The sequence below is a fragment of the Leucobacter sp. Psy1 genome (assembly GCF_020096995.1).
Taxonomy (GTDB): domain Bacteria; phylum Actinomycetota; class Actinomycetes; order Actinomycetales; family Microbacteriaceae; genus Leucobacter.
In genome coordinates this window covers 2,452,023-2,566,407 of record NZ_CP083692.1, presented here as the reverse complement: position 1 = coordinate 2,566,407, position 114,385 = coordinate 2,452,023, and the positions used below count along the sequence as shown (strand labels likewise).

The 114,385-nt window shown below is 67.2% G+C and carries 106 protein-coding genes, 3 tRNA genes and 1 pseudogene (2 of these 110 only partly in view); 79 read left to right on the top strand and 31 right to left on the bottom strand.

What is annotated here, in order from left to right; genetic code table 11:
- A protein-coding gene (locus K8P10_RS12175) for a 4'-phosphopantetheinyl transferase superfamily protein (protein WP_224779171.1) crosses the window boundary here: on the top strand, window positions 1-144 show its final stretch. 669 nt of this gene lie to the left of the window's left edge; 144 of the gene's 813 nt are visible here — the last part of the coding sequence; its start codon lies off the left edge, out of view; it ends in the stop codon at window positions 142-144.
- A 6-nt stretch (window positions 145-150) separates the two neighbouring features.
- Here K8P10_RS12175 and K8P10_RS12170 read toward each other — a convergent pair whose 3' ends face one another.
- From K8P10_RS12170 to K8P10_RS12160, 3 genes are all read right to left on the bottom strand, one after another.
- The gene (locus K8P10_RS12170) at window positions 151-1,128 is read right to left on the bottom strand and encodes an NADP-dependent oxidoreductase (RefSeq protein ID WP_224779170.1); all 978 of its coding nucleotides are present in this window, start codon (window positions 1,126-1,128) and stop codon (window positions 151-153) included.
- A gap of 66 nt (window positions 1,129-1,194) precedes the next feature.
- Entirely contained in the window at window positions 1,195-1,905 is a 711-nt protein-coding gene (locus tag K8P10_RS12165) for a hypothetical protein (protein WP_224779169.1), read from the bottom strand.
- Window positions 1,902-3,128, bottom strand: a complete 1,227-nt coding sequence (locus K8P10_RS12160) for an MFS transporter (protein ID WP_224779168.1) — start codon at window positions 3,126-3,128, stop codon at window positions 1,902-1,904. Before K8P10_RS12160 ends, K8P10_RS12165 begins: the two co-directional genes overlap by 4 nt.
- 178 nt (window positions 3,129-3,306) lie before the next feature.
- Here K8P10_RS12160 and K8P10_RS12155 point away from each other — a divergent pair, with 178 nt between their 5' ends.
- The gene (locus K8P10_RS12155; RefSeq protein WP_224779167.1) at window positions 3,307-4,203 is read left to right on the top strand and encodes a DMT family transporter; all 897 of its coding nucleotides are present in this window, start codon (window positions 3,307-3,309) and stop codon (window positions 4,201-4,203) included.
- Here K8P10_RS12155 and K8P10_RS12150 read toward each other — a convergent pair.
- On the bottom strand, window positions 4,193-4,549 hold the full coding sequence (locus tag K8P10_RS12150; RefSeq protein WP_224779166.1) for an apolipoprotein A1/A4/E family protein: 357 nt from the start codon (window positions 4,547-4,549) through the stop codon (window positions 4,193-4,195). The two genes, K8P10_RS12155 and K8P10_RS12150, sit on opposite strands and share 11 nt — an antisense overlap.
- 194 nt (window positions 4,550-4,743) lie before the next feature.
- Window positions 4,744-4,816, bottom strand: a tRNA-Arg gene (locus K8P10_RS12145).
- Between the two features lie 94 nt (window positions 4,817-4,910).
- Between K8P10_RS12145 and argS the strand changes: the two genes are divergently transcribed.
- The 8 genes from argS to K8P10_RS12105 all read left to right on the top strand — a co-directional run bounded on the left by argS (window position 4,911) and on the right by K8P10_RS12105 (window position 15,990).
- Entirely contained in the window at window positions 4,911-6,611 is a 1,701-nt protein-coding gene (gene argS, locus K8P10_RS12140; protein ID WP_224779165.1) for an arginine--tRNA ligase, read from the top strand.
- A gap of 3 nt (window positions 6,612-6,614) precedes the next feature.
- Window positions 6,615-7,361, top strand: a complete 747-nt coding sequence (locus K8P10_RS12135; RefSeq protein WP_224779164.1) for an LmeA family phospholipid-binding protein — start codon at window positions 6,615-6,617, stop codon at window positions 7,359-7,361.
- Between the two features lie 130 nt (window positions 7,362-7,491).
- Complete coding sequence (gene lysA / locus K8P10_RS12130; RefSeq protein WP_224779163.1) at window positions 7,492-8,877, top strand: diaminopimelate decarboxylase; 1,386 nt, start codon at window positions 7,492-7,494, stop codon at window positions 8,875-8,877.
- A 45-nt stretch (window positions 8,878-8,922) separates the two neighbouring features.
- Window positions 8,923-10,233: a homoserine dehydrogenase gene (locus tag K8P10_RS12125; protein ID WP_224779162.1), complete on the top strand. Its 1,311-nt coding sequence runs from the start codon at window positions 8,923-8,925 to the stop codon at window positions 10,231-10,233.
- Window positions 10,233-11,198 carry a homoserine kinase gene (gene thrB, locus K8P10_RS12120; protein ID WP_224779161.1) on the top strand — a complete coding sequence of 322 codons (966 nt, stop codon included), beginning with the start codon at window positions 10,233-10,235 and terminating at the stop codon, window positions 11,196-11,198. The genes K8P10_RS12125 and thrB overlap by 1 nt, the downstream gene beginning before the upstream one ends.
- Window positions 11,199-11,339: 141 nt before the next feature.
- Window positions 11,340-13,439 carry a transcription termination factor Rho gene (gene rho, locus K8P10_RS12115; RefSeq protein ID WP_224779160.1) on the top strand — a complete coding sequence of 700 codons (2,100 nt, stop codon included), beginning with the start codon at window positions 11,340-11,342 and terminating at the stop codon, window positions 13,437-13,439.
- Between the two features lie 18 nt (window positions 13,440-13,457).
- Window positions 13,458-14,531, top strand: a complete 1,074-nt coding sequence (gene prfA / locus K8P10_RS12110) for a peptide chain release factor 1 (RefSeq protein WP_224779159.1) — start codon at window positions 13,458-13,460, stop codon at window positions 14,529-14,531.
- Between the two features lie 58 nt (window positions 14,532-14,589).
- The gene (locus K8P10_RS12105; RefSeq protein WP_224779158.1) at window positions 14,590-15,990 is read left to right on the top strand and encodes a nitrate/nitrite transporter; all 1,401 of its coding nucleotides are present in this window, start codon (window positions 14,590-14,592) and stop codon (window positions 15,988-15,990) included.
- Window positions 15,991-16,034: 44 nt separating this feature from the next.
- Here the strand turns inward: K8P10_RS12105 and epsC are convergent, their stop codons facing one another.
- Window positions 16,035-16,604, bottom strand: coding sequence for a serine O-acetyltransferase EpsC (gene epsC / locus K8P10_RS12100; protein ID WP_224779157.1), 570 nt, complete (start codon window positions 16,602-16,604; stop codon window positions 16,035-16,037).
- Between the two features lie 36 nt (window positions 16,605-16,640).
- Window positions 16,641-17,576, bottom strand: a complete 936-nt coding sequence (gene cysK / locus K8P10_RS12095; RefSeq protein WP_224779156.1) for a cysteine synthase A — start codon at window positions 17,574-17,576, stop codon at window positions 16,641-16,643.
- Between the two features lie 183 nt (window positions 17,577-17,759).
- Here cysK and prmC point away from each other — a divergent pair, with 183 nt between their 5' ends.
- From prmC to K8P10_RS12020, 15 genes are all read left to right on the top strand, one after another.
- Window positions 17,760-18,596, top strand: a complete 837-nt coding sequence (gene prmC / locus K8P10_RS12090) for a peptide chain release factor N(5)-glutamine methyltransferase (protein WP_224781283.1) — start codon at window positions 17,760-17,762, stop codon at window positions 18,594-18,596.
- A 75-nt stretch (window positions 18,597-18,671) separates the two neighbouring features.
- The gene (locus K8P10_RS12085; RefSeq protein ID WP_224779155.1) at window positions 18,672-19,349 is read left to right on the top strand and encodes an L-threonylcarbamoyladenylate synthase; all 678 of its coding nucleotides are present in this window, start codon (window positions 18,672-18,674) and stop codon (window positions 19,347-19,349) included.
- A 1-nt stretch (window position 19,350) separates the two neighbouring features.
- The gene (locus K8P10_RS12080) at window positions 19,351-20,535 is read left to right on the top strand and encodes an MraY family glycosyltransferase (protein ID WP_224779154.1); all 1,185 of its coding nucleotides are present in this window, start codon (window positions 19,351-19,353) and stop codon (window positions 20,533-20,535) included.
- Complete coding sequence (locus K8P10_RS12075; RefSeq protein ID WP_224779153.1) at window positions 20,532-21,011, top strand: 3-oxoacyl-ACP reductase; 480 nt, start codon at window positions 20,532-20,534, stop codon at window positions 21,009-21,011. Before K8P10_RS12080 ends, K8P10_RS12075 begins: the two co-directional genes overlap by 4 nt.
- A 187-nt stretch (window positions 21,012-21,198) precedes the next feature.
- Window positions 21,199-22,020 carry a F0F1 ATP synthase subunit A gene (gene atpB, locus K8P10_RS12070; protein ID WP_224779152.1) on the top strand — a complete coding sequence of 274 codons (822 nt, stop codon included), beginning with the start codon at window positions 21,199-21,201 and terminating at the stop codon, window positions 22,018-22,020.
- Between the two features lie 48 nt (window positions 22,021-22,068).
- Window positions 22,069-22,296, top strand: a complete 228-nt coding sequence (atpE, locus tag K8P10_RS12065; protein WP_208237433.1) for an ATP synthase F0 subunit C — start codon at window positions 22,069-22,071, stop codon at window positions 22,294-22,296.
- Between the two features lie 35 nt (window positions 22,297-22,331).
- Complete coding sequence (locus tag K8P10_RS12060) at window positions 22,332-22,880, top strand: F0F1 ATP synthase subunit B (RefSeq protein ID WP_224779151.1); 549 nt, start codon at window positions 22,332-22,334, stop codon at window positions 22,878-22,880.
- Complete coding sequence (atpH, locus tag K8P10_RS12055) at window positions 22,880-23,656, top strand: ATP synthase F1 subunit delta (protein WP_224779150.1); 777 nt, start codon at window positions 22,880-22,882, stop codon at window positions 23,654-23,656. Before K8P10_RS12060 ends, atpH begins: the two co-directional genes overlap by 1 nt.
- A gap of 52 nt (window positions 23,657-23,708) precedes the next feature.
- Entirely contained in the window at window positions 23,709-25,337 is a 1,629-nt protein-coding gene (atpA, locus tag K8P10_RS12050) for a F0F1 ATP synthase subunit alpha (protein WP_224779149.1), read from the top strand.
- Window positions 25,338-25,415: 78 nt separating this feature from the next.
- Window positions 25,416-26,306: a F0F1 ATP synthase subunit gamma gene (locus K8P10_RS12045; protein WP_224779148.1), complete on the top strand. Its 891-nt coding sequence runs from the start codon at window positions 25,416-25,418 to the stop codon at window positions 26,304-26,306.
- 23 nt (window positions 26,307-26,329) lie between these two features.
- Entirely contained in the window at window positions 26,330-27,787 is a 1,458-nt protein-coding gene (gene atpD / locus K8P10_RS12040; RefSeq protein ID WP_224779147.1) for a F0F1 ATP synthase subunit beta, read from the top strand.
- A gap of 2 nt (window positions 27,788-27,789) precedes the next feature.
- Window positions 27,790-28,053 carry a F0F1 ATP synthase subunit epsilon gene (locus tag K8P10_RS12035; RefSeq protein WP_224779146.1) on the top strand — a complete coding sequence of 88 codons (264 nt, stop codon included), beginning with the start codon at window positions 27,790-27,792 and terminating at the stop codon, window positions 28,051-28,053.
- A 77-nt stretch (window positions 28,054-28,130) separates the two neighbouring features.
- Window positions 28,131-28,973 (top strand): YaaA family protein, encoded by an 843-nt coding sequence (locus K8P10_RS12030; RefSeq protein WP_224779145.1) that lies wholly within the window; start codon window positions 28,131-28,133, stop codon window positions 28,971-28,973.
- A gap of 42 nt (window positions 28,974-29,015) precedes the next feature.
- A complete protein-coding gene (locus K8P10_RS12025; RefSeq protein ID WP_224779144.1) occupies window positions 29,016-29,939 on the top strand; it encodes a PP2C family serine/threonine-protein phosphatase in 924 nt (307 codons plus the stop codon).
- A 50-nt stretch (window positions 29,940-29,989) separates the two neighbouring features.
- On the top strand, window positions 29,990-31,636 hold the full coding sequence (locus K8P10_RS12020) for a formate--tetrahydrofolate ligase (RefSeq protein ID WP_224779143.1): 1,647 nt from the start codon (window positions 29,990-29,992) through the stop codon (window positions 31,634-31,636).
- A 112-nt stretch (window positions 31,637-31,748) separates the two neighbouring features.
- Here the strand turns inward: K8P10_RS12020 and K8P10_RS12015 are convergent, their stop codons facing one another.
- Window positions 31,749-33,089, bottom strand: coding sequence for an aminotransferase class III-fold pyridoxal phosphate-dependent enzyme (locus tag K8P10_RS12015; RefSeq protein ID WP_224779142.1), 1,341 nt, complete (start codon window positions 33,087-33,089; stop codon window positions 31,749-31,751).
- Window positions 33,090-33,145: 56 nt separating this feature from the next.
- On the opposite strand from K8P10_RS12015, the gene K8P10_RS12010 reads away from it, so the two are divergent.
- From K8P10_RS12010 to K8P10_RS11990, 5 genes are read left to right on the top strand one after another with little or no spacing between them, the layout of a single operon-like run.
- Entirely contained in the window at window positions 33,146-33,619 is a 474-nt protein-coding gene (locus K8P10_RS12010; RefSeq protein ID WP_224779141.1) for an OsmC family protein, read from the top strand.
- A gap of 44 nt (window positions 33,620-33,663) precedes the next feature.
- Complete coding sequence (metG, locus tag K8P10_RS12005; RefSeq protein ID WP_224779140.1) at window positions 33,664-35,256, top strand: methionine--tRNA ligase; 1,593 nt, start codon at window positions 33,664-33,666, stop codon at window positions 35,254-35,256.
- The gene (locus tag K8P10_RS12000; RefSeq protein WP_224779139.1) at window positions 35,253-36,164 is read left to right on the top strand and encodes a TatD family hydrolase; all 912 of its coding nucleotides are present in this window, start codon (window positions 35,253-35,255) and stop codon (window positions 36,162-36,164) included. The genes metG and K8P10_RS12000 overlap by 4 nt, the downstream gene beginning before the upstream one ends.
- Window positions 36,161-37,141, top strand: a complete 981-nt coding sequence (rsmA, locus tag K8P10_RS11995; RefSeq protein ID WP_224779138.1) for a 16S rRNA (adenine(1518)-N(6)/adenine(1519)-N(6))-dimethyltransferase RsmA — start codon at window positions 36,161-36,163, stop codon at window positions 37,139-37,141. Before K8P10_RS12000 ends, rsmA begins: the two co-directional genes overlap by 4 nt.
- A gap of 10 nt (window positions 37,142-37,151) precedes the next feature.
- Window positions 37,152-38,087: a 4-(cytidine 5'-diphospho)-2-C-methyl-D-erythritol kinase gene (locus K8P10_RS11990; RefSeq protein WP_224779137.1), complete on the top strand. Its 936-nt coding sequence runs from the start codon at window positions 37,152-37,154 to the stop codon at window positions 38,085-38,087.
- Between the two features lie 8 nt (window positions 38,088-38,095).
- On the opposite strand, the gene K8P10_RS11985 is transcribed toward K8P10_RS11990, so the two are convergent.
- The gene (locus K8P10_RS11985; protein WP_224779136.1) at window positions 38,096-38,539 is read right to left on the bottom strand and encodes a Cpe/LpqF family protein; all 444 of its coding nucleotides are present in this window, start codon (window positions 38,537-38,539) and stop codon (window positions 38,096-38,098) included.
- Window positions 38,540-38,638: 99 nt separating this feature from the next.
- On the opposite strand from K8P10_RS11985, the gene K8P10_RS11980 reads away from it, so the two are divergent.
- From K8P10_RS11980 to K8P10_RS11965, 4 genes are all read left to right on the top strand, one after another.
- Window positions 38,639-40,444 (top strand): ABC-F family ATP-binding cassette domain-containing protein, encoded by a 1,806-nt coding sequence (locus K8P10_RS11980; protein ID WP_224779135.1) that lies wholly within the window; start codon window positions 38,639-38,641, stop codon window positions 40,442-40,444.
- 10 nt (window positions 40,445-40,454) lie between these two features.
- Window positions 40,455-42,521 (top strand): heavy metal translocating P-type ATPase, encoded by a 2,067-nt coding sequence (locus tag K8P10_RS11975; protein WP_370631867.1) that lies wholly within the window; start codon window positions 40,455-40,457, stop codon window positions 42,519-42,521.
- A 40-nt stretch (window positions 42,522-42,561) separates the two neighbouring features.
- Window positions 42,562-43,221, top strand: a complete 660-nt coding sequence (locus tag K8P10_RS11970) for a VOC family protein (protein ID WP_224779134.1) — start codon at window positions 42,562-42,564, stop codon at window positions 43,219-43,221.
- Between the two features lie 172 nt (window positions 43,222-43,393).
- On the top strand, window positions 43,394-45,577 hold the full coding sequence (locus K8P10_RS11965; protein WP_370631866.1) for a catalase: 2,184 nt from the start codon (window positions 43,394-43,396) through the stop codon (window positions 45,575-45,577).
- A 91-nt stretch (window positions 45,578-45,668) separates the two neighbouring features.
- Here K8P10_RS11965 and K8P10_RS11960 read toward each other — a convergent pair whose 3' ends face one another.
- Window positions 45,669-46,562, bottom strand: coding sequence for an SDR family oxidoreductase (locus tag K8P10_RS11960; protein ID WP_224779132.1), 894 nt, complete (start codon window positions 46,560-46,562; stop codon window positions 45,669-45,671).
- A 77-nt stretch (window positions 46,563-46,639) separates the two neighbouring features.
- Window positions 46,640-46,831 carry a hypothetical protein gene (locus tag K8P10_RS11955; RefSeq protein ID WP_224779131.1) on the bottom strand — a complete coding sequence of 64 codons (192 nt, stop codon included), beginning with the start codon at window positions 46,829-46,831 and terminating at the stop codon, window positions 46,640-46,642.
- 198 nt (window positions 46,832-47,029) lie between these two features.
- On the opposite strand from K8P10_RS11955, the gene K8P10_RS11950 reads away from it, so the two are divergent.
- Window positions 47,030-47,602: a dihydrofolate reductase family protein gene (locus tag K8P10_RS11950; protein ID WP_224779130.1), complete on the top strand. Its 573-nt coding sequence runs from the start codon at window positions 47,030-47,032 to the stop codon at window positions 47,600-47,602.
- Window positions 47,603-47,637: 35 nt separating this feature from the next.
- On the opposite strand, the gene K8P10_RS11945 is transcribed toward K8P10_RS11950, so the two are convergent.
- From K8P10_RS11945 to K8P10_RS11935, 3 genes are all read right to left on the bottom strand, one after another.
- The gene (locus K8P10_RS11945) at window positions 47,638-48,891 is read right to left on the bottom strand and encodes an alpha-hydroxy acid oxidase (protein WP_305069230.1); all 1,254 of its coding nucleotides are present in this window, start codon (window positions 48,889-48,891) and stop codon (window positions 47,638-47,640) included.
- Window positions 48,892-48,976: 85 nt separating this feature from the next.
- Window positions 48,977-50,317, bottom strand: coding sequence for an MFS transporter (locus K8P10_RS11940; protein ID WP_224779129.1), 1,341 nt, complete (start codon window positions 50,315-50,317; stop codon window positions 48,977-48,979).
- Between the two features lie 184 nt (window positions 50,318-50,501).
- On the bottom strand, window positions 50,502-51,194 hold the full coding sequence (locus tag K8P10_RS11935; RefSeq protein ID WP_224779128.1) for a FadR/GntR family transcriptional regulator: 693 nt from the start codon (window positions 51,192-51,194) through the stop codon (window positions 50,502-50,504).
- A gap of 127 nt (window positions 51,195-51,321) precedes the next feature.
- Between K8P10_RS11935 and K8P10_RS11930 the strand changes: the two genes are divergently transcribed.
- Both K8P10_RS11930 and K8P10_RS11925 read left to right on the top strand, forming a co-directional pair.
- Window positions 51,322-52,209, top strand: a complete 888-nt coding sequence (locus tag K8P10_RS11930) for an ABC transporter ATP-binding protein (protein WP_224779127.1) — start codon at window positions 51,322-51,324, stop codon at window positions 52,207-52,209.
- On the top strand, window positions 52,206-53,072 hold the full coding sequence (locus K8P10_RS11925) for an ABC transporter permease (RefSeq protein WP_224779126.1): 867 nt from the start codon (window positions 52,206-52,208) through the stop codon (window positions 53,070-53,072). Before K8P10_RS11930 ends, K8P10_RS11925 begins: the two co-directional genes overlap by 4 nt.
- 13 nt (window positions 53,073-53,085) lie before the next feature.
- On the opposite strand, the gene K8P10_RS11920 is transcribed toward K8P10_RS11925, so the two are convergent.
- A complete protein-coding gene (locus tag K8P10_RS11920) occupies window positions 53,086-54,639 on the bottom strand; it encodes a peptide MFS transporter (RefSeq protein ID WP_224779125.1) in 1,554 nt (517 codons plus the stop codon).
- 85 nt (window positions 54,640-54,724) lie between these two features.
- On the opposite strand from K8P10_RS11920, the gene K8P10_RS11915 reads away from it, so the two are divergent.
- The 3 genes and pseudogenes from K8P10_RS11915 to K8P10_RS11905 all read left to right on the top strand — a co-directional run.
- Entirely contained in the window at window positions 54,725-56,092 is a 1,368-nt protein-coding gene (locus tag K8P10_RS11915) for a sensor histidine kinase (RefSeq protein ID WP_224779124.1), read from the top strand.
- A complete protein-coding gene (locus K8P10_RS11910) occupies window positions 56,089-56,736 on the top strand; it encodes a response regulator transcription factor (protein ID WP_224779123.1) in 648 nt (215 codons plus the stop codon). The genes K8P10_RS11915 and K8P10_RS11910 overlap by 4 nt, the downstream gene beginning before the upstream one ends.
- 50 nt (window positions 56,737-56,786) lie before the next feature.
- A pseudogene (locus K8P10_RS11905) lies at window positions 56,787-58,475 on the top strand (amidase); the annotation flags it as partial.
- Between the two features lie 435 nt (window positions 58,476-58,910).
- On the opposite strand, the gene K8P10_RS11900 reads toward K8P10_RS11905, so the two are convergent.
- Entirely contained in the window at window positions 58,911-59,507 is a 597-nt protein-coding gene (locus K8P10_RS11900) for a MarR family winged helix-turn-helix transcriptional regulator (RefSeq protein WP_224779121.1), read from the bottom strand.
- 133 nt (window positions 59,508-59,640) lie between these two features.
- On the opposite strand from K8P10_RS11900, the gene K8P10_RS11895 reads away from it, so the two are divergent.
- The 3 genes from K8P10_RS11895 (at window position 59,641) to K8P10_RS11885 (ending at window position 62,196) form a co-directional block, all read left to right on the top strand.
- Window positions 59,641-59,712 (top strand) — tRNA-Gln (locus K8P10_RS11895).
- Window positions 59,713-59,774: 62 nt separating this feature from the next.
- Complete coding sequence (gene glmU, locus K8P10_RS11890) at window positions 59,775-61,214, top strand: bifunctional UDP-N-acetylglucosamine diphosphorylase/glucosamine-1-phosphate N-acetyltransferase GlmU (protein WP_224779120.1); 1,440 nt, start codon at window positions 59,775-59,777, stop codon at window positions 61,212-61,214.
- A gap of 4 nt (window positions 61,215-61,218) precedes the next feature.
- On the top strand, window positions 61,219-62,196 hold the full coding sequence (locus K8P10_RS11885) for a ribose-phosphate diphosphokinase (RefSeq protein ID WP_224779119.1): 978 nt from the start codon (window positions 61,219-61,221) through the stop codon (window positions 62,194-62,196).
- 262 nt (window positions 62,197-62,458) lie between these two features.
- On the opposite strand, the gene gndA is transcribed toward K8P10_RS11885, so the two are convergent.
- The gene (gndA, locus tag K8P10_RS11880; RefSeq protein WP_224779118.1) at window positions 62,459-63,907 is read right to left on the bottom strand and encodes an NADP-dependent phosphogluconate dehydrogenase; all 1,449 of its coding nucleotides are present in this window, start codon (window positions 63,905-63,907) and stop codon (window positions 62,459-62,461) included.
- A 278-nt stretch (window positions 63,908-64,185) separates the two neighbouring features.
- Between gndA and K8P10_RS11875 the strand changes: the two genes are divergently transcribed.
- From K8P10_RS11875 to mfd, 3 genes are all read left to right on the top strand, one after another.
- Window positions 64,186-64,794 carry a 50S ribosomal protein L25/general stress protein Ctc gene (locus K8P10_RS11875; RefSeq protein ID WP_224779117.1) on the top strand — a complete coding sequence of 203 codons (609 nt, stop codon included), beginning with the start codon at window positions 64,186-64,188 and terminating at the stop codon, window positions 64,792-64,794.
- Between the two features lie 201 nt (window positions 64,795-64,995).
- Complete coding sequence (gene pth, locus K8P10_RS11870; RefSeq protein WP_224779116.1) at window positions 64,996-65,586, top strand: aminoacyl-tRNA hydrolase; 591 nt, start codon at window positions 64,996-64,998, stop codon at window positions 65,584-65,586.
- The gene (mfd, locus tag K8P10_RS11865) at window positions 65,583-69,254 is read left to right on the top strand and encodes a transcription-repair coupling factor (RefSeq protein ID WP_224779115.1); all 3,672 of its coding nucleotides are present in this window, start codon (window positions 65,583-65,585) and stop codon (window positions 69,252-69,254) included. Before pth ends, mfd begins: the two co-directional genes overlap by 4 nt.
- Window positions 69,255-69,293: 39 nt before the next feature.
- On the opposite strand, the gene K8P10_RS11860 is transcribed toward mfd, so the two are convergent.
- Both K8P10_RS11860 and K8P10_RS11855 read right to left on the bottom strand, forming a co-directional pair.
- Window positions 69,294-70,517, bottom strand: coding sequence for an acyl-CoA dehydrogenase family protein (locus K8P10_RS11860; RefSeq protein ID WP_224779114.1), 1,224 nt, complete (start codon window positions 70,515-70,517; stop codon window positions 69,294-69,296).
- Window positions 70,518-70,605: 88 nt separating this feature from the next.
- Window positions 70,606-71,103 carry a hypothetical protein gene (locus tag K8P10_RS11855; protein WP_224779113.1) on the bottom strand — a complete coding sequence of 166 codons (498 nt, stop codon included), beginning with the start codon at window positions 71,101-71,103 and terminating at the stop codon, window positions 70,606-70,608.
- Between the two features lie 140 nt (window positions 71,104-71,243).
- Here K8P10_RS11855 and K8P10_RS11850 point away from each other — a divergent pair, with 140 nt between their 5' ends.
- The 13 genes from K8P10_RS11850 to K8P10_RS11790 all read left to right on the top strand — a co-directional run bounded on the left by K8P10_RS11850 (window position 71,244) and on the right by K8P10_RS11790 (window position 82,352).
- Entirely contained in the window at window positions 71,244-72,239 is a 996-nt protein-coding gene (locus K8P10_RS11850) for an MBL fold metallo-hydrolase (RefSeq protein ID WP_224779112.1), read from the top strand.
- Between the two features lie 105 nt (window positions 72,240-72,344).
- A complete protein-coding gene (locus K8P10_RS11845) occupies window positions 72,345-73,223 on the top strand; it encodes an NAD(P)-dependent oxidoreductase (RefSeq protein ID WP_224779111.1) in 879 nt (292 codons plus the stop codon).
- Window positions 73,220-74,008 carry an enoyl-CoA hydratase gene (locus K8P10_RS11840; protein ID WP_224779110.1) on the top strand — a complete coding sequence of 263 codons (789 nt, stop codon included), beginning with the start codon at window positions 73,220-73,222 and terminating at the stop codon, window positions 74,006-74,008. The genes K8P10_RS11845 and K8P10_RS11840 overlap by 4 nt, the downstream gene beginning before the upstream one ends.
- A 64-nt stretch (window positions 74,009-74,072) precedes the next feature.
- Window positions 74,073-74,852, top strand: a complete 780-nt coding sequence (locus tag K8P10_RS11835; protein WP_224779109.1) for a MazG nucleotide pyrophosphohydrolase domain-containing protein — start codon at window positions 74,073-74,075, stop codon at window positions 74,850-74,852.
- A gap of 52 nt (window positions 74,853-74,904) precedes the next feature.
- Complete coding sequence (gene hisS / locus K8P10_RS11830) at window positions 74,905-76,218, top strand: histidine--tRNA ligase (RefSeq protein WP_224779108.1); 1,314 nt, start codon at window positions 74,905-74,907, stop codon at window positions 76,216-76,218.
- A 96-nt stretch (window positions 76,219-76,314) separates the two neighbouring features.
- Entirely contained in the window at window positions 76,315-76,749 is a 435-nt protein-coding gene (locus tag K8P10_RS11825) for a VOC family protein (protein ID WP_224779107.1), read from the top strand.
- A 70-nt stretch (window positions 76,750-76,819) separates the two neighbouring features.
- Window positions 76,820-78,118: a phosphopyruvate hydratase gene (gene eno, locus K8P10_RS11820; RefSeq protein ID WP_224781280.1), complete on the top strand. Its 1,299-nt coding sequence runs from the start codon at window positions 76,820-76,822 to the stop codon at window positions 78,116-78,118.
- 5 nt (window positions 78,119-78,123) lie between these two features.
- Window positions 78,124-78,630 carry a septum formation initiator family protein gene (locus K8P10_RS11815; protein ID WP_224779106.1) on the top strand — a complete coding sequence of 169 codons (507 nt, stop codon included), beginning with the start codon at window positions 78,124-78,126 and terminating at the stop codon, window positions 78,628-78,630.
- Window positions 78,627-79,133, top strand: a complete 507-nt coding sequence (locus tag K8P10_RS11810; protein WP_224779105.1) for a DUF501 domain-containing protein — start codon at window positions 78,627-78,629, stop codon at window positions 79,131-79,133. The genes K8P10_RS11815 and K8P10_RS11810 overlap by 4 nt, the downstream gene beginning before the upstream one ends.
- Window positions 79,134-79,323: 190 nt before the next feature.
- Complete coding sequence (locus K8P10_RS11805) at window positions 79,324-80,670, top strand: NAD(P)/FAD-dependent oxidoreductase (RefSeq protein WP_224779104.1); 1,347 nt, start codon at window positions 79,324-79,326, stop codon at window positions 80,668-80,670.
- Window positions 80,671-80,757: 87 nt separating this feature from the next.
- Window positions 80,758-80,949, top strand: coding sequence for a hypothetical protein (locus tag K8P10_RS11800; RefSeq protein WP_224779103.1), 192 nt, complete (start codon window positions 80,758-80,760; stop codon window positions 80,947-80,949).
- A 392-nt stretch (window positions 80,950-81,341) separates the two neighbouring features.
- Window positions 81,342-81,887: a hypothetical protein gene (locus K8P10_RS11795; RefSeq protein WP_224779102.1), complete on the top strand. Its 546-nt coding sequence runs from the start codon at window positions 81,342-81,344 to the stop codon at window positions 81,885-81,887.
- A gap of 75 nt (window positions 81,888-81,962) precedes the next feature.
- Window positions 81,963-82,352, top strand: a complete 390-nt coding sequence (locus K8P10_RS11790) for an isoprenylcysteine carboxylmethyltransferase family protein (RefSeq protein WP_370631865.1) — start codon at window positions 81,963-81,965, stop codon at window positions 82,350-82,352.
- Here K8P10_RS11790 and K8P10_RS11785 read toward each other — a convergent pair.
- The gene (locus tag K8P10_RS11785) at window positions 82,340-83,824 is read right to left on the bottom strand and encodes a helix-turn-helix transcriptional regulator (protein ID WP_224779101.1); all 1,485 of its coding nucleotides are present in this window, start codon (window positions 83,822-83,824) and stop codon (window positions 82,340-82,342) included. The genes K8P10_RS11790 and K8P10_RS11785 overlap by 13 nt on opposite strands.
- A 115-nt stretch (window positions 83,825-83,939) precedes the next feature.
- Between K8P10_RS11785 and K8P10_RS11780 the strand changes: the two genes are divergently transcribed.
- Together K8P10_RS11780 and K8P10_RS11775 are read left to right on the top strand one after the other, a co-directional pair.
- Window positions 83,940-85,784, top strand: a complete 1,845-nt coding sequence (locus K8P10_RS11780) for a phosphoenolpyruvate carboxykinase (GTP) (protein ID WP_224779100.1) — start codon at window positions 83,940-83,942, stop codon at window positions 85,782-85,784.
- A 155-nt stretch (window positions 85,785-85,939) separates the two neighbouring features.
- Window positions 85,940-86,013 (top strand) — tRNA-Leu (locus K8P10_RS11775).
- A 106-nt stretch (window positions 86,014-86,119) separates the two neighbouring features.
- Here the strand turns inward: K8P10_RS11775 and fbaA are convergent.
- Together fbaA and K8P10_RS11765 are read right to left on the bottom strand one after the other, a co-directional pair.
- Window positions 86,120-87,142, bottom strand: coding sequence for a class II fructose-bisphosphate aldolase (gene fbaA, locus K8P10_RS11770; protein ID WP_224779099.1), 1,023 nt, complete (start codon window positions 87,140-87,142; stop codon window positions 86,120-86,122).
- A gap of 42 nt (window positions 87,143-87,184) precedes the next feature.
- Window positions 87,185-88,192: a LacI family DNA-binding transcriptional regulator gene (locus K8P10_RS11765; protein WP_224779098.1), complete on the bottom strand. Its 1,008-nt coding sequence runs from the start codon at window positions 88,190-88,192 to the stop codon at window positions 87,185-87,187.
- Between the two features lie 164 nt (window positions 88,193-88,356).
- Between K8P10_RS11765 and K8P10_RS11760 the strand changes: the two genes are divergently transcribed.
- From K8P10_RS11760 to K8P10_RS11740, 5 genes are read left to right on the top strand one after another with little or no spacing between them, the layout of a single operon-like run.
- Entirely contained in the window at window positions 88,357-89,382 is a 1,026-nt protein-coding gene (locus tag K8P10_RS11760; RefSeq protein ID WP_224779097.1) for a substrate-binding domain-containing protein, read from the top strand.
- Window positions 89,383-89,425: 43 nt separating this feature from the next.
- Window positions 89,426-90,433 carry an ABC transporter permease gene (locus K8P10_RS11755; protein WP_224779096.1) on the top strand — a complete coding sequence of 336 codons (1,008 nt, stop codon included), beginning with the start codon at window positions 89,426-89,428 and terminating at the stop codon, window positions 90,431-90,433.
- Between the two features lie 27 nt (window positions 90,434-90,460).
- Window positions 90,461-91,291 carry an ATP-binding cassette domain-containing protein gene (locus K8P10_RS11750; protein ID WP_224779095.1) on the top strand — a complete coding sequence of 277 codons (831 nt, stop codon included), beginning with the start codon at window positions 90,461-90,463 and terminating at the stop codon, window positions 91,289-91,291.
- On the top strand, window positions 91,284-92,195 hold the full coding sequence (locus K8P10_RS11745; protein WP_370632013.1) for a PfkB family carbohydrate kinase: 912 nt from the start codon (window positions 91,284-91,286) through the stop codon (window positions 92,193-92,195). Before K8P10_RS11750 ends, K8P10_RS11745 begins: the two co-directional genes overlap by 8 nt.
- A gap of 46 nt (window positions 92,196-92,241) precedes the next feature.
- On the top strand, window positions 92,242-92,907 hold the full coding sequence (locus K8P10_RS11740) for a nucleoside/nucleotide kinase family protein (protein WP_224781278.1): 666 nt from the start codon (window positions 92,242-92,244) through the stop codon (window positions 92,905-92,907).
- Window positions 92,908-92,942: 35 nt separating this feature from the next.
- Here the strand turns inward: K8P10_RS11740 and K8P10_RS11735 are convergent, their stop codons facing one another.
- The 3 genes from K8P10_RS11735 to K8P10_RS11725 form a co-directional block, all read right to left on the bottom strand.
- A complete protein-coding gene (locus tag K8P10_RS11735; protein ID WP_305069229.1) occupies window positions 92,943-93,668 on the bottom strand; it encodes an amino acid ABC transporter ATP-binding protein in 726 nt (241 codons plus the stop codon).
- A complete protein-coding gene (locus K8P10_RS11730; protein ID WP_224779094.1) occupies window positions 93,665-94,339 on the bottom strand; it encodes an amino acid ABC transporter permease in 675 nt (224 codons plus the stop codon). The genes K8P10_RS11735 and K8P10_RS11730 overlap by 4 nt, the downstream gene beginning before the upstream one ends.
- Window positions 94,340-94,407: 68 nt before the next feature.
- Complete coding sequence (locus K8P10_RS11725) at window positions 94,408-95,259, bottom strand: transporter substrate-binding domain-containing protein (RefSeq protein ID WP_224779093.1); 852 nt, start codon at window positions 95,257-95,259, stop codon at window positions 94,408-94,410.
- Window positions 95,260-95,553: 294 nt separating this feature from the next.
- Between K8P10_RS11725 and K8P10_RS11720 the strand changes: the two genes are divergently transcribed.
- The 4 genes from K8P10_RS11720 (at window position 95,554) to K8P10_RS11705 (ending at window position 100,028) form a co-directional block, all read left to right on the top strand.
- A complete protein-coding gene (locus tag K8P10_RS11720) occupies window positions 95,554-96,111 on the top strand; it encodes a LemA family protein (RefSeq protein WP_370632012.1) in 558 nt (185 codons plus the stop codon).
- Between the two features lie 21 nt (window positions 96,112-96,132).
- On the top strand, window positions 96,133-97,002 hold the full coding sequence (locus K8P10_RS11715) for a M48 family metalloprotease (RefSeq protein WP_224779091.1): 870 nt from the start codon (window positions 96,133-96,135) through the stop codon (window positions 97,000-97,002).
- Window positions 97,003-97,005: 3 nt separating this feature from the next.
- On the top strand, window positions 97,006-98,496 hold the full coding sequence (locus K8P10_RS11710) for an MFS transporter (RefSeq protein ID WP_224779090.1): 1,491 nt from the start codon (window positions 97,006-97,008) through the stop codon (window positions 98,494-98,496).
- Window positions 98,497-98,561: 65 nt separating this feature from the next.
- Entirely contained in the window at window positions 98,562-100,028 is a 1,467-nt protein-coding gene (locus tag K8P10_RS11705; RefSeq protein ID WP_224779089.1) for an aspartate ammonia-lyase, read from the top strand.
- A 55-nt stretch (window positions 100,029-100,083) separates the two neighbouring features.
- Here the strand turns inward: K8P10_RS11705 and K8P10_RS11700 are convergent, their stop codons facing one another.
- Window positions 100,084-100,950 (bottom strand): fumarylacetoacetate hydrolase family protein, encoded by an 867-nt coding sequence (locus tag K8P10_RS11700; protein ID WP_224779088.1) that lies wholly within the window; start codon window positions 100,948-100,950, stop codon window positions 100,084-100,086.
- A 122-nt stretch (window positions 100,951-101,072) separates the two neighbouring features.
- On the opposite strand from K8P10_RS11700, the gene K8P10_RS11695 reads away from it, so the two are divergent.
- Both K8P10_RS11695 and K8P10_RS11690 read left to right on the top strand, forming a co-directional pair.
- A complete protein-coding gene (locus K8P10_RS11695; protein ID WP_305069228.1) occupies window positions 101,073-101,444 on the top strand; it encodes an FKBP-type peptidyl-prolyl cis-trans isomerase in 372 nt (123 codons plus the stop codon).
- Window positions 101,445-101,602: 158 nt separating this feature from the next.
- A complete protein-coding gene (locus K8P10_RS11690) occupies window positions 101,603-103,072 on the top strand; it encodes an NCS2 family permease (RefSeq protein ID WP_370631863.1) in 1,470 nt (489 codons plus the stop codon).
- 12 nt (window positions 103,073-103,084) lie between these two features.
- Here the strand turns inward: K8P10_RS11690 and K8P10_RS11685 are convergent, their stop codons facing one another.
- Together K8P10_RS11685 and K8P10_RS11680 are read right to left on the bottom strand one after the other, a co-directional pair.
- Window positions 103,085-103,924 (bottom strand): inositol monophosphatase family protein, encoded by an 840-nt coding sequence (locus K8P10_RS11685; RefSeq protein WP_224779087.1) that lies wholly within the window; start codon window positions 103,922-103,924, stop codon window positions 103,085-103,087.
- Between the two features lie 21 nt (window positions 103,925-103,945).
- Window positions 103,946-105,196 carry an ammonium transporter gene (locus tag K8P10_RS11680; protein ID WP_224779086.1) on the bottom strand — a complete coding sequence of 417 codons (1,251 nt, stop codon included), beginning with the start codon at window positions 105,194-105,196 and terminating at the stop codon, window positions 103,946-103,948.
- A gap of 259 nt (window positions 105,197-105,455) precedes the next feature.
- Between K8P10_RS11680 and rpsO the strand changes: the two genes are divergently transcribed.
- Together rpsO and K8P10_RS11670 are read left to right on the top strand one after the other, a co-directional pair.
- Window positions 105,456-105,725 carry a 30S ribosomal protein S15 gene (gene rpsO / locus K8P10_RS11675; protein WP_208237555.1) on the top strand — a complete coding sequence of 90 codons (270 nt, stop codon included), beginning with the start codon at window positions 105,456-105,458 and terminating at the stop codon, window positions 105,723-105,725.
- Between the two features lie 315 nt (window positions 105,726-106,040).
- The gene (locus K8P10_RS11670) at window positions 106,041-106,916 is read left to right on the top strand and encodes an ABC transporter substrate-binding protein (protein ID WP_224779085.1); all 876 of its coding nucleotides are present in this window, start codon (window positions 106,041-106,043) and stop codon (window positions 106,914-106,916) included.
- Here the strand turns inward: K8P10_RS11670 and mmuM are convergent.
- The 3 genes from mmuM to K8P10_RS11655 all read right to left on the bottom strand — a co-directional run bounded on the left by mmuM (window position 106,897) and on the right by K8P10_RS11655 (window position 109,760).
- Window positions 106,897-107,823, bottom strand: a complete 927-nt coding sequence (mmuM, locus tag K8P10_RS11665; RefSeq protein WP_224779084.1) for a homocysteine S-methyltransferase — start codon at window positions 107,821-107,823, stop codon at window positions 106,897-106,899. The genes K8P10_RS11670 and mmuM overlap by 20 nt on opposite strands.
- A 75-nt stretch (window positions 107,824-107,898) precedes the next feature.
- The gene (locus K8P10_RS11660; protein ID WP_224779083.1) at window positions 107,899-109,290 is read right to left on the bottom strand and encodes an aspartate aminotransferase family protein; all 1,392 of its coding nucleotides are present in this window, start codon (window positions 109,288-109,290) and stop codon (window positions 107,899-107,901) included.
- Window positions 109,291-109,292: 2 nt separating this feature from the next.
- A complete protein-coding gene (locus K8P10_RS11655; protein ID WP_224779082.1) occupies window positions 109,293-109,760 on the bottom strand; it encodes an Lrp/AsnC family transcriptional regulator in 468 nt (155 codons plus the stop codon).
- Window positions 109,761-110,090: 330 nt separating this feature from the next.
- On the opposite strand from K8P10_RS11655, the gene K8P10_RS11650 reads away from it, so the two are divergent.
- The 5 genes in view from K8P10_RS11650 to prfB are tightly spaced (at most 19 nt apart) and all read left to right on the top strand, a layout consistent with a single transcriptional unit that may run on beyond the window.
- Window positions 110,091-111,299: a PotD/PotF family extracellular solute-binding protein gene (locus tag K8P10_RS11650; RefSeq protein WP_224779081.1), complete on the top strand. Its 1,209-nt coding sequence runs from the start codon at window positions 110,091-110,093 to the stop codon at window positions 111,297-111,299.
- Between the two features lie 3 nt (window positions 111,300-111,302).
- Window positions 111,303-112,484 carry an ABC transporter ATP-binding protein gene (locus K8P10_RS11645; RefSeq protein WP_224779080.1) on the top strand — a complete coding sequence of 394 codons (1,182 nt, stop codon included), beginning with the start codon at window positions 111,303-111,305 and terminating at the stop codon, window positions 112,482-112,484.
- A 4-nt stretch (window positions 112,485-112,488) separates the two neighbouring features.
- A complete protein-coding gene (locus tag K8P10_RS11640; protein ID WP_224779079.1) occupies window positions 112,489-113,349 on the top strand; it encodes an ABC transporter permease in 861 nt (286 codons plus the stop codon).
- On the top strand, window positions 113,346-114,146 hold the full coding sequence (locus tag K8P10_RS11635; protein ID WP_224779078.1) for an ABC transporter permease: 801 nt from the start codon (window positions 113,346-113,348) through the stop codon (window positions 114,144-114,146). Before K8P10_RS11640 ends, K8P10_RS11635 begins: the two co-directional genes overlap by 4 nt.
- A gap of 19 nt (window positions 114,147-114,165) precedes the next feature.
- On the top strand, window positions 114,166-114,385 hold the beginning of the coding sequence (gene prfB, locus K8P10_RS11630; protein ID WP_224779077.1) for a peptide chain release factor 2. Its footprint extends 899 nt past the window's final position; the window shows 220 of its 1,119 coding nt (coding positions 1-220); it begins with the start codon at window positions 114,166-114,168; its stop codon lies beyond the right edge, outside the window.

Here is a 114,385-nt window from a genome sequence, read left to right as displayed (position 1 = left end):
CTTGAAGCTCCGGAGCAGGTTTCTGACGGCCTCGCCGTCGCGGCGATGAACGACGTCGCAGGTGGGGGAGCATTCGTCGCATCATTGGCGGCTGCGAGACCCGAGTCCGTCCGGCTGCGCTCGTTCGCCGCACTCAACCTCTGAGATGCTTCACCGGTTCTCGTTAGGGACCAGTACGAGCTTGCCGCTCGTGCGGCCCGTGTCCCCGGCTTCGTGAGCGCGCGCGGCGTCCCGAAGCGGGAACGTCTCGGCGATCGTCGCCTGCAATCTGCCGGTCTCGACGAGGTTCGCGACTGCGAGCATCCCCGCGTGATCCGCCTCGACCAGGATCAGGGCGGCGCGTACGCCAAGTCGTTCCGCTTCCTCTTGCAGACCCTCAGCCGGGCGCGGAAGCGTGGAGACGAGCGTGCCGCCCGGGCGCAGGGTCCGCAGGGATCGGAGCTGATAGTCGCCTCCGATCGTGTCGAGGACCACATCGACGGGGTCGACGGCGTCGACGAAATCGACCTCGCGATAATCGACCATTTCGTCGGCGCCCAGGCCGCGCACGAAATCGTGTTTGGGTGAACTTGCCGTCCCGATGACATACGCCCCGCGCGCCTTCGCGATCTGCACCGCCAGGTGCCCGACTCCGCCGGCGGCAGCGTGGATGAGGACGCGGTCCCCCTCCGAGATCTGCGCAGTGTCGACGAGGGCCTGCCACGCGGTGAGTGCCGCGAGCGGAATCGCACCCGCCTGTACGTGGTCGACCGCGGACGGCTTCGGGGCGAACGCCCTGGCCGGTCCGACAACGTACTCGGCGTGCGATCCCGCCCCGTGCGGGTAGGGCAGCATTCCGAAGACTTCGTCGCCGGGTGTGACGGTCGTGACGCCCAACCCGACGGCGACGACCTCACCCGATACGTCCCAGCCGAGCGTGTACGGCGGATCCCCCAGGAAACCTCGTCCTGCCCGATGCTTCCAGTCGGTCGGATTCACGCCCGCCGCGAGCACGCGCACCAGGATTTCACTGATGCCCGGCTCCGGTCGCGGAACGCGTACCTCCCGAAGGACTTCCGGCCCGCCGAACTCTTCCTGACGAATCGCCAGCATGGTCGGGTGGCCGGTGTGCTCGTGGGTATCGCTCATGCGCCCATCCTCCCGCCGACCACTGACACGCGCAAGGAGCTTCTGCGGCCTGTCGGCTGGCAACGATCAGTGCGCCGCAGCGGCTTCCTCGCGGTGGGTGACCGCGGTATCCGCGACAATCATCAGTTCGCGATCGTCGGCGGGCAGAATCTTCAGGAACCCCGGTTCGCTCGACATCACGTAGCCGGTCACACGCTCATCGCCGATCTCGATGTGCTCGAGCGGCACCCAGGGTGTGCGGACGACTGCGGCGAGGAGCAGCGCGGCAAGGACCGCGATCGCGCCGATGCGGCGGGACGCGAAGCGGACGACCCGGTGCACCGGGCCGTGGTGCCAGAACAGCCGCGCGAGGATCAGGACGACCGCGACGGTGGACGCGCCTGCGAGCACCCACCACGCGTGGGCGGTCGAGATCAGAGCGCCTGATGCTGCCACCATGGTGGCAGCGAGCAGATATGCGCTTGCGGTTCGTCGTCCACCATCGAGCGGCCAGACGGCGAAGATGACCGAGGCCGGAAGCAGCAGGATCAGCAGTACACCCGTCGCGGCTTCGTTTGCCATCAGCGTGCCGAGCACGATGCCGATCGCGTCATCGAAGTTCACGGTGTGGGTGATGGCGAACGCGGTGTCCCAGTTCCACTCCGCCACGGCGAGCACCCTGAGCAGGAGGAAGAGCGCCGCAGCGCTCACCGAGGTCAGGACGAGCGATCGTCGCCCTGGCGAATGCTCGTGATCCGGCTCGGCGTGCGGCTCGGTGGAGTCCGGAGTGGGTGTCATGCGAGGTTCCCCTGTTTCGTCTCGTCCGAAGTGCACGCCGCCCAGATCGCGGCGATCAGCGCGAGCCCGCTGACCATCGCGACGACGCCGGGCCAGCCGAAGTGCGACCACGCGATGCCACCGAGAAAGCCGAAGACGCTGGAGCCGACGTAATACCAGAGGTTGTAGAGCGAGGCGGACTGTGATCTGCCGTGCTCGGCTCGGGCTCCTGCCCAGCCAGAAGCGACCGAGTGCGCGCCGAAGAACCCTCCGGTCAGCACTACCAGCCCCAGGACGACGATGACGAGGGATTCCGAGAGCGTGAGAAGGGTACCCGCGATCATGATCGCGGTGGAGACGAGGAGCAGGCGCTTCCGGCCGTGCCGGTCGACGAGCCCGCCGACGACTCTCGAAGACACCGTACCGGCGAGATACGCCAGGAAGAGCAGGCTGGCGAGCCCGACCGGAATGAAGAACGGGGCGGCTTCAAGTCGGAACGTGAGGTAGTTGTAGGCTGCGACGAACCCGCCCATGAGCAGGAAACCCTGGGCGTACAGGACGACGAGGCGGGGGTTGCGCATCTGTCGACCGGCGATGCGGAGCACCGATGTCACGGATGCCGCGTGCGGCTGGAACCCCTGGGGGCGCGGGGTGATGAGGAAGAACACGGCGGTGGCCACGGCGGCGAGAACGGCGACCGCGAATGCGCCGATCCGCCAATCGGTGGCGTCCGCGATCGGAGCGGCGATGAGCCGACCGGCGAGACCGCCGATGGTGGTTCCCGCGACGTAGGTGCCGGCGGCGACCGCGGCGTGCTTGCGGTTGATCTCCTCGCTCAGGTAGGTGACCGCCACACCGGGGATCCCTCCGAGCGCCACTCCTTCGAGAGTGCGGACCACCAGCAGGAGGTCGAACCAGGGGCACCAGGGCATGCACAGTCCGAGGATCGTGGCGGAGACGAGTGCGATTCGCATCGCTCTGACCCGACCGATGCGGTCGGCGACGAGGGACCAGGGCAGCACGGAAACGGCGAGGCCGGTCGTCGCCGCCGAGATCGACAGGCTCGCTCGGGAGGGGTCGACATCGAGTTCAGAGGCGATGAGGGGGAGGATTCCCTGCGGTGAGTACAGCTGTGCGAATGTCGCGATCCCGGCCCCGAGCAGTGCGATGAGGATGCGACGGTAGGCGCTTGAGCCGCGGCGGTGGCCACCCCACCCCGCTGAACCGTCGGGTGTCGATCCCACTCGTCAGCTCGCCCGCGGCCGGGGAGCGAACGCTGCCCACCAGAAGTCAACGGGGACCGGCTGATCCGCGCAGTCGATCACCGGTTCGGAGGAGCGAGGTGCCATGCTCGCCACTCTACCGAATGCTGCAGGTGCGGAGGCGGGTGTGAATGCCTCATGGGTGCAGTATGATGCACTCATGCGTATGCAGCGGACGACGACAGGGATCCCTCCGTGGTCGATGGCCGTCGTGGCGATGCTGTTGATTCAGGTGTCCAATGCGCTGTCGGTCGGTGTGATCGAGCAGGTCGGGCCCGCCGGCACGGCGTGGCTCAGAATGTGCTTCGGCGCGGTGTTCCTGTGGATCGTCGCGCGCCCGGCTCTCGGAACGATTCGACTCCGCGACGTGCCGAACCTCATCGTGCTCGGGGCCGCCACGGGCGGGATGACCACGCTCTTCCTCGCGGCCGTCGAGCGCATCCCGCTCGGAACGGCGGTCGCGATCGAGTTCCTCGGGCCGCTGACGGTAGCGGCGGTCGCGAGCCGTCACCGACGAGCGCTCGTCTGGCCGGTGCTCGCGCTCTTCGGCGTCGTGCTGCTCACGGAGCCCTGGCGCGGAAGCATCGATATTGTCGGGGTCGGATTCGCCCTGGCTGCGGCGGTCTGCTGGGCGATGTACAACGTCTTCACGCAGCGCGTCGGCGACCGGTTCTCGGGGATCAGCGGGCTCGCGCTCACGATTCCGATCGGCGCGGTGCTGACCCTTCCTTGGGGTGTGCCCCAGGTGGTCCACGGCGCGTTCTCCTGGTGGGTTCTCGCCATGGCCGCCGGGATCGCGCTCATCACCCCCGTGGTGTCGTTCGGTCTCGAGATGCTTGCGCTTCGCCGCATGACTCACTCGGCCTTCGGGACGCTGCTCGCCATCGAGCCGGCGTTCGGACTGGTGGCTGGCCTGCTGCTGCTGAGTCAGTCGCCGACGTTCCTCCAGGGGGTCGGGATCGCCGTGGTGGTCGTCGCGGGTGTTGCGGCACAGTGGGGAGGCGCTCGCGATCACCCTCCTAGCGTAGGAGTCGATCGCCTCGGGGTCACCGGCTGAGGATGAGGTGTCGCGGTGGTCCCTCCTCGAGGCGCGCGACCGTGATCCGAACTTCGGTGAGCTCTCCACTGATCCCGTCGATGCGGTCGGTGAGTTTCTGGTCGACGCTATCGATGCGGTCGGTGAGTTTCTGGTCGACGCTATCGAGGCGGTCGGTGAGTTTCTGGTCGACGCTATCGAGGCGGTCGGTGAGTTTCTGCTCGACGTCGTCAATTCGGCCGGTCAGCCGGTATTCGACCCCGTCGATGCGCTTGATCACCCACGCGAAGCCCGCGATCAACGCCGCACCCAGGGTGACCAGTAGGCCCCCGGCGCTGACGATCATCGTGGCTGCATCTACGGACATCGTTGCGGCCTCCTGCTCTGCTCGGTGTGTGCTTCACACTTTAGCGGGGTTGGCCACATGCAAGAGGCGTTACTGCCGCTGGTGAGGGAAACCGTGGATAAGTCGTCTGGGCTCGTGACTGTGCACAACTCAGCCGCCCGGAAACCAGGAGCGGGAGCCAGGCCGATGGCCTGACTCCCGCTGAGTGTTGCTCGTGCCCCCGGAGAGATTCGAACTCCCGACCTACGGTACCGGAAACCGGCGCTCTATCCCCTGAGCTACGGAGGCGAGTACTGCAACCAGACCAGCCTAGCGCACATCGGACGGTCACGTGACCGCGGTGGTCAGGAGCGGTGCGCACGCGGTCACTAGAATGTACCGGGTGACTCCCCAAGAACTCTCACTCGCACTCGCCCGCATCCTGACTGACATCGTCGAGGAGCGACGCGGGCGATCGGATGATGCGGTGCAGGGCGAGACCGACATCGTCGTGACCGAGCAGGACACCCAGGTCGAGCGTCCGAAGAACCGCGCTCACGGGGACTGGGCGTCGAACGCCGCGATGAAGTTCGCCAAGCGCCTCGGGATGCCCCCGCGGGAGCTGGCGGAACAGATCACGCGCCGCGCGGCGGAGATCGAGGGCATCGCCAGTGCAGAGATCGCGGGTCCGGGCTTCATCAATCTCACGCTCGACGCTGCGAGCGCAGGCGAAACGGCCCGTCGTGTGGTCGAACAGGGCGTTGCGTACGGCCACGGCGACGCGCTCGCGGGGCAGGTCATCAACATGGAGTTCGTCAGCGCGAACCCGACCGGGCCTCTGCACATGGGCCACACGAGGTGGGCGGCCCTCGGCGATTCGACCGCTCGCGTACTGCGCGCGGCGGGCGCCGAGGTGACGAGCGAGTACTACATCAATGACGCCGGCGCGCAGATGAACAAGTTCGGCCGCTCGGTGCTGGCGGCCGCGCTGGGCGAGCCCGCGCCCGAGGACGCGTATCCCGGCGAGTACATCCAAGAGCTCGGAGCACGGGTGCGCGAGCAGATCCCGAACCTCTCCGAACTCGCGGACCAGGACCGCGAGGCGGCTCTCGAGCAGGCTCAGGAGCTGGCGTACCAGCTGCAGCTCGCTGAGATCAAGGACTCGCTCGAGCGCTTCAACGTGCACTTCGACGTGTTCTTCTCGGAGCGCACCCTGCACGCACCGGGTGAGAACGGCGAGCCGAGCCCGATCGAGGCGGCGATCGATCGTCTGCGCGAGCAGGGCCATGTCTTTGAGGAGGACGGCGCCATCTGGGTGCGCACGACCGACTTCGGCGACGACAAGGATCGCGTGTTCACCCGCGGGAACGGCATCTACACCTACTTCGCTGCTGATGCCGCGTACTACCTGTCGAAGATGGATCGCGGCTTCGGCGAGAAGATCTACCTGCTCGGCGCCGATCACCACGGCTACATCGGGCGCCTTACGGCGATCGCCGGTGCAGCGGGAGACAACATCGAGACCGATGTCACGGTGCTCATCGGTCAGCTGGTGAATCTGAACGGTGCGCGGCTCTCCAAGCGTGCCGGGAACATCATCGAGCTCGATGACCTGCTCGAGTGGCTGGGATCCGACGCCCTGCGCTACTGGCTCGCCAGGTACCCGGCCGATTCGCCGCTCGCGCTTGACGGTGAGAAGCTGCGGAGCCGCACGAATGACAACCCCGTTTTCTACGTGCAGTACGCGCACGCCCGCACCTGCGCCGTCGATCGGAATGCAGCGTCGGCCGGGGTCGACCGTTCGAGCTTCGAGCCGAGCCTCCTGACGCACCCGACCGAGACCGACCTCCTCGGCAAGCTGCAGCAGTACCCCGGCATCGTCGCGGGCGCCGCAGAGCTCCGCGAACCGCATCGCGTCACGCGATACCTGGAGGAACTCGCCGCCTCGTTCCACCGCTGGTACGACAACTGCCGCGTGCTGCCCATGGGTGAAGAGCCGATCGGGGACCTGCACCGCACGCGTCTCTGGCTCAACGATGCTGCCGGCCAGGTGCTGCGCAACGGACTCGATCTCATCGGCGTCACGGCTCCGGAACGGCTCTGACCCGTGCGGGCGCTCGTCAGGATCCTCGGCGTCGTCGTCGCAGTGGCGGTGCTCGCAGGCGCCGCTGAAGTGGCCCTGCGACTCATCATTCCGAACGTCATTGCGAACGCGGTCCGCGAGCAGGTCGGTCTGAGCGAGGATCATCCGGTGGACGTCGAGCTCGGCGGGTCCGCCCTCCTCCACGCGATCACGGGCCGGGTCGGCGACGTGACCATCGGAGTGGACGATCTGCCGTTGCCTGGCGGCATCGTCGTGAACGCGAAGCTGCATGCGGACTCAGCGCCGTTCGATCCGACGTCGGGAGACCTCCGCGGAGGCACCGGAGCGCTCACGGTGACGGGGGACCAGCTGCCCGGCGTCGTCAGCGCGGTCACTCGCGGCATCGCTGAAACGGGCGAGGTGCGCGATGGCGAACTCGTGGTGGGGCGCGACGTGACGCTCCTCGGGTTCACGGTGCCCGTGTCGCTGGGCCTCGAACTCGGAGTCTCTGGCGGCGATGTGCAGGTCACCCCGACGCAGGTGAGCGCCTCGGGTCTTGATCTCAGCTCGGAGCAGATCTCGGCGGCGGCCGCTCCGGTGCTCGGCGACCTCCTCGAAACGCACACCGTCTGCATCTCGGACGAGCTGCCTCGCGGGATCACGCTGACCGGTATCGATCTCTCGACGACGGGGAGCGCGACGCTGCAGGCCGATCTCTCGCCAGGCATTCTCTCCGACCCGAGTGATCAGGAGCCCGGCGTCTGCGAGTGACCTCTGTCACACAAGCGGATCGCCGCATGCGCTTCGGTTAAGCTGGGACGGTCATGCCGGGCGAGCTATCTGCTCCCCGTGCATCACCCCGCACGCCAGCACGCATCAGCAGAGACCCCGAGGAGCACCGATGACCGAGGCGCTCAACGCCGTCGACCCGCGCGTCTTCCCGCCGTCGGCGCGGCGTGGTTCCGGCGGTAACCTGCAGGTCGCGAGCGTGGATGCGAACGAACTGGTCGAGCGCTTCGGCAGTCCGCTCTACATTATCGACGAGGACGCCGCGCGGGAGCGGGCCCGCCAGGTGCGGGACGCGCTGCAGCGAGAGGCGACGCGGATCGGCACGGAGGCCACGGTCTACTACGCGGGCAAGGCGTTCCTCTGCGTCGCCGTCGCCCAGTGGATGGTCGAGGAGGGATTGTCAGTCGACGTCGCCAGCGGAGGCGAACTCGCGGTGGCACTCGCGGCCGGCGTCGACCCGGCCCACATCGGATTCCACGGTAACAACAAGTCGATCTCCGAGATCGAGCGAGCGGTCGCGGCGGGCGTCGGCACCATCGTGCTGGACAGCGAGATCGAAATCCAGCGCGTCGCGGACGCGGCTGCAGCCGCGGGCGTGCGGCAGCGGGTGAGCCTGCGCGTGAACAGCGGTGTCCACGCATCGACGCACGACTTCCTCGCGACCTCGCACGAGGATCAGAAGTTCGGACAACCGCTCGACGCCGCACCACGGCTCGTCTCGGCGATCCTGACGCATGCCCACCTCGACTTCGTCGGGCTGCACTGCCACATCGGCTCCCAGATCTTCGCCACTGACGGATTCCGGGAATCCGCCAGACGCTTGCTCGGCGTCTACCAGGAGCTGGCCGAATTGACCGGTGCTCCAGTGCCCGAATTGAATCTCGGCGGGGGATTCGGGATCGCCTACACCCCGTCCGAGGCCGATGACCTGCCAGATGTCGACGACATCGCGCGGGAACTCGCCGACCTCGTCTCGGAGACCTGCGCGGCACTCGGCCTGCAGGTGCCGAAACTCGCTTTCGAGCCCGGCCGCACCATCATCGGCCAGGCAGGAATCACGCTGTACACCGTGGGCACGACGAAACCCGTCGCGCTCGCGGGAAGTGACGCCGGTGTCGACCCTGCGGACCTGGGGTTCGCCGAGCGCCTATATGTGAGCGTGGACGGCGGCATGAGCGACAACGCTCGGCCGGCGCTCTACGGAGCCGACTACCACGTTCGGATCGCGAACCGCACGAGTGACGCCGAGCCGGCGCTCGTGCGCGTGGTCGGCAAGCACTGCGAATCCGGGGACATCGTGGTGCAGCGCGACTTGCTGCCCGGAGATGTCGTGCCGGGAGACCTGCTCGCCGTTGCGGCGACCGGTGCGTACTGCTGGTCGCTATCGAGCACCTACAACTACGTTCCACGACCGCCGGTGGTGGCCGTGAGCGGGGGAGCCGCCCGAATGATCGTGCGCGGCCAGACCGAGGACGAGCTCCTCGCGCAGAGCGTCTGAGCGCCGGCCCCGCACCCCAACTGACAGATCGATCGGAGATTTTCTGTGAATGCATACCGTGACCTGCGTGTAGCCGTACTCGGCTGCGGCTCGGTGGGGTCCCAGGTGGCCCGGCTGATCCTTGAGGAGGGCGACGAGCTCGCTGCGCGCGTCGGAGCGCGCCTCACGCTCGTGGGGATCGCGGTGCGCGACCTTGACGCGCCGCGTGACGCCGAACTGCCGCGCGAACTTTTCACGACGGACGCCGAGCGGCTCGTTCTCGACGCCGATGTCGTCGTCGAGCTCATGGGCGGTATCGAGCCGGCCCGCTCGCTCATCGTGCGCGCGCTCGAGGGCGGAGCCGACGTGGTGACGGCGAACAAGGCTCTCATCGCGGCGCACGGCCCCGAGTTGCGCGCCGCCTCCGAGCAGGTGGGCGCCCAGCTGTCGTACGAGGCGGCGGTGGCCGGGGCGATCCCGATCATCCGACCGCTGGAGTGGAGTCTCGCGGGCGACCGCATCACCCGCGTGATGGGCATCGTGAACGGTTCGACGAACTACATCCTCGACCGGATGGATCGGTTCGGCGACACGGCGGAGGACGCCATGCGGGTCGCCGCAGATCTCGGCTTCCTCGAAGCGGACCCGACGCTCGATGTCGAGGGCTACGATGCGGCGCAGAAGGCCACGATCCTCGCGAGCATCGCCTTCCACACCGAAGTTCCCGTCGACAAGGTGCACCGCGAGGGCATTCGCGAGATCACGGCGGAGCAGATCGAGACCGCCAAGAACGCCGGCTCGGTCATCAAGCTCCTCGCAGTCGCTGAACGCCTCTCGGCTTCGGACGGCACCCAGGGCGTATCCGCACGCGTGTACCCCGCGCTCATCAGCCGGGACCACCCTCTCGCCGCCGTGCACGAGGGGAAGAACGCCGTATTCGTCGAGGCCGAAGCCGCAGGCGAGCTCATGTTCTACGGCGCAGGTGCCGGTGGCGTCGAGACCGCATCAGCGGTGCTCGGCGACCTGGTCTCGGCTGCGCGCCGCCACGTGGTCGGGGGGCCAGGAATGCTCGGTTCGAATCACGCCGCGCTGCCAATCCTGCCCGTCGGCGAGGTGACGACGGCCTACCAGGTGATCCTCGAGGTGCGCGACCAGGCGGGCGTGCTCGCAACGATCGCCGGCCTGCTCGCCCAGCACGGCGTCTCCGCCGAGAGCGTCGAGCAGTCGGTTCCCGCCGATGCGGAGGGGACGGCCACCCTCGTCATCGGCACGCACCGCGCACGCGAGGCTGATCTCGCCGCCATGGTCGACGACCTGCGCAGCAGCGACGTCGTCACGAGCGTCGTCAGCGTGCTCCGTCGCGAGGGGAACGCCTGATGAGCCAGTCCGAGGCGCGCGCCGTCCGCGTGCATGTTCCCGCGACGAGCGCGAACCTCGGTCCCGGCTTCGACACCCTCGGATTGGCGCTCGCGTACGGTGACGAGCTCGTCGCCGTCACCCGCGAGGAACCGGGGGCGTCAGTGCGGGTCACCGGAGTGGGAGAGGGGACGGTCCCGACCGACGCCTCGAACCTCGTGGTTCGCTCAGCGGCGCACGTTTACGCGCGTCTCGGACGAGCGATGCCCGGAATCGACATCCAGGCGCACAACCGGATCCCTCACGGACGGGGCATGGGGTCGTCGGGATCCGCAATCGTTGCCGGCGTGATGATCGCGGCGGGCCTCCTCGAGAGCGACCCCGAGTTTCCCATCGAGCTCTCCGAGGACGACCTGCTGGGATACGCGACCGAACTCGAGGGTCACCCCGACAACGTCGCCCCTGCGCTCTTCGGAGGGTTGACGATTGCGTGGACCGCCCCCACCGGGCCCCGCTTCAAGCGTCTGCTCGTGCACCGGGGGGTCTCGCCGCTCGTCCTCGTACCCGAATTCGAGGTGTCGACGGCGCACGCGCGGAGCCTGCAGCCGGCGCACGTGCCCTACGAGGATGCCGTCTTCAATCTCTCGCGCTCGTCGCTGCTCATCGCCGCACTGACCCAGAGCCCTGAGCTGCTCTTCGAAGCGACCGAGGATCGGCTGCACCAGAACTACCGCGCCGAGGCGATGCCCCAGACCCGTGACCTCGTCCGCGCACTGCGCGACGCCGGCCACGCCGCCGTCGTGTCGGGTGCCGGCCCGTCGATCATGGTCCTCGCGGGCGACCCGGGCGAGCGCCTTGCCGCCGCCGACCTCGCCGCCGCTCACGGGGGAGACTGGACGCCGCTGATCCTCGCCGTCGACATCTTGGGTGCTACAGTGGAAGCGGTTCCCGCCGACGCGACGCTTTCGTCGTCCGGCACCGAGTGAGCACCTGATCGGTGCCCGCACCGGCGGACCGTTTCCTCGCCGTCATCGACGGCGATCCGAGCACAATCGTGCGAATCCACGGTATTCCGGGCATCTGGCCCGAACGTGAGCCGTGGCACACCATCTTCCGAAAGGACCATCGTGGAGCAGAACTCCTCAGACATCACCCCCGAATCGACCCCGGCTGACGAAACTGCCGCGGCCCCGCGCCGCCGCGCTTCGCGCCGCGTGAGCACGGCGACCGCAGCGCCCGAGGCCACGGACTCGTCGGCTCAGCCCGCGTCCGACGCCGCGGCTCCGGCTGCGGAGACGGCAGCCGAAGCGCAGGCAGAGGCGCCGAAGAAGCGCACCACGCGCACCCGGAAGAAGGCCGCAGACGCGGATGACGCCGGTGCAGCGAGCGCCGAAGCCTCGTCTCCGGCCGAGGTGCAGGCTCCGGCCGAGACGCCGAGCGCCGCGGCGGACGCCGAGCAGACCGCGCCGAAGAAGCGCACGACCCGCACCCGGAAGAAGACGGCCGACACGGATGCGGGCCCTGCCGCCGACGCGGCGCAGGCAACCGACGGATCGGATCAGAACGCCGAGCAGGTCTCGAACGAGAGCGCTGCGCAGAGCGCCGCCACGACCGCCGACGCTGCCTCCGCCGCGCCGAAGCGCACGTCGCGCAGCCGCAAGTCGCAGGCTGCGAAGGCCGCCGAATCGGCCGAGGCCGCCGACGCGTCGTCGGGGGAGCAGCAGCCTGAGCAGTCAGCTTCCTCCGCCCCCGCCGAGACCGAGACCGCCGCCGCGCAGAGCGACGGCGACGAATCCTCCGCCGATGATGCGGGCAAGGGCAAATCCGGCCGCGGCGGGCGAGGCAAGAACGGCAAGCAGAACTCTGGCCAGAACCAGAACCAGAACCAGAACCAGAACCAGGGTCGCGACGCCAAGCAGGGCGACAAGTCCTCCGACCAGTCCGAGAAGGGCGAGCGGAACGAGAAGTCCGGCGGCGACAAGAACGGCGGCGACCGGAACGGCTCCGACCGGGGCGACAAGGGCGGCGACGCTGCGCGTTCGACGCGCACCCGCCAGCGCGACCGGAAGCGCCGCGGACAGGGCGACGACTTCGAGCCCGAGCTGTCGGACGACGACGTGCTGCTGCCCGTCGGGGGCATTCTCGACGTGCTCGACAACTACGCATTCGTCCGCACCAGCGGGTACCTCCCCGGCACGAGCGACGTGTACGTTTCGCTCGGCCAGGTGAAGAAGTACGGCCTGCGCAAGGGCGACGCGGTCACCGGCTCGATCCGCCAGCCTCGCGAGGGCGACGGCAACGGCCGCCAGAAGTACAACGCGATCGTCAAGGTCGACACGGTCAACGGCCGGTCCGCCGAGGAGCAGCAGGCACGCGGCGACTTCGCCGAGCTGACCCCGCTCTACCCGGAGGATCGAGTGCGTCTCGAGACCACTCGCGACCAGACGTCGACGCGCGTGCTCGATGTCGTCGCCCCGATCGGATTCGGTCAGCGGGCACTCATTTCGGGACCCTCGGGAGCCGGTAAGTCGACGCTGGTCCGTGACATCGCGGCAGCGATCTCGGCGAATCACCCCGACGCCCACCTCATGCTCGTCGCCACCTCGGAACGCCCCGAGGAGGTCACGCACTTGCAGCGCACCATCAACGGTGAGGTCATCGCGAGCACCTTCGATCGTCCGACGGAGGATCACACCACCGTCGCCGAGCTCGCCGTCGAGCGCGCCAAGCGCCTCGTCGAGCTCGGGCACGATGTCATCGTGCTGCTCGAGTCGGTCACCGATGTCGCCCGCGCCTACGCGGACGCCGTGCCGACCGGTGGCCGGAACGCCAGCGATGACCCCGAGGGTGTGGCAACGCTGCAGGTGAAGCGACTGCTCTCCGCGGCCCGCAACCTCGAGAATGCCGGTTCGCTGACGATCATCGCGACCGCAGACACGAAGACCGGTAACCCAGCCGACAAGGCGCTGGTGAAGGCGCTGCTTCCCGTCGTCAACAGCACCGTCCGTCTTTCGGGCGATGCCGCGGCCGCGTGGATCTTCCCCGCGATCGATGTCGCACGCACCTACACCGAGCGCGAGTCGCTGCTCCGCGGCGACGCGGACGCGGCGAAGGTGCAGCAGTTGCGCCGCTCGCTCTCGGGCTCGAGCACCGAGGACGCGATCCGCGGTCTCGTCGAGCGCGTCGAGGCGACTGCGACGAACGCCGATCTCATCGCCCGCGCGTAACGCGCTCACGGAGGAATCATGTTCGAACAGGTCGAGGGCCTGATCCGGGAACACGCCGGGCTCCAGGAGGAGCTGGCCGATCCCGCACTGCACGCCGATGCGTCCCGCGCAAAGCGGGTGAACCGTCGGTACGCCGAGCTCAGCAAGATCAAGGCGGCGTACGAGCACTGGCAGCAGCTGGGCGACGACCTCGAGGCGGCGCGCGAGCTCGCCAAAGAGGACGATGCGTTCGCCGAGGAGATCCCCGACCTGGAATCGGGGCTCGCGGAGGCTCAGGAGCGGGTACGCCGGCTTCTGATCCCCCGCGATCCCGATGACGCACGCGACGTGATCCTTGAGATCAAGGGCGGCGAGGGCGGTGCCGAATCGGCGCTGTTCGGCGCCGACCTGCTGCGCATGTACATGCACTACGCGGAGTCCAAGGGCTGGAAGACCGAGATGCTCGAGAAGGATGAGAGCGATCTCGGGGGCTACAAGAACGTGCAGATCGCCATCAAGGCCAATGCCAGCGATCCGTCGCAGGGCGTCTGGGCGCACCTCAAATACGAGGGCGGCGTGCACCGCGTGCAGCGCGTGCCGGTGACCGAGTCGCAGGGGCGCATTCACACGTCGACGACCGGCGTCCTCGTCTACCCCGAGGTCGATGAGCCGGAAGAGGTCGAGATCAATCAGAACGACCTCAAGATCGACGTCTACCGTTCGAGCGGCCCCGGTGGTCAGTCTGTCAACACGACAGACTCCGCAGTCCGGATCACCCACCTGCCCTCCGGCATCGTCGTCGCGATGCAGAACGAGAAGAGCCAGTTGCAGAACCGCGAGGCCGCGATGCGCGTGCTCCGTGCCCGCCTGCTCGCCAAGCAGGCGGAGGAAGCAGCGGCCGAGGCGAGTGCATACCGCTCGACTCAGATCCGGACGATGGACCGGTCGGAGCGCATCCGCACCTACAACTTCCCCGAGAACCGCATCGCCGACCACCGCACCGGGTACAAGGCGTACAACCTCGATCACGTCATGAACGGAGCGCTCGATCCCGTCGTGGAGTCCTGCATCCGCATGGACGAAGAGGCCAGGCTCGCCGATCTCGGCTCCTGAGTTTCTTCCGGTCCCGTCGCGGTCTCCTCGGCGCGGGTCGGAGGACTAGCATGGACGTATGCGTTCGCCTCGACTGATCCTCCCGTGGGCGGTCTGGGGAGTCGGAGCGATCGCGTACGCCATCGCGATCATCAACCGGTCATCGCTCGCCGCTCTCGGGCCGGCGGCGCAGGACCACTTCGCGATCGACGCGACGACTCTGGCCACCTTCCCGGTCATCCAGCTCATCGTCTACGCGGGCTTGCAGATTCCCGTCGGCATGCTCCTGGACCGACTCGGGCCGACGACGCTGATCCTCAGCGGTGGATTGCTCATGGCGGTCGGCCAGGTACTCATGGCGACGGTGCACGAGGTCTGGCTTGCCGTGCTCGCCCGCGTGCTGGTCGGGGCAGGCGATGCCTGCACGTTCATCAGTGTGATGCGCCTCCTGCCCGAATGGTTCGCGGTGCGGCAACTGCCCACCGTGAGCCAGGTGACCGCGCTCACCGGTCAGGTCGGCCAGCTCGTCTCGGTCACGCCGCTCGCACTGCTCGTCGGAGCGGTGGGGTGGATGCCAGGCTTCCTCGGCGTCGCAGCGGTCGGTCTGCTCGTGACGATCCTGTCGGCACTCGTGATCCGCGATCGGCCGGGAGTCGGGACCGCCCTCGAACGGATGACGGGCAGGCTGGGGCGGCGCAGCCGGGACGCGCAGTCGCTGGCGTCCGGCGCAGCGGGAGCCTCGCCACTCTCGCCCCCGCCCGCGACGTCCATGATCGAGGTCACGCAACCGTCGCCGACGGTCCAGCCGAAGCGCGTAGGCTTCTGGAGCAGGTTCAGGCGTCTGCTCAGGATTCCGGGCGTGCGCCTCGCCTACTGGCTGCACTTCACCTCGCCGTTCGCCTCTCACGCCTTCCTCCTGCTCTGGGGTACACCGTTCCTCATCGGCGGAGTCGGGCTGGACGCGGCCGCGGCAGGCGGCTTGCTGAGCGTCATGGTCGTCTCGTCGATGGCGGCGGGCCTCTTCCTGGGGCCGTTGAGCTCGCGATTCCTCGAGCGACGCGTCTGGATCCATTTTGGGATCACCGTCGCGATCATGCTCACTTGGACGACCGTCATCGTGTGGCCCACGACGCCGCCTCTGTGGCTGTTGCTGCTGCTCGTCATCGTCGTTCCGATCGGCGGACCCGCCTCGATGATCGCCTTCGAGGTGTCGCGTTCGCATACGCCCGTCAGCTTCGCCGGCTTCGCTACGGGAGTCGTCAATACGGGCGGCTTCACGGCGGCATTGCTCGTGATCCTCGGCATCGGCCTGGCGCTCGATCTGCAGGGTGCCGGATCCCCCGAGCACTACTCGCTCAACGCGTTCCGAGTGGCGTTCGCCGTGCAGATCCCGCTTTGGATCCTCGGCCTCGTGTTCATCCTCGTGGAGCAGCGGCGCACCAAGAGGTGGATGGACTTCCACGGACGTCGCTTGCGCTAGCCCGTCGCCGCGGGTTTAGGCGGACTGCGGACCGTGAAGCGACCTCAGATCACGTAGAAGTCGGCCATGTCCGGCTGCTCTGCGTGTGGCGCGCCGCGGCGAGGACGCTGCCCCGCGGGGATGCCGGTGAGCGTGGTCCACGGGGGAGCGGAGTGCACGACGACGGCGTTCGAGCCGACAGCGGAGTCATGGCCGAGCTCGATGTTGCCGAGCAGTTTCGCACCGGCGCCGATGATGACGCGGTCGCCGATGGTGGGGTGGCGCTTGCCGGTGTCATGGCCGGTTCCGCCGAGGGTGACCCCGTGGTAGATGAGTACGTCGTCGCCGATGACGGCCGTCTCACCGATGACCACGCCCATGCCGTGGTCGATGAAGAGCCGATGCCCGATGGTCGCGCCCGGGTGGATTTCGATGCCGGTGAAGAATCGCACCACCTGGGAGAGGGCACGCGGGAGAAACCGCATGCCCCGCCCCCAGAGGCGGTGGATGAGCCTGTGCCACCACACGGCGTGGAGCCCCGAATAGACGAGCACGATCATCAGCGCGCCGCGCGCTGCGGGGTCGTTCGCGCGTGCGGCTGCGATGTCTTCCCTGATGCGGGTGAAGGTGCTCAACTGGCTGGATGCTCCGTTGGTGGCGATGGCGGCGGCTTAGACGTCCAGATCTTCGTAGAGCACCGTCGAGAAGTAGCGCTCGCCGAAGTCGGGAATCACGACGACGATCTTCTTTCCGGCGTTCTCCGGGCGCTTCGCGACCTCGGTAGCTGCCCACACCGCTGCACCGCAAGAGATCCCGGCGAGGATGCCCTCCTGCGTGGCCAGGTCGCGGGCCTTCGCGATCGAGTCGGCGAGCGAGACGTCGATGACCTCGTCGTAGACTTCGCGATCCAGAATGTCGGGAACGAAGTTCGCGCCGAGGCCCTGGATCTTGTGCGGGCCGGCCTTCCCCTCGGTGAGCAGCGGCGAGTCGATGGGCTCGACCGCGATGACCTTGAGGTCCGGCTTCTGCTCCTTGAGGTAGCCGCCCGCACCGGTGATGGTGCCTCCGGTGCCGATGCCCGCGACGAAGATATCGATGTCGCCGTCGGTGTCGTTCCAGATCTCCGGACCGGTCGTCGAGCGGTGGATCGCCGGGTTCGCCGGGTTGCCGAACTGGCGGGCGAGGATCGCTCCGTCCGTCTCTGCGGCGATCTCCTCGGCCTTCGCGACGGCGCCCTTCATGCCGAGGGGCCCCTCGGTCAGGACGATCTCGGCCCCGTATGCCTTCAGGATCTTCCGGCGTTCGATGCTCATCGTCTCCGGCATCGTGAGGATCACGCGATACCCGCGCGCGGCGCCCACGAACGCGAGCGCGATGCCGGTGTTGCCGCTCGTGCCCTCGACGATCGTGCCGCCCGGCTTCAGCTCGCCCGACTGCTCGGCGGCGTCGATGATGGCGATGCCGATGCGGTCCTTCACGGAGCCGGCCGGGTTGTAGAACTCGAGCTTGGCGTAGACCTCGGCTTCCGCGCCGTCGGTCACGCGGTTCAGGCGGACGAGGGGGGTGTTGCCGAATGCCTCGGTGATGTTCTGATACGTGCGTGCCATGTGCGTGCGATCTCCTTCGCTTCGGGTCACGGATGCTCGGACAAGCATACCGTTCAGTTATGCACAAAGTCACACCCGGTTATGCTTTGCGACCCCGTGTGACGAGTGTCTCGTGCGGGTGCAGCCGGGTAGGGTGGGGTGGTGGTTGCAGCCGAGATTCCCGCCGACCGACTCCTGGCCGAGATGGCCGCTCAGTTGCGCGCCGCCGACGTGCCGGGGCCCGAGGTCGATGCTGAGCTGATCCTCGCCCACGTGCTGGGGGAGTCGCGCGGCAGAGTGCAGTCGCTCGCGGTCCTCAGGGGCCGGGTGAGCGCGAGCGCCGCGGACGCCGCCCGATCATTGACGGGTGAGCGCGCGCAACGGATTCCGCTGCAGCACCTCACTGGCCGAGCCCCGTTCCGCACCATCGAGTTGGCAGTGGGACCCGGTGTCTTCACTCCGCGCCCAGAGACCGAGACCGTGGCGCAGTTCGCGATCGACGCGCTCCAGCAGTCAGAGTCCGAGACGCCGGTCGCGGTCGACCTCTGCACCGGCAGCGGAGCGATCGCCCTCGCGATCGCCGCGGAGGTTCCCCGTGCGCGGGTGTGGGCGATCGAGAAGAGTCGTGAGGCCCACGCCTGGGCCGAGCGCAATGTCGAGGCACTCGGCGGGAACAGGGTCACGCTGCTGCAGGGCGATGTCGCCGACGCGGTCGCGCTGCTCGATCCTATCGTCGGCGCCGTGGACGTGCTCGTCTCCAATCCGCCGTACGTGCCGGCGGACATGGTGCCGCGCGACCCGGAGGTGCGCGACCATGATCCGGCGCTCGCGCTCTACGGGGGCGCCGACGGTCTTGATGTGGTGCGGGTCATCGCACGGGCCGGTCTCGCGCTCGTCAAGCCGGGCGGGCGCATCGTCCTCGAGCACGCGGAGGAACAGGGCGAGGCGATCCAGGCCGTCCTCGGCGCGCTCGGCTGGAGCGATCCGGTCACCCACCGGGACCTCACGGAGCGGGATCGCACCACCACCGCAGTCCGCTGAGTCCTCGACCTGCGCCGCAGGTCGGCGAGGAGACTCCCCGGTTCGTCTACATCCGAACGGGTAGAGTAGTGCGTTATGGCCGAGGTGTACGACTGCTCCGAGAGTTCCCAGCTGCTGACGGGGACCCGCATGGCGCGACAGGCGATCGGCAGGGGCGAACTCATCGTGATGCCGACGGACACCGTCTACGGTGTCGCCGCAGACGCGTTCACGCCAGCGGCCGTGCAGCGGCTGCTCGACGCCAAGGGCCGCGACAGGACGTCACCGCCGCCCGTCCTGATCCCCGGCACCGCGACGCTCCACGCGCTCGCCGCTGAGGTGCCCGAGCCCGTGAACCGGCTCGCGGAGGCGTTCTGGCCAGGTGCGCTCACGATCGTGCTCCGTGCGAATCCGGCACTCGACTGGGATCTGGGAGAGACAGGCGGCACCGTGGCGCTGCGGATCCCGGATAACCCGCTCGCCATCGAGCTGCTGCAGGAGACCGGTCCTCTGGCGGTGTCGTCCGCGAACCTCACCGGTCAGCCGGCCGCACAGACCGCAGCAGCCGCGAAGGAGATGCTCGAGGACAGCGTCTCGGTGTACCTCGAGGACGGTCCGCGCACCTCCGGAGGCGTGTCATCGACCATCGTCGATGCGACCCAGGTCACTGAGGACGGCGGTACCATCGGCATCCTCCGCCACGGCGGCGTCTCGCAGGAGGCGATCTCGCAGCTCCTTCCGGAGATCACGGTCGAGGACCGCACCGGAGCCTGACATGATCTACGTCATCGTCGCCCTCGTCGCGGCGGGCGCGACGGCGGCCGCGTCGTACCTGGTGCTCAGGCTGAGCCGTCGCTACCGCCTCGCGCCCGAGGTGCGGGAGCGGGACGTGCACCGCACGCCCACCCCGAGGCTCGGTGGGGTGGCGATGTTTGCCGGCCTGCTCGTCGCCTTCGGGGTCGCGGCCACGCAGGAGTCACTGGCTCCGATCTTCGCGGCACCGGGACGGATCTGGGCCATCCTGGGCGCGTGCGCCCTCATCGCCGTGGTCGGGGTCCTGGACGATCTGCTCGACCTCGACTGGATGATCAAGCTCTCCGCACAGCTCGTCGCGGGTGCGCTCCTCGCCTGGCAGGGCGTGCAGATCGTGTCGCTGCCGCTGGGAGACACCTTGATCGTCGGCTCGCCCGGCCTCAACTTCACGATCACAGTCTTCCTGGTGGCGCTCGTCATGAATGCCGTGAACTTCGTCGACGGACTGGACGGACTGGTCGCCGGGGTGGCCATCATCGCGAACTCCGTCTTCTTCATCTACACTCGGATCCTCACAGCGCAGGCCGGCGCCATCGACGCGGTGAATCTCGCCAGCCTGCTGGCGGCCATCGTGATCGGCGTCTGCGCGGGCTTCCTCCCCTTCAACTGGCACCGGGCGCGCATGTTCATGGGAGACACCGGAGCGCTCCTCGTCGGGCTGCTGATGGCCACCTCGACGATCTCCGTGACCGGACAGCTCAACCCTGCGGCGCTGGATCAGAAGCTGGTGCTGGCGAGCTACATTCCGATCATCCTGCCGATCGCGGTGCTCGCGCTGCCGCTCGCCGACTTCACGCTCGCGGTGGTTCGCCGGCTCATGGCGGGGAAGAGCCCGTTCTCGGCCGACCGCTTGCATCTGCACCATCGGCTCCTCGACATGGGGCACTCGCCTCGACAGGCGGTGCTCATCTTCTACCTCGGCACCGCAGTCCTCTCGACCGCTTGCCTGCTGACGTTCACGCTGCAGAGCTTCCTGCTTCCCGCCGTCGTCCTATTCGCAGGGGCGGCTCTCTGCGCCGTCGTGGTCTTCGTGCCGATGGACCGGGTGCGCGAACGCGTCGTTCAGCGCGACTTGGTACCGTGGAAGAAGCGTGCGTCCGCTCCGATCGGCGCATCGTCGTCGACCGATGAGAGGACCCCCGAGTGAGCGACCCCGCGATGCCCGAAGGCCAGCCAGCGCACCCCGAGCGGCGGCTGCCCACCTCGCAGCCGCTCCTGCTCCGCGCCGTGCGCTGGGGCGCGATCGCGACGGTCGTGCTTGTCGTCGTCGTCGGCGGGAGCGGATACCTGATTGGCGGAACGCCGGCCATGATCGGGGGCGCGATGGGTGCCGCCTTCTCAGGTGTGTTCCTTGTACTCACCGTCGGCAGCATCGCATTCGCGAACCGCTTCATCGGGAGTGAGCTCTACGTCGCGGTGTTCTTCGGCATCGTGCTCGGTACATGGCTCTTGAAGTTCATCGGCTTCATCGTGGCACTGCTGCTGCTCCGCGACCAGACCTGGCTGGACCCGATCGCGTTCTTCGTGGGACTGCTCGCGGGAGTGCTGGTTTCCCTCGTGCTCGACGTCCTCGTCGTGGTGAAGTCGCGCATGCCCGCGATTTCCGACCCCACTACCGACTAAGGTCGGCATCATAGCGGCGTCTCGCGCAATACCCGGGTTACTGACGCCGAGTTTCGCCTGCGGTGAAAATATTGATAGAGTGGACGTGTTCCCTGCCGGGCTGAGCATCTGTGTCAGCCCTTGAGCCCTGGGGCACGACCATCGCTCGACGTCGTGTGGATCTATGTTCACACCCCGAATCAGGAGAATGGCGCTGTTCGCTAACGCTGTGCAACTCGTGACCCCCCGTCTGCTCGCGGCAGAAGGGGAGTTCCACCCCCCGTCGCTCGATGAGTTCTATCCTCCGGCGCTCTTCTTCGAAGGCACGCCCTTCGAGATGAACCGGATCATGCTGCTCCGGGTGGTCATCGCGATCGTCCTGCTGATCCTGTTCTACTTCGGAACCCGCCGTATGCGGGTCATTCCGACGCGCGGGCAGTCGATCACGGAGATGGCGCTCGACTTCGTGCGCGTCAACATCTCCGAGAACCTGCTCGGCAAGGTGGACGGGCGCCGGTTCCTGCCGATCCTGACGACGATGTTCTTCATGATCTTCGCGTTCAACATCACGGGTATCATTCCCGGCATCAACATGCCGGCAACAGCCCTCGTCGGCACGCCGCTCATTCTCGCTGCGGTTTCCTACGTGACGTTCATCTACGCGGGCATCAAGAAGAGCCCGAAGAACTTCTTCAAGAACTCACTGTTCCCCTCAGGCGTTCCGAAGCCCTTCTACATCCTTGTCACGCCGATCGAGATCCTCTCGACGTTCGTGCTTCGCCCGGTCACGCTGACGCTCCGTCTGCTGATGAACCTCATGGTCGGGCACATCATCCTGGTCCTGGCGTTCTCCGCGACGAACTTCTTCATCCTGTACGCGGGGAGCTTCTACCCCGTGCTCGGTGTCGGAACGCTCGCGTTCGGCTTCGCCTTCACGCTCTTCGAGATCCTCGTCGCCGTGCTGCAGGCCTACGTCTTCACCATCCTGACCGCCGTCTACATCCAGCTCGCGCTGGCTGAAGAGCACTAATCGGATTCGGCGACCGCCGAATTCACCCTACGAAAGGAAACACTCACTGTGTCTGTTCTCGCAGAAGTTTCGGGTAGCATCGCGACCGTCGGCTACGGTCTCGCCGCCATCGGCCCCGCCATCGGCGTGGGCATCGTCGTCGGCAAGACGATCGAGGGTGTGGCTCGCCAGCCCGAGCTCGCCGGTCGTCTGCAGGTCCTGATGTGGATCGGTATCGCCTTCACCGAGGCCCTCGCCTTCGTGGGCATCGGTACCGCCTTCATCTTCGGCTCCTGATCCCGGTTCAGCGTTTCATTTGAGAGGAGGCAGCGATGATCAACACAATCGCTGTTGCTGCTGAGGGGTCGGACCAGAACCCGCTCCTTCCGGCGACCTATGACATCGTCTGGTCGGCGGTTGTATTCGTCATCCTGCTTGTGGCTTTCTGGAAGGTCTTCCTTCCGAAAATGCAGGCGATGCTCGACGCGCGTGCGGAGGCCATCGAAGGCAATATCGCCAAGGCCGACGAGGCTCAGGCGAAGGCCGAGGCCGCTCTGCAGGAGTACACCGCTCAGCTCGCCAGCGCGCGTGCAGAAGCCGGTGAGATCCGCGAAGCCGCCCGCGCCGACGCCACCAAGATCGTCGCGAAGGCCAAGGAAGACGCGACGGTCGAGCAGGCCCGCGTCGTGCAGCATGCCCAGGCCCAGATCGAGGCCGAGCGTCAGAGCGCGGCCGTGTCGCTCCGCAAGGACGTCGGATCGCTCGCCATCGACCTCGCCTCCGGCGTGGTCGGCGAGTCGCTCAGCGACGACCAGAAGGCATCGGCGCTCGTCGATCGCTTCCTCGCGGATCTCGAGGCGTCAGAGAAGGCGGCCCAGTAATGGGAAGCGCGTCACGCGAGGCTCTGTCCCAGGCGCGCGCCGCGCTGACCGATCAGGTCGCGGCGGGCACCGGGGTCGAGCTCCTTCGCGCTTCGGCGCAGATCGAGGCGAACCCGGCGCTGGCCGCGGTGCTCGGCGATCCCTCAGCGGAGGTCGCGGGCAAGACGCGCCTCGTCGAGCGGGTCTTCGCAGGAGCCTCAGCCGACGCGCGTGCGATCCTGGTCGCTGCCGTCACGGCGCGCTGGTCCACCGTGAACGAGTTCATCGCCGGTGTTGAGGACCTCGGTCTGCGCGCCGCTGCTCGCGACGCCGCCGCGCTCTCGGACGAACTGCTCTCCGCAGCCGAGGTGATCGACGGCAGCCACGAGCTCCAGCTCAACCTCGGCAGCAAGCTCGCCGCACCCGAGAAGAAGGTGGCCCTCGCCGAGCGGTTGTTCGCCGGCAAGCTGTCGTCCGAAGCGGTGACCGTCGTCTCGCACCTCGTCGCGAACCCCCGCGGTCGCCGCGTCGACGTCGCACTCCGCCGCGCGGCCCAGGTCGTCGCGGATGAGCGCGGTACCGAGCTGGCCACCGTTACGGTCGCTGCCCCGCTGTCGGCGGAGCAGCAGGACCGGCTCGCCCGCCTGCTCGCGGAGAGCGCCGGACGCAGCGTGAAGATCACGACCGTCATCGATCCGTCCGTCATCGGCGGAGTCCGCATCCAGCTCGCCGATGACGTCATCGACGGCAGCGTGCGCGCTCGACTCGACGACCTCAGGCAGAAGCTCGCAGGCTAGAGCACCACTTTTCACCACCGGGGACGACTCCGGAACAGACAGAGGAAACGAAATGGCAGAACTCTCAATCAGCCCGGACGAAATCCGCGACGCGCTGAAGGACTTCGCGTCGTCGTACGAGCCGTCCCAGGCGGAGAAGACCGAGGTCGGCACTGTTGTCGACGCAGCCGATGGCATCGCCCACGTCGAGGGTCTCCCCGGCGTGATGGCGAACGAGCTGGTCCGCTTCGCGGACGGCACGCTCGGCCTGGCGCAGAACCTCGAGGAGAACGAGATCGGTGTCGTCGTGCTCGGCGAGTTCACCGGCATCGAGGAGGGCCAGCAGGTCACCCGCACCGGCGAGGTGCTCTCGGTGCCCGTGGGCGAGGGCTACCTCGGCCGCGTGGTCAACCCGCTCGGCGAGCCGATCGACGGGCTCGGCGAGATCAAGGAGATCCAGGGCCGCCGTGCACTCGAGCTCCAGGCTCCCGGTGTGATGGCGCGTAAGTCGGTGCACGAGCCGATGCAGACCGGCATCAAGGCGATCGACGCCATGATCCCCGTCGGCCGCGGTCAGCGTCAGCTGATCATCGGCGACCGTCAGACCGGCAAGACCGCTCTCGCGATCGACACGATCATCAACCAGAAGGACAACTGGGCGACCGGCGACCCGACGCAGCAGGTGCGCTGCATCTACGTCGCGATCGGCCAGAAGGGCTCGACGATCGCCTCGGTGCGCGGCGCGCTCGAAGAGGCAGGCGCGATGGAGTACACCACCATCGTCGCGTCGCCCGCGTCCGATCCCGCAGGCTTCAAGTACCTCGCGCCCTACACGGGTTCGGCCATCGGTCAGCACTGGATGTACGACGGCAAGCACGTCCTCATCGTGTTCGATGACCTCTCGAAGCAGGCCGAGGCCTACCGTGCCGTGTCGCTTCTCCTCCGTCGCCCGCCGGGCCGCGAGGCGTACCCCGGTGACGTCTTCTACCTCCACTCCCGGCTGCTCGAGCGTTGCGCAAAGCTCTCGGACGAGCTGGGTGCCGGTTCGATGACGGGTCTCCCGATCATCGAGACGAAGGCAAACGACGTCTCGGCGTACATCCCGACCAACGTGATCTCGATCACCGACGGCCAGATCTTCCTGCAGTCGGACCTGTTCAACTCGAACCAGCGTCCGGCAGTCGACGTGGGTATCTCGGTCTCGCGAGTCGGCGGCGACGCTCAGGTCAAGTCGATCAAGAAGGTGTCGGGCACGCTCAAGCTCGAGCTCGCGCAGTACCGTGCGCTCGAGGCCTTCGCGATGTTCGCCTCCGACCTCGACGCCGCCAGCCGTCGTCAGCTCGAGCGCGGCGCCCGCCTCACGGAGCTGCTCAAGCAGCCGCAGTACACTCCGTACCCCGTGGAGCAGCAGACCGTCTCGATCTGGGCCGGCACCAACGGCTTCATGGACGATGTGCCGGTTGAGGACATCCTGCGCTTCGAGCGCGAGTTCCTCGACTACCTCGGACGCAACTCCGACGCGCTGAACCGTCTGCGCGAGAGCAAGGTGCTCGACGACGATCTCGTCGCCGAGATCACCGCCAAGCTCGAGGCCTTCAAGCCCGAGTTCCGTACCGCTTCGGGTGAGAGCCTGTCCGAGCAGTTCGCGGCACTGGACGAGGCAGAGATCGAGCAGGAGCAGCTCGTCGTAGGCAAGAAGTAGTCGACCCGGGGCGGGTGCATTCCCGCCCCGGTCTTCTGCAGCACTGCGAGAGCCACCCCCGACACACACAGGAGAGACATGGGAGCGCAACTTCGGGTCTATCGGCAGAGAATCCGCTCTGCCAAGACGACCAAGAAGATCACCCGTGCGATGGAGCTGATCGCAGCCTCTCGCATTCAGAAGGCGAAGGCACGCGTCGACGCCTCGAACCCGTACACGACCGCGATCACCCGCGCCGTGTCCGCCGTTGCCACGCACTCGGACATCGACCACCCCCTCCTCACCGAGGCGGAAAAGGTCGAGCGCGCCGCAGTCGTGATCTTCACCTCGGACCGAGGACTCGCGGGTGCCTTCAACTCGCAGGTGCTTCGCGAAGCAGAGGAGCTCGCCGAGCTGCTCCGCGCCGATGGCAAGGAGATCACGTACTACCTGATCGGCCGGAAGGCGCAGGGCTACTTCGCCTTCCGCAACCGCCCGTCGGAGCGCGTATGGAGCGGCGGAACCGAGAACCCCGTCTTCGAGACGGCTCAGGAGATCGGTGAGGCGCTGCTCGAGGCGTTCGGCACCCCGACCAGCGAGGGCGGCGTCGACGAGATCCACATCGTCTACAACCGCCTGGTCAGCATGGTCAGCCAGGTGCCGAAGGTGCACCGTCTGCTGCCCCTGCAGGTCGTCGAGGGCGTGGCCGAGGCCGAAGCCGGCGTCGCCCCCCTCTACGAGTTCGAGCCGGATCCGGAGACGGTGCTCGACCGCCTGCTGCCGGCGTACATCGAGGCACGTCTGTTCAACGCCCTGCTCGAGTCGGCCGCTGCGAAGCACGCGGCGACGCAGAAGGCGATGAAGTCCGCGAGCGACAACGCCGACTCGCTGATCAACGATTACACCCGCCTTGCAAACAACGCACGTCAGGCGGAGATCACCCAGCAGATTTCCGAGATTGTGGGCGGCGCGGACGCGCTGTCCAGCTAGCCCACTACGAAGAGAGAGAAAGCATGACCGAAACCGCCGCTGTGGCGACCGAGGCACCGACCGTCGGGCGCATCGCCCGAGTCACCGGCCCCGTCGCCGACATTGAGTTCCCGCACGACGCCATTCCGCCGGTGTACAACGCGCTCGAGACGCGCGTCGACTTCGGCGACGGCTCGGAAGGCTTCACGCTCACGCTCGAGGTTGCTCAGCACCTTGGCGACAACCTCGTCCGCGCCATCGCACTGAAGCCCACCGACGGCCTCGTGCGCGGCCAGGAGGTCTTCGATACCGGCCACCCGATCCAGGTGCCCGTCGGTGACGTGACCAAGGGCAAGGTCTTCGACGTGACCGGCAACATCTTGAACGCGCCCGATGGTGCCGAGATCGAGATCACCGAGCGCTGGGGCATCCACCGCACCCCGCCGGCGTTCGATCAGCTCGAGTCGAAGACGCAGCTCTTCGAAACCGGCATCAAGGTCATCGACCTCCTCACCCCGTACGTGCAGGGCGGCAAGATCGGCCTCTTCGGTGGTGCGGGCGTCGGCAAGACCGTCCTCATCCAGGAGATGATCCAGCGTGTGGCCCAGGACCACGGTGGTGTCTCCGTGTTCGCCGGTGTCGGCGAGCGCACCCGTGAGGGCAACGACCTCATTCACGAGATGGACGAGGCAGGCGTCTTCGACAAGACGGCCCTCGTGTTCGGCCAGATGGACGAGCCCCCGGGGACCCGTCTGCGCGTGGCGCTGTCGGCGCTGACCATGGCGGAGTACTTCCGCGATGTGCAGAACCAGGACGTGCTGCTCTTCATCGACAACATCTTCCGCTTCACGCAGGCCGGCCAGGAGGTGTCGACCCTGCTCGGTCGTATGCCCTCCGCCGTGGGCTACCAGCCCAACCTGGCGGACGAGATGGGCATCCTGCAGGAGCGCATCACCTCGACCCGCGGCCACTCGATCACGTCCCTGCAGGCGATCTACGTCCCTGCAGACGACTACACCGACCCGGCTCCGGCGACCACGTTCGCCCACCTCGACGCGACCACCGAGCTGTCGCGTGAGATTGCATCGCAGGGTCTCTACCCGGCCGTGGATCCGCTGACGTCCTCGTCGCGCATCCTCGATCCCCGCTACTTGGGCGAGGATCACTACCGCGTGGCCACCACCGTGAAGCAGATCCTCCAGAAGAACAAGGAGCTGCAGGAGATCATCGCGATCCTCGGTGTGGACGAGCTCTCCGAAGAGGACAAGATCACTGTGTCGCGTGCGCGCCGTATCCAGCAGTTCCTCTCGCAGAACACCTACATGGCGAAGAAGTTCACCGGTGTCGAGGGTTCGACGGTGCCGCTCAAGGAGACCATCGAGTCCTTCGACGCCATCGCCAAGGGCGAGTTCGACCACGTGGCCGAGCAGGCGTTCTTCAACGTCGGCGCGATCTCAGACGTCGAAGAGAAGTGGGCCAAGATTCAGAAGGAGAACAGCTGATCATGGCTGCTCTCTCGGTCCACGTCGTCTCCGCAGACCGCGAGGTCTGGACCGGTGACGCGACCCAGGTGGTCGCCAAGACGGTCGAGGGCGAGATCGGCATTCTTGCCGGTCACGAGCCCATGCTCTCGCTGCTCGCCTCGGGCGAGGTGCGAGTGACGACCACCGGTGGAGAAAAGGTCAAGGTCGATGCGGAAGGCGGCTTCTTCTCCGTCGACCACAACACCGTCACGATCGTCGCGGGCAACGCCGAGCTCGTCTCGTAGTCCCGCACCATCGCCACGAACCGGTCGCGCTTCCTGAGGGAGGGGCGACCGGTTCGCGCGTTTCACGAGGAGACACCATGCTGATTCTGCTCCCGCCGTCCGAGACCAAGCGTCCGGGGGGCGACCGCGCCTTCCGAGCGAGCGAGCTCTGGCATCACCGTGCACTCGGGGAGGCTCGTCGGCAGGTCCGCTCGGCGCTCGAGGAGCTCAGCCGCGACCCCGAGGCGGCCGCGAAGACGCTGAAGCTCGGTACGAAGAACCGTGCGGAGCTGCAGCACAATCTGCGCCTGTCGCGTTCTGGGGCGATGCCGGCGATCGAGCGCTACACCGGTGTGCTGTACGACGCGCTCGGGATCGAGGACCTCCCGGAACCCGCCCGCTCCTGGATCGACGCCCACGTTGCGGTGCAGTCGGCACTCTTCGGCGTCGTCCGCGCGGGCGATCCGATCCCGGCCTACCGGCTCTCCGGTGGTTCGCGACTTCCGGAGCTCGGGGCTCCGCTGAAGCGGGTCTGGCAGCGCACCCACGCCGAAATCGACTGGGCCGAGCACGGGTTCGTGCTCGACCTCCGATCGGGCGACTATCAGGCGCTCGCGCCCATCGAGGGTCCCTTCGCGTTCCGGCTGCAGGTCGTGCAGCGCGCGGCCGACGGGACGACGCGGGCGCTCAACCACTTCAACAAAGCGGCGAAGGGCGACCTGGTGCGCCGGCTCGCCGAGTCGCGCGCGGACATCGGCTCGGCGGATGGACTGGTGGAGTGGGCGCACACCCAGCAGCTCGACCTGGCGGTCACGCAGGCAGCCGAAAATGGTGCGGGTGGTGAGCTGACGCTCGTGACCGATCTCGGGGCTCCCACGACGAAGTCGGCCGCCGCTGGGACGAGTGCGGCCGGTGGCGGGGCCGATGTCGGCGGCCCCTGAGTGGGCAAGGTAGGATACACGAGTGCAGAACAGAGGAGTCAGATGACCGCGCGCGGAGGAAACGCCGTGCGGCGTCGAGTGCGCTATTCGCAGGGCTCCGATATCGAGCTTGAGCTCTCTTGGCACGCTATCACTGACGTCGGTGTGCGTCGTGAGGTGAACCAGGACAGTTACGTGGCGATGCCGCCCATTTTCGCGGTCGCTGACGGGATGGGCGGGCACTCCGCAGGTGAGATCGCCTCTGCGGCGGTTGTCCGTCGTCTCGCCGAACTCGGCGGTGACCGCGACGCAAGCCGCGAGGAGATCGTGGACGCGCTCGGCGACGCCGTCGACGACATCGAGCTGGATGCGGGTGAAACCGAGCTCGGGGCAGGGACGACGGTGACCGGTGTCGCGTTCGGCGGGTCGTCGTGCGACGGCGATCCGACTTGGAACGTGTTCAACATCGGAGACTCCCGCGTCTACCAGTACTTCAAGGGCGCGCTCAGCCAGATCACGGTGGACCACTCGGTCGTGCAGCACCTCATTGACACGGGAGCCATCACGGAGGCCGAGGCCGAGGTGCACCCGCACTCGAACGTGATCACGCGAGCTGTCGGTTTCAACGAGGAACCGATTCCCGATTACACCGCCCTCGCGCTCATCCCCGGGCAGCGGATCCTGATCTGCTCTGACGGGCTGACGAAGGAGCTCACCGACGTCGGGATCCAGCACTTCCTGGCCACCCTTCCCTCCGCGGAGGAGGCCGCGAAGGCGCTCGTGCAGCACGCGAAGGACAACGCGGGGCGCGACAACATCACGGTGATCGTCATCGACGTGCACGCCGTCGGCGATGTGCGCGATACCGGCGCGGTGCTCGATGGTGAAGACCTCGACGAGATCGCGGCTCAGGAGAGCGGGGGATTCGAGATTCCCGAGCCCGTGAGCGCTGTCGGCGATCGGTCGCACGCGACCCGCGCGGAGTAATTCGGCGTTCACTCTTCCCTCGGAAGTCGCGGCGCAGATACGCTGACGATATGACGGCACAGCCAATTTTCGAGATCGCCGAAGACGCCGGTATCGACACGTCGGAGCTCCTGCCCTACGGCAGGTTCGTCGCCAAGGTTCCTCTGGAATCCGAGCCAGGCGATGCTCCGCTCGTGATGGTGACGGCAATCAATCCGACACCGCTGGGGGAGGGGAAGACGACCACCGCTATCGGCTTGACGCAGGGTCTCGCCGCGATCGGCAGGAGGCCGGTGCTCACCCTCCGCCAACCGAGCCTCGGCCCCACGTTCGGGATCAAGGGCGGGGCTGCCGGAGCCGGGAAGAGCCAGGTGCTGCCGACGGAGATTCAGAACCTCCACCTCACCGGAGACTTCCACGCCGTCGCCGCGGCGCACAACCTCCTCGCCGCCATGATCGACAATCACCTGCACCACGGCAACAAGCTCGACATCGACCCGCAGTCCATCCTCTGGCCGCGCGTGCTCGACGTCAACGACCGAGTGCTGCGCGACATCGTGGTGGGGCTGGGCGGGCGCCTCGACGGCATCCCCAGGCAGACCTCCTTCGACATCACCGCTGCTTCCGAGGTCATGGCGATCTTGGCGCTCGCTTCCGGTTACGACGACCTCCGAGCGCGCCTCGGTCGCATCGTGGTCGGAGCCAATCGTGCCGGGGAACCGATCACCGCGGAGCACCTGCAGGCCGGCGGAGCGATGGCCGTGCTCATGCGCGATGCTCTGATGCCGAATCTGATGCAGACGAGCGAGCGGAATCCGGTGCTCATCCACGCGGGCCCCTTCGGGAACATCGCGACGGGCAACTCCTCGGTCGTGGCCGACGTCGCGGCGTCTCGGCTCGGAGACGTCGTCGTCACGGAGTCGGGATTCGGTGCGGATCTTGGCGCCGAGCGCATGGTCAACGTGAAGTCGCGCCAGTCGGGGTATGCGCCCGCTGCCGCGGTGGTTGTAGCGACGGTGCGCGCGCTGAAGGCGCACACCGGCAAGTACCGCATCGTGCCGGGGAAGCCGTTGCCAGACGACTTGCTCGCCGAGAACGCAGATGATGTGCGCGAGGGGTGCGCGAACCTCGGACACCACCTGCGCACCCTCAGACAGTGGGGAATCCCGGTAGTGGTCGCGGTCAACGCGTTCCCCGAGGATCACGCGTCCGAGCACCGTGCCATCGCGGAGTACGCGGCCGAGGCGGGAATTGCTTGCGAGATCTCCACGCACGTCGTGGATGGAGGGTTGGGGGCCGAATCACTCGCTCGCGCGGTGGTCGCCGCGATCGACGGCAACGAGACGCCCGGGGTCGTGCATCGAGATTACGATGCCGAGCAGCCGCTCACCGAGAAGATGGAGCGCGTGGCCCGCAACGTCTACGGAGCGGACGGGATCGACTTCACGCCCGCCGCTCGGAAAGCGCTCGACCGGTACACCGAGCTCGGCTACGGCGACCTGCCTGTGGTCATCGCGAAGACGCATCTCTCGATCCCGCATGATCGCTCGATCGATCCCGGTGCATCGTGGCGCCTGCCGGTGCGCGAGGTCCGGCTCGCGGCGGGCGCGGGCTACGTGTATGCGCTAAGCGGGGCGATCTCGACGATGCCGGGGCTCTCGAAGCACCCTCGCGCCGAGCGCATCGATCTCGTCGATGGGGAGATCGTCGGGCTGTAGACGCGAGGAGTCGCAACACGCCGCTATGCCACGGTGACAGCGGCGGGTTGCGACTCCTCGCGCGATCCTCAAGCGGGCTGGGCGCTCTACAGGCGCCCAGCACGCTTCGTGTCTAGAGTTCTGCGGCGATCGCCGCGTCGATGACGCCGACGACGTCGGCGATCAGTTCGTCGCTCATCTTGAGCGACGGGAGGAACCGGATCACGTTGCCGAAGGCGCCGGCGCTCAGCAGCAGGACGCCCTCCTGGGCGGCACGGGCGATGACCCTGGAGACGAGGTCCGCGTCGTGCTCGAGGGTCTCGGGGTCGGCGAACTCGATCGCGAGCATCGCGCCCTTGCCGCGCACGTCGACGATGCGATCGTACTTGGTTCGGAGGCCCTCCAACGCCGGCTTGAAGGCGCGCTCGATGCGCTGCGCCTCCGCGAGCAGGTCCTGGTGCTCGATCTGCTCGAACACGGCGACCGCCGCGGCGCAGGAGACGGGGTTGCCGCCGAACGTGCCGCCGAGCCCGCCGGGCTGAGACGCATCCATGATCTCGGCGCGGCCGGTGATCCCGGCGAGGGGCAGACCGCCCGCGATGCCCTTGGCTGAGAGCACGATGTCGGGCTCAACGCCGAACTGCTCGATGGAGAACACGGATCCGGTGCGGGCCATACCGGCCTGCACCTCATCCGCGATGAAGACGATGCCGTTCTCCCGGCACCACTCGGCGAGAGCGGGCAGGAAGCCGTCGGCGGGAACGATGAAGCCGCCCTCGCCCTGCACGGGCTCGACGACGAGGCACGCGAGATCCTCGGCGCCCGCAACCTTCTCGAGGTAGGCGATGGTGCGCTTCGCGGCCTCGGGGCCGGAGAGGCCATCGCGCAGCGGGTACGAGTTCGGCGCCTTCGTGATGTCCCCGGCACGGGGGCCGTACCCGAGTGCGTACGGTGCTGCCTTGTAGTTCATGCTCGAGGTCAGCATGGTGCGGCCGTGGTAAGCGTGGTCGAGCACCGCGACGCCGGGTCGACCCGTGTACTTGCGGGCGATCTTGACACCGTTCTCGACCGCCTCAGCACCGGAGTTCATGAGGAGCGTCTTGTAGGGGTTCTCCGGCGTCGAGCCAGGCACGTGCTGGGCGAGGTACTCGGCGACGCGCACATAGGGCTCGTAGGGGGTCATGGTGAAGAGCGTGTGCGTGACCTTGTGCAACTGTTCTGCTGCGGCCGCGACGACCGCGTCGTCGGTGTGCCCGATCGTGGTGACGCCGATGCCGCCGCAGACGTCGACGATCTGGTTGCCGTCGACGTCGACGAGCACTGAGTCGTGAGCGCGATCGATGTAGACGGGCAGTACGGAGTGCACACCTGGGGGAACCACGGCGGTGCGTCGCGCGTGGAGCTCACGGGACCTGGGCCCCGGGATCTCGGTGACGACGCGACGTTCCTGGGTGATGGGGTTCTCTGCACTCATAGGCTCGATTCTACTGCGGTCGCGCGCGTCGACGAAGGACCGGGTAGCGTGGGCGCATGCGCGACACACACGAGTTCGAGGTCAGCGTCGAGTGGCGCGGGAATCGCGGAACTGGAACGAGCGGGTACCGGGACTACGGGCGGCAGTTGGTGATCCGCGCTCCGCAGAAGACCGAGCTCGAAGGATCGGCGGCCCGTGTCTTCCACGGTGACCGAGACCGCTGGAACCCCGAGGAGCTGCTCGTCGCGGCGCTCGCCGAGTGCCACATGCTCTCCTATCTCCACATGGCGGTCAGGGGGGGCGTCGTCGTGACGGCGTACTCGGACGATGCGGTGGGGACGCTGCGCGTCGCAGGGCTCGGAGGCGCGTTCGCCGAGGTCGTGCTGCGACCCAGGGTCACCGTCGCTGAGCCCGGCATGGTCGACGCCGCGCGCCAGGCGCACGTCGAAGCCCGCGAGCACTGCTTCATCGCGAACTCCGTCAACTTCCCGGTCAGGCACGAGCCCGAGATCGTCGTCGCAGGGGAGTGAGCCCGATGCTGAGCGACGGCTCGGCTGGCGATAGAATGGAACCCATGCCCCAGCGCTCCTCGTTCTTCATCACGACCCCGATCTTCTACGTCAACGATGCCCCGCACATCGGGCACGCGTACACGGAGGTCGCCGCAGATGTCCTGGCGCGGTGGCACCGGCAGTCGGGCGACGATACCTGGTTTCTGACGGGGACCGACGAGCACGGCCAGAAGATCCTCCGCACCGCGACGGCGAACGGCGCCCACCCGAAGGAGTGGGCCGACCGACTCGTCGAGTCCGAGTGGAAGCCGCTGCTCGACCTCATCGACATCTCCAACGACGACTTCATCCGCACGACCGATGAGCGGCACGAGCGCGGCGTCGCCGATTTCTTGCAGGATCTCTATGATGCGGGGCACATCTACGCGGGCGAGTTCGAAGCGCTGTACTGCGTGGGTTGCGAGGAGTTCAAGCCCAAGAGCGAGATCGTCGACGGCGAGGGTGCGTTCGAGGGGCAGAAAGTCTGCGCCATCCACTCGAAGCCGCTCGAGCTGCTGCAGGAGAAGAACTACTTCTTCAAGATGAGCGCGTTCGCGGAGCGCCTGCTGAAGCTCTACGAGGAGCGGCCCGACTTCATCCAGCCCGCGAGTGCGCGCAACGAGGTCATCGCGTTCGTGCAGCAGGGACTCGACGATCTGTCGATCTCGCGCACCTCGTTCGACTGGGGTATTCCAATCCCGTGGGACGACTCGCACGTCACCTACGTGTGGTTCGACGCGCTGCTCAACTATGCGACTGCGATCGGGTACGGCAACGATCCCGAGCAGTTCGATCGCCGCTGGCCTGCCACGCACATCGTCGGCAAGGACATCCTTCGCTTCCACGCCGTGATCTGGCCCGCGATGCTCATGGCAGCGGGGGTCGAGGTTCCCCACCAGGTGTTCGCGCACGGTTGGCTGCTCGTCGGCGGTGAGAAGATGTCGAAGTCGAAGCTCACCGGCATCGCGCCGAACGAGATCACCGACACCTTCGGGTCCGACGCGTTCCGCTACTACTTCATGCGCGCGGTCTCCTTCGGCCAGGACGGGTCCTTCAGCTGGGAGGATCTCGCCGCCCGGTACCAGGCGGAGCTCGCGAACGGCTTCGGCAATCTCGCCAGCCGCCTCCTCGCGATGAACGCCAAGTACTTCGACGGCCGGGTGCCGGAGGAGTCAACGATCGCCGACACCGAGGCTGAGGCGGCGATCCGCGATCTCGCCGCGACGGTCGCGGAGCGGGCGGACGAGCGGATCGAGGCGCTCGCCATTCACGAGGCCATCGCCTCCATCTGGGAGCTCGTCGACGCGCTCAACGGCTACATCACCGAACAGCAGCCGTGGGTCCTCGCGAAGGATCCGGAGCAGCGCGACCGCCTCGGCACGGTGCTCTACACCGTCACCGAGGGACTTCGCGTGCTCGCCGAACTGCTTTCTCCCGTCATCCCGGAAGCAACCGCGAAGCTCTGGACGGCGCTCGGCGCCGAGGAGACGCTCGGCGCACTCGACCAGCAGCCGCTGCGCGAGGCAGGCACCTGGGGCCGGCTCGCGGCCGGCACGGAGCAGCAGAAGCTCGCGGTGCTCTTCCCGCGGATCGACAGCGAGGGCGCAGGCTCGTGACGCCCGACGCTCCCGCGGGAGGCCTCCGGAAGCGCTCGCGCGATGGCGAGCGCGGCGATCCGAGTCGCCCGCCGCTGCCCGAACCGCTTCCGGTGCCCCTGTACGACAACCACACCCACCTGGAGTTCGAGGACGGCGTCGACGTGCTCGACCCGGCTGAGTCCCTCGACCGCGCCTCCGCCGTCGGCGTGCACGGAGTCGTCCAGGTCGGTACCGACCTCGAGACCAGCCGGTGGGGTGCGCAGCTGGCCGCCGCCGATTCCCGCGTCCTCGCCGCGGTCGCGCTGCACCCCAACGAAGCACCGCGTCTCGGTGCGCAGGGGCTCCTGAGCGAGCATCTCTCGGAGATCGCACGCCTCGCTGCCGAACCGCGCGTGCGCGCCATCGGGGAGACCGGGCTCGACTACTTCCGCACCGGTGAGGACGGTCGCGAAGACCAGATGGAATCCTTCGAGGCGCACATCGAGATCGCGAAGGCGCACGGTCTCGCGCTGCAGATCCACGACCGCGACGCCCACGACGACGTCGTCTCCACGCTCCTCCGCGTCGGCGCCCCTGAGCGCACCGTCTTCCACTGCTTCTCCGGTGATGTGGGGCTCGCGAGAATCTGCGCGGACCGCGGCTGGTACTTGTCCTTCGCCGGCACCGTGACGTTCAAGAACGCGCCGGCTCTGCGCGAGGCGCTCGCCATCACGTCGCCCGACCGGGTGCTGGTGGAGACCGACGCACCCTTCCTGACACCGGAACCGTTCCGTGGGCGGCCGAACGCCCCGTACCTCATGCCCCACACGGTGCGGCGCATCGCCGAGGTGCTCGACCAGCCGCTCGACGAGGTCTGCACGCGCCTCGCGCGGAACACCGAGCACGTATACGGGCCCTGGCTGCTCGGCATGGAGCCGGAGGGGTGAGTCTGCTCGGACCGGCCGAGGTGCGGGAGCTCGCCGCGCGACTCGACGTGACGCCGACGAAGAAGCTCGGACAGAACTTCGTCATCGACCCGAACACGGTGCGCAAGATCGTGCGGGCTGCGGGTGTCGAGCGCGGCGACCGCGTCATCGAGATCGGCCCCGGCCTCGGGTCGCTCACGCTCGGTCTCACCGAGGCCGGCGCCCACGTGACCGCCGTCGAGATCGACGCGCGCCTCGCCGCCGAACTGCCACGCACCGCCCTCGCCATGCAGCCCGAGCTGGCGGAGGCCGGCCCCGACACCGGCGCGCTCCGCGTCGTCCACTCCGACGCTCTCGAGCTCACCGCGGAGCACCTGGACGCCGCCCCCGAGCGGCCCGAAGTGCTCGTCGCGAACCTCCCGTACAACGTCTCGGTGCCGATCCTCATGCACCTGCTCGAACTCATCCCGACCCTCCGCAGCGGCCTCGTCATGGTGCAGGCCGAGGTCGGCTACCGCATCGCCGCCGGGCCGGGCTCCAAGGAGTACGGTTCCCCCAGCGCCAAAGCCGCCTGGTACGGGGACTGGCGGATCGCCGGCAACGTCAGCCGACGGATCTTCTGGCCGGTGCCAGGCGTCGACTCGGTGCTCGTCTCCTTCGCGCGGCGCAGCACCGCACTCGGCAGTCACGCCGAACGCGGTGAGACCTTCGCGCTCGTGAACGCGGCCTTCGCTCAGCGCCGCAAAATGCTGCGGCAGGCGCTGCAGACCGTGCTCGGCCCCGCGCAACGCGTGATCGCACTCTGCGAAGCCGCAGGCGTCGACCCCACCGCACGAGCCGAACAGCTGGCCATCGACGACTACCTCGCCATCGCCCGCGCTGCGCTCGCCGCAGCTCCCGTGGAAGGGTCCGCGGCGGCTCCCGCAGCCGACGGATCGAGCCCGTCGTCCGCCGTCACAGACGCGCCTCCCGCCACCGACCACAGGCGACTGCGGTAGCGTGAGAGGTATGGAGTCGACGCAGTCACGCCGATCGGTCACGGTACGCGCACCGGGCAAGGTCAACGTCTTCTTCCGGGTCGGAGCGCTGCAGCACGACGGCTATCACAGCGTCGCCTCCCTCTACCAGGCGGTGTCCCTCTACGAGGAGGTCACCGCCGTTCCCGCCGAGGGATTCAGCGTGCGCTTCTCCGGCCCCATCGATACCAGCGCGCTGCCCACCGACGACTCCAATCTCGCCATCCGCGCGGCCGCGCTGCTCCAGGAGCAGACCGGTCACACCGGTGGCGTCGCGCTCTCGATCGTCAAGCACGTGCCGATCGCCGGGGGTATGGGAGGTGGCTCGGCCGACGCCGCCGCCACGCTGCTCGCGTGCGATGAACTGTGGGGGACGGGACTCGGGCGCACCGGGCTGCTGCCCCTGGCCGCGCAGCTCGGCGCCGACGTGCCGTTCGCGCTTGAAGGTGGTACCGCCGTCGGTACCGGTCGAGGCGACGAGCTCAGTCACGCCCTCGCGAAGGGCACGTTCCACTGGGTGCTCGCGCTCCCCGATGCCGGCCTCAGCACTCCCACCGTCTACTCGGCGCTCGATCGGCACCGCGACGAGCACCCCGCCGAACTCGCGCCCCCGCCGGAGCCGGTGAAGGTCGACACTGCGGTGCTGCAGGCGGTGCGCATGGGCGACCCGAAGTCGCTGGCGAACGCGATGCACAACGATCTGCAGGCCGCAGCCGTGAAGCTCGCCCCGAATCTGCTCGAGGTCATGGAGCTGGGCGAGCAGCGCGGCGCGCTCGCGGGCATCGTCTCAGGATCCGGGCCGACCGTCGCCTTCCTCGCTCAGGACACGCAGTCGGCGGCCGAGCTCCAGCGGGTGCTCACCCGCGCGGGCGTGCGCTCGCTCACTGCCACCGGCCCGGTGCCGGGGGCGCGCGTCATCGAAGCCTGAGGCCCCGCTTACTCTTCTGGAGCGAGGAAGTAGAGACCGGTGATCTGCCCCTGACCGTCGATGCTGATCTGCATGTCGAACGGGTCGGTGTCGGAGCTCTCGAGGCGGGTGACCGACTGAGTCTCGCCGGCTTCGTAGTCGGTGACCGTGAACGGTTTCGCGGGGCGCACGTTGTCGTTCACGATCGCGACGAACTCCGAGGCGGGCACCTCTTCCAGGAAGTTCGGGTGCAGCGCTGCTTCCCACTCGTCCTCGGTCGTGTCGTCGTCGGCGTTCAGGATGTCGACAACCCACTGGGTGCGCTCACCGATCGCCGTGTCGGGCACGGAGACCGCCACGGGCGTCTCCTCTTCGGGGACCATCGAGCTGCACCCGGTGAGAGCGATCGCGGCGGTGACGCCGCTCACGAGCGCGAGCGTGCGCAGGACGCGGAGGCCGGGCGGTCGTGTCATGGTGGGAGTCGACTCCTCGAATCGATCGTGCGGGCGTCCCTCGAGCCTATCGAGTGCTCCCGGCCAGCGGCGAAGTCCAGCCGATAGGCTGGGAGTCTTATGGCGCATCTTCTGGGGGCCGAGGCCCTCCACCTCGAGGTTCCGACGAAAGTCGTGTTCGACTCCGTGACGATCGGTGTCGCAGAAGGCGATCGGATCGGCATTGTCGGACGCAATGGCGATGGCAAGTCGAGTCTGCTGATGATGCTCGCCGGGCGGCGTGATCCAGACGGTGGTCGTGTGACCGTCCGCGGCGGCACGACGATCGGCGTGCTCGACCAGGCCGACGTCTTCGTGACCGATGAGACGGTCGGGAGCGCGGTCGTCGGCGATGCCGCCGAGCACGAGTGGGCGAGTGATCCGCGTGCAAGGGACGTCATCGAGGGGCTCATCGCCGACCTGCCGTGGGATGCTCCGGTCGACGCGCTCTCCGGTGGCCAGCGGCGACGCGTCGCGCTCGCCCGCCTGCTCGTGGGGGACTGGGACATTCTCGCGCTCGACGAGCCGACCAACCACCTGGACGTCGAGGCGATCTCGTGGCTCGCAGAGCACCTGAAGCGGCGCTGGGCCGCGAACCAGGGCGCCCTGCTCGTCGTGACGCACGACCGCTGGTTCCTCGACGAGGTGTGCAACGCCACGTGGGAGGTCCACGATCGGATCGTCGAACCGTTCGAAGGCGGGTACGCGGCGTACATTCTGCAGCGCGTCGAGCGCGACCGTCAGGCCGCGTCGATCGAGCAGAAGCGGCAGAACCTCGCGCGCAAGGAGCTCGCGTGGTTGCGTCGCGGAGCCCCGGCTCGCACGTCGAAACCGAAGTTCCGAATTGATGCCGCCAACGAACTCATCGCCGACGTGCCCGAGGTGCGCGACAAGGTCTCGCTGCAGTCGATGGCCGTGCAGCGACTCGGCAAGGAGGTCGTGAATCTGCTCGACGCCGGTGTCGCCTATGGGGACCGGACGATTCTCGAGGACGTCGAATGGCTCCTCGCTCCCGGTGAGCGCACCGGCATCCTCGGCGTCAACGGGGCGGGGAAGTCGACGCTACTCGGACTGATCGCAGGCACCGTCGAGCCCACGAGCGGGCGAGTGAAGCGCGGCAAGACGGTCAAGGTGGCGACCCTTACGCAGCGGCTCGACGAGCTCGAAGAACACCTGAACGAACCGGTTCGCGTCGTCATCGGGCGACTCCGCACCAGTTTCACGGTCGGCGCCGGATCCAAGGCGCAGGAGCTCACGCCGTCGCAGTTGCTCGAACGCATGGGGTTCTCGAGCGCGCAGCTGTCGACCCCGGTGAAGGATCTCTCGGGGGGTCAGAAGCGGCGCCTCCAGCTGCTCCTGATCCTGCTCGATCAGCCGAACGTGCTGATCCTCGACGAGCCGACGAACGACCTCGACACCGACATGCTCGCCGCGATGGAAGATCTGCTCGACTCGTGGCCGGGCACCCTCATCGTGGTGTCGCACGACCGGTACTTCCTCGAGCGCGTCACCGATCAGCAGTACGCGATCCTGGATCGTCATCTGCGGCACCTGCCAGGCGGAGTGGATGAGTACCTGAAGCTGCGCGCGGCGCAGGATCAGGGTGGGACCGCGCCGAAGGGCAGTGGGGGATCCGCCTCGTCCCCGGCCACGAATCCCGCGCTGTCGGGTGCTGAGCTCCGCGCGGCGCAGAAGGAGCTCTCCGCCATCGAGCGGAAGATGGAGAAGCTGCAGGCGGATATCGTGCGGTCGCGCGACGGCCTCGCCGATCTCGACCAGACCGACTTTCAGCTGTTGAATGCCGAGATGGTGAAGATCACGGCGCTCGAGGATGAGGTCGCGTCGCTCGAAGAACGGTGGATGGAGCTTTCCGAGCAGGTGGAGTAGCGTCCGAACTATGAACACTCGGAGCGAGTCCGTCGCCTCGCATGGCGAAGGTCACGACCACCATGACCACCATGACCAGCACGGCGGCGGGCACGGTGATCACGTCGGGCAGTTCCGGCGGCTGTTCTGGATCATGCTCGTCCTGGCCGTCCCAGTGGTCGGGTTCAACGACATGTTCGCTCACCTGGTCGGCTATCACCTGCCCGATGCGGAGTGGGTCTGGTGGGTATCGCCGATCCTGGGAACCGTCATCTATTTCTGGGGTGGCCGGCCATTCCTCCTCGGCGGGCTGAGCGAGATCCGCGCCAGGAAACCCGGCATGATGCTGCTGATCGGACTCGCGATCACTGTCGCATTCCTCGCGTCCTGGGGTGCGACCCTGCACCTGCTGGATCACGAGTTGAACTTCTGGTGGGAGCTCGCTCTGCTGGTGGTCATCATGCTGCTGGGCCACTGGATCGAGATGCGATCCCTCGCCCAGACCACGTCCGCCCTGGACTCTCTGGCCGCGCTGCTCCCCGACGAGGCCGAGAAAGTCGAGGGCGGCGAGATCGTGAAGGTGGATCCCGCCGGTCTCGTCGTCGGCGATGTCGTGGTCGTCCGGCCCGGTGGTTCCGTGCCGGCGGATGGCAGGATCATCGACGGAGCGGCTTCGATGGACGAGTCGATGGTCACCGGAGAATCGAAGACCGTCCGCCGCGAGGTCGGCGCGCAGGTAGTCGCAGGCACCATCGCCACCGACTCCGGGATCAGAGTCGAGGTCACCGCGATCGGTGAGGACACCGCACTGGCCGGAATCCAGAAACTCGTCGCCGATGCCCAGGCGTCCTCGTCCCGCGCCCAGCGCGTCGCCGACACCGCTGCCGCGTGGCTGTTCTGGTTCGCCCTCGGTGCGGCTCTGATCACCGCCGTCGTGTGGACATCGGTGGGACTTCCCGATGACGCGGTCGTGCGGACCATCACGGTGCTGGTCATCGCCTGCCCCCACGCCCTGGGCCTCGCGATCCCGCTGGTCGTCTCCATCGCCACCGAGCGCGCCGCCCGCGGAGGTGTGCTCATCACGGACCGCCTTGCGCTCGAATCGATGCGCACCGTCGACGCCGTGCTGTTCGACAAGACCGGCACCCTCACCAGAGGCGAGCCGACCGTCACCGCGATCGAACCCACGGGCTCGTACGACGAGCAGCAGATCCTGGCATTGGCGGCGGCAGCAGAGGCCGACAGCGAGCATCCGCTGGCCCGCGCCATCATCGGCGCGGCGCGAGATCGCGACCTCGACGTCCCGACAGCCACCGACTTCTCCTCATCCCCCGCGGTGGGGGTCAGAGCGACGGTCGATACCCGGGTGATCGAGGTCGGCGGACCGTACTTGCTCGACCAGCGATCCGCCCGCGAGCTCCCGGCGACAGACCAGTGGCGAGCCGAGGGCGCGATCATTCTCCACGTGCTCGCCGACGGCGACGTGATCGGCGCTCTGCGACTGGCCGACGAGATCCGGCCGGAATCCCGCGACGCCGTCGATGCCCTGCACATTGGCGGGGTGCAGGTCGTGATGATCACCGGCGACGCGCGTGCCGTCGCCGACACGGTCGCCGGGGAACTCGGCATCGACCGGGTCTTCGCCGGCGTTCGACCCGAGGACAAGGCCGCCAAGGTCAAGGAACTCCAGGAGGAGGGTCATCGGGTCGCCATGGTCGGCGACGGTGTCAACGATGCTCCGGCGCTGGCGCAGGCCGATGTCGGCATCGCCATCGGCGCCGGCACCGACGTGGCGATCGGATCCGCCGGAGTGATTCTGGCGAGCTCAGACCCGCGGTCGGTGCTGTCTGTCATCGAGCTCTCGCGGGCGGCGTTCCGCAAGATGCAGCAGAACCTGTGGTGGGCGGCCGGCTACAACCTGCTGTCCGTGCCCTTGGCGGCGGGCATTCTCGCCCCCATCGGGTTCGTGCTGCCCATGAGTATCGGCGCGATCCTCATGTCGGCCTCCACGGTCGTCGTCGCCCTCAACGCGCAGCTGCTGCGTCGCCTCGATCTCACCCCCGAGGCAAGCGCCGACAGGATCCTCACGCGCGCGTGAGACCCGACTGGCGTCGGACTGATGGGGTAGCGTGCGGACCATGAGAATTCCGCAGCAACTCGATCACGTCGTCATCGCAGGCCCCGATCTGGACGCACTCGTCGCGTGGTTCGCCGAACGAACGGGCGTGGACGCAGCCCCCGGTGGGGCGCACCCGACGGGCACCGCGAACGCGCTCGTCGCGCTCACCATCGGTGGGGAGCGGGGGCCGCAGTACCTCGAACTCATCGGACCGGACCCCGCACGCACCGATCCGAGCTTGCCGACGATGTTCGGCATCGACGCGCTCGACGAACCGCGAGTACAGACGTACGCCGTCCACCCCGAAGACATCGAGGCAACCGTCGCCGCGGCGCGCGAGCGCGGTGTCGACCTGGGCGAGGTCGCAGACCTGTCGCGGCGCACCCCGTCCGGCGACCTCCTCGAGTGGCGTCTCGCGGGCGTGCGCGGTCCGGGCCGTGAGATCCCGTTCGTCATCGACTGGGGGAGCACGTCTCATCCTGGTCAGGGCGACCTTCCCGTGATCGAGCTGGAATCGTTCACCTGGGTCGAGGGAGACCGGACCAGGCAGCGCGACCTGGTCGAGTCGCTCGAAGCACTCGGCCTCGCCGAGGGCGTGACTGAAGTCGAGGCAGGGGACATCTCGGGATTCCGGCTCGTCCTGCGCCGCACTGACGGGGAGAGGGTGACGCTGCACTAGCGTTTTCTCCGGAGGAGGACTCGCGCGATGGCACTCCCGGCGGCCGAATGCAACCGTCTATCGAGACACTGCACCGCGTTGTTAGCGTGGCTTCCACTTCGCGCCTGCGGACGGTGAGAGCGTCGCGCGTGGCAGGAGCGCACTCAGCACACCGATGTCAGGAGTACTCACCGTGTCACCGAAGATTCCCGGGGCCCCGGCCCCCACGCCCCCGCCCGTCGACGAACCCACCGAGCCGCAGTCGCCACTGCCTCCGAAAGACGATCAGCAGGGCCCCGAGACCGTGTCGGCGACCGGGGAGCGCACCGGAGCGGAGCAGGACGTTCGCGCCCAGCGCGGTGCCCACCTCACGACGGCCCAGGGTGCGCGACTGCGTGACACCGACCACTCGTTGAAAGCCGGGCCTCGCGGTCCGACACTGCTGCAGGACCACCATCTCCGCGAGAAGATCACGCACTTCGATCACGAGCGGATCCCCGAGCGGGTGGTGCATGCCCGAGGTGCCGCGGCACACGGCGTCTTCGAGTCGTACGGCAATGCGGGCAACCTCACCTGCGCGAAGTTTCTCGCCGAGAAGACCACGGTGCCGGTGTTCACGCGGTTCTCGACGGTCGTCGGATCACGCGGCTCGGCCGACGCGGTGCGAGACACCCGCGGATTCGCGACGAAGATGTATACCGACGAAGGCACGTTCGACCTGGTCGGCAACAACATTCCGGTGTTCTTCATCCAGGACGGCATCAAGTTCCCTGACATCGTGCACGCCGCCAAACCGCACCCGGACCGCGAGATCCCGCAGGCCCAGAGCGCGCACGACACGTTCTGGGACTTCGTCTCCCTCCACACCGAGGCGCAGGCACACGTGATGTGGCAGATGTCGGATCGGGCGATCCCCCGCTCGTACCGCACCATGGAGGGTTTCGGGGTGCACACGTTCCGGCTCGTGAACGCCGAGGGGCAGAGCTCGCTCGTGAAGTTCCACTGGAAGCCGAAGCTCGGCGTGCACTCGGTACTGTGGGAGGAAGCGCAGCTCATCAACGGCGCCGACCCCGACTTCCACCGACGCGACCTCGCCGATGCGATCGAGTCGGGCGCCTACCCGCAGTGGGAGCTCGGGGTCCAGGTCTTCCCCGATTCCGAGGAGGAGGTCTTCGAAGGCATCGACCTCCTCGACCCGACGAAGCTCGTTCCCGAGGAGCTCGCTCCGGTCAAACCGATCGGCATGCTCACGCTCAATGCGAACCCGAAGAACTACTTCGCCGAGACCGAGCAGGTCGCCTTCCATCCCGGGCATCTCGTGCCGGGCATCGAGGTGACGAACGATCCGCTGCTCCAGGCGCGGCTGTTCTCGTACATCGACACGCAGATCACGCGACTCGGCGGACCGAACTTCTCCCAGATCCCGATCAACCGGCCGCACGCGCCGGTCAACGACATGCAGCGCGACGGCTTCCACCAGTCAGCCGTCCACACGGGTGTCGCGCCCTACCGCCCGAACTCGCTGGACGGCGGGTGCCCCTTCCACGCCGGAGACGGGGAGGCCGCGCTCATCGACTTCCCTGAAGCGGTGCAGGAGGCGGTGAAGCTCCGGGAGTCACCGGCGTCTTTCGAGGATCACTACTCGCAGGTCACGCAATTCTTCCGCAGCCTCACCCCGACCGAACAGGACCACGTCATCCAGGCGTACACGTTCGAACTCGGCAAGTGCTACGAACCGGCGATCCAGGAGCGGCAGGTGCAGCGCCTCGCGAACATCGACGCCGACCTGTGCGCCGCGGTCGCGACGGGGCTGGGGCTCTCGATTCCGGATCCGGAGCAGGCGCCGCGCGACTCCGAACCGAGCGCCGCGCTCTCCCAGATCGGCGGCACCTGGCCCGTCGACGGCCGGATCATCGGGATCGCCGTGGATCAGGGCACCGACGCGACGATGGTCGCCGATCTCGCCGAGCGCATCGACGGTGCGGGAATGGTACCGCTCATCATCGCCCCCACGGCGGGGACACTGAGTGACGGCACGCCGATCCAGCGCACGTACCTGACGGCGCGTTCGGTGGAGTTCGACGCCGTCGTGTTCGCTACCGCCGAGGCTGCCCCCGCCGTCGACGCGGTCCACGGCCGCGATGCGAAGGCGGGAGACCCGGTCGGGCGGGGTGCGGTGGATCCGCGTCTCGTGCTGCTCGCCGCCGAGATCTTCCGGCACGCGAAGGCGGTCCTCTTCACCGAGGAGACCCCGGTTCCCGAGGCCGCCGGGATCGACCGTTCGGCTCCAGGTGTACTCGTAGGTGCGCCGGCGGAACGGCTCGACGACCTCGTCGGCCTGCTCGGGCAGCACCGCGTGTGGGATCGCTTCGCCTGATCCCGATCCTGACGCTGCCTCGACCCTGAGCGGTCACGCACCTGGGGCCGGGACGCACGATGCGCCCCGGCCCCACGTCATGCGTGCTCGATCAGGGCGAAGGCGTTCCGCCGTTCACGTTGAGGGTCTCACCGATGACGTAGCTCGACTCGGGCGAAGTGAGGAACACGTACGCCGGCGCCAGTTCGGTCGGCTGACCGGCGCGGCCCAGCGGTGTGTCCTTGCCGAACTCGGGAAGGGCGTCCTTCGGCTGCCCGTCGGACACCTGGAGCGGAGTCCAGATCGGCCCGGGCGCGACCCCGTTGACCCGGATACCGCTCTGCGCGAGCGACTGCCCGAGACCCTTGGTGAAGTTGTTGATCGCCGCCTTGGTCGAGGCGTAGTCCAGCAGGTGCGGTGACGGGTTGTAGGCCTGGATCGACGTCGAGTTCACGATCGTCGATCCCGGAGGCATGTGCGGGACCGCGGCGTGGCTGACCCGGTAGATGGCGTGGATGTTCGTCTCGAAGGTGTGCGCCCACTGCTCCTCGGTCAGATCCTCGAAGCGTTCGACGGCGATCTGCCTGCCCGCGTTGTTCACGAGCGCGTCGAGCCCGCCGAGCGCCTCGACGGCCTGCTTCACGAGTTGCGTGCAGAACGCACTGTCGGAAAGATCTCCGGGGAAGAGGAACGCGCGGCGGCCCGCGGCCTCGATGACGGACTTGATCTCCTGCGCATCGGGTTCTTCGTCGGGAAGGTACGAGAGTGCGACGTCAGCGCCCTCGCGGGCGAAGGCGATCGCCACGGCGGCGCCGATCCCGGAGTCGGCACCGGTGATGAGCGCCTTCCGCCCCTCGAGTCGTCCCGTTCCGCGGTAGGAGTCGTGGCCGCGATCCGTCTGGGGTTCGAGATCTCGATCGAGTCCAGGCTCAGGCTGGTGCTGCTTCGGCGGGGAGATGCTGGGGTAGCGCGTGACGGGATTCTGGAATGTCAGCTGATCGGTCATCACTCCACACTGGAACGGCTGAGGGGTCGTGTCCACCCTGTTGACACGACCCCTCAGCGATTCACAGACCCGCCGGCTCAGTAGTGGGCGGGCGGATCGCTGCTCGGGAACGACTCCTCGCCCCACTCGTCTGCGAGCTCGTCGTCGTGCTGGACCGTCTTGTCGTGCTCGGCGCGCTTCTGGTCCTCCGTCGTACCCGGACGCTCGGCCTGGTCGTCGCGGGCCTCCTCTGGCACACCGTCAGGGGTCTGGGTCGAGTCGTTGCTCATGTCGCACCTCCATCGTCGAAGCGGTCGTCGACGCGGCCATCCCGGTCGCGATCCGCACTGACACTGAGCGTACCGGTGCGCGGACCGGGAAGTCACCCTGGGAGTCTCGCGTTCGCCGTCGGGGAACGGGTCCACGTGAGCGAGCCATCCGTATGCTGGGGGAGTGTGGTTCATGGGTGAACGGCCGGAGGAGGAATCATGGGCAAGGTGGTCTGGGGATTCACCAGTTCACTCGACGGGTTCATCGCGGGGCCCGGGCACGACATGTCGTGGATGGCGGTGGCTGAACCGCTCGCCGAGGGGACCACGGAGTCGCTGGCGTCGCGAGTCGCCGTGATCGTCGCGGGGCGTACCGGGTACGACGCCGCGCGTGAGCAGGCCGACATCCGCGACGAGACCACCGCAGAAGCGTACGGCGGGGCCTGGACCGGGACGGAGATCATTCTCACCCATCGCCCCGAGGAGCTCGCGGACGACCCGAGCGTGGTCGCGATGTGCGCCCCGATCACCGAGGTGATCGCCCACGCTCAGACGCTCGCGGGTGATCGGGACGTGCAGATCATCAGCGCCGACATCGCGCGGCAGGCGCTCGAGCACGACCTCATCGACGAACTCCAGGTCTTCGTCGCCCCCGTTTTCCTCGGAGACGGCACGCGCATCTTCGACGTGTCGGGCGGTCGGAGAGTGGACTGGGAGCTGGACGCGATCGACGAGGCGAACCCGCGCAGCTTCGGGCGCACCTACCGGCCGAAGCGGAACTCCGCCGAGTGAGGGCCGTGCACGCTGAGTGAGGCCTGCCTAGCCGCTCAGGCGAACTCGTGAGCGTCGTGCCCGGCGACCGGGGTGAGGCGACGGAGCTGGGTGACGTGCCGCGGTTCGAGCTCCTCGAGCGAGGCGACCCCGAGCAGCGTCATGGTGCGCTCGATCTCGGTGCGGAGGATCTCGATGGTGCGGTCGACGCCCGCCCGCCCGCCCGCCATGAGCCCGTAGAGGTACGCCCGCCCGATGAGGGAGAACTTCGCGCCGAGGGCGACGGACGCCACGATGTCGGCACCGTTCATGATGCCCGTGTCGACCATCACGGTGGCGTCGCGGCCGACCTCGCGCACCACCTGGGGGAGGAGGTGGAACGGCACGGGCGCGCGGTCGAGCTGGCGGCCGCCGTGATTCGACAGCACGATGCCGTCGACGCCGTCGTCGATGAGGCGCACGGCATCAGGGAGATTCTGCACCCCCTTCACGACGAGCTTGCCCGGCCACATCTCGCGAATGATCTTGAGGTCCTCGTACGAGATCGTCGGGTCCATCGCCGAGTTCAGCAGTTCGCCGACGGTGCCACCCGTGGTGGAGAGCGAGGCGAACTCGAGCTTCGGCGTGGTGAGGAAGTCGACCCACCACCAGGGGCGGGGGATCGCATTGAGGATCGTGCCGACCGACAGCTGCGGGGGAATCGAGAACCCGTTGCGCTTGTCGCGCAGCCGCGCCCCGGCGATCGGGGTGTCGACGGTGAACATGAGGGTGTCGAACCCGGCCTGCGCCGCCCGCTCGACGAGACCGTAGGAGATGTCGCGATCCCGCATGATGTAGAGCTGGAACCAGTTCCGCCCCTCGGGGTTCGCCGCCCGGACGTCCTCGATGGAGGTCGTGCCGAGCGTCGACAGCGTGAACGGGATGCCAGCCGCTCCCGCCGCGCTCGCGCCTGCGACCTCGCCCTCCGTCTGCATGAGCCTGGTGAAGCCCGTCGGAGCAATGCCGAACGGCATCGCCGAGCGGCCGCCGAGGATCTCGGTTGAGGTGTCGACCTGGTCCGCCGGCTTCAGCACGTCCGGGTGGAACTCGACATCCTCGAACGCCTGGCGTGCGCGACGCATCGAGATCTCGCCCTCGGCTGCGCCGTCGGTGTAGTCGAACGCGGCGGCGGGGGTGCGGCGCTTGGCGATCTTCCGCAGATCCGCGATGGTCAGCGCGGCGTCGAGCCGGCGCTTCTTCCCGTCGAGCTGCGGCTTCTTGAACTGCATGAGCTCGAGGAGTTCTGCGGGCTTCGGGAGCTGGCGCTGCATGATGCTGGTCCTTTCGGGAGCGGTGGTCGGAGCGGTCGTCGGGTGCGAATGGTCGGTGCGGGGGATCGGGTCTGCACGTGCGGAATCAGACCACGGGGGCTTCCACGGTCTGGGGAGCGCTATCGGACTCCACGTGGGCGACGCGCGTGATGAAGCACGACGCGATGATCGATATGCCCGCGCACACGCCAACGTACACCGCGATCGGCCACCACTGCCCGCCGCTGATCTCGAGGAGCCATGCGCCGATGAGCGGAGCGGTTCCGCCGAAGACGGCGGCGCCCAGCTGGTAGCCGAGCGATGCTCCCGTGTAGCGGACCTCCGGCGCGAAGTTCTCCGCGATGAGCGTTCCGAGAATCGCGTTCACGCTGCCCCAGAGGAATCCGAAACCGATGGTGGTCGCGACGAAGAGCGCCCACGTCTCGCCGGTGTTGAGGATCAGGTAGTAGGGCACCACGAGCACGATGGTCGTGATTGCCGACCACCGGTAGAGCAGGGCGCGGGAAACCCGGTCGGAGATGCTGCCGAAGATCGGCATCCAGATGGTGGCGACGAGTGCCGCGGCGGCGACCGCCAGGAGCACCACGTTGTCGCGTGCGCCGAGAATGCCGGTCGCGTAGGCCACGACATAGGTGCCGAAGATGTAGAAGGGGCCGGTTTCGGCGGCCTTCGCGCCGATCGAGACGAGGACGGCGCCCCAGTGCTTCGTCACGACCTCCTTGATGGGGAGCTTCAGTCGGGCGCCGGTCTCGCGCACGCGCCGGAACTCGGGGGTCTCGTCGAGGCCGTTGCGGATCCAGAGGCCGATGAAGACGAGCACGATGCTGGCGACGAAGGGTACACGCCAGCCCCAGGTCATGAACTGTCCGTCAGGCAGCTGGGTGAGCAGTGCGACCACGCCGGCGGCGAGGAGCATGCCGAGGCTGATGCCCATCTGCGGCACAGCGCCGTACAGGCCGCGGCGGTGCTTCGGCGCGTACTCGTAGGCCAGCAGCAGAGCCCCGCCCCACTCGCCGCCGATGCCGAGGCCCTGGAGGATGCGGAAGCAGATGAGCAGGATCGGAGCGGCGACGCCGATCGCCGCGTAGTCGGGGAGGAGGCCGATCGCGACGGTGCCGCCGCCCATGAGGGTGAGCGTGATGAAGAGCGTTTTCTTGCGGCCGATGCGGTCGCCGATGTGCGAGAAGATGACGCCGCCGAGTGGGCGGAAGAAGAACGTCAGCGAGAACGAGACGAACGCGAGCATGGTGGAGACGAACTCGCTGTCGCTCGGGAAGTAGAGCTTGTTGAAGACAAGGGCGGCGACGGTGCCGTAGACGAGGAAGTCGAACCACTCGATGACGCTGCCGCTCAGGCTGCCGAGGAGGACGCGATAGTTGAGTTTTTCGGTGGGCTGCGCGGTGTTCGGGGGTGCGGGTGTGGTCACGGTTCTCTCCTGTGAGAAGTGTTCGTCGATGAACGGCCGAGGTGATGCGGGTGAGGACGAAGTCCAAGGGTTGTGGTCAAACCATGTGGTCAGACCACAAGGAGTGTACGTCGCGATTCCCGAATCCGTCAACTCCCCGCGTGGCGGAAGCCGAGACCGCAGACGGCGGTGCTCCGGCGCGCGCTCAGGCCTCGGGCGCGGAAGCCGTCTCCTCGTAGTACCCCCGGATGTGGGCGCGGAGCTGCTCCGTCGCGCGCGCTGCGTCGCCGTCGCGGAAGCTCTCGAAGATGGCGCGGTGCTCGGCTCGGAGCCGTATCGCGGTCCGTTCCCAGTCGGGGAGCGAGCGGGCGCGGGCGAGTGTGTGGTCGGCGATGGCGGTGCGGAGCGCGTCCATGAGGGTGCTGATGAGCGGGTTGCCGGCCGAGCGCGAGAGCGCGATGTGGAACTCTGCATCGAGCTGCAGGAACTCGGGGACCGGCAGGCCCGGCTCGTCCATGAGGGTGAGCACCCGCTCGGCATCGCCCCACTCCGCGCCGTCGTGGTCGGCGTGCGCGGCGGCCCAGGTCTCGAGCAGCAGACGGACCTCGTACACATCGGAGTGCTGCACGTGGCTTGTGGCGAGTTGCAGGTTGAGCGCGAGCGTGAGGGCCTGTTCGGGAGCGGCGGTGACGACGGTGCCGGATCGGGGGCCTGACCCCGTCGAGGTCCGGATCGTGCCGAGCGCCTCGAGCACCCGCAGGGCTTCGCGGAGCGAGCCTCGGGAGACCTGCAGCGTCTCGGCGAGCGCACGTTCGCCCGGCAGATGATCGCCGATGCGCAGGCGGCCGCTCCTGAGCTCCTCGGTCACCCAGGCCATCACCGTCTCGTGCGCCTTCATCACCCGAGATTATTCCAGGCGCGGGCGCGAAAGCTCGCATCGACGGTCCGCATCCACCGGTCGGTGGATGCGGAAATCAGTCGCTCCACCGCTGCCGCCGCGCGGCAGAGCACGGAAAGCTGGAACCATGGACACGACAGACGCCGATGCACCCGGCACCGTCCGGGTGCGCGGACTGCAGAAACGCTATGGCGACCGCGCCGTGCTCGCCGGCATCGACCTCGACATCGCGCCGGGGGAGACATACGCCTTGCTCGGCCCCAACGGGGCGGGGAAGAGCACCGCGATCGAGATACTCGAGGGCCTCAGACGGCCGAGCGCCGGTGAGGTGTCGGTGCTCGGCCGAAACCCGCTCGCCGCCCCGCGCGCCTGGCGCGGGCGCATCGGCATCGTCGCCCAGCAGACCGGCGATCTCGGTCCGTTCACGGCGCGAGAACTCGTCGCCAGGTTCCACCGTCTCTACCCGAACCCGCGTCCCGTCGACGAGGTGCTCGACCTGGTGGGGCTCACGGCGCAGGCGCGTGTGCGTGCGACGAAACTCTCCGGCGGGCAGCAGCGGAGGCTCGACGTCGCGCTCGGAATCGTCGGCCGGCCCGAGTTGCTCTTCCTGGATGAACCCACGACCGGGTTCGATCCAGATGCGCGACGTCAGTTCTGGAGCATGCTCAGCGGGCTGACCTCCGAGGGCACGGCGATCTTACTCACGACCCACTACCTCGACGAGGCCGCTCACCTCGCGGACCGCGTCGGCGTGCTCTCGGCGGGTGAGATCGTCGCCGAGGCGCCGCCCGAGGCCCTGGGTGGGCCAGAGGCCCGCATTCCCGAGGTGCGCTGGCGCGATGCGAACGGCAGGCAACGCAGCGAGCGCACCGAGACCCCTGGCGGCTTCGTTGCTCGTCTCCAGGGCGAGTGGGGCGTCGACGAGCCACCCGAGCTCGAGATCCGCCGACCGAGCCTCGAAGACATCTACCTCGACCTCATCGGCACCGATACCCATGGAGGAGCCGCATCATGAACTCCACCGCCCAGCACAGCGTCACGCCGTCGCATGCGACGAATGCGCGGCCACGGGGGATCCTGCGCGTCGGCCTTGACGCGACCGGGCAAGAGCTCCGCGCCTACTTCCGAACACCTGACACGGTCTTCTTCACGTTCCTCTTCCCGGTGCTGCTGCTCGGCATCTTCGGGGTGGCCTTCGAATCGTCTGGCGACGTCGGTGCGCGGCCAGACGGCTCAGGGGGCATCTCGATGGCGGCCTACTATCTGCCTGGCATGATCGCCGCCGGCCTCCTGCTCACCGGGGTCCAGAACCTCGCGGTCGACATCGCGAGAGAGAAAAGCGAGGGCTGGCTCAGGAGGCTCGGCGGCACGCCGATGTCGCCCGTGAGCTACTTCATCGGGAAAGCGGGCCTGGTGCTCGTCACCTCGCTCGCACAGCTCGCGCTGCTTCTCGTCTTTGCCGTCGTCGTCTTCGGCATCGCACTGCCCGACGACCCGGAACGCTGGCTGCGCTTCGCCTGGCTCTTCCTGCTCGGAATCATGACGATGACGCTGCTCGGGATCGCGCTCTCCGCCGCACCCCGCTCGTCGCGCAGCGCGACCGCCGTGGTGCTGCCGATCGTGCTGATTCTGCAGTTCATCTCCGGCGTCTACCTGCAGTTCAGCATGCTGCCCGAGTGGCTGCAGAACATCGCGTCGCTGTTCCCGCTGAAGTGGCTGGGGCAGGGCATGCGCAGCGTCTTCCTCCCCGAGCACTTCGCCGGGGCAGAGACGGGTGGCGACTGGGACCTCTGGCTCGTCGCGGCGAATCTTGTCGGATGGCTCGTCGTCGGCCTGGTGATCTCGCTGCTCACGTTCCGGTGGGTGCGGCGATCGTGAGACCGTCGGCTGCCTACCGGCTCGCGGTGGACGTCAATCCAGCCCCGAGTGCTCGGAGCAGAGGCCGAGCCGCCACCAACAGGATCGCGGCGGAGCACACCGCGCCGCCGCCGATGAGCGCGAAGAACCAGAGCTCGGGGAGTCGGGTGTACAGCGTGGCGAACAGCGCCGAAAGGGTCGATCCGGCACCGAGCGTGAGAATCTTCAGGGCGACGAGCTGGGTCGCGAATCGTTCTGGCGCGATCCGGGTGACCACCGAGAACCCGATGGGTCCGACGAAGACTTCCGAGACGCCCGCGATGACGAGCGCGACGACGATGAGCCAGGGCGACACGGTTCGGCCGGGGGTGAACGCGATCGAGATCAGCAGCAGATACGCGACGCCGATGCTGCCGAACCCGAGGGCGAACTTCTGGATCGGCGGCAGCCTCCCGATCCACCGCTCCTTCCAGGCACCGGCGACGAGCGGGATCACGAGTACGAGTGCCACCGTGCCGATGACGGCGAACCAGCCCTCGGGAAAGGACCAGGCGCCGAGATCGAGGTCGACGCGCGTCGACACGATGAGGGGAACGGTGGTGAAGAGTTGCAGGTAGAAGCCGTAGTAGCACGTCTCCGCCAGCCAGACGGGGAGGTACCCGCGGACGCGGGTGCGCTCGGCGCGACTCAGGTGCTGCGATCGGAGCATCACCGTGAAGTACGCGGCGGCCGCGATCGCGATCACGGCCCCCACCACGACGCTCAGATTGTCCGCGCGGACGACGCGGAGTGCGACCAGCGCGCCGAGCACCGCTGCGCCGAGTGCACCCCAGCCGAGGGCGGCGAGGAGTCCCGCGCGGTGGATCGGGTTTGGCACGATCGCGGTCTCCGCTGGAAGACCGCGCATCCGCACCACGTACTGCACCAGTGCGATGGTCATGCCGACCGCTGCGGCGCCGAACGCCCAGTGGAAGCCCGCGCTCGACTGCAGCCATCCGGTCGCCAGCGGGCCGAAGATCGCACCGAGATTGATCGAGAGGTAGAAGTACGAGAAACCGGCGTCACGCGCGCCTCGCGACCAGCCCCCGAAGAGGATGCCGATGATCGAGGTGATGTTGGTCTTCAGCAGTCCGGTGCCGATCGCGATGCAGCTGAGTCCGGTGGCGACCCCCGCGATGCCGGGCAGCAGTGCGAGCGCGAGATGTCCGCAAGTGATCACGACGGCGCCGGTCAATACGAGTTGCCGTGCCGGAGCGACGCGGTCGGCGAGCCAGGCTCCCAGCAGTTGCGCGAGATAGAGGCAGCCGCCGTAGGCTCCGACGATGCTGACGGCGATGGTCGGCTCGAGGGCGAGACCGCCATCGGCGATCGAGTAGATGAGGTAGTAGGCGAGCACGGCCTGCAGCCCGTAGTAACTGAAGCGCTCCCACATCTCGACGAGCGCCAAGTTCCAGAAGCCGATCGGCTGCGAGGTCCCGGACCCGCGTGCCGCACCCGACCCCGCCATGATCGCCACGGTGCCGGTCGCAAAGGCGGCGTCAGCGCGCCGCTCGGGCGGTTCCGCCTGAGCGGAGGCGCGATCCTCCATCGTGTGCGTTCCTTTCGCCGGTCGCGTGCGCGAACCATCATCGCACGCGGCGGGACCTTGCGGATCCCCGTGAGAGAGTGAGACCATGAGCGCTGCACTGCGACGGTGGGACACCGGGGTCGTCGCGATCACCCTGTTCCAGTCGACGGTGGTCGTGCTCGACGGGGCATCCGGGTTCTCCTCCTCGATCGAGTTCGGGTCGGAGACCGCGCGCACCCTGCTCGTGCTCGCGCCGCTCGCCGCGTTCGTGCTCCTGTATGTCGTGCTCGGGCGCGGGGCGCTTCGCCGCGGCATCGTCGACGCGCCGATCGGGCCCCGGGGCACGGCCTTCCTCGTCCTGCACGTGGGAGTCCTGGCCTGCGCCGTGTTTCTCGCCCCCATGAACGCGATCATGCAGGCCATCGTCTATCCGCTCGTGTGGACCATCGCGAACCGGTACCGGGACGCCGTCGCCTGGTCAGGTGCGACCGCCGCGGCGATCGGTGCGGCCATGTACTCCGGTCTCGCTCTCGCGGGTTCGTCTAGCGCGTTCTTCACGGCGCTGCTCACCCTCGTCAGCTCCTTCGTCTTCGCAGTGGTGATGGGCACCTGGATCACCCGGGTCTTCGAGCAGGGCGAGCGCTTCCGTCTCGTGGCCGACCAATTGCGCGACGCCCAGGGGGAGGTCTCGACCCTCTCGGAAGCAGCTGGCGCCGCTGCCGAGCGCGAACGCCTGTCGCGCGAACTCCATGACACTCTCACGCAGACGCTCACCGGTCTCGTCATGCTGAGCGAGCAGGCCGAGCGCGCCCTCGACGCTCAAGACCCCGAGGCGGCGCGTCAGCGCATCACCCAGGTCGCCTCAGCCGCCCGCGCCGCCGTGGGAGAGACCCGGGCGCTCGTCGCCACGACGCATCCGCTCGCGGACGGCGGGCTCGAGCAGGCCATCGAACGCCTGGTGGCGCGGGTGCGCGCCGAGACCGGGATCAGCGTCGATTGCTCCGTCGAGGCGATCGACTGCGGGCGGGAGCAGCAGGTCGTGCTGCTCCGCGCCGCGCAGGAGGGTCTCGCGAACGTCCGCAAGCATGCCCGCGCGACAGCGGCCACCGTCACCCTGCGCCTCGGGGAGGATCCCGGGCCCCGGTCGGCGCCCGGCAGCACGGCGGTACTCACCGTCACCGACGATGGCATCGGTCCTGGCAGCAGCGGCCCTGACCGCATCGGCCCTGCCCGCTGGGGCGCCGACGGCGCACCAGGACCCGGCGGTGCGTACACCGCAGCGGACGCGGGCGGGTACGGCCTCACCGGCCTGCGGGACCGGGCGAGGCACGTGCGGGGAGACCTCAGCTTCGGGCCCGGACCGCATGGCGGTGCCCGTCTCGAACTCCGTCTTCCCCTCACCCCGCGCACCGACGCCCCGCACGGGGCGTCACCCGAGCCCCCGCACCCCGACGAGGAGCGTGACCCCGCATGATCCGTCTGCTCATCGCCGACGACCACCCCATCGTCCGCGCCGGCATCGTCGGCCTCTTCGCCGCGGAGCACGACTTCGACGTCGTCGCCGAGGCCCCGAGCGGAGAGGAGGCCATCGCGCTCGCCGCCGCGCACCGGCCCGAGGTCGTGCTCATGGATCTGCGCATGCCGGGAGTCGGCGGCGTCGCAGCCACCCGCGAGATCGTGGCCGCGTCGGCGGTTCGCGTGCTCGTGTTCACGACGTACGAGGACGACGACCAGATCCTGGCCGCGATCGAGGCGGGCGCGAGCGGGTACCTGCTGAAGGCGGCTCCCGCGGCCGAGCTGCTCGCCGGGGTCCGCGCAGTGGCTGCGGGGCAGACGGTGCTCGCCCCCTCGATCGCGGCGCAGCTGGTGGCGCGCGCCCAGGGTGGGAAGCCGCGGCCGCACGTCGATCCTGCCCCGCGACTCACCGCGCGGGAGACCGAGATCCTCTCCCTCGTCGCCGACGGACACAGCAACCCCGGCATCGCCGCGCACTTGATGATCGGCGAGTCGACCGTGAAGACGCATCTGCTCCACGTCTTCGAGAAGCTCGAGGTGAACGACCGCACGCGTGCGGTGACGCGTGCACTCGAGCTCGGCATCCTCCCGCGGCAGTTCTGAGCGCTACAGTGGTCTCGCACGCGTTCAGCGCGAGAGAAACGAGGAGCTCCATGACTGCCACGCCGACACCGTTCCAGCTGCTCGAGGCGAGCATCGAGCAGATCCTCGACGCCCTCGCTGCCGGACGCATCACGAGCGTGGAGCTCACCGCCAGGTACCTGTCGCGGATCGGCGCCTTCGATCGTGAGGGGATCCGTCTCAACGCGATCCCCGTCCTGAACCCTGCAGTGCTGACGGAGGCGGCGGAGTCCGATCGCCGGCGTCGCGAGGGGGCCGCCCGGCCGCTCGAGGGTGTGCCGTTCACGGTGAAGGACTCGTACATGGTCGAGGGCCTGACCGTCGCATCGGGATCTCCAGCTTTCAAGGACCTCATCGCGCAGTGGGATGCCTTCTCCGTGGAGCGCCTCCGTGAGGCAGGGGCCGTGCTCATCGGCAAGACGAACATGCCCCCGATGGCGGACGGCGGCATGCAGCGCGGCGTCTACGGACGCGCCGAGAGCCCCTACAACCCGCAGTTCCTCGCCGCGGCGTACGCCTCGGGGTCGTCGAACGGGTCGGGAGTCGCGACGGCCGCGAATCTGGCTGTCTTCGGCATGGGCGAGGAGACGGTTTCGTCCGGCCGCAGCCCCGCCTCCAATAACGGGCTGTGCGCGTATACGCCGTCGTGGGGCGTCCTCTCGATCCGCGGCAACTGGCCGCTCTTCCCGGCGCGCGACGTGGTGGTGCCCCAGACGCGCTCGATGCCTGACATGCTCCGGATCCTCGACGTTCTGGTGCAGGACGACCCCGTGACCCGCGGCGACTTCTGGCGGAACCAGGGTGTCGTCGAACTGCCGCTGCCCAGCGCGCACCGGCCGGCCACGTACCTCTCGGCTCAGGATCCCGAGGCGCTGCGCGGCAAGCGCATCGGGGTGCCGAAGATGTACCTCGGGCAGGATCCCGCGTTCCCGATCACGGTCAGGCCGTCGGTGTTCGCCCTCTGGCAGGCCGCGAGGACGCGTCTCGAGGCGCTCGGCGCGGAGGTCGTCGAGGTCGACTTCCCGCTCATCGAGCAGTACGAGGGGGATCACCCCGGCGGCGAGAACGTCGGGCGCCTCGGGGTATTGCCCGAGGGGTGGATGGACACCGAGTTCAACCACTTCCTCGCGTACGGGTGGAACGACTTCCTGCTCGCGAACGGCGATCCGTCCGTGCCGTCGCTCGCGACCGTCGACCCCGACCAGATCTTCCCCACGCCGGAGGGGGCCCTGCCCGACCGGTACGAAGAGGTCGAGGACTACGAGAACCGCTACCGGGCGACGGTGGGCCTCGCCGAGGCGGGCATCTCGGATCCGCGAGACCGCCCCGACTTCGCCGACGGGCTGCGCGCGCTCGTGCACCTGCGCGAGTCGCTTTTCGAAGAGTGGCTCGTCGAGCGGGGCCTCGACGCCGTCGTGTTCCCCGCCAACGCCGATGTCGCCGCCGAGAACAGCGACATCGACCAGGAAGCAGCGGATCATGCCTGGTCCAACGGCGTCTTCTTCTCCAACGGCAACTACGCCCTCCGGCACCTCGGCATTCCGACCGTCACCGTCCCCATGGGGCAGATGGCGGACATCGCCATGCCCGTCGGACTCACCTTCGCCGGTCCCGCGTACTCCGACCCCGCCCTGCTCGCCTACGGGTACGCGTTCGAGCACGCGGAGGAGGGGTCGCTGCGTCCTCTGCCGGCCTTCGCACCGGAACTGCCAGGCGATCGGCTCACCGCGCGCGCGGTCGGAGTAGAGGAGACCGAGGCGGCCACGGACGATCCCGCGAACTCCGGTTCGGGCCCCGAGCTCTCGCTCGAAGCCGCGCTCGACCCCAAGGAGTACCACGACGGGGCCACGCTTCTCGTGATCGCGGGGGAGGTCCGCGGTGCCGATCCGGATTCCCTCCGTGTGACCGTCAACGGCGTCCCGGTCGCCGCAACCGCAGCCGATGGGCACTGGTCGGCGACGACGGTGCTTCCGGGCGTCGTGCACCGGACCGGCCCAGGCACGAACCCGCGCTCCTCGCGCGCACTGGTCGTCGCGGTCGCCGGGGGAGCCGGGAGCGGCACCCCAGCGGTCGGTGCGTACATCGAGCTGTAGCGCGACTTCGGGTGCCCGGCCGCTTCGTCGGGCGCCGGGCCGCGTCCGGTCGTCGAGCTGCGGTCAGTGGCGGCCCTGGCCGGGCCTGCCGGAGTCGGTCACCTCTCCGGCGGTCGCCTCGGCCTGAGCAGGCTCATCGGGGTCGTTGCCCGCCGCGAGCGGGCCGAAATGCTCGACGCTCAGCGAGAGACGGCGCAGCAGGGTGGCGAGGCGATCGCGCTCGGCGCGGGGCATGCCGCCGAGCAGCAGATCCTCGGCGTCGCTGAGCCTGGTCATCGCCGCGTCCACGAGCGTCTGGCCCCTCGACGTCATCTCCACGAGCACGCCCCGGCCATCGTTCGGGTCGGTGAGGCGCCGGACGAGCTCGCGCTGCACCATGCGGTCGATGCGGTTCGTCATGGTGCCGCTCGAGACCATCGTCTGCTGCACGAGCCGCTTCGGGCTCTGCCGGAACGGATGACCGCCGCGGCGAAGCGCCGCGAGCACGTCGAACTCCCACGACGCCAGCCCCGAGCGCTCGAACGCCTGCGCCCGCGCGCGGTTCAGGTGCTTGGTGATGCGCGTGATCCGGGAGAAGATCGCGAGCGGAGCCAGATCGAGATCCGGTCGCACGGCACCCCACTCGGACAGGATCTGGTCGACCTCATCAGGCTGCTTCATAGCGTCATTATGTCGCTTCGTGCACCGAAACTCCCGATAAACCGCCGGTGCGCGCCACCTCAGACGGCACAGACGCCGGTCAGCAGACCCGGGACGAATCTGGCAAACTGTACAGGTGCCCGCGAGGGGACGATCCGCCTTAGTGTAATGGCAGCACGGCAGCCTTTGGAGCTGTAAAGTCTAGGTTCGAATCCTAGGGGCGGAGCGGCGGTCCCGAGTGACCGCGGAGCCAGCGGCTCGGGTACCCCGAAGGAAGGACCACACCACATGGCAGAACGGTCGCTCGCGGTCGTCATCCTGGCCGCAGGCCAGGGCACCCGCATGAAGTCCTCAACTCCGAAGGTCCTGCACCCGATCGGCGGGCGATCGCTCATCGCCCACGTGCTCGACGCGGCCGCTGGTCTGGACCCTCGCACCATCGTGGCCGTCGTGCGGCACGAGCGCGAGCGAGTCTCCGATGCGATCCTCGATCACGCCCCCGACACCGTCATCGTCGATCAGGACGACGTGCCCGGCACCGGAAGGGCCGTGGAGCAGGCGGTTGCCGCCCTCCCCGCAGACTTCGACGGTTCGGTCGTCGTCCTCTCCGGTGACGTTCCCCTCATCGACACGTCCATGCTCGAGCGGCTGGTCCGCGGTCACACCGACGGCGGCCGCGCCATGACGATGCTCTCCGCCATCTTCGACAACCCGACCGGCCTGGGCCGCATCTTGCGCGACACCTCGGGCGCCGTGACCGGCATCGTCGAAGAGAAGGACGCCTCAGACGCCGAGCGTCGCGTCACCGAGATCAACGGAGGCGTCTACGTCTTCGCTCGCCGCGCTCTCGAACAGGCCTTGGCCGAGATCACCACGGAGAACGCCCAGGGCGAGAAGTACCTCACCGACGCGGCGGCGCGGATCCTCTCCGTCGGCGGCGCCGTCGAAGCCGTCGCCACCGACGATCCCTGGCTCATCGCCGGCGTGAACGACCGTGCGCAGCTCTCGGAGGCCGGCCGCGAACTCAACCGGCGCATCGTGCTCGCGCACCAGCGGGCCGGCGTCACCATCCAGGATCCGCGGACCACCTGGATCGACGCCGACGTCTCGATCGAGCCGGACGTGACGATCCTCCCGGGCACCCACCTCCGCGGCGCCACGAGCATCGCGACGGGAGCGACCGTGGGCCCCGACACCACGCTCGTCGACTGCGAGGTCGGCGCCGGTGCGCACATCCGCCGCAGCGAGGCCACCCTCGCCGTGATCGGTGCGGGAGCCGAGGTCGGACCGTTCTCCTACCTCCGACCTGGCACCGAGCTCGGCGCCGCCGGCAAGATCGGCGCATTCGTCGAGACGAAGAACAGCGTCATCGGCGACGGCAGCAAGATCCCGCACCTCAGCTACGTCGGCGACGCGACCGTCGGCGCGGGCACCAACATCGGTGCCGGCACCATCGTGGCGAACTACGACGGCGTGCAGAAGCACCGCACCGAGATCGGCGACGCCGTGCGCATCGGCTCCGACAACGTGCTCATCGCGCCCGTCACGATCGCGGACGGCGTCTACACCGCCGCCGGGACGGTCGTGCGCAAGAACGTTCCTTCCGGCTCCCTCGCCCTGAATGTCGCGCCGCAGCGCAACATCGAGGGATGGGTGGCCGAGAACCGACCGGGAACGAACACCGCTGAAGCGGCCGACCGTTCACAGCACAACACGGGAGAGAAATAGAAGCATGAGCGCTATCGAGATGGCCGGGCAGAAGAAGCTGGTCCTCATCTCTGGCCGGGCATACCCGGAGCTCGCAGAGCACGTCGCCAGCGAACTCGGCGCGGAGCTCGTGCCGACCGACTCGCGCACCTTCGCCAACGGCGAGCTGTACGCGAGGTTCGGCGAGAGCGTCCGCGGCGCGGACGCCTTCGTCATCCAATCGCACACCCACCCCATCAACGAGTGGCTCATGGAGCAGCTCATCATGGTCGACGCGCTGAAGCGCGCCTCGGCCAAGCGGATCACCGTCGTGGCGCCGTTCTACCCGTACTCGCGTCAGGACAAGAAGGGTCGCGGCCGCGAGCCCATCTCGGCGCGTCTCGTCGCTGATCTCTTCAAGGCAGCGGGCGCGAACCGGATCATGACGATCGACCTGCACGCCGCACAGATCCAGGGCTTCTTCGACGGCCCCGTGGACCACCTCTTCGCCATGCCGGTGCTGATGGCGCACTTCCGCAAGACGCTCAACCGCGACGACCTCACCATCGTCTCGCCCGACATGGGACGCGTGCGCGTGGCCGACATGTGGAGCGACAAGCTGGATGCGCCGCTCGCGATCATCCACAAGCGGCGCGACCCCAAGGTTGCCAACGAGGTCTCGGTGCACGAGATCGTCGGTGACGTGAAGGATCGCTGGTGCCTGCTCGTCGACGACATGATCGACACGGGCGGCACGATCGCGAAGGCCGCTGAGGCGCTCAAGGCGAACGGTGCGCGCGGCGTGACGATCGCCTGCACGCACGCGATCTTCTCAGGCCCGGCGAAAGAGCGGCTTTCGGCGGAGTTCATCGATCAGGTCGTCGTCACCGACACCCTGCCGCTGACGGATGAGAAGCGGTTCGACAAGTTGACGGTGCTGTCGATCGCTCCGCTGCTCGCGCAGGCGATCCACGAGGTCTTCGAGGACGGCTCCGTCACCTCCATGTTTGAGGGCGCGGCCTAGCAGACAGTGCACCGCGCTGGCTGCCGGGTCGCGGCGGCGCTGCTGCGCCGGCCCATGGAGCGAAGCGCGGGGTGTCGGCCTAGCAGGCAGCGCACCGAGCCGACTGCCTCACCGTTGCGTGGAGGGTTTCGCATGTTATTCCTCCCGGAAAGCATGCGAAACCCTCCACTGAAGTCTCCGAGGGTGTTGGCCATGAGGTCGGCACCACGCGAAAGCGGGCCAGCACCCCGAGAGGCGCTGGCCCGCTTTCGCGTAGGCGGTGCTACTCCGAGATCTGCGTCTCCGAGCGATCGCCCGACCACTCGGTGTGGAAGACGCCAGGGCCGTCGACGCGACGGTACGTGTGCGCCCCGAAGTAGTCGCGCTGTCCCTGGATGAGGGCGGCGGGGAGGCGGGTCGCGCGGAGGCCGTCGTAGTACGAGAGCGACGAGGCGAATCCGGGGGCGGGAACGCCCGCGAGCGCAGCGGTGGACACGACCCGGCGCCAGGAGTCCTGAGCGCGGCCGGTGGCGTCGGCGAAGAACGGTGCGGTGATCAGCGCGACGAGGTCGGCGTCGGCACGGTACGCGTCGGCGATGCGTCCGAGGAACCGGGCCTGGATGATGCAGCCGGCGCGCCAGATCTTTGCGATCGCCGACGGGTCGATCTTCCACCCGTACTGACGGGCGGCGGTGCGGATGACGTCGAATCCCTGCGAGTAGGCAACGATCTTCGAGGCGTACAGCGCCTGCCGCACGTCCTCGACGAAGGCGTCGCGATCCTCGATCTCGACGGTCTTGCTCGGGCCGGCGAGCCGCGCCCCGGCGAGACGCTGCTCCGGGTGCGATGAGAGGCCGCGTGCGAAGACGGCTTCGGCGATGCCGCTGATGGGTGTGCCGAGCGTGAGTGCTGATTGGACCGTCCAGGTGCCGGTGCCCTTCTGGCCGGCCTGATCGAGCACGATGTCGATGAAGGGGCGACCGGTGCGCTCGTCGATCTGCCGCAGCACCTCGCCGGTGATCTCGATGAGGTAGCTGTCGAGTTCGCCGGTGTTCCACTCAGTGAACACGTCGGCGATCTCCGCGGGCTCGAGGCCCCCGACGCGGCGCAGCAGGTCGTAGCTCTCGGCAATGAGCTGCATGTCGGCGTACTCGATGCCGTTGTGCACCATCTTCACGAAGTGACCGGAGCCGTCGCTGCCGACGTGCGTGACGCAGGGCTCGCCGTCGTCGGCGCGTGCCGCGATGGACTCGAAGATGGGGCCGACGGTGGCGTAGGCCTCCTCGGATCCGCCCGGCATGATGCTCGGTCCGTTGAGTGCGCCCTCCTCGCCGCCCGAGATGCCGGCGCCAACGAAGTGCAGCCCGCGCTGGCGCATTTCATGCTCGCGGCGGATCGTATCGGTGAACTGGGCGTTGCCACCGTCGATGATGATGTCGCCGGGCTCGAAGACGGCGGCGAGCTCCTGGATGACGGCGTCGGTGGCCGAGCCGGCCTGAACCATGATGATCGCGGTGCGCGGGCGGGTCAGGCTCGCGGCGAAGTCTGCGACGGTCTCGGAGGCCACGAAGTTCGCCTCGGGGTGCGCCTCGACGAGCGCGCGGGTGCGCTCGGGGGAGCGGTTGTAGACGGCAACGCGGTTGCCCTCGCGGCTCGCGAGGTTCCGAGCGAGGTTGGCGCCCATGACGGCCAGGCCGACGACTCCGATGTTTGCTTCGGGCGTTGATGTCATGTCTGTCGTTCCATTCCGAGATAACCGGGTGCGCGGGTGCAGGGCGCGTGGACGCGCCCGTATTCACCCTACTGGGTGCGCCGCTGCCGGTCACGCCGCTCACAGTGGATCGTGTAGACTTGACCGCTGTACTTCGGCGAGGGATGCGCGAGCATCCGTAATCGACGCGGGACGGGCTGCTCCGAGCGGGCATCGCTGCCGCGAAAGTGCGAATCAACATCGAACCTGGCGGCTGTGCCGCCACCGATGGGCGCGAGCCCGTGATGAGGAGAACAACTATGAGCGAGCAGTACGAGCTCGAAGGCGCCGTCCGCGAGAGCTTCGGCAAGGGAGCAGCGCGCAAGCTTCGCGCCGCAGGCCAGACCCCGGCCGTCGTCTACGGCCACGGCACCGATCCGGTCCACGTCTCGGTGAACACCCACGCGCTCGGGCTGATCGTCCGTCACGCGAACGCGCTGATCGACCTGTCGGTCGACGGCAAGAAGCACCTTGTCCTCGTAAAGGACGTCCAGAAGGATCCGGTGCGCCAGATCATCGAGCACGTCGATCTCGTGGTGGTGCGCCGCGGCGAGAAGGTCGAGGTCGAGGTTCCGGTGCACGTGACCGGCGAGTCCTTCTCCGGCACGAACGCACTGCAGGAGCTCACCGCGCTGCGCCTGAGCGTTCCCGCGACCTCCATCCCCGATTCGCTCGAGACCTCGGTCGAGGGCTTCGAGGAGGGCACGCAGGTGCTCGCCGGCCAGATCGAGCTGCCGAAGGGTGCTGAGCTCCTCGACGATCCGGAGCAGCTCGTCGTCCACATCGTCGTGCCGCGCGCTACCGTGACCGAGGAGAACGAGGAAGGCGCTGCCGAGGAGGCCGCCTCCGAGGAGGAAGCCGCAGAGTAAGCGGTCGACGCACGTGTCTCTGGCCCGTCGGGGTGGTCGTTCGGCCGCCTCGGCGGGCTTTGACGTTGCCGGGGTGGGGGCGTCGTGTCAGAAGAGGGTGAGAAGATATTGCGGGGTTGGATCGATCGGCTCGTCAACCGGCGGAACGGGTCGGGAGAAGACCGGCAGCGCGCGGATGAGCGCAGAAACGAAGGAGAAGTCGTGAGCGGCGATGCATGGCTCGTAGTGGGACTCGGAAATCCGGGCGCCCAGTACGAGGCGACCCGGCACAACGTCGGGCAGCTGGCATTGGACGTGCTCGCCGACCGGATCGGCAGTCGGTTCTCTTCGCACCGCACGAACGCGCGCGTCGCCGAGGGGCGGACTGTTCCCGGGGGGCCGAAGCTCATCCTCGCGAAGCCGAACAGCTTCATGAACACGTCGGGTGGCCCGGTCTCGAGCCTCGTGAAGTACTACGGCGTCGACCCCGATCACCTGATCGTGCTGCACGACGAGCTCGACCTGCCGTTCGACTCGCTCCGCCTGAAGCGCGGCGGCGGTCACGGCGGACACAACGGTATTCGCGACATCGCGCGCGCCCTGGACACCCCCGACTTCTCGCGGGTGCGGATCGGCATCGGCCGCCCGCCCGGTCAGCAGAGCGCCGCGGATTTCGTGCTGAAACCGTTCGCGTCCGTCGAGCGGCAGTCGCTCGGTGTGCTCCTGGAAGACGCGGCCGACGCGACCGAAGCGCTCGTCGTCGACGGGCTCACGGCTGCGCAGCAGCGCTTTCACGGAAGGCCGGCGAAGTGAGTCTCGCGGGGCTGGACCGGATTCTCGAGCGCTCCGACTCGTTCGCTCGAGCGCTCGACGCGGCTGACCGCGACACGGAGTTCGCGGTCACGGAGGGCATGCGCGCGCCCCTCATCGCAGGCCTGGTGCGCCGACGGCGCGAGCAGGGGCACACGGGTCCGTTGCTCGTCATCGCGGCGACGAGTCGTGAGGCTGATGCACTGCGGGGTGCGATCGGCTCCCTGCTGCCCGAGGCGGAGACGACCGAGTTCTCGGCTTGGGAGACGCTGCCGCACGAACGGCTCAGCCCGAGCGCGGAGACGGTGGGGCGCCGGTCCGCGGCGCTCCGCATGCTGCGCGAGCACGACGGATCCCGCCCGCTCGTGATGGTGGCATCGGTGCGGGCTGCGCTGCAACCGGTGTCCCCGCACGCCTCCGCAGCAGAGCCGATCGTGCTCCGGGCAGGCGAAGATTCCGCCGGCCTCGATGTCATCGCACGACGTCTCGTGGAGCTCGCGTACACCCGGGTCGACATGGTGACGCGCCGGGGCGAGTTCGCGGTGCGCGGCGGAATTCTCGATGTCTTCCCGCCGACCTCCGAGCAGGCGATCCGCGTCGACTTCTTCGGCGACGAGGTGGATCAGGTGCGCCGCTTCGGCGTCGCCGATCAGCGGAGCGCGGGCGACCCGATGCCGAGCGTGGAGCTCTGGCCCGCCCGCGAGCTCCTCCTCACCGACGAGGTGCGTGCTCGAGCCGCCGAACTGCTCCCGCGATTTCCGGCTCTGAGCGGTCTGCTCGAGCGCATGAGCGAGGGGATCGCGGTCGAGGGCATGGAGAGCCTGCTGCCGCAGCTCGTGCCAGGGTTGACGCCGCTCACGGGTCTGCTGCCCGAGGGCGGGGCGATCCTTGTGGCGTCGCCGGAGAAGGTCGCCAGTCGCGCGGTGAGCCTCGCCGAGACCAACCGCGAGTTTCTCGAGGCCGCGTGGCACGCGGCGACGGCGGGAGCCGACGCGCCAGTGCCGACGGACGACAGCGGCATGCTCACGATGCAGGAGCTGCGACGAGCCGCTGACGGGCCGTGGTGGAGCGTCTCGAGTTTTGTCCACGATGAGGATCCCGAGTCGCTCGACGCCCTCGACACCGGGGCGGACTCCGAGATCGGCGAGGTGCGTCTGCTGCGCACGGAGCTGACGGTGAGCGGCACCCCCGTCACGAAGCGCTCGGGCGCCGACGCGACGGAAGCGGCCGTGTCGCTGCTGCGCGAGCGCTCGGAGTCGGAGTGGATCGCGGTCGTCTCAGCGCAGGGCAGTGGCTACGTCGAGCGGGCGAGGGACCTGCTGGCCGAGGCCGGCGTTGCGGCCCGCATGGTCGACGCGCTCCCCGACGAACCGGAGACCGGTGTCGTGTACCTCGTCCGCGGGACGGCGTGGACCGGGTTCGAGAGCACCGAGGCCAGGGTGATCTTCGCCACGGAGGCGGAGTTCTTCGGGCGCACCGTCTCGAGTCAGGCGCAGACCGGGCAGAAGCTCGCGAAGCGGCGCGGCAAGAACGTCGTCGACCCCCTCAAGCTGAATCCGGGCGACTACGTGGTCCACGAGACGCACGGTATCGGCCAGTTCGTCGAACTGACGCAGCGCATGGTGCCGAATGGCATCGGGAAGAACGCGACCAAGTCGCTTCGCGAGTACCTCGTGCTCGAGTACGCCTCATCGAAGCGGGGTATGCCGAAGGACAAGCTCTACGTGCCCACCGATCAGCTGGACCAGCTGTCCCGCTATGTCGGCGGCGAGGCCCCGGCGCTGTCGAAGATGGGCGGTGGCGACTGGGCCTCGGCGAAGAAGAAGGCACGCAAGGCGGTCCGCGACATCGCGGTGGAACTCGTGAAGCTCTACTCGGCGCGCATGGCCTCGAAGGGGCACGCCTTCTCCCCGGACACGCCGTGGCAGCACGAGCTCGAGGAGGCGTTCCCGTACGCGGAGACCGTTGATCAGCTCACCACCATCGACGAGGTGAAGCGCGACATGGAGCGCCCGCTGCCGATGGACCGGCTGCTCGCGGGTGACGTGGGCTTCGGCAAGACCGAGGTCGCGGTGCGCGCCGCGTTCAAAGCGGTGCAGGACGGCAAGCAGGTCGCGATCCTCGTGCCGACAACGCTGCTCGTGAACCAGCACCTCGAAACGTTCCAGAACCGCTTCGCCGGGTTCCCGGTGCGGATTCGGGCGCTCAGCCGCTTCCAGACCGATTCCGAGGCCCGTGACACCATCGAGGGACTCGCCGCCGGGACGGTGGACGTCGTCATCGGCACGCACCGATTGCTCTCCGAGAGCATCGTCTACCGCGACCTCGGTCTCCTCATCGTCGACGAGGAGCAGCGCTTCGGCGTCGAGCACAAGGACTCGCTGAAGAAGTTGAAGACCGGCGTCGACATTCTCGCAATGAGCGCGACCCCGATCCCGCGCACACTGGAGATGGCGGTCACGGGCATCCGCGAGATGTCCACGCTTGCGACGCCGCCTGAGGATCGCCATCCGATCCTCACGTTCGTCGGCGCGCGCAGTGACAAGCAGATCGCAGCGGCCATCAGGCGCGAGATGCTCCGCGAGGGGCAGGTCTTCTTCGTTCACAATCGAGTCTCGTCGATCAACCGCGTGGCGTCGCAGCTCTCTGAACTCGTGCCTGACGCGCGGATCGCCGTCGCGCACGGCAAGCTCTCGGAGTCTCAGCTCGAGCGCGTCGTGCTCGACTTCTGGGAGCGGAAGTACGACGTGCTCGTCTCGACGACGATCGTCGAGACCGGACTCGACATCGCGAACGCGAACACCATCATCATCGACAACGCCGACAAGTACGGGCTCAGTCAGCTGCACCAGCTGCGCGGGCGCGTCGGCCGCAGCCGAGAGCGCGCGTACGCGTACTTCCTGTACGACCCGGATCGCCCGCTCACCGAGACGGCGCACGAGCGCCTGGAGACGCTGGCGACCAACAACGAACTCGGGTCGGGCATGCAGGTCGCGCTCAAGGATCTGGAACTGCGCGGCGCGGGCAACCTGCTGGGCGGCGAGCAGTCCGGGCACATCGCCGGGGTCGGGTTCGACCTCTATCTCCGCATGATCGGCGAGGCCGTCAGCACGTTCAAGGGGGAGGAGACGCAGGGTCCCACCGAGCTCGTGCTCGAACTCCCGGTCGACGCCCACATTCCCGAGGACTACGTGGAGAGCGAGCGGCTGCGCCTGGAGGCGTACCAGAAGTTCTCCGCCGCAGCGCATCCGCAGGCGCCCGACGATCACGTGGACCTCGTACTCGAGGAGCTCACTGACCGGTACGGCGAACCTCCGGAGGAGGTGCGGCAGCTGGCAGCGGTGTCGACGCTCCGGCGGCAGGCGGCGCGACTCGGGCTCTCGAAGATGGTGGCGGCCGGTCCGGCGCTCCGGATGGAACCGGTCGAGCTTGCCGGCTCGCGGAAGATGCGCATGAACCGGATGTACCCGGGAGCGCGCTACACCGAGTCGACCCGTGCGCTGCAGGTGCCGCTGCCGACGGCCGTCGAATCGAGCGCCGGGTCGCGCAGCCCGCTCGCTGGGGTCGCAGCCGGACGCGGGGCGGACACCGCGGCGGACGGAGACATCGTCGCGTGGGCGCGCCGCGTGCTCACGCTGCTGCTCGAGGAGGATGCCCCGGCATCCGTCTGACGTCGGGGCATCCGTGAGTCGACATCGCGGGAGGGGTACTCAGGCGAACGCCGACAGACCCGTGATCTCGCGTCCGATGATGAGCGCCTGCACCGTTTCGGTGCCCTCATAGGTGTGGATCGCCTCGACATCGGCGAAGTGCTTGGCGACGCGATTCTGCAGCAGGATCCCGTTGCCGCCGAGCAGGTCGCGCGCGTTGCGGACCACATCCCTGGCGGTCCGGGTCGCGGTGAATTTACCGAGGGAGGCGCCTGGCGCGGTGAGCTCGCCGGCATCCTCGGCGCGGGTGAGCTGCATGAGCAGCGTCTGCAGACTGGTCACGGCGCTCAGCATTTCGGAGAGCCGCGTCTGCACCACGGGCGACGCCGCGAGGGGTCGCCCGAACTGGATGCGCTGCCCTGCGTAGTGCACCGCTGTCTCGTAGGCGGCGGTGGCGTGGCCGAGCGCGGCCCAGCCCACTCCGAGTCGCGTCGCCCGCAGCACCTTGCCGGTGTCGGCGAAGCTGTTGGCGCCCGGCATCTTCGCCGAGGCGGGCAGGCGAACCCCGTCGTAGGTGATGTGGGCCTGCCAGATCGCGCGCAGCGAGCCCTTCCCCTCGATCACGTCGGCGTGGTAGCCGTCAGACTCCTGCGGAACGAGGACGCCGTGCACCTGCCCGTCGTCACCCCGCGCCCATGTGACGGTGACGCCGCCGACGGTGCCGTTGCCGATCCATTTCTTGTGTCCGTCGACGATCAGTTCGTCGCCCTCGCTCCTGGCGCGGGTCTCGAGGCTGACGGAATCCGAACCGTGCGTGGGCTCGGTGAGGGCGAACGCGCCGTACTCGGTTCCGTGCGAGAGCGGGGCGAGCCAGCGATCCCGCTGCTCTTCTGAGCCGCACATCGCGATCGAACGGAGGGCGAGGCCACCCTGCACGCCGACGATGGTGCCGATCGATCCGTCGCCGCGGCTCAGTTCCATGGCGACGAGGCTTGCTGCGAGCAGGCTCTGCTCCTCGAACCCTGGGACCTGCACGCCGTCGCGCAGCAGGTCGAGCTCTCCGAGCCTGCGGATGAAGTGGAGGGGGTAGTCGGCGCGTTCCCAGTACTCGCTGATGACGGGACGCACTTCGTCCTGCACGAAGGTGCGAGCCCGCTCGCGGAACGCGCGGTCAGCTGCAGGGATGTCGCGGAAGACGCCGGAGACATCGGGGTCGAGCGGTTCCCAGAGCTCGTACTCGGGTTCAACTGTGCCGAGGGCGGTGTGGGTGGGGGTGCGCGTCATTGCGGCTCCTCGTTGGTGAAGGGTGCGGGAACGTGCGTGGGGGTGCCCTGTCGCGACAGTTCGCACGCGACAGGGCACCCCGGTGCAACTAGGAGTTGCAGACCTCGTTCAGCTCAGTCGTGGCCGACTGGATGTTCTCGGTGTGGGTCTGCATGGCGGTCTGCAGCTCGGTGGCCTGCGCCTGCATCTCCTCGGCCTGGGCCATGGCGTCGGGGTCGGTCGGGTCGAAATCGGCCATGTTCGGGATCTCGAGGCCGCTGAGCTCTTCGGTCAGGCCGTTGATGGCAGTCGCGAAGTTGTCGACGGCGGGCTTGACCTCTTCGTTCGTGACCTCTTCCTGGGTCTTCGCCAGAGCGTCGTTGACGGGAGCGAAGAGGGCGTCGAAGTCGACGTCCTCGCCGTTCATCATGCTGTCCATCGCGGACTGCGAATTGTCCTGCACCTCGGTCTGCACCTCGGCGAAGTTGTCGTTCGCGATCTTGCACGCGTCTGCGGTGCTCTGGCCTCCGGCGCACCCGACGAGCGCGATCGCGAGCCCGGTGGCGGCAATGAGTCCGCTCGCGCGGCCAATCTTCTGGGTGTCCATGGTTTCTCCCCGTGTGTATGTATATCGAGAGCGTGGAGACTTTTCGGCAACGCTCGTGCGGCAGTTTACTGACTTCTGTGTGCATTGCGAATCATGTTGTCGACCGTGGAGTGCCCCGTGCGACCACTACGATGGCTCGAATGACCGTCGTGCGACCCATCAGCGAACCGCAACGCCGCGCCTTTTCCCGTGGGGAGATTCCGCCGATCGAGGAGGTGCGCGAAGGGGTGTGGTCCGTCGCGATGCCGATGGGGGATCATCGCCTGCCGTATTCGTTCTGCACCGTGATCGACGGGGGCGACGGAGCGGTGCATCTGATCGACACCGGCGTGGACGACGCGACGACGCGTGAGACGCTCGAGACAGCGCTGAGAGGCCTGGGCCGCCGACTCGTCGACGTCGCCTCGGTGACGCTCACGCATCTGCACGGCGATCACGCCGCACTGGCCCAGTGGGTGCGCGGTATCTCGGGTGCATCGGTTCGCATGCACCGCGCCGATGCGACGGCGCACATCTCCCGTGCCGCGCTGGCCTCGGCGCCGGCGCTCGACGCGGTCCTCGCCGGCGCCCCGCGCGACATGGCCGATCAGCTCCGCGACATCGGGTCGCGCCCGGCGAACCGAGCCTTTCCGCTCACGGTCGACGAGGTGCTGGTCGGTGGAGAGCGCCTCCGGTTCGGCGAGCGTCGCGCCTCGGTGCTGCGCGTACCGGGCCACACCCGCGGCAGCATCGCGCTGCTGCTCGACGAAGACCTCATCTGCACCGGCGACCACGTCCTGCCGGTGATCAACCCGGGAGTCGGGCTCGGCGGACGGGCCGCGGGGGACAATCCTCTGGACGACTACCTGCGCTCCTTGGATGTCATGAGCGATGTGGCGGAACGGTATCCATCGATCGAGGTGATTCCCGGTCACGGGTATCGATTCACCGGGCTCGGCGCTCGGTGCGATGAGCTGCGGGCGCACCACGCGAAGCGTTCCGCAGAGGTCGGTGCCGTGATCGCCGCGGATCCGGAATCGACGGTCTGGGATGTCGCGTCGCGACTCCGCTGGACCGGAGGGTGGGAGCACCTCGACGACTTCCCCCGCTTTTCCGCGCTGGCGCAGACGCAGATGCATCTCGACCGGCTGAATTGAGGATTGCTCCAAAAGGGTAGCGGTCGGCTTGTCGGCTCGCGATAATCGGGGCCGGTACGCTCGTCGGCACGATCGGGTCGACTTGCACGAGAGCAGAGGAGCACGATGACGAACACACCGACGCTGGCCGGAAAGACCCTCCTCATGTCGGGCGGCAGTCGCGGCATCGGCCTGGCGATCGCGCTCCGTGCCGCGGCCGACGGTGCGAACGTGGCGATGCTCGCGAAGACGGATCAGCCCCACCCCAGGCTCGAGGGGACGATCCACACCGCTGCAGCCGCGATCAGGGAAGCCGGCGGCGGTGCGCTCGCCGTTATCGGCGATGTCCGCGAGGATGCCGACATCGCACGCGCGGTCGACGCGACAGTCGCGGAGTTCGGCGGCATCGACATCGTCGTGAACAACGCGAGCGTGATCGACCTCTCGCAGTCAGAAGCGCTCGCCGAGAAGAAGTACGACCTCATGCAGGACGTGAACGTGCGCGGAACCTTCATGCTCTCTAGGGCGGCGATCCCCGCACTGCGGCAAGCGGAGAACCCGCACATCCTCTCACTCTCGCCGCCCGTGAACCTCCGCCCGCACTGGCTCGGCGCCCACACCGGCTACACCCTCGCCAAGTACGGCATGACTCTCGCCACCCTCGGCTTCGCCGCGGAGTTCGCAGACGCCGGCATCGCCGCGAATACGCTCTGGCCCCGCACCACCATCGCGACCGCCGCCGTGCAGAACGTGATCGGGGGAGACCGGCTCATGGCGGCTTCTCGCACACCTGAGATCTACGTCGACGCGGCCTACCGCGTCCTCACACGGGATGCGCGGGAGCGCACGGGGCAGACGCTCATCGTCGAGGACGTGCTCGCCGAGGACGGCATCACCGACTTGTCGGGGTACGCGGCGGTCCCCGGTACACCGGACGAGGCGCTCTTCCCCGATATCTTTCTGGATGAGGCGGAGCCCGAGACGCAGACGACAGGAGCATCATGACCCCGAACGCTGAGCCTACCGAGACGATCCGAGTCGAGGAGCGGGGGCGGGTGGGTATCATCACCCTGCACCGGCCCGAGGCGATGAACGCCCTCAACCGCACGATGGTGCGCGAAATCGCGGTGGCGGCACGTGCCTTCGATGACCGCGAGGACATCGGTGCGATCGTGCTGACGGGGTCGGAACGGGCGTTCGCCGCAGGCGCCGATATCAAGGAGATGGCGGATCTCTCGGCGCGGGATGCCTATGTGGGAGGCCTGTTCGCCGAGTTCGCGGAGATCGAGCGACTCCGCACCCCGGTCATCGCCGCTGTCGCGGGGTACGCCCTCGGCGGCGGTTGCGAGCTCGCGATGGCCTGCGACTTCGTCATCGCCGCTGACACCGCCCAGTTCGGGCAGCCCGAGATCAATCTCGGCATCCTGCCCGGTCTCGGTGGGAGCCAGCGCCTGCCGCGAGCGATCGGCAAGGCGAAGGCCGCCGAGATGGTGCTGACCGGCCGCATGATGGGCGCCGAGGAGGCCGAGCGGTCGGGGCTTGTCGCTCGCGTGGTCCCCGCCGATGACCTGCTGGATGACGCGGCGCGGACCGCCGAGACGATCGCCGGCAAGTCGCTGCCCGCCGTGTACTCCGCGAAGGAGTCGCTGCAGGTCGCGTGGGAGAGCACGTTGTCGGAGGGGCTGCGGTTCGAGCGGCGCTCGTTCGCCGCCGCGTTCGCCCACGAGGACCAGTCCGAGGGGATGCGCGCATTCGCGGAGAAGCGGAAGCCCGACTTCCGGCACCGCTGAAGCGCTCGGTTGCTCCGGCGGCTTCCGCCAGGGCGTTCTCGGGAGGGGCGGATAGGCTCGGAGCATGGACACGTCGGACGACGGAGGCAATGGAGCAGTGGTGGAGCAGGACGCACCCGAGGGACTCGAGCAGGTTGACCGGCCCAGTGCCGAAGGGGGCACCGACCCCCTCCAACGCGTCGTGGAAACCGTGCGACGCCTGGTCTGGCCCGGCGGCTGCGCGTGGCACGAGGCCCAGACCCACGAGTCTCTGACGCCGTACCTCGTCGAGGAATCCGCCGAGTTCATCGACGCCGTCGAGCGTCAGCAGCCCGCTGGCGAAGTCCGCGGCGAGCTCGGCGATGTGCTCTACCAGGTCCTCTTCCACGCGGCGATCGCGGAGCGCGACGACGAGGGGTACGACCTCCAGAGCGTGGCGGACGCCCTCGACGAGAAGCTCCGCGCCAGGCACCCGCACGTGTTCGGCGACCGCGGCCACATGACCGTCGAGGAACTGAACGCGGAGTGGCAGCAGCTCAAGGAGGATGCGGCCGGCGAGAGTCGCGGCAGTCGCGGAGCGCTCGACGGAATACCGGCGGGCATGCCCACCCTGGCGCGCGCGGCGAAAGTGGTCGAGCGCCTGAAGCGAGCGCGCCTCATCAACCCAGACGAGGCGGTCGGCGTCGACCGCGATCCGCTGTCGGCTGCCCTGGGTCCCGACGCGGAGCGCATCGCCGAGGTCGGGATCGGGGACGCGCTGCTGAACCTGGTCACGCGTGCGAACGCCGCTGGCGTCGATCCGGATCGCGCGCTCCGTGGCGCGGTGGACCGGTTGGCCGCTCGCGTGCTCCACCAGGAGGGCTGATCCCCACGCGTAGGTCGCGGGCGACGCACCGTGTCATGAGAGGATGGAACTCATGGCAAGTCAGGTGAATCCTCCGCGCGGTATGCGCGACTTCCTCCCCGCAGACAAGGCCCGTCGCGAGCACGCGCTCAGCGTGATCCGCGGTGTCTACCGTGCCCACGGCTTCGACGAGATCGAGACGCCCGTGGTCGAGGACTACGACAGGCTCCACGCCGGGCTCGGTGGGGACAACGAGAAACTCTCGTTCTCCATCCTGAAGCGGGGCATCCGTCCGGAGCAGCTCGCCGCCGCCGCGGAGCGGGGCGACGCCGAAGCCCTCGCCGATCTCGGTCTGCGCTTCGACCTCACCGTTCCGCTCTCGCGCTTCTACGCCTCTCACCGGGCAGAGCTGCCGCCCGTCTTCCGTTCGATCCAGATCGCCCCGGTGTGGCGCGCCGAACGGCCGCAGCGCGGTCGGTACCGGCAATTCGTCCAGGCGGACATCGACATCATCGGTGAACCGGGCCTCCTCGCCGAGGTGGAGCTCGTCACCGCGTCGTCGCAGGCGCTCGCCGAGCTCGGTCTCGAGGGCTGCGTCATTCGCGTGAACGATCGCCGAATCCTGTTCGGTCTGCTCGGCCACTGCGGACTCTCGGCAGCAGACCACGATCGCGCGCTCATCACGATCGACAAGCTCGACAAGATCGGTGCGGCCGGTGTCGTCGCCGAGCTCTCCGAGATCGATGCCGTCGCAGCCGAGCGCGTCGGCGAGGTGCTGCTCGGCGTGGAGCCGCTGCTCGCAGGCGACGGCATCGTCCTGCGGCGTGAGGACGTCGCCGCGGTGCTGCCCACGGCAGAGCCCGATACGGATCTCGCGCAGGGGATCGACAATCTCGCCGCGCTCGGCGCAGCGCTTGCCGACGCGCTGCCTGACGGGGTCGCGGTGCGATTCGACCCGACCCTCGTGCGCGGCATGGGGTACTACACCGGCACCATCTTCGAGGTCGCTCACCCGGGCTCCGGAAGTTCGGTTGGGGGCGGGGGCAGGTACGACGGCATGATCGGACGGTTCCTCGGACAGGACGTTCCAGCCGTCGGCTTCTCGATCGGCTTCGAGCGGATCGTGGACCTCATCCAGTTGCCGGAGGGTGACGGTGCCGACGCCGTCGTCCTCGTCCACGATGCCGACGTGCCGCTCGAGACACTCGGAGCACTCAAGCGCGAACTGGTGGCAGGCGGGCACCGGGTGCGGCTCGAGAAGCGGCAGAAGAACATGAAGGCTCTGCTCTCCCGTGTCGCGGCCGAGGGCTGGTCGCGCTTCGCCGGCGTTCGTGCCGATTCGGCGACGGATCCCGCTGCACTGGAGTTCCGCGCGCTGAGCGACTGAGTCCGGCCGCGCAGCGACCCCTTGACGGGTACTGGGACCGGTGCGACGCTATCCCCAGAGCCGCTACCTGCGCGGCCGCGAGCAAGGGAGCCGCGCATGAGTACTCAGATCTTCGTCAACCTCGCCACCGACGACCTGGAACGATCGAAGGCGTTCTACACGGCCCTCGGTGGCACCATCAACCCCGACTTCACCGATGACAACGCCGCATGCATCGTCTGGTCCGAGCAGAATTACTTCATGGTCCTGCGGCGCGATTACTTCGCGACGTTCACCGAGAAGACCGTTGCCGACGCGCGGACCACGGCACAGGCGATTGTCGCGCTCTCGCGGGACTCGCGCGACGACGTGAACGCGACCGTCGAAGCGGGATTGGCAGCAGGCGGCAGCGAACCGCGGGATGCGCAGGACTACGGCTTCATGTTCTCGCGCACGCTCGAGGATCCCGACGGCAACATCCTCGAGTTCCTGTACATGGACCCGGCCGCCGCGGAGAGCGGCCCCGAGGCATGGGAAGCTCAGCAGGGGTGACGGTAGACTGTGCTCCGGTGGGTTTCGCCCGCCCGAACCGGAAGCATCGGCCCGACCCTAGGAGTGCATGGTGGCATTTATCGACGCAGTGATCGCCCGCGAGATCCTCGATTCCCGTGGCAACCCGACCGTCGAGGTCGAGGTCGGCCTGAGCGACGACTCGGTCGGGCGAGCAGGGGTGCCATCCGGCGCCTCTACCGGAGCGTTCGAGGCGTATGAGCTCCGCGACGGCGACAAGGGTCGCTACCTCGGCAAGGGTGTCGAGAAGGCCGTGGAGGCCGTCTTCACCGAGCTCGCCCCCGCTGTGGAGGAGCTGCCGGCCGATGATCAGCGCATCGTCGACGCCATGCTCATCGAGGCTGACGGCACCCCGAACAAGCAGCGCACCGGAGCGAACGCTATCCTCGGCGTCAGCCTCGCGGTGGCGAAGGCGGCGGCGGACTCCGCTGGCCTGCCGCTGTACCGCTACCTCGGCGGGCCGACGGCGTGCACGCTGCCCGTGCCGCTCATGAACATCATCAACGGCGGAGCGCACGCCGACACCGGCGTCGACATCCAGGAGTTCATGGCGGTGCCGCTCGGTGCCGACTCGTTCGCCGAGGGGCTTCGCTGGGGCGTGGAGGTCTACCACTCGCTCAAGGCGCTCATGAAGGAGCAGGGGCTCGCGACGGCACTCGGCGACGAGGGTGGCTTCGCCCCCGACCTGCCGAACAACGCGGCTGCCCTCGACCTCATCGTCGAGGCCATCACGCGCGCCGGTTACGAGCCCGGCCGTGATATCGCCCTCGCGCTCGACGTCGCGTCGACCGAGTTCTTCGAGAACGGCGTCTACCGCTTCGAGGGTCAGGATCGCACGGCCGCCGAGATGACCGAGTACTACCGCGACCTCGCCGCGAAGTACCCCCTCGTCTCGATCGAGGATCCCCTCGCCGAGGACGACTGGGAGGGCTGGCAGCAGCTCACGGTGGAGCTCGGCGACCGCCTGCAGCTCGTCGGCGATGACCTGTTCGTCACCAACCCCGAGCGCCTTGCCGATGGCATCGCACGCGGAGCGGCGAACTCGCTGCTCGTGAAGGTGAACCAGATTGGCACGCTCACCGAGACCCTCGATGCGGTGCAGATGGCGCAGCGCGCCGGCTACACCGCGATCCTGTCGCACCGTTCCGGTGAGACCGAAGACGTGACGATCGCCGACCTCGCGGTCGCGACCGACTGCGGTCAGATCAAGACCGGTGCTCCGGCGCGCAGCGAGCGCGTAGCGAAGTACAATCAGCTGCTCCGCATCGCAGAGGATCTCGGACCCGCGGCACGGTACGCCGGCCGCAGCGCGTTCCCGAAGTTCTCGGCGAACGAGTCGCAGGCTTCCTGAGCCCCATGGCGAAACGCTGGACCGAAGACGTCGGGGCGTGGGCCTCGAGTCTTCGGTTCAGCGGCTTCACGATATTGATCGTCGGGCTTGTTGTCGCCGGCGCGCTCATCCTGAGCCCGACCCTGACGACGTTCGTGCAGCAGCAGCGGGAGATCAAGGAGCTGCGCGAGAGCGTGCAGCTGCACCGGGACGCCGTCAACGAGATCGATGCCGAGCGGGAGAAGTGGAAGGATCCCACCTACATCCGCTCTCAGGCTCGTGACCGGCTCTTCTACGTGCTGCCGGGCGAGACGCAGCTGAGCGTCATCGATGACGCCGAGATTCCCGAGGACGTCACGGAGACCACCGAGGCCGAGCTCACGCACATCGATCGCGATTGGGTGAGCAGTCTCGCGGGGTCGCTCATCGCCGCAGGCACCACCGATGCCGAGCCAGAAGAACTCACGCGCGCCGGGCTCGGAGACGATCCGCCGGCCGAACCCGCAGAACCTTCCGAGGAGGAAGCCGAATGACCCGATCCCCGTATTCCGAGCCGACGGCGGAAGACATCGCGACCGTGAGCGAGCAGCTCGGCCGTGAGGCCCGTGGCGTGGTGGGGATCGCGGCCCGCGATCGCGACGGCGTGCCAGCCGTGGTCGCGACGGCGCCCCGCCTGCCGGACGGATCGCCGTTCCCCACCTTCTACTACCTGTGCCACCCCGAAGCGGTCGCGGCGGCATCGCGGCTCGAAGCCGCCGGTGTGATGGCCGAGTTCAACGCCATGCTGGCGGAGGACGAGGATCTCCGGGCGCAGTATCAGCGTGCCCACGAGGCCTATATCCGGGATCGTGACGCGCTCGACGACGTTCCGGAGATCGCCGGCGTGAGTGCCGGAGGCATGCCCACGCGGGTGAAGTGCCTGCATGCGCTCATGGGCCACGCGCTGGCCGCCGGTCCAGGGGTGAACCCGATCGGTGATCTCGCCCTTGAGCGTGGGGACTGGCGCGGCTACGTCGGTGGAGCGCGCGACGCCTAGCGTCTGACCTCGCCTACGCTCCCGATCTGGCGAATTTTCTGCGGAAAAGCGTGTGATTCCGGCATATCCGTCACTCAGTGTCGGCGTGCCGATGTAGGCTGGGCTGGTCGGGTAAAAGTTGCCCGTTATTGGCGCGCCCGAGATTCCACTTCGAGCGCGTTCCCGCTGTGTGTTCCAAGGAGACTGCTTCGTGGCGAAGAAGATTCTGATCGTTGGTGGCGGCTATGCGGGCTTCTACACTGCATGGAAGCTCGAGAAGCTGCTCCGTTCCGGTGAGGCCGAGGTCACGATTGTCGACCCGCTTCCCTACATGGCGTACCTGCCGTTCCTGCCTGAGGTGGCTTCTGGTTCGATCGAGCCGCGCCACGCGGTGGTCGCGCGCCGTCGTCACCTCAAGAGCACCGTGAACATCGCGGGCAAGGTCACCGCCATCTCGAACGCGACGCGTACGGTGACCATCGCGCCGAATGAGGGCGAGCCATTCGACTTCGCCTACGACCAGCTGGTGATCACGACCGGTTCGGTGTCGCGTACCTTCCCGATTCCCGGCGTTGCCGACAACGCGATCGGCATGAAGACGATCGAGGAGGCGGTTGCCGTTCGCGACCGCATGGTGGCGAACTTCGAGGAGGCGGCTTCGCTGCCGAAGGGCTCGCCCGAGCGCGAGCGCCTGCTCACCGTCACCGTTGTCGGCGGCGGTTTCGCCGGTATCGAGTCGATCGCCGAGCTGCGCTCGTTCGCGACGTCGCTGCTGCGTCACTACCCCGAGATCGACTTCGAGGAGACGCAGTTCCACCTGGTCGAGGCGATGGGGCGCATCATGCCCGAGGTGTCCGAGGCCACGGCCGACTGGGTCGTGAAAGATCAGACCCGTCGCGGCGTGAACATTCACCTGAACACGCAGCTCTCCTCCGCGGTCGACGGCAAGATGGAACTGTCGACCGGTGAGGTCTTCGAATCCGAGCTCATCGTCTGGACGGCGGGCGTCATGCCCCGCCCGTTCCTCCGCGGCACCGACCTGCCGATCGGCCCCCGTGGTCACGTCATCGGCAGCCCGACGCTGCAGGTGAACACCGAGGACGGCGAGGTCGTCGAGGGCGTGTGGACGGCGGGAGACACGTCGCAGACGCCCGACATCTCGTCCACTCCTGGCCCCGGCGGCTTCTGCGTGCCGAACGCTCAGCACGCCGTGCGCCAGGGCAAGCTGCTCGCGAAGAACATCGTCGCGACGCTTCGCGGCGAGGGAGTGCATGAGTACAACCACAAGAACGCGGGTGCGGTCGCAGGCCTGGGCGTGAACACTGGTGTGTTCCAATCGGGCAACTTCGCCATGAAGGGCTACTTCGCCTGGCTCGCCCACCGGTTCTACCACGGCCTCGCGATCCCGACGTGGGAGCGCAAGTGGCGCGTGTTCGGCGGTTGGGTCGGCCACTTCTTCCTGGGCCGCGACATCGTGAACATCGAGATGGTGCAGCAGCCCCGCGCGATCTTCCAGGAGTTCGCCTCACGGCCGAAGCCCGCGGAGAAGTCCGAGTAGGGCACCCTGTCGTGTCGAGATCCCCCGCAGCCCCGCTGCGGGGGATCTCGTGCGTTACGGGGAGTACGAGCGATTCGGAGGTGGCATATGAGCCACCCGCGCTGGGTCGCGGCATCCGACATCCCGCTCTTCGTCCTCGCCTCGGCGCTCGCTGCGTCGGGCCTCCGCTGGCCGCGACACGTCGCCGTCACCTGGACCGTTCTCGTCGCGATGCTGGCACGAACCCGAGCTCTCGCACTGTACGCGCCGCTGCGACGCGCGTGTCGAGATCCTCGTTAGCAAGAAACGTCACGTTCACACGCGTGCCCGGCGGCATGAAGTCCGCCTCCTCGATGAGTGCTGTGTGTCCTTCCCGGTCATCTCGAGCGAGAAGTTGCTGAGGAGTTCCTCGGGGCCAGAGACCGCAATCGGTTCAGTTGGCATTACGGGGCTCTCCCCTCTGCGAAGCGGCACTGCGGCGTGAGATCCACGCTACGAGTCGGGGACGCTCGAACGGAAGCCAAAACGCTGGGCAATGTGCCACGTCTGCGGTGTTAGGTACATAAATTAAGACTTTTGTCCAATTTACAAGGGGCTGTTCCGCGCTTACGGTTCTTTTTAGGGGGGGAAGCGGAAGGAGAATACCTTCTTGTGGGAGTCGACCGGCACAGGTCAAGAGCAATGGAGACACGATGAAACTGAAGACTATGGCCGTGAGCATTCTTGCCATCAGCCTCGCTTTTCTGTCAGCAACACAAGCGTCTGCACAGGACGATTCCCTCGTCAAGATAGGTGAGTCGCCAGGGTTGGACGCTGTGGAACATGCTGATGATGTGACGCTTGACATGCTGCAAGAGCTGTCCCAATCGCAGACTCGTGATGAGATCGATGAGATCTGGGAGGGAGACGCTCCAGCGGTGGGACTTGCGGAGGACGATGGAACGATCAGCGCCGCAGTTCCTATCGAAGAAGAACCGGCAGTCTCCCCACTCATTTCTTGGATCGCACCCGGATGCACCACGACGAGTATTTGTCTGATAAGTACGAAGAATGTCCATTTCGGGTACGACGGTACCGGGACGTTGAAGGTCGATTTGAGAAGCATTCGCACCGCAGCAGCCGGGTCAAAGCAGACGAAGTTCACCCGTGATACCGGAACTGTCTATACCGTCAACGCTGGCAAGCAAGCTCGATTCGCGACGCCCGCGCGCATCGTGAAGCTCTATCGCTGGTATTGACCGTGAACTAGATGTAGCGTCCAGGGGCGTTACTCGATCTGGACCACGTGACATCGACGAGAACCTCCGGGCAGAGTGGAGCTGCTATTACTACGCACTCTCACTCCCGGAGGTCCTCATTTCCTGTCGCGCATCAGACTATGTGGGCTCTTCGAAATTGAGGGTGTAGTAGGGAGCTCCGGAGCGGCGCCGGGGCCGTATCGATTCGTGCGCAATGCCATGGCGGTCGCGGGCATCGTGCAGGCGATCGGCGTGGGCCTGCTCGCGAGCTCGTGGCTCACCCTGCTCTACGCCGTATGCGGTATCGCCTACTGGCACGCACTCGTGCGCCCGTTCGAGGAAGCAGATCTCGAGGCTCGCTTCGGTGAGCGCTTCCGCGCCTATCGGAACCGAGTCGGCACGTGGGTTCCCCATCCGCGGTGGTCATCGTCGACAGTGGGGAGCGGGGCTGATCAGTCCTCCTGACGCTCGTCGTGCGGAGCGTGCTTCGAGAGGAAGCGGTACATCTCACCGTCGTCGACACCGGGGAACGAGCCGGTCGGCAGCGGCGCGAGCACGTGGGCGTGCATGCGGGCGCTCGGCCACGCCTTCCCCTCCCACCTGGAGAGCAGTTGCTCTCCAGGCGTGCGGCAGCAACGCGGATCAGGGCACGTGGACGTGGTGCGCACCGGAGTGTCACGGCCCCGGAACCAGCGGGCGTCATCGAACCGCACACCGAATGCGACGGAGAAGGCTCCGTCCTCCGACTCGCCGGTCTGGACGCTCGACCAGTAGGTGCCAGACGGGGTGTCGGTGTACTGGTAGTACTCGGTGGTGCGGTTCTGCCTATTGAAGGCAGTGCGACCCGCCCACTTATGGCAGAGCGGCTGCCCCTCGATGGACCCGGAATGGTCTGCGGGGAACGGCATGCCGTCGTTCTGGTAGCCGCGATGCAGTGCCCCTGTGGAATCAGTGCGGTAGAAGTGGGCGTGGAGGTCGAGATGCTCCGTGGCTAGGTTCGTGAAGCGGTGCGCCGCGGTCTCGTGCGTGACGCCGAAGGCGTCGCGCAGATCCTCGATCGCGATATTGCGGTTCCGCTTCGCCTGCTGCAGGAACTCGACGGCGCGCGCTTCGGGGATCAGGCACGCTGCCGCGAAGTAGTTGATCTGCAACCGCTGCTCGAGGAACTCGGCGTAGCTCGCCGGACGCTCGTGGGAGAGCACGCGGTGCGCCATCGCCTGCAGCGCCAGGGAACGGAGCCCGTGGCCGCCCGGAATCGAGGCCGGCGGCAGGTAGATGCGCCCGTTCTCGAGATCGGTGATGCTGCGCGTGTTCGAGGGGAGGTCGTCGGCGAAGATGAGCGTGAAGCCCATCATCTCTGCCATCAGTGCGACTTCGCGGTGGGTCACGGCGCCGGTCGTGTGCCCCACGCGACGCATGAGGTCGGAGGCGATCCGCTCGATCTCGCCGATGTAGTTGTTCCGCTCGAGCATCTGCATGCGGATCGCCGTGTTCGCGCGTCGTGCCTCCTCCGGGGTGGCGGCGGCCGCGCGAGAGCGCCGAGCGAGTTCTCGGTGGAGCCCGACGAGCGCTTCGAGCGCTTCATCGCTCAACGATTTCGGCGAGCGGATGTGGGGAAGGGCCAGACCCGTGTATGCGGGAGACGACTGGGCGCGCTCGAGGTCGAGTTCGAGCTCGCTGCGCCGGTCGGGAGCCTCCTCTGCCAGCAGGTCGGAGACCTCGACCCCGAATTCAGTGGCAAAACTCTGCAAATGTGACACGCGGGGCTCGCGCTTCCCGTTCTCGAAGAGGGAGATCTGGCTCGTGCCGACGCCGGTGCGAGAGCTCAACTCCTCAAGCGTGAGGCCGGATCGCGAGCGAAAATGCCGGAGACGTTTGCCGAGAACGAGTCGGCGCAGGTCGGCCGCGGAGAGCGTGGACATCAACTCGGGTGCCATGATCTTGACTATACGTGAAAAAGTCCGAAAATTGACATCCACTTTCGTGATCCCACGCTCTGGCGGCTCCGCACAATAGAAGAGAGGCAACTTTCCACCTGAAGGAGACCACCCTATGAGTTCAGCCGCACTGATTGAGTCCCCCTCGATCGCGGACCTCGTCGCCGAGGATGCGAAGACCGACAACCCCGAGGTGCTGCAGTGGGTGACGGAGATCGCCGAACTCACCGAGCCCGACTCGGTGGTGTGGTGCGACGGTTCGCAGGAGGAGTGGACGCGCCTCACCGGCGAGATGGTCGCAGCCGGATCCCTGATCCCGCTCGACATGAATCTCCGCCCCGGAAGCTTCCTGGCCCGCTCGCACCCGAGTGATGTCGCCCGCGTCGAGGACCGCACCTTCATCTGCTCCGAGCGGGAGGAGGACGCCGGTCCGACGAACAACTGGAAGGCTCCCGCCGAGATGAAGGCGGAACTCGAGCCGCTGTTCCGGGGCTCCATGCGCGGCCGCACCATGTACGTCGTGCCCTTCTCGATGGGACCGGTCGGCGGCGCGATCTCGCAGCTCGGCATTGAGATCACCGATTCCCCCTACGCCGTGCTCAACATGCGCATCATGACCCGCATGGGTCAGCCCGCTCTCGACGGCATCGTTCCCGGCAGCGAGTGGGTGCGCACGGTGCACTCGGTCGGCGCCCCGCTCGCCGCAGGCGAAGCGGACTCGGCGTGGCCGTGCAACGATGTGAAGTACATCACTCACTTCCCCGAGACGCTCGAGGTCTGGTCGTACGGTTCGGGCTACGGTGGCAACGCGCTGCTGTCGAAGAAGTGCTTCGCACTTCGCATCGCGAGCGTCATGGGCCGCAACGAGGGCTGGCTCGCCGAGCATATGCTGCTCCTCAAGCTGAGCAACACGGATACCGGCCAGGCGTACCACCTCGCCGCCGCCTTCCCCTCGGCCTGCGGCAAGACCAACCTCGCCATGCTCCAGCCGACGATCCCCGGCTGGAAGGTCGAGACCATCGGCGACGACATCGCCTGGTTGCGCCCTGGCCCCGACGGCCGTCTCTACGCCATCAACCCCGAGGCCGGTTTCTTCGGCGTCGCCCCCGGTACCGGTGAGTCGACGAACCCGACGGCCATGGACACGCTCTGGGGCAATACGATCTTCACCAACGTGGCGCTCACCGACGACGGTGACGTGTGGTGGGAGGGCAAGACCGACGAGGTCCCCGATCACCTCATCGACTGGCGGGGCAACGATTGGACGCCCGCAGCGGGGACGCCTGCCGCGCACCCGAACTCGCGCTTCACGGTGCCGATCCAGCAGACCCCGATGCTCGCGCAGGACTGGTACGAGCAGGACGGCGTGCCGCTCGATGCGATCCTCTTCGGCGGCCGCCGCGCGACCAACGTGCCGCTCGTCGCCCAGTCGCTCTCCTGGGAGCACGGTGTGTTCATCGGAGCCACCGTCTCCTCGGAGAAGACGGCCGCCCAGGAGGGCACCGTCGGCGAGCTCCGCCGCGATCCCTTCGCGATGCTTCCGTTCTGCGGCTACAACATGGCCGACTACTGGGGCCACTGGCTCGAGATGGGGGAGCGCCTCGGCGAGAACGCACCCGAGATCTTCCAGGTGAACTGGTTCCGCAAGGGCGACGATGGCCGCTTCCTGTGGCCGGGATTTGGTGAGAACTCCCGCGTCATCGACTGGATCGTGCGTCGGGTCTCCGGCGAGCACGAGGGTCGTGAGACCGCGGTCGGCACCGTGCCTGCTGAGGGTGAGCTCAACCTCGACGGCATCGCGATTCCGGCCGAGGACATGGCCGAGCTCTTCGCGATCGACGCCGACTCCTGGCTCGCGGAGGCGGATCTGACGGAGGAGTTCTTCGCTCAGTTCGGTGACCGCGTTCCCGCTCAGCTCCGCGCACAGCTCACCTCGCTGCGCGAGCGACTCGGCGCCTGACCCGCGCCCCGCACAGACCTGCGGGCGGCCGATACCGCCCGCACCCAGACGTGGACCCCGTGTTCTGCCCAGCACGGGGTCCACTATTTTGTCCACTCGCTGCAACCATCGGGCGGCGCATGGCGACACGTTCGCGCCGTTAGGATTGCAGGGACGCCCCTATAGCCCAACCGGCAGAGGCAGCTGACTTAAAATCAGCGCAGTCTGGGTTCGAATCCCAGTGGGGGCACCGCTTCGGGCGGCAGGCAGGGCCTGATGCGTGCGATGCGCCCGGCCGCATCTGCGGCTACTCAGGGAGCGGAGCTGGGTGGGGCACCGCTGAAGCGCCTGTCCTTCTACCGGAGGGCGTTACCCGCAGATCCCAGTTGTTCTGCCGCTTCGACCACTCGTGCGGCCATGGCGTCCTCGGCTGGTTTGCCCCAGGAGCGGGGATCGTATGCTTTCTTGTCTCCGTAACCGCCATCGACCTTGAGAACGCGGTTCCAATTCGACAGCATGTGTCTAGCGATCGAACTCGTGAACGCGTACTGGGTGTCAGTGTCGATGTTCATTTTCACGACGCCGTGTCTCACCGCGGCTGAAATCTCCTCCGGGCTTGAGCCAGATCCGCCGTGGAACACCAGGTCGAACGGACGGTCGCGACCGACTTCTGCGCCGATCTTCTTCTGTATGTCTCCGAGGATCCCCGGACGGAGGTGGACTGAGGCTGGGTTGTAGACTCCGTGAACATTGCCGAAAGTGAGGGCTGTGAGGTATCTGCCTCGTTCGCCGATGCCGAGTGCTCGGACCGTGGCTCGAGCATCATCGACGGTTGAGTACAACTCGTCGTTAATCTCGTGAGCGATCCCGTCCTCCTCTCCGCCGACGACACCGACCTCAATCTCGAGAATCGTGTGGGCTCGCTCACTCAGTTCGAGTAGCTCTTCGGCGATTCTGAGGTTCTCAGCGAGCGGTATCGCGGAGCCGTCCCACATGTGAGACTGGAAAAGTGGGTCCAGTCCCTGCCGCCGACGTTCGAGCGAGTCTTGCAGGAGAGGGCGGATCCAGTCGTCGACGTGTGCAGCGGGGCAGTGGTCAGTGTGCAGGGCGATTGTCACACCGTAGTCCTGTGCAACCTCGTGAGCATAGAGTGCTAGAGCTTTCGATCCCTTGGCGCGATCCTGCACACGCGAGCCAGAGAGATAGAGGGCGGTCCCCAGCGAAACCTGTATGATTCCATCGCTTTCGGCCTCGGCGAACCCCTGGAGCGCCGCGTTCAGCGTCTGCGAACTGGTGACGTTGATGGCGGGAAGAGCGAAGCCGCGGTCCTTCGCCTGATCAATCATCTCGCGGTACCTTGCAGGAGTTGCGATTGGCATGGGAGTCCTCTCAGTGTGGGGTCGAGTAGAGCCCGGATTGGGTTAGCCCTCGGGGGAGCAGCCGCATGACGTCCTGCGATGGAACTCGGTGTCGATGACTTGGTGCTCGAAGGAACGATCGGATCCCGAGATTCGATCGAGGAGTGTGTCGACAGCATTTGCGCCCATCTTTGCCACGTTCTGCGCGATAGCGGTCAATCCGGGATGAAAGAGATCGCTCCATTCAAAGTCGTCGTAGCAGGCGAGCGCTATGTCTCCGGGAATAGTCAAGCGCGCGCTTTGTATCGCACGGAGAGTGCCGATGGTCATGGCATTGTTCAGAGTGACAATGGCCGTCGGGCGAGAGTCGAATTGTAGGAGCTTCTCGACTGCCACCTCTGCTGTGTCGACCCGAGAGTCTCCGCTCACTACGAGCGTCTCGTCCACTGGGATGCCGTGCCGGGCGAGAGCGGCGCGGTAGCCGCTCTCGCGCTCCGTGGAGGAGTTGAGACCGACGCTGCCGGTGATCGCCGCTATTCGTCGGTGCCCGTGCTCGATGAGGTGTTCGGTGAGCATTTCGGCTGAACGGATATTCTCGGGAGTGACCTGGTCGCAGTTCATGTCGAGACTGCGGTCGATGAGTACGAGCGGGACCTCCGATGAGGCGAAGAGGTCGCCGGCCGCCTCCTGGAAGCTCGCGGAGGGAGCAGCGATCAGTCCATCGACTCGACGCTCGAGGAGCGACTCGATGACGCGACGCTCCATCCCTGTTTCATCATGGCTGTCCCCCAAAACGAGAACATAACCCGCCCCAGAGACCCGGCGTTCGATCGCCTGCAACAGAGGACCGAAGTATGGATTGGTGAGGCCTGAGATCGAGAGACCGAGCGTGTTCGAACTGCCGCCTGCGAGAGTTCGGGCCGCTGTATTGCGGCGGTACCCCAGGTCGGCGACCGCTTGTTCGACTCGTCGTCTGGTTGCCGGGTCGACATGTCTCGTGCGATTGAGCACGTGTGAAACGGTGCTCGGGGAGACGGCGGAGACACGTGCCACGTCAGCCATGGTCGCCATGTTGCCCCCTCGCATCCTGACACCGAAGCCGAAGTACTCCGGCACACATCACGATAGCAGCGGAACGCTACTGACGAAAGCGCTTGCGCAAGCGCTTTCGTCTCGGCTATGGTGATCGCGAACACACGGATCTGTGGTGTTCGGAGACCGAAGGAGTTCTCAATATGAAGAAGCATCTCTCGCAGCGCTGGCTGGTTCGCGGGGCCGCGGTGTTCGCGGTCGCAAGCTTGCTCGGCACTACAGCATGTAGCGGTGGAGGCGACGGGGCCGGAGATAGTGAAGCCGGCGAAGACGTCAAAATCGGACTGATCACCAAGACCGACTCGAACCCGTTCTTCGTCAAGATGCGCGAATCTGCGCAGGAGACCGCGGAAGCACAGGGCGCGGAACTCATCGCTCTCGCCGGTGAGTTCGACGGCGACAACGAAGGCCAGGTCGCTGCGATCGAGAACCTGGTGAGCCAAGGCGTCCAGGGGATCATGATCACCCCGAATTCTTCCTCCGGTATCCTCGCCGCAATCAAGCAGGCGCGTGATCAAGGTGTACTCGTCGTCGCGCTCGACACAGCCACCGATCCGGAAGATGCTGTTGACGCCACGTTCGCGACCGATAACCACGCAGCGGGTGTCGCTCAGGGTTCGTGGGTGAAGGAAAGCCTCGGCGATGAGGATCCCCAGCTTGTCATGCTCGATGGCACGCCTGGCGGTACGGTGGACACCTTCCGACATGACGGCTTCCTTGAGGGGATGGGTCTTGAAGAAGATTCTCCCGAGGTACGGGGCATGGAGAACACCAACGGCGATCAGACCAAGGCCCAGACTGCCATGGAAAACTTGCTCCAGCGTGTCCCTGATGTCAATGCCGTCTACACGATCAACGAACCCGCGGCAGCAGGCGGTTACGCAGCTATCAAAGCGGCGGGCAAGGAAGACCAACTTCACATGGGGTCGATCGACGGCTCGTGCACTGGAGTCGAGAACGTGAAAAACGGTGTCATCGGTGCGACGGTGATGCAGTTTCCCACGAAGATGGCCGAGCAGGGTGTTGAGGCTATCGTCGCGTACGCCGCTGATGGCACCAAGCCCGAGGCCGGATTCAACGACACCGGGTCAGTGCTGATCACCGATGAACCTGTCGACGGCCTCGAGTCAGAAGACACCACCTGGGGCGCAGAGAATTGCTGGGGGTGACGACTTGGCGCGAGGTTAGCCAGGCGACAGCGGGAGGCGCACCGTGAATACATCCACTCCGACCATGGCGATGCCGGCGCAGGCAGAGCAACGCGGACGCTGGAGTGCCGCCCGGATCGTGCGCGCGCCGCTGTTCGGCTCGCTCATCGCGCTCGTAGTGGCGATCATCATATTCAGTGTGCTCTCTCCGAGCTTCTTGACTCTCGCCAACTTCTCACTCATCCTGCAACAGTCAGTGGTCATCGGCACGCTCGCGGTGGCTCAGACGCTGATCATCCTCACAGCGGGAATTGATCTCTCGATCGGTTCCATCGCGGTGTTCGGCACCATCGTCCTCGCTCAGGCATCCGGGGCCATGGGGCCGGTTGTCGGTCTGTTGCTCACCCTCGTCGTATGCGTCGCCTTCGGTGCGATCAACGGGGGCCTGGTGACCGTGCTCCGGTTGCCTCCGTTCATCGTGACGCTCGGTGCGTTTACCGCGATCGTCGCGGCTACCCGGTTACTTGCGGGCTCTCAGACCTTTCCGGTCTCCGACCCGGTGGTCGTATTCCTCGGCACTTCATTCCGTATCGGAGGATTCACGACCACCTACGGCGTCATAGCCATGCTGCTTGTCTATATCGTGGTGGGGTATGCGCTCACGCAGACGGCGTGGGGTAAACACGTCTACGCGGTCGGTGGGAACCCTGTCGCGGCACGGCTCTCAGGGGTGAGAAGCCAACGCACCATCTTCACCGTCTACCTGCTCGCAGGTGTGATAGCGATGATCGCTGCATGGGCCGCTCTGGGTCGGATCCCGAACGCCGACCCCAACGCATTTCAGAACGCCAACCTCGAAACAATCACGGCAGTGGTGATTGGCGGTACGAGCCTCTTCGGTGGCCGTGGTGGAGTGCTCGGAACGCTCATTGGCACGCTGATCGTCGGTGTCCTGCGCAACGGACTCACATTGGCAGGCGTCGATAATCTCTATCAGAACATCGCCACTGGCATCCTCGTGGTCGTCGCCGTCGCGGTCGATCAGTTCATGCGGCAGAAGTCCACCCGGTAGCGGTGTGGAGATTGAGGAGAAGACATCATGAGTGAAACTCTTCACTCGACAGGACCAGCTTCCCACGCAGGATCGATTCATGAGATCGCGTTGCAGGCCAGGGGACTCGTCAAACGCTACGGCAGCGTCACAGCCATCAACGGCGCGGATTTCGACCTCAGGCAGGGCGAGGTCCTCGCAGTGATCGGAGACAATGGCGCTGGCAAGTCCAGTCTGATCAAAGCGCTCGCCGGTGCCATCGTTCCCGACGAAGGCGAGATTCGACGCAATGGCGAAGTGATGCAGTTCAAGAACACCGGAGACGCCCGATCATATGGCATCGAGACTGTCTATCAGGATCTTGCAGTGATCCCGGCACTCGATATCGCATCCAATTTGTTTCTCGGACGCGAGATCCGTCGAAAAGGGATCATGGGAAGCCTCTTCCGGAGACTCGATATGCCTGCGATGCGCGAGGAGGCCGCTCAGCACTTGAAGGAGCTGAAGATCGGCATCACATCGGTGACGCAGCCTGTGGAAACGCTCTCCGGGGGCCAGCGTCAGGGCGTAGCGGTGTCTCGCGCAGCTGCCTTCGGTAAGGGCGTCATCATCATGGACGAACCAACGGCGGCACTGGGTGTGCGCGAGTCCGGTCAGGTAATGGAGTTAATTCGCACGATCCGTGATCGCGGCGTCCCGGTCGTGCTCATTAGCCATGACATGCCCCGAGTGTTCGAGGTCGCCGATCGCATTCATGTCCATCGGTTGGGTAAGCGCGCTGCGGTCGTTGACCCCTCGGAACGAGGAATGTCGGAGGTCGTCGCTCTTATGACCGGGGCCGAGCGCCCGACCGAACTTGAGGCCGCCGGCGGTGAGTAAGGGAGCGACGCCCGTGTCGGTCTCTGGGCTGTTCGTAGGTCTCGCGACCCTCGACGTTATTCATCGCATCGACGAAACCCCCGGCCCGAACGAGAAGGTCACCGCGACCCAACAGTTCGTGGCCGCGGGCGGGCCTGCGGCAAATGCTGCGGTCACGTTCGCGGCGCTCGGAGGTCGCGCCACGCTGCTCACTGCGCTCGGATCCGGTCCCGTCGCAGAGATGATTCGAGCGGAGCTGCGTAGCGTCGGAGTGCGCGTCGAAGATGTTGCTCCGAATATGGCGGACCTCGCTCCGGTGTCCTCTGTTTCAGTGCTTGAATCAACCGGCGAACGTTCTGTGGTCGGGGGCGACGCGGCACGGTGGTCAGTTCCCACACCTTCGGAGGAACTGGTGTCTTCTGAAGTTCGTAACGCCGACGTTGTGCTCTTGGACGGGCACCACCCGGAAGCCGCTCGGGCAGTCGCGGGTGAGGCTCGGCGTCGGGCGTCACCGACTGTGCTCGATGCGGGACGATGGAAGCCCGTAATGTCGGACCTCATCCCGCAGGTCAGCGATGTGGTGGCATCGGCTGACTTTCGCATGCCAGGCACGACCACGGCGGAGGAAACTGGGCGCGAGCTTGTGGCTGCCGGAGTTCCAGTCACGGCGGTCACCTCCGGAAGTGAACCCATAACCTGGTGGAGCGGCGGATCGAGCGGAATCGTCGCCGTTCCCGATGTCGAGGCGGTCGATACACTGGGCGCGGGCGATGTCTTTCATGGGGCGTATGCGTTCGCGCTAGCGCGAAGCGCCAGTATCAAGCAGCGGCTTGTATTCGCGAGTGAGATCGCTTCGATTCGATGCGCGATGGTCGGTCCGCGGAGTTGGCTCAATGCGATCTCCCGCGTCTCATTGACTCAGTGACCATCAGACGGCTGTCGATATTCAAGTTGTGAAGGAACCGGTAAAGATGCTCCCTGCGGGCGAAATGTCAATCGACGATCTGACGGAGCGAGCTCGGCGTCTCGCTTCCACCGGTCGGCGTTATCTGTTGGGAATTGCAGGCGCGCCGGGGTCGGGAAAATCGACGCTGGCGGAACAGCTGGTGGCTGTGTTGGGCCCCGAGCTCGCAGTGCTGGTCCCGATGGACGGGTTCCACCTCGCGAGCGAGGTGCTTGCGAAACTCGGACGTCAGGAACGCAAGGGGGCGCACGATACCTTCGACGCCGCGGGCTATGCGTCACTTCTCTGGCGCATTCGTGGTCAGCGCAACGCAGGAGAGTCGGCGTCCGGTCCCGATCCTCTGATCTATGCGCCTCGGTTCGACCGCGGCCTCGAAGAGTCCGTGGGTTCGGCCATCGCGGTCGCGGAGCGCGTCCCCCTCGTGGTGACTGAGGGGAACTATCTGCTGCTCGAGGAGAATCCGTGGTCCCGCGCTCGAGCCGCTCTCGACGAAGTCTGGTTCCTTGCGCCACCCGAGGAACGGAGAATCCGTCAGCTCGTGGCTCGTCACGAGCGCTTCGGACGCTCCTCCGAGGAGGCCTGGGAGCGTTCACTCGGAAGTGACCAGCGCAACGCGGAACTCATCACCGCATCCGCTGGAGCGGCCGATCTCATCGTACGCTTGTCAGAGTGAATTCTGGCGGCGCGGGATAGTCTCCGTCACGCGTCTCACAGCACCTTGTTCAGGAATGCCTGGGTGCGCTCGTGCTGCGGGCTGTCGAAGATCGCTGCCGGCTCACCCGACTCCACCACGACCCCGCCGTCCATGAAGATGACGCGGTCGCCAACCTCGCGGGCGAAGCCCATCTCGTGGGTGACGACGACCATCGTCATGCCCTCCTCCGCGAGCGACTTCATGACGGCGAGCACGTCGCCGACGAGTTCGGGGTCGAGGGCGCTGGTGGGCTCGTCGAAGAGCAGGATCTTCGGCTCCATCGCGAGGGCGCGCGCGATCGCGACGCGCTGCTGCTGGCCGCCGGAGAGCTGCGCGGGGTAGGCGTTCTCCTTCTCTGCGAGGCCGACTTTCTCGAGCAGTGCACGACCGCGTTCCCTGGCTGCGCTCTTCGAGATGCGACGCACCTGCATGGGGGCGAGCATGACGTTCTCGATGACCGATTTGTGGGGGAAGAGGTTGAACTGCTGGAACACCATGCCGATCTCGGTGCGCACGTCATCGATGTTGATGCGCTTATCGGTGAGGTTGTTGCCATCGATGATCACCTCACCGCTCGTGATCTTCTCGAGCATGTTGAGGCACCTCAGGAAGGTGCTCTTGCCCGATCCTGACGGGCCGATCACGCAGACGACTTCGGATTCGGCGATGCTGCAGTCGATGCCCGCGAGCACCTCGTTGTCTCCGAAGGACTTGTGCAGGTCTTTCACTTCGATGATCATGCGACTCTCCGCTCCAGGCGCTTTTCCATGACGTTCAGGATCTTCGACAGTGTCAGGGTGATGACGAGATAGAACGCGGCAACGGTGGTGTAGATCTCCACGGCGTTGAAGTTGCTCGCAGCAATCATGCGGCCCTGGAAGATCAGTTCCGGCACCAGAATGACGGACAGCAGTGAAGTGTCCTTGATGCTGATGATGAACTGGTTGCCGAGCGGCGGGATCATGCGCCTGAACGCCTGCGGCCAGATCACCTGGAGCATGGTCTTGTGGTGACTCATGCCGAGGGAGCGCCCCGCCTCCATCTGCCCCTTGTCGATGGACTGCACGGCTCCGCGCACGACCTCGGCGATGTAGGCGCCCGAGTTCAGAGCGATCACGATGATGCCGGCGACGATCGAGGGGAGGGTGTAGTTGATGATGAGCGGGAGCGCGAAGTAGATCCAGATCGCCTGGACCAGTACGGGCGTGCCGCGGATGAGTTCGACGTAGGCGGTGCAGAGCCAGTAGACGGGCTTGAACTTGGTGATTCTGCCGAGCCCGACGAAGGCGCCGATGACGAAGCCGATGCCGATGCCGACGACGGAGACGAGCAGCGTGTAGTACAGGCCGGTGAGCAGTGCGGGCAGGAAATCGATGACTCCGGCCCAGTTGAAATTGGCGAGTGCGTGCATGGGGGTGACCTCTCGCGTCGGGGCGAGGACGCATCGCGCCCTCGCCCCGACTCATGGAGTGTGGTGGATTATTCCTCGGACGCTTCGTCTGAGGAGGATCCGATCTCGTCGAGCCACGTGGGCTGCTCGCCGAACCACTCTTCGTAGATCTCGGCGTAGGTGCCGTTCTCGATGAGCGTGTCGAGTGCGTCGTTCATCGCGGTCACGAGATCCTCGTTACCCTGCGAGACGGCGACACCGTAGAACTGCGCCTCGTAGAGGTCGCCGACGACCTTGAGGTCGGTGTCGGTCGTGTCGATGTAGTACTCGACGTTCGGGGCGTCGTAGAGGAGCGCATCCGCGGATCCACCCTCGACGGCGAGGTACATCTGGTCGAGCTGTTCGAACGGCAGCGCTTCGGCGTCCGGAACATTCTCGGCCAGGTAGTCGAGCGGCGCGGAGCCGAGACGCGACGCGACCGTGAGGCCCGCGAGGTCCTCGATGCTCTCAACGGAGTCGTTCGACTCGGGAACCGCGATGCGGGTGCCCGACTTGTAGTACGGGTTGAGGAAGTCGACGGCGTTCTTGCGTTCATCGGTGATGGTGATTCCGGCGATCGCGATGTCGAAGGACCCCGTCTGCAGACCGGGAATGATGCCGTCGAAGTTGGTGACCTCAAGGTTCACGTCGAACCCGACCTCATCGGCGATCGCGTTGATGATGTCCATGTCGAAGCCGACGTGCTCGCCGTCCTCCTCGAACTCGAACGGGACGAACGAGCTGTCGGTGGCGACGGTGTAGCTGTCCTCGAGGTTGCTGGGATCCGCTTCACCGGATTCGCTGCCTCCTCCGTCTCCGCCGGCGCAGCCGACGAGACCTGCAGCGAGGGTAACGGTGGCGAGCGCGGCCACGGTGGTGGATCGGCGAGTGCGTGAGATCACAGGAAGAGCCTCTCTTCATCGGGGGGTCGTTCTCCCCAAAGTTAGGGACGGGGCGTCACACCTGTCAAAGCGGGAGTACCGGAATCATGCGCCAGACGGGGTGGTCGGGCCTCCGGTCGACGATTCACTCCCGCGGATTCACCGCACTCGATCGCTCGCGCGTCGGGTAAGGTCACATTCCGATACCGATGGCGCGAAGAACGCCGTGAACTCCGCCGGAATCCCAGCTCGGAGAAAGGCATCGCACAGCCAATTCGCCACACGCGAGGTTAGGATCGAGGCATGACTGGTTCCATGATCGCCCTCCTCGTTGCGCTCGGCATCGTCGTCATCCTCGTCATCTACGTGTGGGCGACGTATAACTCGCTCGTCACGCTCCGTGTGCGTGTCGACGAGGCCTGGAGCGACATCACGGTGCAGTTGAAACGTCGAGCGGACCTGATCCCGAGTCTCGTTGACACCGTGAAGGGGTATGCGGCGCACGAACGGGGGGTCTTCGAATCCGTCACGTCGGCTCGCGCGGAGACGCTGTCCGCTCAGGGGCCCGCTGAAGCATCGGTCGCCGAGAACCACATGCAGGAGGCGCTGAAGAGCATCTTCGCGGTCGCGGAGGCGTACCCGCAGCTCCAGGCGAGCCAGAACTTCCTGCAGCTGCAGGGGGAGCTCGTCGACACCGAGAACAAGATCCAGGCGTCGCGCCGCTTCTACAACGGCGGCGTGCGCGAGTTCAACACGAAGATCCAGGTGTTCCCGAACACGATCTTCGTGCGCGGCATGGGGTTCAAGGAGCGCGACTTCTTCGAGGTGGAAGACATCGCCTCGATCTCCGAGCCGCCCCGAATCCAGTTCTGATCCCAGCCACAAGGAGGAGCGTTGTACCGGGCCATTCGGCGCAATAAGGTCAACAGTGTCCTGATCATCCTGTTCTTCCTGCTCATCGTGGGTGGACTCGGGTGGCTGGCATCGGTGATCTACCAGTCGCCAGGCATCGTCATCGCGGTCGTGGCGATCTCGCTCGGCTACGCGCTCTTCCAGTACTTCGCCGCCGGGCGTCAGGCGATCTCGATGAGCGGCGCGACCCGGATAGGACCTGAGGATCACCCGAGGCTGTACCGGATCGTCGAGAACCTCTCCATCACCACCGGATCCCCGATGCCCGAGGTGTACATCGTCAACGATCCCGCTCCGAACGCATTCGCGACGGGTCGGGACCCTCAGCACGCCATGGTGGCGGCCACGACGGGTCTGCTCGAGATCATGACCGACTCCGAGCTCGAGGGCGTTATGGCGCACGAGCTCGGGCACGTGCGCAACTACGACATCCGCGTCAACATGATCGTCTACGGCCTCGTGGTGGCGGTCGGCATGATCGCCGACATGATGATGCGCATGGCCTTCTTCGGGCGGAACAACAACGGCAACCCCGTCATGCTCATCTTCGGCCTGGTCGCGATGATCGTCGCACCCATTCTCGCGACGCTCGTGCAGCTCGCCGTATCGCGCCAGCGCGAGTACCTCGCCGATGCGACCGGAGCGCTCACGACCCGCCACCCCGAAGCGCTCGCGAGCGCGCTCCACAAGCTCTCCGAGTACGGCAAGCCGCTGCAGCGGCAGAACTCGAGCATGGCGCACCTCTGGATCGCCGATCCGCTGAAACCCGGCATGGTTCAGCGTCTGTTCGCGACCCACCCCCCGATCCCTGACCGTATCCGCCGACTGCTGGACAACGCAGACCGCTTCTGACCCATGTTCCGCTCCCTCAAGATCCGCAACTACCGCATCTGGTTCCTGGGGGCCCTGCTCTCCAACGTGGGCGCCTGGATGCAGGCCACGACGCAGAACTGGGTGGTGCTCACGGAGCTCACGTCGAACGACGCGGTCGCCGTGGGAACGACGATGGCGCTGCAGTTCGCCCCTCAGTTGCTCCTCGTGCCCTTCAGCGGGGCGGTCGCCGATCGGTTCGACCGGAGACGCGTGCTCATGGTGACCCAGACACTTCTGATGCTTCTCGCGCTCGGCCTCGGTCTGCTGCTTATCTCGGGCGAAGCCGAACTCTGGCATCTCTTCGGGTTCGCACTCGCCCTCGGCGTGGTGAACGCGTTCGATACTCCCGCTCGACAGGCGTTCGTCTCCGACCTCGTGGGCCCGACCCAGCTCTCGAACGCCGTCGCCCTGAACGCGGCCTCCTTCAACTCGGCGCGACTGATCGGGCCGGCCGTCGCCGGGGTGCTCATCGCGGCCGTCGGGTCGGGGTGGGTGTTCCTCATCAACGCCGTCTCGTTCGTCGCGGTGCTCGCCGCGCTGGCAGCGATCCGGATCCCGCACCGCGCCGGGGCGGTCACGACGGGGGAGTCGCAGCTCACCCGGCTCGCTGCGGGATTCCGCTATGTACGCCGTCGTCACGATCTCGTCGTGATTTTCGTCATGGTGTTTGTGCTCGGCGCGTTCGGCATGAACTTCCCCGTCATGTCCTCCACCATGGCCGTCGAGTTCGGCCGGGGCGCTGGGGAGTACGGGGTGCTCTCATCGATCCTCGCCATCGGATCGCTGACCGGCGCACTGCTCTCCGCCCGTCGCCCCGCTGCGCGCATGCGCGTCGTGATCCTCTCCGCAGGCGGGTTCGGGCTCGCCTGCGCGCTGGCCGCGGCCATGCCCACGTTCTGGACGTTCGCGGCATCGCTCGTGCTGCTCGGCTACTGCACCTCGACACTGCTCACCACCGCCAACGGGTTCGTGCAGACGACGACCGACCCGCTCGTGCGCGGTCGCGTGCTCGCGCTGTACTTCGCCGTGCTTATGGGAGGCACCCCGCTCGGCGCCCCCATCGTCGGAGCCGTGGCCGATGCGTGGGGAGCGCGATGGACGCTGTTCGTCGCTGCCGCCGCTGGTCTCGCGGCCTGCGGTGTCGGGATCGTCTGGCTGCTGACCGAGCGTTCGCTCCGCATCCACGTCGGACCGCGCGCGCGAGTCACATTCACGCACGCCGGGCGCCCGCACGCCGGGATCGATCCTGCGCAGCAGAGCGAGACGCTGACCGCGCCGCTCTCGGTACTCCGGCGAGGCACTGGACTGGTCGGCCCGGTCGACTCGGCACCGCAGGAGGGCCCCGCAGCCGAGGCGCTCACCGGGCCGGTATCGCTGCCGGATCGCGAAGATCTCGACGCCGACGCACCGCCTCAGCGACGGTGGTCTCAGCGCAGCGGTGAGGATCCGGAACCGCGCAGGCGCGAAGAGTAGGCTGGTCTGGTGCCTGCACGGCGGGAGGGCCGCTGTGCGCACTGAACCAGGAGTAACAGATATCCGTGAGTGATGCCCTGTCCGCCCAAACCCGCACCGAGACCGATTCGCTCGGCAGCCTCGAGATCCCGGCGAGCGCCTATTGGGGGGTGCACACCGCTCGCGCGAACGCGAACTTCCCGATCGCCCGACGACCGGTGTCCGTGTACCCCGACTTCGTGCGCGCTTTCGCGTGCGTCAAGCAGGCCGCAGCCCGCGCCAACCATGAGATCGGGGCGCTCGACGAGCAGCGCGCCACCCTCATCGACCGGGCGTGCGAGGAGGTGCGCACCGGCATGCTCCACGACCAGTTCGTCGTCGGCGTGGTGCAGGGAGGCGCCGGCACCTCCACGAACATGAACGCGAACGAGGTCATCACGAACCGTGCCCTCGAACTCGCCGGGCACGCAAAGGGCGACTACGCCTTCATCAATCCCAACGACCACACCAATATGAGCCAGTCGACGAACGACACCTACCCGACGGCGATCAAGATCGCGCTCGCGTTCTCCCTGCGCAGTCTGCTCGACGAGCTGCAACTGCTCTCTGACGCGTTTGCCGCGAAGGGCAGGGAGTTCGCGCACATCATCAAGGTCGGGCGCACGCAGCTGCAGGACGCCGTGCCGATGACGCTCGGTCAGGAGTTCACGGCGTTCGCCGTGACGCTGCGCGAGGACATCGAGCGTTTGGACGAAGCCGTCGCGCTGCTCGCGGAGGTGAACATGGGCGCCACCGCGATCGGCACCGGGATCAACGTGCCGAAGGGATATCGGGAGGCTGTGGTCCGCCACCTGCGGGAGAACACCGGTCTGCCTCTCGTCTCGGCCGGAAACCTGGTGGAGTCCACGAGCGACACCGGCGTCTTCATCACCTTCTCCGGAGCGTTGAAGCGCAGCGCGCTCAAGCTGTCGAAGATCTCGAACGACCTCCGGCTCCTCTCCTCAGGTCCGCAGGCGGGGCTCGGCGAGATCAACCTGCCGGCCGTTCAAGCCGGATCCTCGATCATGCCTGGCAAGGTCAACCCCGTCATCCCCGAGGCGGTCTCTCAGGTCGCCTACTCGGTCGCCGGAGCGGATGTCACGGTGTCGATGGCGGTCGAGGGCGGGCAGCTCCAGCTGAACGCGTTCGAACCGATCATCGCCCACTCGCTCTTCCAGTCCATCACGTGGCTGGAACGCGCCTGCCGCACCCTGCGCGAGAACTGTGTCGACGGCATCACCGCGAACGAGGAGCGTCTCGCCGACACCGTCGCGCGTTCGGTCACCGTGATCACCGCGCTGGCACCCGTCCTCGGGTACGCCGAGGCGGCGGCACTCGCGAAGGAGGCGCTGCGCACCAACGAACCGGTGGCCGATCTGGTCGTCGACCGGGGCCTGCTCGGAGCCGACGAACTCGCCGAGCTGCTGCAGCCGGCTCGTCTCGCCGGGCTCACGCCCGAAGCCGGTGAGGTGGAGACGCTCGAGAAGCCGGTCGAGCGCCCCGAAGAGGCCTGAAAACGGAAGCGGGTCTCACCGGAGACCGGTGAGACCCGCTGGACCGCTGAGACGCTCAGCCCTGGACGCAGTGCGACGTCAGCGTGCCGATCTTCTCGATCGTGACCGTGACGTCGGTGCCCGGGGCGAGGAACAGCGGAGGAGTGCGCGACTTCCCTGCCCCGCCGGGGCTACCCGTCGAGATGAGGGTCCCCGGCAGCAGCGTGAGCGACTGCGACAGGGACGATATGAGCTGGGCGACGGAGCGGATCATGTACTCGGTCGTCGAATCCTGCACGCGAAGGTCGTCGACATCGGTCGTGATGCGGAGCGCCTGCGGATCCGGAATCTCATCGGCGGTGACGACGACGGGCCCCACGGGGGTAAAGCCGTCGAACGACTTGCAGCGCGACCACTGGGGCTCGGCGAACTGGATGTTGCGCGCCGTGATGTCGTTGATGACGGTGTAGCCGAAGACGTAATCGAGCGCCTCCTCGACCGACACGTTCTTTGCCGGCTTGCCGATGACGACGCCGAGCTCGCCCTCGTAATCGACCTCTTCGCTCAGGTGCGTCGGCAGTGGCACATCGGCCTCGTGCGCGTTGAGTGAGTTCGGGAACAGTGAGAAGAGCACCGGTCCCGAGTCGTTGTCGAGGCTGAGCTCGCTCGCGTGCTCGTCGTAGTTCAGGCCGACCGCGAGCACGATCGGCGGATTGAGCACGGCGGGTGCGGTCGTCGTCTCCGAGAGCGCGACCGCGTCCGAGCCGTCGGACTCCGCTACGGCGGTGCGCACGCGGTCGAGCGCATCGGGACCCGAAGCGATGAGCTCCTGGAGCGTCGCGGCCTCGACGCCGAATCGGCGCACAGGAGTCGCGGAGTCACCGTCGACGACGACGAGTTCGGGGTCGGTATCGGGGGAGAGGCTCAGATGCGCGAATTTCACGTGTCCAGGGTATCCGATAATGCGGACGCTCCCATCTCCGTGCCATCGACGAGGATGACCGCAGGTTCCTCTGAGAGCGAAAGGCCAAGACTTCCCCGCCCGACCGCGAGAGAATGGCGCCTATGACTGACGCATCACTGACCAAGCCCGAGATCGACTTCCCCGACGGCCCTCCGCCCGCCGAGATCGAGGTCATCGACCTCGTCGAGGGTGACGGCGCCGAGGCCGAGCGCGGTTCGACCGTCGAGGTGCACTACCTCGGCGTCGACTACGAGTCCGGTGAAGAGTTCGATTCGTCGTGGAGCCGCGGCGAGACCATCCGGTTCCCCCTCCGGTCGCTCATCGAGGGGTGGCAGATCGGCATCCCCGGTATGAAGACGGGCGGCCGACGCAAGCTCATCGTTCCGCCCGCCCAGGCATACGGCAACGCGGCGGGCCACCCGCTCGCGGGGAAGACCCTGATCTTCGTGATCGACCTGGTCTCGGTCGGCTGACACCCGATCGCTCGCGCAGCGGCGCCCGGTTGCCCTTCGAGGTCAGCCGGGCGCCGCTGCCGTGAGTGGTAGCGTTTCTCTCCGGGCGCGCGAGCGCACGCCCGTTCGTGCGCCGTACGGTGCCGAAATCTCGTGCATTGAGTGAGGTCGGGGAGAACGTGACAGCCACAGAGACGACGCAGCCGGACGGGCCCGGCGCTCCGCAGTACAGCGGATTCCGGGGCGGGGTGGACCGCTACTTCGGGATCACCCAGCGCGGTTCGACATTCGGGCGCGAGGTGCGCGGCGGTCTCGTCACCTTCGTGACGATGGCGTACATCGTCGTGCTGAACCCCATCATCCTGACGAGCGGTGTCGACGTCGACGGCAACCAGCTCGCATTCCCCGCCGTGAGCGCCGTGACAGCGCTGACCGCGGGCGTCATGACGATCCTCTTCGGCGTGGTCACCCGCCTCCCGTTCGCGTTCGCGGCGGGACTTGGCATCAACGCCTTCCTGGCCTTCTCGGTCGTAGGCCAGGTCACCTGGCCCGAAGCGATGGCGCTCGTCGTCATCAACGGCCTGCTCATCGTGCTGCTGGCCGTCACCGGCCTCCGCCGCATGATCTTCGACGCGGTTCCCGTCGAGTTGAAGCTCGCGATCACCGTCGGCATCGGCCTCTTCATCGCGTTCATCGGCTTCGTGAACGCCGGTTTCGTCACCTCGACCGGTGAAGCATCGCCGCCCGTGGGCCTCGGCGTGGGCGGCTCCGTCGGCAGCGTGCCGACGCTCATCTTCGTCGGCACCCTCGTCATCACGGGCGTGCTCGTGGCGAAGCAGGTGCGCGGCGGGCTGCTCATCGGGCTCGGCACCGGCACCATCGTGGCCGTGATTGTCGAGGCCGTCTGGCATCTCGGCGCGGTCGCCGACGGAAACGCCGGCGGCTGGAGCCTCACGGTTCCCACGCTCTCGGGCGCGCCCTTCAGTCTGCCCGATCTGAGTCTCATCGGAGCCGTCGACTTCAGCTTCGCCCGCGTCGGCATCGTGACGGTCGTCATGCTGGTCTTCACGCTGCTGTTCACGAACTTCTTCGACGCGATGGGCACCTTCACCGGCCTCTCGCGCGAGGCGGGCCTCGCCGATGATCGCGGCAACTTCCCCCGTCTGAAGTCGGCGCTTGTCGTAGAGGGCGTCGGCGCCGTCGCCGGCGGCCTGACCTCGGCCTCCTCGAACACCGTCTTCGTGGAGTCGGGCGCCGGTATCGGCGAGGGAGCACGCACCGGACTCGCAAACGTCGTGACGGGGCTCGTGTTCATCGCGGCGATGTTCCTCACGCCGCTGACGCAGGTCGTGCCGACGGAGGTCGCCGCCGCAGCCCTCGTCGTCGTGGGAGCGATGATGATGGCCCAGGTGCGGCACATCGACTTCTCGCAGTTCAACGTGCTGCTGCCAGTGTTCCTCACGGTCACCGTGATGCCGATGACCTACTCGATCGCCAACGGGATCGGTGCGGGGTTCGTCGCGTGGGTCTTGATCCACGCGCTCGGCGGCAAGGCCAAGCAGGTCCACTGGCTCCTGTGGGTGGTCGCGGCGGGCTTCGTCATCTTCTTCGCCCGCGGTCCGATCGAGGCGGCGCTCGGCGTCGCCTGATCCTGGGCCGCGCTACGCTGCGGCGGGAGACAGCCCCAGCGCCGCGTGCAGACGCGCGGCGAGCACCCCGTTCGCGGCGACCAGGTACGGTTCGCCCGGCGGGGTGCGGTCGTCGGCGCCCAGCAGGTTGGCGCCTGCCTCCCGGGCGATGAGCGCTCCGGCGGCATAGTCCCACGGCTGCAGTCCGCGCTCGTAGTAGGCGTCGAGGCGGCCGGCGGCGAGCAGGCAGAGGTCGTACGCGGCGGAGCCGATCCTGCGGATATCGCGGACCTGCGGGATCAGTTCCGCGACGACCAGCGCCTGTTCGGTGCGGCGCTCGACGGTGTACCCGAACCCCGTCGCGACGAGCGCGCGCGAGAGATCGGGGTTCTCGGAGACGCGAATCGGGGAGCCGTTGAGGCGGGCTCCGCCGCCCGCGTACGCCTCGAAGAGCTCATCGGTGCGCGGGTTGCACACGGCCCCAGCGATGGCTCGACGACCGTCGGCGAAGGCATCTGGATCGGCGACCGTCGCCGCCACGCTCACGGCGTACGCCGGAAGTTCGTAGAGGTAGTTCACGGTCCCGTCGATGGGGTCGAGCACCCAGGTGATCCCGCTGCGGCTCTCGCGCCCCGCCCCCTCCTCGCCGAGGATGCCGTCTTCGGGGCGCTCGGCGATGAGCGCGTCGGTGAGCAGGCGTTCTGCGGCTTGGTCGGCGGCTGTCACCACATCGACGTCGCTGGATTTCGTGGCAGCGACGTCGACCCCGCGCCCCCGCATCTCCAGGATCTCGGCTGCCACGCGGTGGGCGAGCCGTGATGCGAGTGATGCGAGGGCGGCGGGGTCGACGTCGGGGAGTGCGGCTGCGGTCATGTTCCGAGCCTAGTCCCGGTGTTACGGAGCGCTGACGAGGCGTCCCTCCTCTTCGCGCTGCTCGCGGAGCTCCTCGGCGGTCAGCGCGTACGCCTCCTCGCCGTGGGCGACCGGGTCGATACCGGCATCCTCGACGGCTGCAGGGACACGGAGGCCCGTGATGGCCTTGACGGCGAGGGCGATGAGCAGCGAGACCACGAAGGAGTAGAGCATCACGCCGACGACCGAGATCGTCTGGACGAGCAGCAGGCCGGCGTCGCCGCCCATGAACAGTCCGTCGTCGAAGGCGAAGAAGCCGAGGTAGATGGTGCCGATGACACCGGCGACGAGGTGCAGGCCCACCACGTCGAGCGAGTCGTCGTAGCCGAGACGGTACTTCCAGTCGATCGCGAAAGCGCAGGCGCCACCGGCGATGATGCCGAGCAGCAGTGCCCAAACGGGCGACAGGTTCGCCGCCGACGGCGTGATGGCCACGAGACCGCCGATGGCACCGGATGCAGCGCCGACGACGCTGGGCTTGCGACCGCGGATCGCATCGATGATCAGCCAGCCGACGATCGCCGCGGCGGGGGCGCCGATGGTGTTGACGAGGATCAAACCGGCCTCGCCCGCCTCAGTCGCCGCGCCGGCGTTGAAGCCGATCCAGCCGAACCAGAGGAGTGCCGCGCCGATCGTGACGAGCGGCAGGCTGTGGGGGCGGTGCGAGCCGGGTCCGAAGCCGCGACGCTTCCCGGCGACGATCGCGAGGGCGAGCGCAGCAGCACCCGCGTTGATGTGGATGGCTGTACCACCCGCGAGGTCAATGACCTCTGGGGTGCCGAGCATATCGCCGAGCTGCATGACCCAGCCGCCGCCCCAGACCCATGACGCCACGGGGAAGTAGACGAGAGCGGCCCAGACGCCGGAGAAGATGATCCAGGAACCGAGACCGACGCGATCGGCGATCGCGCCCGAGATCAGTGCGGTCGCGATCATCGCGAAGGTCACGCCGAAGCCGATGCCGATGAAGTCGGCCTGATCGGTGGCGACGAGCCCGAGATCCTTCATGGGGTTACCGGCGAACCAGCCGGTCTCACCCTCGGCGAAGTAGCTCATGCCGTACCCGAAGAGGATCCAGAGCATGCCGACGACGCCCATGGCGCTGATGCTGAACAGCATCATGTTGACGACCGAGCGAACTCTGACGAGTCCGCCGTAGAACAGCGCGAGGCCGGGGGTCATGACGAGGACGAGTGCGGTGCTCGCGAGCATCCAGACGTCTGTGGCTTCCATAGGAGGCACCTTTCTCTCGGGGGGCCGAGTGTGAACGTGGGATCAGTCTCCGCCCGGTCTGTTTCGTAAGCGTGTCCCGGTCGTTTCCCTCCCGTAACCGTGCCGTAACCGTTTCGCGTCGAGCGGCGACGGGGCCTGATCTGCCCGGCCGCGGCGAAAGGTGCTAAGATACTGAGGTTGCCGTCAGAACGGCCGCGGAGAAAGAGAGCACCAGCATCGGGCTGGTTGCGCCGCGCAACGACAGAAAGGGGACCGCCATATGGGACTGAATGCAGAGGTCAAGAAGGCGATCATCGATGAGTACGCGACCACCCCAGGTGACACCGGTTCCCCCGAGGTCCAGGTGGCGATGCTCACCCGCCGCATCACCGACCTGAACGAGCACCTGAAGGACCACAAGCACGATCACCACTCGCGCCGCGGTCTCCTGCTGCTCGTCGGCCAGCGTCGTCGTCTGCTCGGGTACCTGCAGAAGGTGGACATCGAGCGTTACCGCGCCCTCATCGGGCGTCTCGGTCTGCGCCGCTAAGTTCGCTGCAGGTTTCGGCGATACGCCTGAGACACTGCGAAGCGCCTCGCTCCTTCGGAAGCGGGGCGCTTCTGCGTTCCCCCCCCTGCCCTCTCTACCCCTCCTTCGCGCTCGCCGAGTGAACGCTGTTCGTGCTGAAAAGCCGAAGTTCGGAACAGATTGCGTTCACTCGCGTGGTGAAGGGGCCTCGTGGGGAACTCTTCCCCGTACCTGGAGCACCGCGGGTGGAGTTCCAGAGCGCCACGGAGCCATGACGCCCGTGTCACCGTCCGTCACATGCGCGGCTGCTCCCCGGAGCGCGGACAGAATAGTGGGGTGAAACTCCGTTCCGCAGCTCCCGCCTTCCTCGCCGCCGTAGCGCTCCTCCTCACGGGGTGCGTGAACAATGAGGCCTCCGAGCAGGCCGCGGCCGAGGCGCCGACCGAGGGATCGAGCGAGGCGCGTACCTGGAGCGAGATCGAAGAGTCCGGGGTGCTGAAGGTGGGCACGATCGTCGACTATCCGCCGAACGAGTTCAAGACCGACGACGGTGAGCCCACGGGGTGGGCGGTCGATCTCGTCGCGGCGATCGCGGATGAGCTCGGGCTCGAGGTGGAGTGGGAGGTGCTGCAGTTCGACAGCATCCTCCCGCGCATCGAGGGCGGGACCATCGACGTCGGCGTCGGGTCTTTCGGGGACACTCTGGAGCGGCAGGAGGCCGTCGACTTCGTGAACTACTACGAGGCCGGCACGCTCTGGGCGGCGCGGCCGGGCAGCGACGTCGATCCTGACGCCGCCTGCGGCCTCACGATCGCGGTGATGGCGACGGGCACGCAGCACCTCATCGAGCTGCCGGAGCGGGACGCCGCCTGCCAGGAGGCCGGCGAGCCCGGCATCGAGATCGAACCCTACACGGGGCAGCCCGAAGTGACGAACGCCGTAGTGCTCGGCAAGGCGGATGCATTCTCCGCCGACTCACCGGTGACGATCGACGCGGTGAATCAGCTGGACGGGGAGCTCGAGGTCGCAGGCGACCTCTTCGACACCGTCCCCTACGGTTTCCCCGTGGCGAAGGGGAGCGACCTTTCCCCGCAGCTCGCCGAAGCACTGCAGCGCCTCATCGACGACGGGAGCTACCTCGAGATCCTCGAGAGCGGCAAATCCGAGTATGGCGCCATCGAGACGGCGACGATCAACGCGGGGACGGAGTAGCCCAGCGCCCCACGCACTCCGCGATCCGCTCGATGTCGCCGGTCGTGACCCGGCAGCAGCCGCCGATGAGACGGACGCCGCGGTCGAGCCAACCCTCGACGTAGGCGTCGATGGGGGCGGCGTCGCCGAACCAGGAGCGGGAAGCCGGATCCCACGTCTCTCCGGTGTTGGGGTAGGCGATCAGCGGCTTCGCGGTGCGCTCACTGAGCGTACGGATCGCCGTGTCGGCATCTCGGAGCGACGCGCAGTTCACGCCGACCGCGCGGATCTCCTGGGTGCGGTCCGCCCAGTCGGCGACGTCGGTCAGCGACGCGCCCGTTCGTAGGGCGCCGCCGGTGCCCACGGTCACGCTGAGCAGGGCGGCCGCACCCGACCCGGCGAGCTCGCGGCAGATCGCCTCGACCTCGTCGAGTGCCGGGACCGTCTCGAAGAGCAGTGCGTCGGGGCCGGACGCGGCGAGGGCCTCGAGGCGGGGACGGTGCCATCGGCGAAGACCATCGACGTCGAGGTCGTAGTCGCCCGTGTACTCGGTGCCCTGACCGGGTGAGGCGCCGTAGGGGCCGATGGATGCCGCGACCCACGCCTGTTCGGGCGTCAAGCCGGCCTCGCTGCGGGCTCGGCGAGCGATCTCCACGCTGGATCGGAGCAGCGCGTCGACCTCGTCACGGTCGGCCCCCTCCGACGCGAAGCCCTCGTACGTGACTTGGTACGAGCAGGTCGTCGCGACGCGGGCGCCGGCGGCAAAGAAGTCTCGGTGCGCGGCCTTTACCTCGTCGGGCCGGTCGCGCAGCAGCTTCGCCGACCAGAGTGCGGAGGCGACCGAGTTGCCGCGGGTTTCCAGGTGGGTGCCGAGGCCGCCGTCGAGAACGACGGGGCCTGCTGCGATGGCGTCGAGAAGCGCTGGCATGCGCACCAGTCTAGAGAAAGCGAACGGCCCGCCCCACCGAAGTGGAGCGGGCCGTCCGGGTGCTCGAGGATCGGATCAGATCTTCGAGGATGCGTCCTTCAGAACGCTGCGGAGGATGCCACCGATCTCCGCGAACTCCGACTCGCCGATGGTGAGCGGGGGAGCGAGCTGGATGACGGGGTCTCCTCGGTCGTCGGCGCGGCAGTAGAGGCCGGCTTCCCACAGTGCGGGCGACAGGTAGTCGCGGAGCAGCCGGTTCGACTCCTCCTCGTTGAAGGTCTCCTTGGTCGCCTTGTCCTTGACGAGCTCGATGCCGAAGAAGTAGCCCTCGCCGCGCACATCACCGACAATGTCGATGTCGAGCAGCTTCTCGAGCTCGGCGCGGAAGAGCGGGCTCTTCTCGCGGACTCGCTCGTTGAGGCCCTCTTCTTCGAAGATGTCGAGGTTCTCGAGTGCGGCAGCCGCAGCGGCCGGGTGACCCGCGAAAGTGAAGCCGTGGTAGAAGGTGTTGTCCTCCGACTGGAACGGCTCCGACACGCGATCGGCGACGATCATCGCACCGAGCGGGACGTAGCCCGAGGTGATGCCCTTCGCAGACGTGATGATGTCGGGCTCGTAGCCCAGCGCCTTCGAGGCGAAGAAGTCGCCGACGCGTCCGTAGGCGCAGATGACCTCGTCCGAGACGAGCAGCACGTCGTACTGGTCGCAGATCTCGCGCACGCGCTTGAAGTATCCGGGGGGTGGCGGGAAGCAGCCACCGGAGTTCTGCACGGGCTCAAGGAAGACGGCGGCAACGGTGTCGGCACCCTCGAAGAGGATCGCCTCCTCGATGCGGTTCGCCGCCCACTGGCCGAAGGCCTCGAGCTCGGTCGGGGCGCCCATCTCTTCAGCGCGGTAGAAGTTCGTGTTCGGCACCCGGTGACCACCCGGGGTCAGCGGCTCGTAGAACTTCTTCATGTCGGGGATGCCCGTGATCGCGAGCGCGCCCTGCGGGGTGCCGTGGTAGGCGACCGAGCGGGAGATCACCTTGTGCTTCATGGGCTGGCCCTTGAGCTTCCAGAAGTGCTTCGCCAGCTTGAAGGCCGACTCCACTGCTTCGCCGCCGCCAGTGGTGAAGAACACCTTGTTCATCTCGCCGGGGGCGTAGCTCGCGAGGCGCTCGGAGAGTTCCACAGCTGCCGGGTGCGCGTAGGACCAGAGCGGCATGAAGTCGAGCTGCTGCATCTGCTTCGCGGCCGCCTGGACGATGCGCTCGCGGCCGTGACCGGCGTTGACGACGAACAGACCAGCGAGGCCGTCGATGTACTCCTTGCCGGCGGCGTCGTAGATCTTGTGGCCCTCGGCGCGAGTGATGACGGGGATGCCGTCGTTCAGAACCTTGCGCGAGGTGAAGTGCGGCCAAAGGTGGCTCGACGCCTTCGCCTGCAGGGCGGCGGTGTCGAATGCCGCGGTCGGATCGTAGGACATGGTTATCGTGTTCCCCAGTCGTATCGTTGTTTTTTGAGTTGGAGGTATACAAACGTCTCAGTCTCGGCGACGCCGTCGATGGCGCGGATCTTGCGGTTGAGGAGCTCGATGAGATCGTCATCGTCCTCGCACACGACCTCGGCCATGATGTCGAAGGAACCGGCGCTGAGCACCACGTAGTCCACTTCGGGCATCTCGGCGAGTTGATCCGCGACGACACGGGTGTCGCCGCTGGCGCGAATGCCCAGCATCGCCTGACGGCTGAATCCGAGTCGCATCGGATCCGTCACCGCGACGATCTGCATCACACCACCGTCCGTGAGCTTCTGCACGCGCTGACGCACGGCAGCTTCACTGAGACCGACGGCCTTGCCGATCTCGGCGTACGAACGGCGTCCATCGGTTTGCAATTGCTCGATGATCGCCTTCGACGTCGAGTCGAGGCCTTGCTGAGTCCGTTTCGCGCTCACACTGTCGATTCTGACATTCCTACCCGGAAAAAGCAAAGGATTTCGTTGTTCGCGGGTCTAATGTGTGCGCATATTCTCAGCACATGGTCGCCGTTGGGTCTCTCGGCATGATAATCCCCTCGTCGCGCGGTGCGGACGGCAACGTTTTCACAGAGGCCTGCGGAATCCGTGGTTTGGGGTGACGCTGACCGTGGATATCAATAGTTTTCACCTGTGTGGCGACTTCTTTGATGAAGTTTTTGTTTCAAGCGCGCGTTCGCTGTGGCATCAGGGGTGTCGATGTGCCATTCTCTGAACGTCCACATGTGGAGATCACGAGGGAGTGTGCTCATGGCCAGACGTATGCCCGAAGACCCGATGGTGCGCAAGCTCATCGGCATGATGAGCGGTGCGCAGCTCGACCGCCGGTCGCTACTGCGCGGCGCTCTCCTCACCGGCGCCGGTGTCGGTGCCGCCACGCTCTCCGCCTGCGCGGGCGGTGGGGGCGCGGCCGGAGATGGTTCGGCGGGCAAGATTGTCTGGGGCAACTGGACCTACTACCTTGACTACGACGCGGACACCGGCAGCTGGACCTCACTCGACTCCTTCATGGAAGAGACCAACATCGAGGTCCAGTACATCGAGGACATCGACGACAACAACACGTTCTTCGGCAAGATCAAGGACCAGCTCGAGCTCGGACAGTTCACGGGTTACGACACGATCACCCTGACGGACTGGATGAATGCCCGACTGCTCGAAGCTGAGCAGATTCAGGAGTTCGACCACGCGAACATCCCGAACCTCTCGAACCTCCTCCCGTCCCTGGTCGACAGTCTCGACGTCGATCCGGGGCGCAAGTTCACCATCCCCTGGCAGGCCCCGGCCTCCGGATTCGTCTGGAACACCGAGGCGGTTCCCGATGGCATCAAGACGCTCGATGACTTCCTGCGGCCCGAGCTCAAGGGCAAAGTGGGTGTGTTGTCGGAGATGCGCGACACCATGGGCATCATCATGTCGGCCCAGGGCGTCGACATCGCAGGTGAGTGGGGCGACGCGGAGTTCGACGCCGCTCTCGCCTGGCTCGACGATGGGATCAAGAGCGGACAGATCACCCAGGTGAAGGGCAACTCGTACACGCAGGATCTGGAGACCGACACCACGCTCGCGGCGATCGCGTGGACTGGAGACATCGCGGCGCTCAACTTCGAGCAGGGCGACCGCTGGACGCTCGAGGTGCCCGAGTCGGGCGGCGTGATCGCGGCGGACTCGTTCACGGTTCCGAACGGTACGAGCGCCGAGAACAAGGCGCTCGTCGAAGAGATGATCAACTACTACTACCAGCCAGAGGTTGCTGCGCAGGTCGCCGACTACGTCCAGTTCGTCACGCCGGTGGCGGGTGCTCAGGAGGCCATGGAGAGCGTCAATCCCGACCAGGTCGACAACCCGCTCATCTTCCCCGACGACCAGATGAACTCTCGCCTGCACGGGTTCCGCACGCTGACGCCACAGGAGGACAACCAGTACACGGCCGCCTTCCAGTCGGTGCTGGGGCTGTAGACCATGGTCGATGCGCAGAAGTTCGCGGAGTCGGGGGCGGATCTCCGCCTCACCGGCATCCGCAAGGAGTACCCGGGTTTCACCGCGATCGACGGGGTGGATCTCACGATCCCAGCCGGATCGTTCTTCGCACTGCTCGGACCATCGGGGTGCGGCAAGACGACGACGCTCCGCCTCGTGGCAGGGCTCGAGGATGCCACGGAGGGCCAGATCCTCATCGGTGGCACCGACGTGACGCACCTGAAACCGCACCGTCGCCCGGTGAACACGGTCTTCCAGTCGTATGCGCTGTTCCCGCATATGACGGTGCTCGAGAACGTGGCCTTCGGGCTGCGTCGTCGTCGGGTCGGCGATCCGCTCGCGAAAGCGCATGAGGCGTTGAAGCTCGTCGAACTCGACCACGTGTCCGATCGCAAGCCGGCTCAGCTCTCGGGCGGCCAGCAGCAGCGCGTGGCACTGGCGCGCGCGGTCGTCAACCGGCCCGCCCTGCTGCTTCTCGACGAGCCGCTCGGAGCACTCGACCTGAAACTGCGGCGTCAGATGCAGCACGAACTGAAGGAGATCCAGCAGTCCGTCGGACTCACCTTCCTCCACGTCACCCATGACCAGGAGGAGGCGATGACCATGGCGGACACCGTCGCCGTCATGAATCGCGGACGTATCGAGCAGATGGGGGCGCCGGAAGCACTTTACGAACTGCCGCGCACCGTCTTCGTCGCGAGCTTCCTGGGTCAGTCCAACCTGTTCTCGGTATCGGTCACCGGCGAGAACGAGAACGCGATCCACACGGATCTCGGCGGTCAGGGCATCACGGTGCCGAAGCATCGCACCGAGCGCACGAGCGGAGAGATTACGGTGGGCGTCCGGCCCGAGAAGCTGAGGCTCCACCACGCCGAGCCCGAACCGCGCGCTAGCGTGAATGTTCTGGGGCCGGGCCGGATCACCGACGCCGCGTTCATCGGGGTGAGCACGCAGTACACGGTCGAGTCGCCAGTCTTCGGTTCGGTACAGGTCTTCGCGCAGAACGTCGAGGCCGGCCCCGCCGCGGCGGCAGGGCAGGATGTGTGGGTGAGCTGGCTCGCCGAGCACACCTTCGGCCTCGCCGACGACCGGCTCGACCCCGGTGCGCTGACGACCGAGTTCTCGACGCAGGTGATCGCCGCTCAGGGCGAGACGGTGGCATAGGACCATGGCGTTCGCAGCTTTCGCCTCGACCGACACCGAGGTCACGCAGGCGCCACGGAAGCGACCCTGGATCGCGCTCGCGTTGCTCGCCCCGGGAATCGCCTACATGCTCCTGTTCTTCTTGGCGCCCTTCATCCAGCTCGTCATCACGTCGGTGCAGACCGCCGCGGACAGCGGGGCGATCGGTGACTACGTGCAGGCATTCCAAATCGCCAACTATGCGACGGCGATCTCGGAGTACTGGCCTCAGATTGTGCGGTCCTTCGTCTACGCGCTCATCGCGACGTTCGTCGGCCTGCTGATCAGCTACCCCCTGGCATACCTCATCGGTGTGACCATGCGACCCTTCCCGGTCGCCCAGGGTGTGCTCCTGATCCTGGTCATCGCCCCGTTCTTCATCAGCTTCCTGCTGCGGGCCCTCGCCTGGAAGCAGATCCTTCCGTCGCAGATGATCGGAACGGATGCGGCGGTCATCTTCGGGCTCATCTACAACTTCATCCCGTTCATGGTGCTGCCGATGTTCTCGTCGCTGCAGTCGCTCGACCTGAAACTCGTCGAGGCTGGGTCGGATCTCTACGCGTCCCCGGTCGCCACGTTCTTCAGGGTGACGCTCCCGCTGTCGATGCCGGGCGTCGTCTCCGGGACGCTGCTGAGCTTCATCCCGATGTCGGGCGACTACATCAACGCGTCGCGCGAGTTCTTCGGATCGACGAATACGACCATGATCGGCAACGTCATCGAGGCGAGCTTCCTGCAGACGCAGAACTACCCGATGGCGGCGTCGCTATCGGTGATCCTGATGGCCACCATTCTCATCCTGGTCGCAACCTATGTGCGTCGCAGCGGAGCGAAGGATCTCCTGTGAAACGATTCAGTCTCGGCAAGCTCTTCGTCCCCGTGGTCGCGGCGATCACGCTCATTTACCTACTGCTGCCCATCGGGCACGTGATCCTCTTCTCGTTCAACGACGCGGGGCGCAACAACATCACGTGGCGCGGTTTCACGCTGGACAACTGGTCGAACCCCTGTGGCGCTCCGGCGGTCTGCGAAGCGTTCGGCAACAGCATCCTCATCGGCACCGTCGCGACCCTCGCCGCCACCGTAATGGGAACGGCGATCGCGATCGCGCTCGTCCGCTACCGCTTCAAGTTCAGGTCGACGATCAGCCTGCTCCTCTTCACGCCGATGGCCACCCCCGAGGTCGTGCTCGGAGCGGGGCTCGCGGCGCAGTTCCTGCTCGCCGGGGTCGAGAAAGGGCTCGGCACGATCATCATCGCGCACACCATGTTCTGCATCTCATACGTGGTGGTGGCGGTGAAGGCGCGCGTCGCGAGCCTCAGCCCCGCCATCGAGGAGGCGGGGCGCGACCTCTACGCGTCGCCTGCGCAGGTGTTCTGGCGGATCACGCTGCCCATGCTGATGCCAGGCATCATCGGTGCGGCGCTGCTCAGCTTCGCGCTGTCGTTCGACGATTTCATCATCACGAACTTCAACGCCGGAACCGAGAACACGTTCCCGAAGTTCATCTACACGTCGGCCCTGCGCGGAGTACCTGCTCAGGCAAACGTGCTCGCCGCGATGGTGTTCATCGGAGCGCTGGTACTGGTGATCGTCGTACAGATGACGCGGATCTCGCGACAGAAGCGTCTCGCCCAAGCGTAGAGAGTAAGCTGGGGCAATCATGCTCGATCTCGACTTCAGCGCCCGCATCCGCTCCCTCCGCGCCACCTACGACGACATCGCCGCCGTTCTGGATCTCTCCCGTCTGGAGTCCGAGATCGCGGACCTCGAGACTCAGGCGTCCGCGCCTGATCTCTGGGATGATCCCGAGGCTGCACAGCGGGTGACGAGCGGTCTCAGCCACCGTCAGGCGCGGCTGCGGCGCGTGCGGGGAGTCGAGC

Coding starts and splice junctions, on each gene's coding strand:
- K8P10_RS12170 (WP_224779170.1), bottom strand. CDS start 1,128: ATGAGCGATACCCACGAGCACACCGGCCACCCGACCATGCTGGCGATT.
- K8P10_RS12165 (WP_224779169.1), bottom strand. CDS start 1,905: ATGACACCCACTCCGGACTCCACCGAGCCGCACGCCGAGCCGGATCAC.
- K8P10_RS12155 (WP_224779167.1), top strand. CDS start 3,307: ATGCGTATGCAGCGGACGACGACAGGGATCCCTCCGTGGTCGATGGCC.
- K8P10_RS12150 (WP_224779166.1), bottom strand. CDS start 4,549: ATGTCCGTAGATGCAGCCACGATGATCGTCAGCGCCGGGGGCCTACTG.
- lysA (WP_224779163.1), top strand. CDS start 7,492: ATGACCGAGGCGCTCAACGCCGTCGACCCGCGCGTCTTCCCGCCGTCG.
- thrB (WP_224779161.1), top strand. CDS start 10,233: ATGAGCCAGTCCGAGGCGCGCGCCGTCCGCGTGCATGTTCCCGCGACG.
- prfA (WP_224779159.1), top strand. CDS start 13,458: ATGTTCGAACAGGTCGAGGGCCTGATCCGGGAACACGCCGGGCTCCAG.
- K8P10_RS12105 (WP_224779158.1), top strand. CDS start 14,590: ATGCGTTCGCCTCGACTGATCCTCCCGTGGGCGGTCTGGGGAGTCGGA.
- cysK (WP_224779156.1), bottom strand. CDS start 17,576: ATGGCACGCACGTATCAGAACATCACCGAGGCATTCGGCAACACCCCC.
- prmC (WP_224781283.1), top strand. CDS start 17,760: ATGGCCGCTCAGTTGCGCGCCGCCGACGTGCCGGGGCCCGAGGTCGAT.
- K8P10_RS12085 (WP_224779155.1), top strand. CDS start 18,672: ATGGCCGAGGTGTACGACTGCTCCGAGAGTTCCCAGCTGCTGACGGGG.
- K8P10_RS12080 (WP_224779154.1), top strand. CDS start 19,351: ATGATCTACGTCATCGTCGCCCTCGTCGCGGCGGGCGCGACGGCGGCC.
- atpB (WP_224779152.1), top strand. CDS start 21,199: ATGGCGCTGTTCGCTAACGCTGTGCAACTCGTGACCCCCCGTCTGCTC.
- K8P10_RS12060 (WP_224779151.1), top strand. CDS start 22,332: ATGATCAACACAATCGCTGTTGCTGCTGAGGGGTCGGACCAGAACCCG.
- atpH (WP_224779150.1), top strand. CDS start 22,880: ATGGGAAGCGCGTCACGCGAGGCTCTGTCCCAGGCGCGCGCCGCGCTG.
- atpA (WP_224779149.1), top strand. CDS start 23,709: ATGGCAGAACTCTCAATCAGCCCGGACGAAATCCGCGACGCGCTGAAG.
- K8P10_RS12045 (WP_224779148.1), top strand. CDS start 25,416: ATGGGAGCGCAACTTCGGGTCTATCGGCAGAGAATCCGCTCTGCCAAG.
- atpD (WP_224779147.1), top strand. CDS start 26,330: ATGACCGAAACCGCCGCTGTGGCGACCGAGGCACCGACCGTCGGGCGC.
- K8P10_RS12035 (WP_224779146.1), top strand. CDS start 27,790: ATGGCTGCTCTCTCGGTCCACGTCGTCTCCGCAGACCGCGAGGTCTGG.
- K8P10_RS12030 (WP_224779145.1), top strand. CDS start 28,131: ATGCTGATTCTGCTCCCGCCGTCCGAGACCAAGCGTCCGGGGGGCGAC.
- K8P10_RS12025 (WP_224779144.1), top strand. CDS start 29,016: ATGACCGCGCGCGGAGGAAACGCCGTGCGGCGTCGAGTGCGCTATTCG.
- K8P10_RS12020 (WP_224779143.1), top strand. CDS start 29,990: ATGACGGCACAGCCAATTTTCGAGATCGCCGAAGACGCCGGTATCGAC.
- K8P10_RS12015 (WP_224779142.1), bottom strand. CDS start 33,089: ATGAGTGCAGAGAACCCCATCACCCAGGAACGTCGCGTCGTCACCGAG.
- K8P10_RS12010 (WP_224779141.1), top strand. CDS start 33,146: ATGCGCGACACACACGAGTTCGAGGTCAGCGTCGAGTGGCGCGGGAAT.
- metG (WP_224779140.1), top strand. CDS start 33,664: ATGCCCCAGCGCTCCTCGTTCTTCATCACGACCCCGATCTTCTACGTC.
- K8P10_RS11990 (WP_224779137.1), top strand. CDS start 37,152: ATGGAGTCGACGCAGTCACGCCGATCGGTCACGGTACGCGCACCGGGC.
- K8P10_RS11985 (WP_224779136.1), bottom strand. CDS start 38,539: ATGACACGACCGCCCGGCCTCCGCGTCCTGCGCACGCTCGCGCTCGTG.
- K8P10_RS11980 (WP_224779135.1), top strand. CDS start 38,639: ATGGCGCATCTTCTGGGGGCCGAGGCCCTCCACCTCGAGGTTCCGACG.
- K8P10_RS11975 (WP_370631867.1), top strand. CDS start 40,455: ATGAACACTCGGAGCGAGTCCGTCGCCTCGCATGGCGAAGGTCACGAC.
- K8P10_RS11970 (WP_224779134.1), top strand. CDS start 42,562: ATGAGAATTCCGCAGCAACTCGATCACGTCGTCATCGCAGGCCCCGAT.
- K8P10_RS11960 (WP_224779132.1), bottom strand. CDS start 46,562: ATGACCGATCAGCTGACATTCCAGAATCCCGTCACGCGCTACCCCAGC.
- K8P10_RS11955 (WP_224779131.1), bottom strand. CDS start 46,831: ATGAGCAACGACTCGACCCAGACCCCTGACGGTGTGCCAGAGGAGGCC.
- K8P10_RS11950 (WP_224779130.1), top strand. CDS start 47,030: ATGGGCAAGGTGGTCTGGGGATTCACCAGTTCACTCGACGGGTTCATC.
- K8P10_RS11945 (WP_305069230.1), bottom strand. CDS start 48,891: ATGCAGCGCCAGCTCCCGAAGCCCGCAGAACTCCTCGAGCTCATGCAG.
- K8P10_RS11935 (WP_224779128.1), bottom strand. CDS start 51,194: ATGAAGGCGCACGAGACGGTGATGGCCTGGGTGACCGAGGAGCTCAGG.
- K8P10_RS11930 (WP_224779127.1), top strand. CDS start 51,322: ATGGACACGACAGACGCCGATGCACCCGGCACCGTCCGGGTGCGCGGA.
- K8P10_RS11925 (WP_224779126.1), top strand. CDS start 52,206: ATGAACTCCACCGCCCAGCACAGCGTCACGCCGTCGCATGCGACGAAT.
- K8P10_RS11920 (WP_224779125.1), bottom strand. CDS start 54,639: ATGGAGGATCGCGCCTCCGCTCAGGCGGAACCGCCCGAGCGGCGCGCT.
- K8P10_RS11915 (WP_224779124.1), top strand. CDS start 54,725: ATGAGCGCTGCACTGCGACGGTGGGACACCGGGGTCGTCGCGATCACC.
- K8P10_RS11910 (WP_224779123.1), top strand. CDS start 56,089: ATGATCCGTCTGCTCATCGCCGACGACCACCCCATCGTCCGCGCCGGC.
- K8P10_RS11900 (WP_224779121.1), bottom strand. CDS start 59,507: ATGAAGCAGCCTGATGAGGTCGACCAGATCCTGTCCGAGTGGGGTGCC.
- glmU (WP_224779120.1), top strand. CDS start 59,775: ATGGCAGAACGGTCGCTCGCGGTCGTCATCCTGGCCGCAGGCCAGGGC.
- K8P10_RS11885 (WP_224779119.1), top strand. CDS start 61,219: ATGAGCGCTATCGAGATGGCCGGGCAGAAGAAGCTGGTCCTCATCTCT.
- gndA (WP_224779118.1), bottom strand. CDS start 63,907: ATGACATCAACGCCCGAAGCAAACATCGGAGTCGTCGGCCTGGCCGTC.
- K8P10_RS11875 (WP_224779117.1), top strand. CDS start 64,186: ATGAGCGAGCAGTACGAGCTCGAAGGCGCCGTCCGCGAGAGCTTCGGC.
- K8P10_RS11860 (WP_224779114.1), bottom strand. CDS start 70,517: ATGACGCGCACCCCCACCCACACCGCCCTCGGCACAGTTGAACCCGAG.
- K8P10_RS11855 (WP_224779113.1), bottom strand. CDS start 71,103: ATGGACACCCAGAAGATTGGCCGCGCGAGCGGACTCATTGCCGCCACC.
- K8P10_RS11850 (WP_224779112.1), top strand. CDS start 71,244: ATGACCGTCGTGCGACCCATCAGCGAACCGCAACGCCGCGCCTTTTCC.
- K8P10_RS11845 (WP_224779111.1), top strand. CDS start 72,345: ATGACGAACACACCGACGCTGGCCGGAAAGACCCTCCTCATGTCGGGC.
- K8P10_RS11840 (WP_224779110.1), top strand. CDS start 73,220: ATGACCCCGAACGCTGAGCCTACCGAGACGATCCGAGTCGAGGAGCGG.
- K8P10_RS11835 (WP_224779109.1), top strand. CDS start 74,073: ATGGACACGTCGGACGACGGAGGCAATGGAGCAGTGGTGGAGCAGGAC.
- hisS (WP_224779108.1), top strand. CDS start 74,905: ATGGCAAGTCAGGTGAATCCTCCGCGCGGTATGCGCGACTTCCTCCCC.
- K8P10_RS11825 (WP_224779107.1), top strand. CDS start 76,315: ATGAGTACTCAGATCTTCGTCAACCTCGCCACCGACGACCTGGAACGA.
- K8P10_RS11815 (WP_224779106.1), top strand. CDS start 78,124: ATGGCGAAACGCTGGACCGAAGACGTCGGGGCGTGGGCCTCGAGTCTT.
- K8P10_RS11810 (WP_224779105.1), top strand. CDS start 78,627: ATGACCCGATCCCCGTATTCCGAGCCGACGGCGGAAGACATCGCGACC.
- K8P10_RS11800 (WP_224779103.1), top strand. CDS start 80,758: ATGAGCCACCCGCGCTGGGTCGCGGCATCCGACATCCCGCTCTTCGTC.
- K8P10_RS11795 (WP_224779102.1), top strand. CDS start 81,342: ATGAAACTGAAGACTATGGCCGTGAGCATTCTTGCCATCAGCCTCGCT.
- K8P10_RS11785 (WP_224779101.1), bottom strand. CDS start 83,824: ATGGCACCCGAGTTGATGTCCACGCTCTCCGCGGCCGACCTGCGCCGA.
- K8P10_RS11780 (WP_224779100.1), top strand. CDS start 83,940: ATGAGTTCAGCCGCACTGATTGAGTCCCCCTCGATCGCGGACCTCGTC.
- fbaA (WP_224779099.1), bottom strand. CDS start 87,142: ATGCCAATCGCAACTCCTGCAAGGTACCGCGAGATGATTGATCAGGCG.
- K8P10_RS11765 (WP_224779098.1), bottom strand. CDS start 88,192: ATGGCGACCATGGCTGACGTGGCACGTGTCTCCGCCGTCTCCCCGAGC.
- K8P10_RS11760 (WP_224779097.1), top strand. CDS start 88,357: ATGAAGAAGCATCTCTCGCAGCGCTGGCTGGTTCGCGGGGCCGCGGTG.
- K8P10_RS11750 (WP_224779095.1), top strand. CDS start 90,461: ATGAGTGAAACTCTTCACTCGACAGGACCAGCTTCCCACGCAGGATCG.
- K8P10_RS11740 (WP_224781278.1), top strand. CDS start 92,242: ATGCTCCCTGCGGGCGAAATGTCAATCGACGATCTGACGGAGCGAGCT.
- K8P10_RS11735 (WP_305069229.1), bottom strand. CDS start 93,668: ATGATCATCGAAGTGAAAGACCTGCACAAGTCCTTCGGAGACAACGAG.
- K8P10_RS11730 (WP_224779094.1), bottom strand. CDS start 94,339: ATGCACGCACTCGCCAATTTCAACTGGGCCGGAGTCATCGATTTCCTG.
- K8P10_RS11720 (WP_370632012.1), top strand. CDS start 95,554: ATGATCGCCCTCCTCGTTGCGCTCGGCATCGTCGTCATCCTCGTCATC.
- K8P10_RS11710 (WP_224779090.1), top strand. CDS start 97,006: ATGTTCCGCTCCCTCAAGATCCGCAACTACCGCATCTGGTTCCTGGGG.
- K8P10_RS11695 (WP_305069228.1), top strand. CDS start 101,073: ATGACTGACGCATCACTGACCAAGCCCGAGATCGACTTCCCCGACGGC.
- K8P10_RS11685 (WP_224779087.1), bottom strand. CDS start 103,924: ATGACCGCAGCCGCACTCCCCGACGTCGACCCCGCCGCCCTCGCATCA.
- K8P10_RS11680 (WP_224779086.1), bottom strand. CDS start 105,196: ATGGAAGCCACAGACGTCTGGATGCTCGCGAGCACCGCACTCGTCCTC.
- rpsO (WP_208237555.1), top strand. CDS start 105,456: ATGGGACTGAATGCAGAGGTCAAGAAGGCGATCATCGATGAGTACGCG.
- mmuM (WP_224779084.1), bottom strand. CDS start 107,823: ATGCCAGCGCTTCTCGACGCCATCGCAGCAGGCCCCGTCGTTCTCGAC.
- K8P10_RS11660 (WP_224779083.1), bottom strand. CDS start 109,290: ATGTCCTACGATCCGACCGCGGCATTCGACACCGCCGCCCTGCAGGCG.
- K8P10_RS11650 (WP_224779081.1), top strand. CDS start 110,091: ATGGCCAGACGTATGCCCGAAGACCCGATGGTGCGCAAGCTCATCGGC.
- K8P10_RS11645 (WP_224779080.1), top strand. CDS start 111,303: ATGGTCGATGCGCAGAAGTTCGCGGAGTCGGGGGCGGATCTCCGCCTC.
- K8P10_RS11640 (WP_224779079.1), top strand. CDS start 112,489: ATGGCGTTCGCAGCTTTCGCCTCGACCGACACCGAGGTCACGCAGGCG.